At 34.4% G+C, this 115,343-nt stretch carries 106 protein-coding genes, 4 pseudogenes and 3 other annotated features (1 of these 113 cut by a window edge); of the genes and pseudogenes, 18 read left to right on the top strand and 92 right to left on the bottom strand.

Features of this window, described 5'->3' with window-relative positions; translation table 11 throughout:
* From polX to NSQ89_RS14855, 11 genes are all read right to left on the bottom strand, one after another.
* Positions 1-553, bottom strand: partial view of a DNA polymerase/3'-5' exonuclease PolX gene (gene polX / locus NSQ89_RS14805; protein ID WP_047941919.1) — the beginning only. The gene continues 1,163 nt to the left of window position 1, outside the view; only the first 553 of its 1,716 coding nucleotides appear in the window; it begins with the start codon at positions 551-553; its stop codon lies beyond the left edge, outside the window.
* Positions 554-701: 148 nt separating this feature from the next.
* Entirely contained in the window at positions 702-1,244 is a 543-nt protein-coding gene (locus NSQ89_RS14810; RefSeq protein ID WP_341133165.1) for a CvpA family protein, read from the bottom strand.
* An 8-nt stretch (positions 1,245-1,252) separates the two neighbouring features.
* Positions 1,253-1,516, bottom strand: a complete 264-nt coding sequence (gene zapA, locus NSQ89_RS14815; protein WP_047941918.1) for a cell division protein ZapA — start codon at positions 1,514-1,516, stop codon at positions 1,253-1,255.
* Positions 1,517-1,979: 463 nt separating this feature from the next.
* Complete coding sequence (locus NSQ89_RS14820) at positions 1,980-2,939, bottom strand: ROK family protein (protein ID WP_095258059.1); 960 nt, start codon at positions 2,937-2,939, stop codon at positions 1,980-1,982.
* 69 nt (positions 2,940-3,008) lie between these two features.
* On the bottom strand, positions 3,009-4,025 hold the full coding sequence (locus NSQ89_RS14825; protein WP_047941916.1) for a LacI family DNA-binding transcriptional regulator: 1,017 nt from the start codon (positions 4,023-4,025) through the stop codon (positions 3,009-3,011).
* Positions 4,026-4,118: 93 nt separating this feature from the next.
* Positions 4,119-4,967, bottom strand: a complete 849-nt coding sequence (locus tag NSQ89_RS14830) for a carbohydrate ABC transporter permease (protein ID WP_047941915.1) — start codon at positions 4,965-4,967, stop codon at positions 4,119-4,121.
* Positions 4,964-5,947 carry a carbohydrate ABC transporter permease gene (locus tag NSQ89_RS14835; RefSeq protein ID WP_217275553.1) on the bottom strand — a complete coding sequence of 328 codons (984 nt, stop codon included), beginning with the start codon at positions 5,945-5,947 and terminating at the stop codon, positions 4,964-4,966. Before NSQ89_RS14835 ends, NSQ89_RS14830 begins: the two co-directional genes overlap by 4 nt.
* Before the next feature lie 233 nt (positions 5,948-6,180).
* The gene (locus NSQ89_RS14840; RefSeq protein ID WP_095258095.1) at positions 6,181-7,461 is read right to left on the bottom strand and encodes an ABC transporter substrate-binding protein; all 1,281 of its coding nucleotides are present in this window, start codon (positions 7,459-7,461) and stop codon (positions 6,181-6,183) included.
* A 687-nt stretch (positions 7,462-8,148) separates the two neighbouring features.
* The gene (gene pheT, locus NSQ89_RS14845; protein WP_047941913.1) at positions 8,149-10,563 is read right to left on the bottom strand and encodes a phenylalanine--tRNA ligase subunit beta; all 2,415 of its coding nucleotides are present in this window, start codon (positions 10,561-10,563) and stop codon (positions 8,149-8,151) included.
* Between the two features lie 16 nt (positions 10,564-10,579).
* On the bottom strand, positions 10,580-11,620 hold the full coding sequence (pheS, locus tag NSQ89_RS14850; RefSeq protein ID WP_061798697.1) for a phenylalanine--tRNA ligase subunit alpha: 1,041 nt from the start codon (positions 11,618-11,620) through the stop codon (positions 10,580-10,582).
* A gap of 65 nt (positions 11,621-11,685) precedes the next feature.
* Positions 11,686-11,937 (bottom strand) — a binding site (T-box leader).
* A gap of 80 nt (positions 11,938-12,017) precedes the next feature.
* Positions 12,018-12,764, bottom strand: a complete 747-nt coding sequence (locus NSQ89_RS14855; RefSeq protein WP_095258057.1) for a TrmH family RNA methyltransferase — start codon at positions 12,762-12,764, stop codon at positions 12,018-12,020.
* Between the two features lie 191 nt (positions 12,765-12,955).
* On the opposite strand from NSQ89_RS14855, the gene sspI reads away from it, so the two are divergent.
* Entirely contained in the window at positions 12,956-13,162 is a 207-nt protein-coding gene (gene sspI, locus NSQ89_RS14860) for a small acid-soluble spore protein SspI (RefSeq protein ID WP_047941909.1), read from the top strand.
* Positions 13,163-13,388: 226 nt separating this feature from the next.
* Here the strand turns inward: sspI and xylB are convergent, their stop codons facing one another.
* Both xylB and xylA read right to left on the bottom strand, forming a co-directional pair.
* Complete coding sequence (gene xylB, locus NSQ89_RS14865) at positions 13,389-14,888, bottom strand: xylulokinase (RefSeq protein ID WP_341132847.1); 1,500 nt, start codon at positions 14,886-14,888, stop codon at positions 13,389-13,391.
* Positions 14,889-15,070: 182 nt separating this feature from the next.
* Complete coding sequence (gene xylA, locus NSQ89_RS14870) at positions 15,071-16,378, bottom strand: xylose isomerase (protein ID WP_047941906.1); 1,308 nt, start codon at positions 16,376-16,378, stop codon at positions 15,071-15,073.
* Between the two features lie 275 nt (positions 16,379-16,653).
* Between xylA and NSQ89_RS14875 the strand changes: the two genes are divergently transcribed.
* Positions 16,654-17,814 carry an ROK family protein gene (locus tag NSQ89_RS14875; RefSeq protein WP_095258056.1) on the top strand — a complete coding sequence of 387 codons (1,161 nt, stop codon included), beginning with the start codon at positions 16,654-16,656 and terminating at the stop codon, positions 17,812-17,814.
* A 278-nt stretch (positions 17,815-18,092) separates the two neighbouring features.
* Entirely contained in the window at positions 18,093-19,205 is a 1,113-nt protein-coding gene (locus NSQ89_RS14880) for an AI-2E family transporter (protein ID WP_047941903.1), read from the top strand.
* A 91-nt stretch (positions 19,206-19,296) separates the two neighbouring features.
* Here the strand turns inward: NSQ89_RS14880 and NSQ89_RS14885 are convergent, their stop codons facing one another.
* A complete protein-coding gene (locus NSQ89_RS14885; protein ID WP_047941902.1) occupies positions 19,297-20,382 on the bottom strand; it encodes a M42 family metallopeptidase in 1,086 nt (361 codons plus the stop codon).
* A 281-nt stretch (positions 20,383-20,663) separates the two neighbouring features.
* On the opposite strand from NSQ89_RS14885, the gene NSQ89_RS14890 reads away from it, so the two are divergent.
* Entirely contained in the window at positions 20,664-21,017 is a 354-nt protein-coding gene (locus NSQ89_RS14890; RefSeq protein WP_047941901.1) for a hypothetical protein, read from the top strand.
* Positions 21,018-21,147: 130 nt separating this feature from the next.
* On the opposite strand, the gene NSQ89_RS14895 is transcribed toward NSQ89_RS14890, so the two are convergent.
* The 20 genes from NSQ89_RS14895 to NSQ89_RS14990 form a co-directional block, all read right to left on the bottom strand.
* A complete protein-coding gene (locus NSQ89_RS14895; protein ID WP_341132848.1) occupies positions 21,148-21,723 on the bottom strand; it encodes a TVP38/TMEM64 family protein in 576 nt (191 codons plus the stop codon).
* A gap of 68 nt (positions 21,724-21,791) precedes the next feature.
* Entirely contained in the window at positions 21,792-22,058 is a 267-nt protein-coding gene (locus NSQ89_RS14900) for a DUF1294 domain-containing protein (protein WP_082138309.1), read from the bottom strand.
* Between the two features lie 67 nt (positions 22,059-22,125).
* Positions 22,126-22,482, bottom strand: a complete 357-nt coding sequence (rplT, locus tag NSQ89_RS14905) for a 50S ribosomal protein L20 (protein ID WP_031534824.1) — start codon at positions 22,480-22,482, stop codon at positions 22,126-22,128.
* 26 nt (positions 22,483-22,508) lie between these two features.
* Positions 22,509-22,709, bottom strand: a complete 201-nt coding sequence (gene rpmI / locus NSQ89_RS14910; protein ID WP_016201803.1) for a 50S ribosomal protein L35 — start codon at positions 22,707-22,709, stop codon at positions 22,509-22,511.
* Between the two features lie 15 nt (positions 22,710-22,724).
* Positions 22,725-23,228, bottom strand: a complete 504-nt coding sequence (infC, locus tag NSQ89_RS14915) for a translation initiation factor IF-3 (protein WP_016201804.1) — start codon at positions 23,226-23,228, stop codon at positions 22,725-22,727.
* Positions 23,229-23,378: 150 nt separating this feature from the next.
* Positions 23,379-23,516: a sequence feature (ribosomal protein L20 leader region), on the bottom strand.
* A 188-nt stretch (positions 23,517-23,704) separates the two neighbouring features.
* Positions 23,705-25,642, bottom strand: coding sequence for a threonine--tRNA ligase (thrS, locus tag NSQ89_RS14920; RefSeq protein ID WP_095258054.1), 1,938 nt, complete (start codon positions 25,640-25,642; stop codon positions 23,705-23,707).
* 82 nt (positions 25,643-25,724) lie between these two features.
* Positions 25,725-25,965: a binding site (T-box leader), on the bottom strand.
* Positions 25,966-26,036: 71 nt separating this feature from the next.
* Positions 26,037-26,882, bottom strand: coding sequence for a sporulation protein YtxC (gene ytxC / locus NSQ89_RS14925; RefSeq protein ID WP_047941897.1), 846 nt, complete (start codon positions 26,880-26,882; stop codon positions 26,037-26,039).
* A gap of 516 nt (positions 26,883-27,398) precedes the next feature.
* Complete coding sequence (gene dnaI / locus NSQ89_RS14930) at positions 27,399-28,328, bottom strand: primosomal protein DnaI (RefSeq protein WP_047941895.1); 930 nt, start codon at positions 28,326-28,328, stop codon at positions 27,399-27,401.
* A 21-nt stretch (positions 28,329-28,349) separates the two neighbouring features.
* A complete protein-coding gene (locus tag NSQ89_RS14935; RefSeq protein ID WP_341132849.1) occupies positions 28,350-29,756 on the bottom strand; it encodes a replication initiation and membrane attachment family protein in 1,407 nt (468 codons plus the stop codon).
* A 105-nt stretch (positions 29,757-29,861) separates the two neighbouring features.
* The gene (gene nrdR, locus NSQ89_RS14940) at positions 29,862-30,317 is read right to left on the bottom strand and encodes a transcriptional regulator NrdR (protein WP_047941891.1); all 456 of its coding nucleotides are present in this window, start codon (positions 30,315-30,317) and stop codon (positions 29,862-29,864) included.
* A 112-nt stretch (positions 30,318-30,429) separates the two neighbouring features.
* On the bottom strand, positions 30,430-31,035 hold the full coding sequence (gene coaE, locus NSQ89_RS14945; protein ID WP_047941890.1) for a dephospho-CoA kinase: 606 nt from the start codon (positions 31,033-31,035) through the stop codon (positions 30,430-30,432).
* Between the two features lie 146 nt (positions 31,036-31,181).
* Positions 31,182-31,817 (bottom strand): sporulation membrane protein YtaF, encoded by a 636-nt coding sequence (gene ytaF / locus NSQ89_RS14950; RefSeq protein WP_047941889.1) that lies wholly within the window; start codon positions 31,815-31,817, stop codon positions 31,182-31,184.
* Between the two features lie 78 nt (positions 31,818-31,895).
* The gene (gene mutM / locus NSQ89_RS14955; protein WP_047941888.1) at positions 31,896-32,723 is read right to left on the bottom strand and encodes a DNA-formamidopyrimidine glycosylase; all 828 of its coding nucleotides are present in this window, start codon (positions 32,721-32,723) and stop codon (positions 31,896-31,898) included.
* A 126-nt stretch (positions 32,724-32,849) separates the two neighbouring features.
* A complete protein-coding gene (gene polA / locus NSQ89_RS14960; protein ID WP_053215650.1) occupies positions 32,850-35,474 on the bottom strand; it encodes a DNA polymerase I in 2,625 nt (874 codons plus the stop codon).
* Positions 35,475-36,408: 934 nt separating this feature from the next.
* Complete coding sequence (pnpS, locus tag NSQ89_RS14965; protein WP_047941885.1) at positions 36,409-38,163, bottom strand: two-component system histidine kinase PnpS; 1,755 nt, start codon at positions 38,161-38,163, stop codon at positions 36,409-36,411.
* Positions 38,164-38,880 (bottom strand): response regulator transcription factor, encoded by a 717-nt coding sequence (locus NSQ89_RS14970; protein WP_047941884.1) that lies wholly within the window; start codon positions 38,878-38,880, stop codon positions 38,164-38,166.
* A gap of 225 nt (positions 38,881-39,105) precedes the next feature.
* Positions 39,106-40,041, bottom strand: a complete 936-nt coding sequence (gene mdh / locus NSQ89_RS14975) for a malate dehydrogenase (protein WP_047941883.1) — start codon at positions 40,039-40,041, stop codon at positions 39,106-39,108.
* 186 nt (positions 40,042-40,227) lie between these two features.
* Positions 40,228-41,496 (bottom strand): NADP-dependent isocitrate dehydrogenase, encoded by a 1,269-nt coding sequence (gene icd, locus NSQ89_RS14980; RefSeq protein ID WP_047941882.1) that lies wholly within the window; start codon positions 41,494-41,496, stop codon positions 40,228-40,230.
* Positions 41,497-41,709: 213 nt separating this feature from the next.
* Complete coding sequence (gene citZ, locus NSQ89_RS14985) at positions 41,710-42,825, bottom strand: citrate synthase (RefSeq protein ID WP_047941881.1); 1,116 nt, start codon at positions 42,823-42,825, stop codon at positions 41,710-41,712.
* Between the two features lie 510 nt (positions 42,826-43,335).
* Positions 43,336-43,803 carry a DUF441 domain-containing protein gene (locus NSQ89_RS14990; protein WP_047941879.1) on the bottom strand — a complete coding sequence of 156 codons (468 nt, stop codon included), beginning with the start codon at positions 43,801-43,803 and terminating at the stop codon, positions 43,336-43,338.
* Between the two features lie 191 nt (positions 43,804-43,994).
* Between NSQ89_RS14990 and ytvI the strand changes: the two genes are divergently transcribed.
* The gene (ytvI, locus tag NSQ89_RS14995; RefSeq protein WP_061798705.1) at positions 43,995-45,119 is read left to right on the top strand and encodes a sporulation integral membrane protein YtvI; all 1,125 of its coding nucleotides are present in this window, start codon (positions 43,995-43,997) and stop codon (positions 45,117-45,119) included.
* A gap of 223 nt (positions 45,120-45,342) precedes the next feature.
* Here the strand turns inward: ytvI and NSQ89_RS15000 are convergent, their stop codons facing one another.
* The 9 genes from NSQ89_RS15000 to NSQ89_RS15040 form a co-directional block, all read right to left on the bottom strand.
* Positions 45,343-45,705: an aldo/keto reductase gene (locus tag NSQ89_RS15000; protein WP_418789681.1), complete on the bottom strand. Its 363-nt coding sequence runs from the start codon at positions 45,703-45,705 to the stop codon at positions 45,343-45,345.
* A gap of 311 nt (positions 45,706-46,016) precedes the next feature.
* Positions 46,017-46,505 carry an NUDIX hydrolase gene (locus NSQ89_RS15005; RefSeq protein ID WP_341132850.1) on the bottom strand — a complete coding sequence of 163 codons (489 nt, stop codon included), beginning with the start codon at positions 46,503-46,505 and terminating at the stop codon, positions 46,017-46,019.
* Positions 46,506-46,706: 201 nt separating this feature from the next.
* On the bottom strand, positions 46,707-48,272 hold the full coding sequence (locus tag NSQ89_RS15010; RefSeq protein WP_341132851.1) for a hypothetical protein: 1,566 nt from the start codon (positions 48,270-48,272) through the stop codon (positions 46,707-46,709).
* A 36-nt stretch (positions 48,273-48,308) separates the two neighbouring features.
* Entirely contained in the window at positions 48,309-49,307 is a 999-nt protein-coding gene (locus NSQ89_RS15015) for an ATP-binding protein (RefSeq protein ID WP_341132852.1), read from the bottom strand.
* A gap of 14 nt (positions 49,308-49,321) precedes the next feature.
* Positions 49,322-51,304, bottom strand: coding sequence for a hypothetical protein (locus tag NSQ89_RS15020; RefSeq protein ID WP_341132853.1), 1,983 nt, complete (start codon positions 51,302-51,304; stop codon positions 49,322-49,324).
* Positions 51,297-51,944: a TnsA endonuclease N-terminal domain-containing protein gene (locus tag NSQ89_RS15025; RefSeq protein WP_341132854.1), complete on the bottom strand. Its 648-nt coding sequence runs from the start codon at positions 51,942-51,944 to the stop codon at positions 51,297-51,299. Before NSQ89_RS15025 ends, NSQ89_RS15020 begins: the two co-directional genes overlap by 8 nt.
* A gap of 496 nt (positions 51,945-52,440) precedes the next feature.
* Positions 52,441-52,941, bottom strand: a complete 501-nt coding sequence (locus NSQ89_RS15030) for a hypothetical protein (RefSeq protein WP_341132855.1) — start codon at positions 52,939-52,941, stop codon at positions 52,441-52,443.
* Positions 52,942-53,464: 523 nt separating this feature from the next.
* Entirely contained in the window at positions 53,465-53,662 is a 198-nt protein-coding gene (locus tag NSQ89_RS15035) for a hypothetical protein (protein ID WP_341132856.1), read from the bottom strand.
* Between the two features lie 122 nt (positions 53,663-53,784).
* Positions 53,785-54,636, bottom strand: coding sequence for an ArdC family protein (locus tag NSQ89_RS15040; RefSeq protein ID WP_341132857.1), 852 nt, complete (start codon positions 54,634-54,636; stop codon positions 53,785-53,787).
* A gap of 922 nt (positions 54,637-55,558) precedes the next feature.
* On the opposite strand from NSQ89_RS15040, the gene NSQ89_RS15045 reads away from it, so the two are divergent.
* Genes NSQ89_RS15045 through NSQ89_RS15055 form a run of 3 tightly spaced genes read left to right on the top strand, consistent with a single transcriptional unit; the run spans position 55,559 to position 56,917 of the window.
* Positions 55,559-56,194, top strand: a complete 636-nt coding sequence (locus NSQ89_RS15045; RefSeq protein ID WP_341132858.1) for a hypothetical protein — start codon at positions 55,559-55,561, stop codon at positions 56,192-56,194.
* Positions 56,176-56,607 carry a hypothetical protein gene (locus tag NSQ89_RS15050; protein WP_341132859.1) on the top strand — a complete coding sequence of 144 codons (432 nt, stop codon included), beginning with the start codon at positions 56,176-56,178 and terminating at the stop codon, positions 56,605-56,607. Before NSQ89_RS15045 ends, NSQ89_RS15050 begins: the two co-directional genes overlap by 19 nt.
* On the top strand, positions 56,585-56,917 hold the full coding sequence (locus tag NSQ89_RS15055) for an MmcB family DNA repair protein (RefSeq protein WP_341132860.1): 333 nt from the start codon (positions 56,585-56,587) through the stop codon (positions 56,915-56,917). Before NSQ89_RS15050 ends, NSQ89_RS15055 begins: the two co-directional genes overlap by 23 nt.
* 204 nt (positions 56,918-57,121) lie before the next feature.
* On the opposite strand, the gene NSQ89_RS15060 is transcribed toward NSQ89_RS15055, so the two are convergent.
* The 4 genes from NSQ89_RS15060 to NSQ89_RS15075 are packed head-to-tail and all read right to left on the bottom strand — an operon-like array spanning position 57,122 to position 59,221.
* The gene (locus NSQ89_RS15060) at positions 57,122-57,406 is read right to left on the bottom strand and encodes a hypothetical protein (protein WP_341132861.1); all 285 of its coding nucleotides are present in this window, start codon (positions 57,404-57,406) and stop codon (positions 57,122-57,124) included.
* A gap of 2 nt (positions 57,407-57,408) precedes the next feature.
* Entirely contained in the window at positions 57,409-58,257 is an 849-nt protein-coding gene (locus NSQ89_RS15065; protein WP_341132862.1) for a ParM/StbA family protein, read from the bottom strand.
* On the bottom strand, positions 58,254-58,838 hold the full coding sequence (locus NSQ89_RS15070) for a hypothetical protein (protein WP_341132863.1): 585 nt from the start codon (positions 58,836-58,838) through the stop codon (positions 58,254-58,256). The genes NSQ89_RS15065 and NSQ89_RS15070 overlap by 4 nt, the downstream gene beginning before the upstream one ends.
* Positions 58,838-59,221 (bottom strand): hypothetical protein, encoded by a 384-nt coding sequence (locus NSQ89_RS15075; RefSeq protein ID WP_341132864.1) that lies wholly within the window; start codon positions 59,219-59,221, stop codon positions 58,838-58,840. The genes NSQ89_RS15070 and NSQ89_RS15075 overlap by 1 nt, the downstream gene beginning before the upstream one ends.
* 283 nt (positions 59,222-59,504) lie before the next feature.
* Between NSQ89_RS15075 and NSQ89_RS15080 the strand changes: the two genes are divergently transcribed.
* Entirely contained in the window at positions 59,505-59,735 is a 231-nt protein-coding gene (locus NSQ89_RS15080) for a helix-turn-helix transcriptional regulator (RefSeq protein ID WP_341132865.1), read from the top strand.
* Positions 59,736-60,341: 606 nt separating this feature from the next.
* On the opposite strand, the gene NSQ89_RS25385 is transcribed toward NSQ89_RS15080, so the two are convergent.
* From NSQ89_RS25385 to NSQ89_RS15155, 16 genes and pseudogenes are all read right to left on the bottom strand, one after another.
* Positions 60,342-60,416, bottom strand: coding sequence for a putative holin-like toxin (locus NSQ89_RS25385; protein WP_445668972.1), 75 nt, complete (start codon positions 60,414-60,416; stop codon positions 60,342-60,344).
* Positions 60,417-61,427: 1,011 nt separating this feature from the next.
* Positions 61,428-61,553, bottom strand: coding sequence for a hypothetical protein (locus NSQ89_RS15085; protein ID WP_341132866.1), 126 nt, complete (start codon positions 61,551-61,553; stop codon positions 61,428-61,430).
* Positions 61,554-62,128: 575 nt separating this feature from the next.
* On the bottom strand, positions 62,129-63,463 hold the full coding sequence (locus NSQ89_RS15090) for a gluconate:H+ symporter (RefSeq protein ID WP_341132867.1): 1,335 nt from the start codon (positions 63,461-63,463) through the stop codon (positions 62,129-62,131).
* A gap of 54 nt (positions 63,464-63,517) precedes the next feature.
* Positions 63,518-64,267 carry an SDR family oxidoreductase gene (locus NSQ89_RS15095; protein ID WP_341132868.1) on the bottom strand — a complete coding sequence of 250 codons (750 nt, stop codon included), beginning with the start codon at positions 64,265-64,267 and terminating at the stop codon, positions 63,518-63,520.
* Between the two features lie 14 nt (positions 64,268-64,281).
* Positions 64,282-65,298, bottom strand: coding sequence for a zinc-dependent alcohol dehydrogenase (locus tag NSQ89_RS15100; protein ID WP_341133166.1), 1,017 nt, complete (start codon positions 65,296-65,298; stop codon positions 64,282-64,284).
* A 327-nt stretch (positions 65,299-65,625) separates the two neighbouring features.
* Complete coding sequence (locus NSQ89_RS15105; protein ID WP_341132869.1) at positions 65,626-66,312, bottom strand: GntR family transcriptional regulator; 687 nt, start codon at positions 66,310-66,312, stop codon at positions 65,626-65,628.
* Positions 66,313-67,011: 699 nt separating this feature from the next.
* Positions 67,012-67,695 (bottom strand): hypothetical protein, encoded by a 684-nt coding sequence (locus tag NSQ89_RS15110; RefSeq protein WP_341132870.1) that lies wholly within the window; start codon positions 67,693-67,695, stop codon positions 67,012-67,014.
* 477 nt (positions 67,696-68,172) lie between these two features.
* Complete coding sequence (locus NSQ89_RS15115; RefSeq protein ID WP_341132871.1) at positions 68,173-69,039, bottom strand: hypothetical protein; 867 nt, start codon at positions 69,037-69,039, stop codon at positions 68,173-68,175.
* A 54-nt stretch (positions 69,040-69,093) separates the two neighbouring features.
* Positions 69,094-69,237 (bottom strand): annotated as a pseudogene (locus tag NSQ89_RS15120) (JAB domain-containing protein); the annotation flags it as partial.
* An 80-nt stretch (positions 69,238-69,317) separates the two neighbouring features.
* Positions 69,318-69,791, bottom strand: a complete 474-nt coding sequence (locus NSQ89_RS15125) for a helix-hairpin-helix domain-containing protein (protein ID WP_341132794.1) — start codon at positions 69,789-69,791, stop codon at positions 69,318-69,320.
* A 17-nt stretch (positions 69,792-69,808) separates the two neighbouring features.
* Positions 69,809-70,279 carry a GNAT family N-acetyltransferase gene (locus tag NSQ89_RS15130; RefSeq protein ID WP_341132795.1) on the bottom strand — a complete coding sequence of 157 codons (471 nt, stop codon included), beginning with the start codon at positions 70,277-70,279 and terminating at the stop codon, positions 69,809-69,811.
* A gap of 43 nt (positions 70,280-70,322) precedes the next feature.
* The gene (locus tag NSQ89_RS15135) at positions 70,323-70,703 is read right to left on the bottom strand and encodes a DUF6262 family protein (RefSeq protein WP_341132796.1); all 381 of its coding nucleotides are present in this window, start codon (positions 70,701-70,703) and stop codon (positions 70,323-70,325) included.
* Entirely contained in the window at positions 70,704-72,605 is a 1,902-nt protein-coding gene (locus NSQ89_RS15140) for a tyrosine-type recombinase/integrase (protein WP_341132797.1), read from the bottom strand.
* The gene (locus NSQ89_RS15145) at positions 72,602-73,693 is read right to left on the bottom strand and encodes a tyrosine-type recombinase/integrase (protein ID WP_341132798.1); all 1,092 of its coding nucleotides are present in this window, start codon (positions 73,691-73,693) and stop codon (positions 72,602-72,604) included. Before NSQ89_RS15145 ends, NSQ89_RS15140 begins: the two co-directional genes overlap by 4 nt.
* Positions 73,694-73,829: 136 nt before the next feature.
* Positions 73,830-74,060: pseudogene (locus tag NSQ89_RS15150) on the bottom strand (JAB domain-containing protein); the annotation flags it as partial.
* A 66-nt stretch (positions 74,061-74,126) separates the two neighbouring features.
* Positions 74,127-74,696, bottom strand: a complete 570-nt coding sequence (locus tag NSQ89_RS15155; protein ID WP_095373808.1) for a recombinase family protein — start codon at positions 74,694-74,696, stop codon at positions 74,127-74,129.
* 809 nt (positions 74,697-75,505) lie between these two features.
* Here NSQ89_RS15155 and NSQ89_RS15160 point away from each other — a divergent pair.
* Genes NSQ89_RS15160 through NSQ89_RS15170 form a run of 3 tightly spaced genes read left to right on the top strand, consistent with a single transcriptional unit; the run spans position 75,506 to position 79,347 of the window.
* Positions 75,506-77,071, top strand: coding sequence for a spore germination protein (locus NSQ89_RS15160; RefSeq protein ID WP_009336473.1), 1,566 nt, complete (start codon positions 75,506-75,508; stop codon positions 77,069-77,071).
* A gap of 8 nt (positions 77,072-77,079) precedes the next feature.
* The gene (locus NSQ89_RS15165; RefSeq protein ID WP_341132872.1) at positions 77,080-78,243 is read left to right on the top strand and encodes a Ger(x)C family spore germination protein; all 1,164 of its coding nucleotides are present in this window, start codon (positions 77,080-77,082) and stop codon (positions 78,241-78,243) included.
* Between the two features lie 33 nt (positions 78,244-78,276).
* Positions 78,277-79,347: a GerAB/ArcD/ProY family transporter gene (locus NSQ89_RS15170; protein ID WP_341132873.1), complete on the top strand. Its 1,071-nt coding sequence runs from the start codon at positions 78,277-78,279 to the stop codon at positions 79,345-79,347.
* Between the two features lie 144 nt (positions 79,348-79,491).
* Here the strand turns inward: NSQ89_RS15170 and NSQ89_RS25390 are convergent.
* From NSQ89_RS25390 to NSQ89_RS15245, 16 genes and pseudogenes are all read right to left on the bottom strand, one after another.
* Positions 79,492-79,608, bottom strand: a pseudogene (locus NSQ89_RS25390) (tyrosine-type recombinase/integrase); the annotation flags it as partial.
* Positions 79,609-79,664: 56 nt separating this feature from the next.
* Positions 79,665-82,661: a Tn3 family transposase gene (locus NSQ89_RS15175; RefSeq protein ID WP_206845588.1), complete on the bottom strand. Its 2,997-nt coding sequence runs from the start codon at positions 82,659-82,661 to the stop codon at positions 79,665-79,667.
* 678 nt (positions 82,662-83,339) lie between these two features.
* On the bottom strand, positions 83,340-83,654 hold the full coding sequence (locus tag NSQ89_RS15180; RefSeq protein ID WP_341132874.1) for a hypothetical protein: 315 nt from the start codon (positions 83,652-83,654) through the stop codon (positions 83,340-83,342).
* Positions 83,655-83,675: 21 nt separating this feature from the next.
* Positions 83,676-85,271 (bottom strand): NlpC/P60 family protein, encoded by a 1,596-nt coding sequence (locus NSQ89_RS15185; RefSeq protein ID WP_341132875.1) that lies wholly within the window; start codon positions 85,269-85,271, stop codon positions 83,676-83,678.
* 257 nt (positions 85,272-85,528) lie between these two features.
* A complete protein-coding gene (locus NSQ89_RS15190; protein ID WP_341132876.1) occupies positions 85,529-85,810 on the bottom strand; it encodes a hypothetical protein in 282 nt (93 codons plus the stop codon).
* A 15-nt stretch (positions 85,811-85,825) separates the two neighbouring features.
* Positions 85,826-86,302: a hypothetical protein gene (locus tag NSQ89_RS15195; RefSeq protein ID WP_341132877.1), complete on the bottom strand. Its 477-nt coding sequence runs from the start codon at positions 86,300-86,302 to the stop codon at positions 85,826-85,828.
* Positions 86,303-86,547: 245 nt separating this feature from the next.
* Positions 86,548-86,802 carry a hypothetical protein gene (locus tag NSQ89_RS15200; RefSeq protein ID WP_016204214.1) on the bottom strand — a complete coding sequence of 85 codons (255 nt, stop codon included), beginning with the start codon at positions 86,800-86,802 and terminating at the stop codon, positions 86,548-86,550.
* A gap of 115 nt (positions 86,803-86,917) precedes the next feature.
* Positions 86,918-87,244, bottom strand: a complete 327-nt coding sequence (locus tag NSQ89_RS15205; protein WP_016204213.1) for a DUF4257 domain-containing protein — start codon at positions 87,242-87,244, stop codon at positions 86,918-86,920.
* 298 nt (positions 87,245-87,542) lie between these two features.
* Positions 87,543-87,788: a hypothetical protein gene (locus NSQ89_RS15210; RefSeq protein WP_016204212.1), complete on the bottom strand. Its 246-nt coding sequence runs from the start codon at positions 87,786-87,788 to the stop codon at positions 87,543-87,545.
* A gap of 30 nt (positions 87,789-87,818) precedes the next feature.
* Entirely contained in the window at positions 87,819-87,992 is a 174-nt protein-coding gene (locus tag NSQ89_RS15215; protein ID WP_016204211.1) for an aspartyl-phosphate phosphatase Spo0E family protein, read from the bottom strand.
* 40 nt (positions 87,993-88,032) lie between these two features.
* Entirely contained in the window at positions 88,033-88,653 is a 621-nt protein-coding gene (locus NSQ89_RS15220) for a thermonuclease family protein (protein WP_341132878.1), read from the bottom strand.
* Between the two features lie 185 nt (positions 88,654-88,838).
* Positions 88,839-89,012, bottom strand: coding sequence for a hypothetical protein (locus NSQ89_RS15225; RefSeq protein ID WP_156827851.1), 174 nt, complete (start codon positions 89,010-89,012; stop codon positions 88,839-88,841).
* A 12-nt stretch (positions 89,013-89,024) separates the two neighbouring features.
* Entirely contained in the window at positions 89,025-89,213 is a 189-nt protein-coding gene (locus tag NSQ89_RS15230) for a hypothetical protein (protein WP_047944802.1), read from the bottom strand.
* A gap of 64 nt (positions 89,214-89,277) precedes the next feature.
* A complete protein-coding gene (locus NSQ89_RS15235; RefSeq protein WP_341132879.1) occupies positions 89,278-89,577 on the bottom strand; it encodes a hypothetical protein in 300 nt (99 codons plus the stop codon).
* A 55-nt stretch (positions 89,578-89,632) separates the two neighbouring features.
* On the bottom strand, positions 89,633-89,860 hold the full coding sequence (locus NSQ89_RS15240) for a hypothetical protein (RefSeq protein WP_047944800.1): 228 nt from the start codon (positions 89,858-89,860) through the stop codon (positions 89,633-89,635).
* 212 nt (positions 89,861-90,072) lie between these two features.
* Positions 90,073-90,375 carry a hypothetical protein gene (locus tag NSQ89_RS15245; RefSeq protein ID WP_016204207.1) on the bottom strand — a complete coding sequence of 101 codons (303 nt, stop codon included), beginning with the start codon at positions 90,373-90,375 and terminating at the stop codon, positions 90,073-90,075.
* Between the two features lie 147 nt (positions 90,376-90,522).
* On the opposite strand from NSQ89_RS15245, the gene NSQ89_RS15250 reads away from it, so the two are divergent.
* The 3 genes from NSQ89_RS15250 to NSQ89_RS15260 all read left to right on the top strand — a co-directional run bounded on the left by NSQ89_RS15250 (position 90,523) and on the right by NSQ89_RS15260 (position 94,223).
* Positions 90,523-90,867 carry a helix-turn-helix domain-containing protein gene (locus NSQ89_RS15250; protein ID WP_341132880.1) on the top strand — a complete coding sequence of 115 codons (345 nt, stop codon included), beginning with the start codon at positions 90,523-90,525 and terminating at the stop codon, positions 90,865-90,867.
* 530 nt (positions 90,868-91,397) lie between these two features.
* Entirely contained in the window at positions 91,398-92,573 is a 1,176-nt protein-coding gene (locus tag NSQ89_RS15255; protein WP_341132881.1) for a PIN-like domain-containing protein, read from the top strand.
* A gap of 414 nt (positions 92,574-92,987) precedes the next feature.
* Positions 92,988-94,223 (top strand): IS110 family transposase, encoded by a 1,236-nt coding sequence (locus NSQ89_RS15260; RefSeq protein WP_341132437.1) that lies wholly within the window; start codon positions 92,988-92,990, stop codon positions 94,221-94,223.
* A gap of 308 nt (positions 94,224-94,531) precedes the next feature.
* On the opposite strand, the gene NSQ89_RS15265 is transcribed toward NSQ89_RS15260, so the two are convergent.
* The 4 genes and pseudogenes from NSQ89_RS15265 to NSQ89_RS15280 form a co-directional block, all read right to left on the bottom strand.
* Complete coding sequence (locus NSQ89_RS15265; RefSeq protein ID WP_336045549.1) at positions 94,532-95,605, bottom strand: Ger(x)C family spore germination protein; 1,074 nt, start codon at positions 95,603-95,605, stop codon at positions 94,532-94,534.
* Positions 95,592-96,668, bottom strand: a complete 1,077-nt coding sequence (locus tag NSQ89_RS15270; protein WP_341132882.1) for a GerAB/ArcD/ProY family transporter — start codon at positions 96,666-96,668, stop codon at positions 95,592-95,594. The genes NSQ89_RS15265 and NSQ89_RS15270 overlap by 14 nt, the downstream gene beginning before the upstream one ends.
* On the bottom strand, positions 96,668-97,993 hold the full coding sequence (locus NSQ89_RS15275; protein ID WP_209391752.1) for a spore germination protein: 1,326 nt from the start codon (positions 97,991-97,993) through the stop codon (positions 96,668-96,670). Before NSQ89_RS15275 ends, NSQ89_RS15270 begins: the two co-directional genes overlap by 1 nt.
* 822 nt (positions 97,994-98,815) lie before the next feature.
* Positions 98,816-100,078 (bottom strand): annotated as a pseudogene (locus NSQ89_RS15280) (IS110 family transposase).
* 346 nt (positions 100,079-100,424) lie between these two features.
* Here NSQ89_RS15280 and NSQ89_RS15285 point away from each other — a divergent pair.
* Together NSQ89_RS15285 and NSQ89_RS15290 are read left to right on the top strand one after the other, a co-directional pair.
* Positions 100,425-100,994 carry a recombinase family protein gene (locus NSQ89_RS15285; RefSeq protein WP_000668444.1) on the top strand — a complete coding sequence of 190 codons (570 nt, stop codon included), beginning with the start codon at positions 100,425-100,427 and terminating at the stop codon, positions 100,992-100,994.
* Between the two features lies 1 nt (position 100,995).
* Positions 100,996-103,944 carry a Tn3 family transposase gene (locus tag NSQ89_RS15290; protein WP_336045212.1) on the top strand — a complete coding sequence of 983 codons (2,949 nt, stop codon included), beginning with the start codon at positions 100,996-100,998 and terminating at the stop codon, positions 103,942-103,944.
* A gap of 176 nt (positions 103,945-104,120) precedes the next feature.
* Here NSQ89_RS15290 and NSQ89_RS15295 read toward each other — a convergent pair whose 3' ends face one another.
* The 3 genes from NSQ89_RS15295 to NSQ89_RS15305 form a co-directional block, all read right to left on the bottom strand.
* Positions 104,121-104,615 carry a GNAT family N-acetyltransferase gene (locus NSQ89_RS15295; RefSeq protein ID WP_286905150.1) on the bottom strand — a complete coding sequence of 165 codons (495 nt, stop codon included), beginning with the start codon at positions 104,613-104,615 and terminating at the stop codon, positions 104,121-104,123.
* A gap of 362 nt (positions 104,616-104,977) precedes the next feature.
* The gene (locus NSQ89_RS15300) at positions 104,978-105,958 is read right to left on the bottom strand and encodes a helix-turn-helix domain-containing protein (RefSeq protein ID WP_341132883.1); all 981 of its coding nucleotides are present in this window, start codon (positions 105,956-105,958) and stop codon (positions 104,978-104,980) included.
* Between the two features lie 134 nt (positions 105,959-106,092).
* Positions 106,093-106,416: a hypothetical protein gene (locus tag NSQ89_RS15305; RefSeq protein ID WP_341132884.1), complete on the bottom strand. Its 324-nt coding sequence runs from the start codon at positions 106,414-106,416 to the stop codon at positions 106,093-106,095.
* A 990-nt stretch (positions 106,417-107,406) separates the two neighbouring features.
* Here NSQ89_RS15305 and NSQ89_RS15310 point away from each other — a divergent pair.
* Positions 107,407-108,582: an ROK family transcriptional regulator gene (locus tag NSQ89_RS15310; RefSeq protein ID WP_061798707.1), complete on the top strand. Its 1,176-nt coding sequence runs from the start codon at positions 107,407-107,409 to the stop codon at positions 108,580-108,582.
* Positions 108,583-108,737: 155 nt separating this feature from the next.
* On the opposite strand, the gene NSQ89_RS15315 is transcribed toward NSQ89_RS15310, so the two are convergent.
* From NSQ89_RS15315 to NSQ89_RS15340, 6 genes are all read right to left on the bottom strand, one after another.
* Positions 108,738-108,908, bottom strand: a complete 171-nt coding sequence (locus tag NSQ89_RS15315; RefSeq protein WP_186325646.1) for a hypothetical protein — start codon at positions 108,906-108,908, stop codon at positions 108,738-108,740.
* A 595-nt stretch (positions 108,909-109,503) separates the two neighbouring features.
* Entirely contained in the window at positions 109,504-110,349 is an 846-nt protein-coding gene (locus tag NSQ89_RS15320; protein WP_047941876.1) for an SDR family oxidoreductase, read from the bottom strand.
* 185 nt (positions 110,350-110,534) lie between these two features.
* Positions 110,535-111,272: a YesL family protein gene (locus NSQ89_RS15325; RefSeq protein ID WP_047941875.1), complete on the bottom strand. Its 738-nt coding sequence runs from the start codon at positions 111,270-111,272 to the stop codon at positions 110,535-110,537.
* A 158-nt stretch (positions 111,273-111,430) separates the two neighbouring features.
* Positions 111,431-113,059 (bottom strand): ABC transporter substrate-binding protein, encoded by a 1,629-nt coding sequence (locus NSQ89_RS15330; RefSeq protein ID WP_047941873.1) that lies wholly within the window; start codon positions 113,057-113,059, stop codon positions 111,431-111,433.
* Positions 113,060-113,172: 113 nt separating this feature from the next.
* Positions 113,173-114,042 (bottom strand): carbohydrate ABC transporter permease, encoded by an 870-nt coding sequence (locus NSQ89_RS15335; protein ID WP_047941871.1) that lies wholly within the window; start codon positions 114,040-114,042, stop codon positions 113,173-113,175.
* 13 nt (positions 114,043-114,055) lie between these two features.
* On the bottom strand, positions 114,056-115,018 hold the full coding sequence (locus NSQ89_RS15340; RefSeq protein ID WP_445668962.1) for an ABC transporter permease: 963 nt from the start codon (positions 115,016-115,018) through the stop codon (positions 114,056-114,058).
* Positions 115,019-115,343 lie beyond the last annotated feature (325 nt).

A 115,343-nucleotide genomic window follows, 5' to 3' on the forward strand; every position in this document is an offset into this window, starting at 1 on the left:
AACTTCCGGCTCTAGAGTATTGCACAACCCCTTCCATCTTAGCTAGTTGTTCCTCAATGGAGACTGCTATCGGAATCATAAATGCAATTGGCAGTCGCTCTGGGCGAGATCCGGCATTTTGAAGGGCTTCCATAATTTTTTCTTCTGTCTTTTTGCCAAAACCTTTTAATGCTTGCACTTCTCCTTTTAAGCATGCATTTTTTAAATCCTCTGCATTTTCGACAGACAACTCTTTATATAATTTTGCGATTTTTTTCCCACCGAGACCTGGCAGCTGCAGCAATGGTATTAATCCTTTTGGAACTTCGTCTTTTAACTCTTGTAAAACAGACGACTTGCCTTCTTTTAGATATTCTTCTATAACAGCAGCTGTTCCCTTTCCTATTCCCGGCAGTTCCGTTAGATCGGTTATGTCGGTTAAGTTCAATTCACTTGTTTCAATCGTATTGGCCGCTTTTCGAAAGGCAGAGATTTTAAATGGATTTTCTCCTTTCAGCTCCATATATATCGCAATTTGCTCTAATAATCGAATAATATCTTTATTTGTAATCATCCTTTATCACCCACATATGTAAAATAACTCTTCTTCTCATCTACCTATCATACCATGAACTATATAAATTCAATAATTATGTAGTACCTGTTTAAACTAAACAAAAAAACTCTCTAGCTACATATAAAGCTAGAAGAGTTTCCTCTTTCTATGAAGCCATATAATCAAACCATAAATCTTTTATTTTCTCTGAAAAATATGGAGTGTTTTCTATCATCCATGCGGCAACCGAGGATTCATTTAATTGAGCTTGAATAAAATCAACCGGGATTAAAATAGAAATAAATAATAGAAGGAATAATAGCAAATACGTTTCGACAAATCCTAGGACCGCTCCAGCCCATGTATTTAACTGTTTTAAGATTGGAATACTAGCAACAAAATCTATCATACTTCCAATAATTTGCCAAAGGATTTTCACCACAAAAAATATCACAACAAAGGAGAACCCTCTGTAAAAGACGTCTTCTATATTTGCCGTTTGAATAAAAGATTGCAGCAAACTACTTTCTCCTATATTTGGATATGGAATCCATAGTGTTAATTTTTGCGATAGCGGGATGTAATATTTATTAGCAACAATAAACGCAACAATAAATCCTGTTAAGTGTATAATTTGCATAATAAATCCTCTTTTTAGTCCTCTAAGAAGACCAAAAAGCAGCAATATAACCAAAATAATATCTAACATGAACATTGTCAGTCCTTTTCTCTTCTTTTTAATTCTTCCTCTAATTCTTTCACTCGATCTTCTAGCTTTACATAGTCGTTTACTATATTTACTGCGGTAAGTACTGCAAGTTTATTGGTATCAAGTGAGGGATTCAAAACATGAATTTCACGCATTTTTTCATCAACTATGGAGGCAACCAGTCTAACATGGTTAGAAGGTTCTTTCCCTATTATTGTATATTGTGTTCCATATATATCAACATTTGTACGATTTTTAGGGGTATTTGACACGCCCATGCCTCCATTCTAAAGAATCCTAGTTTCTATCATATCATGAATTATTCTTGCTAGGGAAGTCATTCGAATAGATTCTATCTTAAGACTTTTAATAAAGGGCAGGAATTATAATTCACTTGATAAAATAAGAGGCTGGAACAAAACTAGCTTCAAATAGTAAGAAGGGGGGCTGTCCAAAATGTGAGTGAAAGCTAATTTTTTGGACTCCCTTTCATATATATTTCTGAATAAACGCACAAAAAAATCATCCTTTTTTAGTAAAATGAAGTTACCACACAACATTAAAAGAAAGGATGATTTTATGTGCAATCAAATAATTACTATTGGAACTTATAACACGTAAATGACATTCCTTCCAGCTCTAGAAGTGAATGAGAATGAGAAAAAATACTAAAAAGCAATTATCCCCTATGTTTAAACCTTACAACAGAATCCATAATCCAATTTCTATTCGTGCTTAACTAGAAATAGTTTTTAAAGAAGATGTATTCATTTCCCCTTCAGTTACACCACTTAACGGACTAGATGTTCTTTGTAAGAAATGGTATAGAGCTCCAATTAAGTTCGAGTCATTTCCAAATCGGCATGGCTGAACTTGGATGTTTAAACACTCTTCAGTTGGTTTCATAATTTTTAGCTTTTCGTTAATCTGTTCAATAAGCCCTTCGCGTTTACTGATTGCTCCTCCGATTAGAATTTTTGCCGGATCAATAATGTATTGTAAATTATAAATTCCTACAGCTAAGCGCTTAATAAATTTCTCTATTTCTTCCTGTACTTCCCAGTCACCTTCGTCTGCCATCTTAAATACAATTTGCCCGTCCAGAGTAATCGGATCCAAATTTTTCCGTTTCGCAACTTGCTTAATTAAACCTCCAGTTGCTGCAAGAGAACTCCATGATTCCCCTAGCGGCTGATTCAGATAATCCTCTAAAATCATGTAACCAAATTCTGCTCCAAAAAGATGGCTGCCATGACGAATTTTCTTATCTAGAAAAATAGAACCACCAATACCAGTCCCAATTACAATACATATATAATCATCGACTTCTTTTGCAGCACCCATCCATCCCTCCGCTAACCCTGCACAATTAGCATCATTTTCAAGCTCAACAAGTAATTTTGTCCGTTCTTGGATGACATTCCTTATATTTGGCCCATGAATATAAGGAAGAGCTGAGGTTCCTTTAATAAATCCTGTTTCTACATCTACTGCTCCTGGCATACTTAAGGCGATGCCGATTATCTCATTCTTTTCTTGAAAATTCTTCACCACAGTTTCGATTGTATCCACGAAAGAATCAATTCCGTCTTTGGGAGTTGGAACAGAAGACTTTTCTATAAAGTTTCCCAATTCATCCATAAGCGAAAATTTTATTGCGGAGCCTCCCACATCAAATACTGCATAATAGTTCACCAAAAAACCTCCTAACATCCATCCAAGTCTTATTATTCATGTAAGAAAGCTCCTAAATCAGTCCTGAACTCACCTAAAGGCTTTGTTCGTCCCACACGTTTCCCTTACAATAATTTCAGAGTCGGTATACACTGGCTTTAATTTTGATTTTCCTTCTATCAAGTCATTTAGCATAAAAGCAGATAATTTACCGATTTTCTCCTTATCCTGTTTGACCGTGGTCAATTTAGGATCGCTATAGCGGGAAGCAGCAATATCATCACATCCTACAATTCGGATATTTCTAGGTGTATGAAGTCCAGCTTCCTTAATAGCACTTAGTGCACCTAAAGCCATTAAGTCGGATGCAGCAAAAATAGCTTCTGGATAATCTTTCAACTCAAGTATTCTCTTCATTGCGATATAACCACTTTCTTCATGGTAATCTCCATATTGAATCCAATCTTCCCTGATTTCAAGGCCAAACTGATTCATCGCATCCTTGAACCCCTTTAACCTTAGATTAGAAATGACGGATTCACTCATCCCGCCGATATAACCAATTTTTCTAAGAGAATTCAAATAAAAATGTTCTACTACCTTCCTTGATAAATTTACATTGTCCGTCATGACGTAGCTCGCTTTTGGACCAACTAATTCAATATCAATTCCAATACAAGGAAAACCGCTCTCAGCAAGTTCAAATGTAGCATCCTCCACTTCTTCACCTGCAATTATCAAACAACCATCCAAATTAAAGTGCTTGCATCTTGCTAAATAACTTCCTTGAAATTGTTCATTAGAAAACATTAAGATATCGTATCCAAGCAATCCAATATTTTTCTTAAAAGTCGAAATAACTTCATTAAAATATGGATGAGTCATGTCTACATTGATTTTACCTGCATAGATAAGTCCAATGAGACTTGATTTTTTCGTTGCCAGTGACCGAGCCGAAAAATTTGGTGCGTAGCCCATTTCATTAATAACTGTCATGACCTTTTTTCTAGTCATCTCACTTATTTCGCCATAATTATTTAATACTTTCGAAACGGTTGATGGTGATACCCCTGCCAATTGTGCAATGTCCTTTATTGTTAAACTCATCGTTTTATCCCTTCTATTTCCGTCTAAATTCATTCCTAATATTAGATTAATAAAAGTTGGAGAATGAAACAATAGCACGGCAGGAAATAGTCTTTATTTCACAGACCCTTCCGTAATACTTGATATAAATAATCGGTTAAATAATAAGAAAATGACTAATAATGGAACAGTTGCCCAGAACACACCAGATAAAATCATACCGAAATCAATATTATGAGTATTGCCCAACTGTGCCAATGCAACTTGAATAGTATACATTTCCGGATCTCTTAAAACCGTAAACTGCCATAAGAACTCTCCCCAAACAGCAGTAAATACAATAATCCCAAGAGTAGCAAACGCTGGTAAGATAATCGGTAATACAATTCCCCAATAGATACGGAAATTCGAACACCCATCTAATTTCGCTGCTTCTATTAATTCATCAGGAACACCCTCGGATATATATTGGCGCATTAGAAATATCCCTAAAGGATTTAAAAAGGATACAATCATAACTCCTTGTAAGGTATCTAGAAGTCCTATTTTAGAAATTAAGAAGTATTGTGGGATTAACCCTAATTGCGGTGGAATAATCATGGTTACCAAAATCGCAATAAAAAATATGTTTCTTCCCGGGAATCTAAATTTAGCAAAAGCAAAGCCTGCTAATGAACTAATGAGTAGTACTATGATTGTTACAACCAAACACAGTATAAATGAATTCCACATCCCACCAAAAAAATCAATTTGACTTAATACCTTTTTAAAGTTTTCAACCAGCATATTTCCTGGTGTTAAAGTTGGCGGGATTGAATTGTAGGCAGCACTCGGTCTTGTTGCCATGACAAACATCCAGTAAAATGGAAACAACGAAACGATAGCAGCAATAAATAAAAATAAGTAAATGGATAATCTGCCTATGGAAAACTTTTTCCGTTTTCTTTTGTCATGTTTACTCATTTATCCACACCTCTCTTTTTTCTTCCAAATCCTTGCGTTAAACTTAAGTTTATGACAGCAAATAATGAAATGATAACCAATAGAATGATTGCAGTTGCGGATGCTGTTCCAAATGACTGCAATTTAAATGCATCTCTATACAAGTACATAACAATTGTCATAGCTTCGTCCCTTGTGAAAGCATCAGTTCCTAAAAATACAGTCGGTTCAGAGAATAACTGCATGGCACCAACTGTTGAAGTGAATACCGTTAGGATAATAAATGGTTTCATCATTGGGATGGTAATGTAAAAAAGCTGATGAAATTTATTGGCACCATCAATGGTAGCTGCCTCGTATAAATCATTTGGTATACCTTGAATTCCAGCTAGATAGATAATCGTGTTATATCCTACCCACCGCCAGAACACCATAATGGATATCGCAATTTTCGTTCCCCATTCAGAGGCTGCCCAATGGATTGGGTCAAGTCCAAAGAAATGAGTTAATACATAATTGGCTAAAGAAGATTCATGATTACTGAATAACACACTAAAGATAAGGGCTACAGCAACCATTGAAGTTAAATAGGGCATAAAAATTGTTACACGAAAGAAACTTTTAAACTTAAGAAAAGCCATATTCAACAAATAAGCTAAAATAAGGCCGACGACTAACTGTGGAGCTGTTCCCATAATTCCTATAATTATCGTATTATAAACTGATTTCCAAAATAGAGGATCTGTTAGTACAGTCTCAAAATTAGCCAGTCCGTTAAATGTCATCGGGCTTAAGCCATTCCATTTTTGAAAGGCTAGGTAAATACTAAAAAGCATAGGATATAGGCCGATAACTGCAAAAATTATGAAGAAAGGCGCTATATATAAATATCCTGACAGCATATCCTTTTTTTGCTCAGACCTAAATTTTTTCTGCTTTTTATGAATAGGCTGCTTCTTACTGATAGTGTTCACAGTTTCCTTATTACTGATAGGATTCATTTCCCCACCTCTTTTCATATTCAAGGGAGCATGGTACATATAAACGTCCAAACTTCCCTATCTATCAATCACTATTCTTTTTCCTCACAAAAAACCAATATGTGAAGAATCGCCGGCCTACCACAAACCTTTTTCTCGCTAGAGGCTCGTATGTGTAAGCCGACCGATTTTTTCGTATTATTTAAAAGTAAGTAGATTTTAGTGACCCTGTTTTTTATAGAACAAATATTAGATTAACGGCTTAATAAATCTTCTGCGCGCTTCACTGCAGCTTTCCATTCTTTTTCTGGATCTGCTCCTTTATTTTGGACATTCTTAAGCGCATTCAATACTTCGCTGTGGATAGAAGCATATTTTTCACCTTTATATCCTATGCCACTAATGTCCTTTGCAGCTTCTGCAAATACTGGAGCTGTTGCTTGACCACCAAAGAATTCATCTGCATTCGTCTTAAATTCTTCCATATCATATACAGATTGGGCAGATGGGAATAATCCATGGCTTTGGAATGATTTTAATTGATTTTCTGGTGATACAAGCCATTCAATAAAATCATAAGCTTCTTGGGAATGTTTTGTTTCAGATGGTACGGCAATGTATGAACCACCCCAGTTTGCAGCAAACTCAGTTGGTAATGTAGCAACTCTCCATTTTCCTACAGCATCAGGAGCATTTCCTTCCATCCATCCTTTCAACCATCCTGCTCCTAACTCTGCCGCAAATTCACCTTTGTTAACGGCATTTGCCCACTCTGGAGTCCACATATCATATTTACCTATGATTCCAAGTTCATTTAAGCGAATAGCATAGTCATATGCTTTTTTCACGTCACTGTCTGCTCCTAAATTTAATTTATTATCAGTAGTCAAGTAAGCTGTTTCGGCAGAATCTAGATAAGCTCTATATGCCATTTCAATACTATCAACAAATGGCAATTTTGTTTTCTCTTTAACTTGTAATCCAGCTTTTTCAAATGCTTCAGGTGAATTAATCAGATTGGCTACTTCCTGTGGATCAGTTGGAAGTCCCGCTTTTTCAAATACGTCTGTTCTGTAGTACAACCCTTTAGGTCCAATATCTGTAGGAAGACCAAATAAGAAATCTCCGTCCTGGTTTTCCCCACTCTTCCATTTCCAATCCAAGTACTGGTCTTTCACATCTTTCGCACCAAGATCATATAAATTTTCGAAACGATCTTGAGCCACTTTAAAACGGTCAAATTGGTCAATCTCTAACATTGTAATATCAGGTGCACCGCTACCAGCAGATAATGCGGTAAAAAGCGCATCATGATGATCAGCTGTTTCAGATGCTTTTACTTTAATTTTAATATTTGGGTTTTCTTTCTCGTATTCTTTTGCTAAATCCTCATAACCAGTCGAGCCAAATGTCCAAAAATCCAACGTGATTTTTTCATCTTTACCACTCGTTTTACTTGATGTATCATTCCCACTACAAGCAGCTAAAGACAGTGCAAGCAATGACGATAAACCTAAGGCAGCAAACTTTTTCATTCTTTTCAAAATCATAACCCCCCAAATTATTTAATATTTTAATAGTTTTTCACAAATATGAGATTTCTATAAAGAAATGAACACCCCCAAAAATGATAGATTTCAATTTCAACGAAATCGGTTTCGTAAACAATTAAAGAAATCGCTTACAAAACATATAATAATATCATTACTTCCAAAAATCAACATAAAAATAACCAATTTACAGAATTTTTTTAAAAAAATATGTGGTTTTAATTTATTTATTCAATATTCCCGCCATAAATAGTGACTTCACAAGAATTACTATTCGAAACCGTTTTCGCAATAATATACTGTTATCTCTTACATCCGCTACGAAAATGCAAATAAAGTAACAAATTTTAATAACGCAAAAGAAACTAGGACAAATGGATAAAAACGAACGATCTCTAATTGAGTGTCGAAGCAATTTCGTTCCCATACACTACAGACACACGATACGCCGAGAAGGTTGGGCGCTCGCCCCTTGTAAAGCGAAGTTTATTAGTCTTGCGGGTGATAACCCAAATTTTCTTTAATAAAATAAATATAAATCCCTAAACAATTATCGAATATTTTTTAATGTGTACGTATTATTGTTCGGGGTTATTTAGTTGAAAATACTTATGTCCCAGCTTCAATTAAAAAACATCCCAGAATTGAACTCTGGGATGTTTTTTATCCGCCTCAGCCTCTTAGCGAAGCACCAGCTTTTTCTTCTACTGCAGCAAGTACTTTATCATGAGTCTTGCTAATCATTTCATCTGTTAATGTTTGTTCTGGATCAAAATATGTTAAGGAGAATGCAATCGATTTTTTGCCTGCTTCCATTTTTTCACCCTCATATAAATCAAACACTTGAACATCTTTTAGTAACTTTCCACCAGCTTCAATAATAATTTCTTGAAGACTACCAGCTAACACGTCCTTCTCTACAACAAGTGCTATATCTCTTGTTACATACGGGAAACGAGGGATGGACGTATAATGTAGTGCTTCTACTTCTACAGCAAATAACTTACTTAGGTCTAGTTCGAAACAATACGTTTCTTTTAAATCTAAATCATTTTGCATTTGCGGATGCACTTGGCCGACAAATCCAATGATCTCCCCATTAAGGACGATTTCAGCTGTTCTTCCTGGATGCATTCCATCCAATTCCGCTCTAGCAAATGTAATTTGCTCATGAACACCTAACTTTTGGAATAACCCTTCTAATACCCCTTTTACAACAAAGAAATCAACAGTTTTCTTCTCTCCTTGCCATGGATGCATACTCCAAATGCCTGTAACTGCACCAGCTAAATGTTCTTTTTCCTCGGGAAGCTCCTGTTCTCCATTCGCTAAGAAGACAACCCCTGTTTCATAAACAGCTATGTTTTCATTTTGTCTTGCTGCATTGTATTTAAGCACCTCTAACAGCTGCGGCACGATGCTTTGACGTAATAATGCACGTTCTTCACTCATTGGCATTGCAAGTTTGATTGGGTTTCTTTTCTCTAAAGCAAAGCTATGCACTTTCGCTTCATTTGTTAATGAATAGGTAATTGCTTGATATAATCCAGCTGACTCTAAATATCTGCGTGCCATACGACGTTTTTTCTGATAAGCAGTTAAAGAACCTGGTGTAGCCGCACCTATTGGCAATGTTTTCGGCAGGTTATCATAGCCATAAAGACGGGCAACCTCTTCGATTAAATCTGCCTCGATAACAATATCATTTCTTCTTGTTGGCACAGTTACCGTGAATGTGTCACCTTCCATTTGTGTTGCAAATTGAAGACTATCAAAAATAGCCGTTACTGCATCCGTCTTTAATGTTGTTCCTAATGTTTGATTGATTTTTCCGAGCGTAATCGAAACTACTTTTGGCTCAGCAGTGAGTGTATCAACTGCGACTTCCCCTTCAAGCACTTCTCCGCCAGCATATAATTGTAATAATTGACAAGCTCTATCTGCAGCTTTACGTACTCGATTTGGATCAATTCCTTTTTCATATCTTGCGCTTGCTTCACTTCTTAAACCAATTACTTTAGAAGATCTGCGAATTACTTTACTGTCAAAATAAGCAGATTCTAATAAAACAGTAGTAGTGTCAGCTTGAACTTCAGAATTCGCACCACCCATTACACCAGCAACAGCTATTCCTTCTTTTCCGTTCGTAATAAGCAGATTATCTTCTGATAATGTTCTATCCGTTTCATCAAGTGTCGTAATTTTTTCGCCACTTTGTGCTCTTCTTACAAGAATTTCCTTTGAGCCAATTTTATCATAATCAAAGGCATGCAGCGGTTGACCATATTCTAGTAAAATATAGTTCGTAATATCGACCACATTGTTATGTGGGCGGATTCCTGCAGCCATTAATTTTCCTTGCATCCATAATGGAGATGGAGAGATTTTGATATTCTTAATTACTCTTGCTGTATATAATGGTACATCTGCATTCTCTTCTACTGAAACTTTAATATAATCAGATGCTTTTTCGTTAATTGTTGGATATTCTGTATTAGGTAATTTTACTTCTTTTTCTAAAATGGCAGCTACTTCATACGCTACTCCAAGCATGCTTAAGCAATCAGCACGGTTTGGAGTTAACCCCAGTTCTAGTACGGCATCATTTCGTTGCAAATATTCTAATGCATTTTTTCCGACCTCTACATCACTTGGAAAAACAAAAATGCCTTGTGCATAGTCTTTTGCGACAATTTTCCCTTCGATACCAAGCTCTTGCAGGGAACAAATCATCCCGTTTGATTCTTCCCCACGCAGCTTCGCTTTTTTAATTTTGAAGTTACCTGGAAGAACTGCGCCAACCTTTGCTACAGCTACCTTTTGGCCTTTATCTACATTAGGAGCGCCACAGATAATTTGGATTGGGTCTCCCTCGCCAACATCGACTAAACATTTATTTAATTTGTCTGCATTCGGATGTTGTTCACGCTCGACAACATAACCGATTACTACATTTTTAATTCCTTCATCAAGAACCTCGACGCCTTCTACCTCGATACCACTCTTTGTAATTTTTTCTGCTAATTCATTAGGACTTATGCCATTTAAATCTACATATTCATTTAACCAATTATAGGATACTAACATTTTTTCTCCTCCACCCTTAATATTCCGGTACTGAAAATTGTTTTAAGAAACGTACATCATTTGTATAGAAATGACGAATATCATCAATTCCATATTTCAACATCGCAATTCGCTCTGGCCCCATTCCAAAGGCAAACCCAGAATATTTCTTAGAGTCAAAACCGGACATTTCCAATACATTTGGATGAACCATTCCAGCTCCTAAAATTTCAATCCAGCCTGTTTTTTTACACACACTGCAGCCAGCACCTTTACAGATAAAACAAGAAATGTCCACTTCAACAGAAGGCTCTGTGAATGGGAAAAAGCTTGGACGTAAACGGATTTCTCTATCTTCTCCAAACATTTTCTTTGCAAAAACTTCAAGCGTACCAATTAAATCACTCATACGAATGTTTTCATCAACCACAAGTCCTTCAATCTGCATAAATTGATGGGAGTGTGTCGCGTCATCATTATCACGACGATATACTTTACCAGGACAAATAATCTTCACTGGTCCTTTCCCTTTATGTTTCTCTAATGTTCTTGCTTGCATTGGTGATGTTTGCGTTCGAAGTAACGTTTCTTCTGTAATATAGAATGAATCTTGCATATCCCTTGCTGGGTGATCCTTAGGCAGATTCAATGCTTCGAAATTATAGTAATCATTTTCCACTTCTGGACCCTCTTCAATGGTATAGCCCATTCCAATAAATAAATCTTCAATTTCTTCTACGACTCTTGTTAGAGGATGGTGATTACCTGTAGAAACAGGACGACCAGGTAGAGTTATATCAATTGTTTCAGAAGCAATTTTTTCTTGAACGAGCGCTTCTTCTAACGCCTTTTGTTTAGCCTCAATGCGGCTAGTAATTTCGTCACGAACAACGTTGACTAACGCCCCCATCTTTGGTCTTTCTTCAGCAGATAGTTTGCCCATTCCTTTTAATACTTCTGTAATTGGGCCTTTTTTTCCTAAATATGCGATACGAATTTCATTTAATTCTTTCATATCGTTACTGCTTTCAATGCGTGTTAGTGCTTCAGCTTGCAATTCTTTTAATTTATCTTCCATTACATTTCCTCCTTATATATGGTTTGTTCTCGCATGAAAATTGGCATAAAAAAACCCCATCCCCAAAAAGGGACGAGGTTATTGTCGCGGTACCACCCTAATTAACTTGTATGTATTATAAAAACAAGTTCACTTCATTTGGATAACGGTAGTCTATACCGGTACATCTTTACATCTTTCTAAAACAAGAAAAATGGTCCCGATGCCGACTCAGGAGGTGAACTTCATTCATGTTTTTAATAAAAATGCTTACAGTCTGCGGCATTTTCTCCCTTAATTAAAAATCATCAATTACTTTTCTCCATCAATGTCTTTATTCATGTAATTTGATTTTAATTATAATATATATCTAATTAGTTTTCAAATGCCTTTTTTGCTTTTGGTTGTAACTAACACATTATTTAAAATAATACATTAAAATACCTGCTGCCACTGCCACATTTAATGATTCACTTTTCCCGTAAATTGGTATATATAAGTTTGTATCAGTCTTACTTAATACTTCTTTCCTTACACCATTGCCTTCATTTCCAACAATTAAACAAAATGAGGCTGTTTTTTCTATCTCCCGATAATCCCTGCCATTTTCAAGGGCAGTCCCATAAATGGGAATATTCCTTTCTTTTAATTCATCCATAAACGATGCTAAATTTGTTTTTATAATTGGCAAGTGAAAATGACTTCCTTGGCCTGATCGAACTACCTTTGGATTATATATATCAACCGTTCCTTCTCCGATAATGACTGCATCGATCCCTGCTGCATCAGCTGTTCGGATAATCGTTCCCAAATTACCGGGATCTTGAACTTGATCAATCGCAATAAAGGTTTGAGCAGTAGACAAAGTTTCTGAATGGCTTTGCTGCTTACATAAGGCCAGAATACCTTGGGGTGTTTCTGTATCTGAAAGTTCTTTAATAATCTCTTTTGTAACGATCGTTATCGGAGTATCTCCATAATCCCAAGCAGGTACATCTATCTCCTCTGAAACGATTAAATCAATAATAGAATTTGCTTTGAATGCTTCTTCCACAAGATGAAAGCCTTCCACCAAAAACGTTTCCGTCTTATCTCTTTCCTTTTTTGTTAATCGTTTTTTCCATTCTTTAATTTGTGGATTTTTTACCGAAAGTATGTGTTTCACTTGCTATTCTCCTTCACAATCACCAATTATTCTCTATTGCTTTTATTATAGCGTAAATAAAATACATAATAAACGCCATTAGTGAAATGCTAAAAATAGATATGTTTTACAAAAACTCTATTCCATATTATTCAATAAGGTGAATGGATATGGATATGGATAGGTAACAATGAGAAAGAAGGGTGCTTATTATGAATTTAAATTTACGTAATGCAATAATCCATAATGTTTCTGGCAATTCTCAAGATGAATTAAAAGATACAATCGTGGATGCTATCCAAAACGGAGAAGAAAAAATGCTGCCTGGTTTAGGCGTTTTATTCGAAGTAATTTGGAAAAATTCTTCTGAAGAAGATAAAGTAGAAATGCTGCAGACATTAGAAAATGGACTAAAGTAAAAACAACTATTCCAATTATAAACCCGAACGATTATTGGGAAATGCCAATATAATAGGATTTTCACTCATAATTATTCGGGTTTTTTTTCATTAGAATAGAAGGTTAGACTGAATACACTTCACTTTCATCTGGCGAGCACTGAGCCTCCCATAGGAGGAGGCTACGTGTTTTTTCCTAATAAAGATTTTTCTTTTAGAAATGTCAGCTTAGCCTTTTAACAAAAAACTATTCCATTAACGCTTGTAGTCTATGCGAAGTTTCTTTCGTCGCTGCATAAACTTCTTTATAAATATTATATACTTGTTCGTATTTTTTCACATTTTCTGGAATAGGCTGAAATTCTTCTTTATATTGAACGAACTTTTCTACACACTCATTTATCGTTGCAAACCACCCTAATCCAACTGCAGCAACCATCGCCGCACCTAAACCTGGTCCTTGTTCCACTGTTAAATTAACAACTGGCGTATTAAAAATATCTGCTTGAATTTGTAGCCACTTGCTGTTTTTTGCTCCTCCGCCTACGGAAACAATGCGTGCAAACTGCTTATTCGCATTTTCCTCCATCAAAATCTTACTATCATTCAATGAAAAAGTAATACCTTCAACAACAGCGCGTGCAAAGTTATCTAGTGTATGCCTTGCATCCATGCCAATAAAACTGCCTCTTGTTTGGCTATCTGTATAGGGTGTTCTTTCTCCCATTATATAAGGAGTAAACACTAATCCATCTGAACCGATTGGAATATTATCAATATTTCCAAGTAATTCATCATAACTTTTCTCTGCTGCAAACGTATTTTTAAACCAATTTAAACTATAACCAGCAGATAATGTTACCCCCATGGAATAAAAACTGTTTTTTATTGCATGATTGAAATAATGAACTTTCCCTGCATAATCTTCTTTACCATCTTGTTCATAGGAAAGAAATACACCTGATGTTCCGATACTAGCTAATCCCATACCTTCTTTAACAATGCCTGCGCCAACTGCTGCACAGGCATTATCTGCTCCCCCAGAAAATACAGCAATATCATTTGTAAAGCCATACTTTTTTGCAAGCTCTTCTTTCATTATGCCTATTTTGTCAGAGGACTCAACAAGCTTAGGAAAAATACCTAAAGGAAGATCAAATAATTCAGCAATTGATTCACTCCACATCTTTTCTTCTACATTCAGCATTAATGTTCCAGCAGCATCTGAATACTCCATTTGCTTATTACCGGTTAAATAAAATCCTAAAAAATCTTTAGGCAATAGAAAGTGCTTTGCTTGTTCCCATATAGTCGGTTCATTTTCTTTTACCCATAACAGCTTAGGCAAGGTAAATCCTTCTAGTGCTTTGTTCTTTGTGATGCTAATAACTTCTTGTCCTGCCTTATCCATTATCTCCTGACATTGCTTACTTGTTCTTACATCATTCCATAAGATAGCATTTCTGAGGGGAGTTCCATTTGCATCTAATAAAACTAAGCTATGCATTTGTCCAGAAAAACTAATTCCTTCTGTTTTGGATGCTGCTTCTGGAAATGCTTCAATAATTTCTTTTAGCACAATGTCTAATGCTTCTATCCAAACATTTGGATTTTGCTCACTATACTTCGGCTGTGGTGTTAAAAGCTCATACTCAGAGCTCTTTGTGATAAGAACCTTCCCTTCTTTATCCACTAACAATCCCTTTAAGGAACTTGTTCCTAAATCAATCCCTATTACATATGACATTTATAAACGCTCCCTCCTGAAGACCAATGCAAAGGGATGTCTCATTCATAGAAATTTCGACCTTCACAAGTATTTCTAGTAGATTTTTTCAATGAGCTACTACTAATAAACTTGTGATGCCAACTCCTTCTATTTGAGACACCCCTTTTATTGATGTTATTCTACTTGTTTTTCTATTTGTATTATACTAAATAATCATTCAAACGAGATTTTAAGAATTCTAGATGATTTGGCTCATTTTCAATTTGATCATGCTGTAATGCATATTCAGTTAATGTTTTCAGATTTTCTTTTCCGTCTACAATAGATTTACCAATTCCAGTTGTATAGCTCTTATATCTGCGTTCAATTTCTTTATCGAAGAAACCATCTTCTTTTAGTTTTGCAGCTGATTTAAGTCCGCGTGCAAATGTATCCATACCAGCAATATGTGCAAGCACTAAATCTTCCATAGAGAATGAAGAACGGCGAACTTTCGCATCAAAGTTAATACCCCCTGGAGCAATTCCTCCATTTTCAAGTACTTGATACATTGCCAGAGTTGTATCATAGATATTAGTTGGGAACTCATCTGTATCCCATCCAAGCATTACATCTCCTTGGTTCGCATCTAAGGATCCAAGTGCATTGTAGCTTCTCGCAACGGCCATTTCATGTTCAAAAGTATGTCCTGCTAATGTAGCATGGTTTGCTTCTAGGTTTAGTTTAAAGTGTTTATCAAGATTGTATTTTTGCAAGAAGGCCATTGCCGTAGCAGCGTCAAAATCGTATTGGTGTTTGGATGGCTCCATTGGTTTTGGTTCAATTAAAAACTGAACTTCATGGTTTAATTCTTTGGCATAATCAACTGCCATATGGAAGAAGCGAGCCATATTATCTTGTTCTAATTGTAAATCTGTGTTTAATAAAGACTCATATCCTTCACGTCCACCCCAGAATACATAGTTTTTGCCGCCAAGCTTCTTACTGATTTCTAAGCCTTTTTTCACCTGTGCTGCAGCATACGCAAAAACTTCTGCATTGGATGAAGAAGCAGCCCCGTGTACAAAGCGAGGGTTTGTAAACATATTAGCTGTATTCCACAGTAATTTAATCCCTGTTTGATCCATTTTTTCTTTAATTAAATCTGTGATTACATCTAAATTATCGAAGAACTCTTGAAGCGTATCGCCCTCTGGAGCAATATCCACATCATGAAAGCAGAAGAATTCAAAACCCATTTTTTCCATTAATTCAAATCCAGCTTCTACACGATTTTTTGCTGTTTCCATTGGTGTTTCGCCAAACCAGTTACGAACATTTGTAGCAGCACCAAATGGATCAGAACCATCCTGCGTTAATGTATGCCACCATGCCATACTGAAACGCAAATGTTCTTTCATCGTTTTTCCTAATACAACTTCTTCTGGATTATAATGACGGTATGCATAAATATTCTCTGTTTTTGGTCCTTCATATTTTACTTTTTTAATCATTGGAAAAAATTCCATTCTAATTCCCTCCTATTTGTTATAAAAATCATGATCATCTTTAACTTACTTTTTCTTTTCTCAACTATTTTCTACAAATCTATTTAATTTACTTTCTATTTGTTAGTTCGATATACTAACTGAATTCATCATAAATCTAACTTCGTTTTTTGTCAAGCGCTTACAATATCAAATTTGTTAATTTATTAACAAATTTGATAGAAGAATTATAATTAGTATGGTAACCTAACAATACATACATCGTTACTAGGTGATAAACTGTTTGGAGGAAAATAATGGTCACAGACAAATATGTAATTAGAGAACAAAATGCTTCTCTTGTTATGGAGCAAATTGTTCAGCATGCCCCTATCTCTCGGGCAACCCTTTCGGCTAATATTGGGTTAAATAAAGCAACTGTTTCTGATATAACAAAGAAGTTACTTGAAGAGAAAATAATAGAAGAAATCGGAATTGGCGAAAGTAGTCACTCTGGGGGAAGAAAGCCAATTCTTTTACAACTAAATAAGAAAGCTGGTCTTTCGATTGCCATAGAGCTTGGCTATGACTTTATTTCTACAATGGTTACTTATTTAGATGGAGAGGTGGTTTTTTATAATAAAGAAAGGGGTACGTTTATTAAGAAAGAAAATGTTCTTTCCCATATTTCTGATATTATTGAAAAATATGAAAAAATAAGTAATCTGACAACCTATGGTATCGTTGGGATTGGGATTGCTATACATGGTATTGTTAATAAAAATAATATTTTATTTACTCCTTATTATGATTTAGAGAAAATAGAACTTTATGAAGAGTTAACGAAACTGTATCAGTATCCTATTCATATTGAAAACGAAGCTAATTTAACTGCCATTGGAGAGTCTACTTTTTCAACAGAATTTAATAACTTAATTAGTTTAAGTATCCATAGTGGTATTGGTGCTGGAATTATTATTGATGGGCAATTGTTTACAGGTTTAGACGGAAGAGCTGGTGAAGTTGGTCATTCTATTCTTTATCCAGATGGCAGAACTTGCCCTTGTGGAAATAAAGGCTGCTTAGAGCAATATTGTTCCGATAAGGTTCTTCTTGAGCAGTTTAAAGAGTTAAAACAATTATCCGATGTTACGCCAGATTTATTAGCTGAGCATTACTATGCTAATGATTTAGCAGTACAAGAACTGATTCAGCAACATTGCTATAATCTTTCAAAAGGGTTAAATAATATAATGACTTCTTTTGCTCCAAAGATTATATACATGAATAGTTCTGTCATTCGAAGAGTCCCTGATATACTTTCATTCATTCGTGATAACCTAGAAAGTTCTTTTAATAAAGATATTGTCATTGAAAATTCACGTCTTGGTTCTAAGGCATCTTTATTCGGCGCTACCGCTTTAAACATTCGTAATTTCTTAAATATTTCCCATTTAAAAATTATCAATGTAGAGTAACACGGCTTTTTTGCTTAAGTTAAAGGATGATACAATCCTTTGCTCCTTTCAACAAATTGGAGTGGATTGTATCATTTCTTTTTGTTTCTACCTATATCCTTCCCAAAATACCATTATTTTTTTATATTTTTTTGAAACTTTTTTCCCAGCTATTTCGTTAATATCATGATGGATTTATAGGGTGCTATAATCGTTTTATATAATGCATAACTATCATTACAAGAAATAGAGCGAATATGCTATACTTGCTATACAAAATATGAAAAAGGTGAAAAATTTTGACAAAAAAGAAGTTTCATTATTGGTTATTACAAGTTCTTATCATTGTTGCGATTGTTTATCTATGCACAAAAATTTCATTTTTATTTAAACCAGTGGCAGTGTTATTTTCAACTCTTTTTGTTCCCATTATCATTACTGGTTTCTTATACTTTTTACTTAATCCAATCGTTAAGTTTTTGCAAAAAAATAAAATTCCAAAGACACTTGCCATTATTATTCTATATGTTGGTGTTATCGGAATTTTGATTTTGGTTATTGGCAGTATCGTACCTATGATCAGCAAAGAATTTAGTGAGTTATTTAAAAATATACCTAAATATGCTGATGAAGCAGTGCAATATTTCCAATACTTAAATGATACAAAACAGTACAAATGGATTATGAATCAAGAATATGTAAAAATTGAAGATATAACAGAAAACCTAAAGGCCTATGCACAAACAATTCCAAGCAATATAACAAATGGAATCGGTAAAATCATTAGTACTATGACTAATATCACCATTACAATTGTTACAGTTCCATTTTTACTTTTCTATTGTTTAAAAGATGGCAGCAAATTTCCGGAGGCACTCTCTAAATTTTTCCCTGCGTCTTATCGTAAAGAAGGATTACATATTATCAAAGATACAAGCGAAACAATTGCTGCCTACATACAAGGACAAGTTATTGTAGCTCTATTTGTAGGAACCTTGGCTTTGATTGGTTATTTAATAATCGGTCTTGATTATGCGCTTGTAATGGCTTTACTTGTGGCTGTAACAAACATGATTCCATATGTTGGACCATTAATCGGTGGTGCGCCTGCTGTTATTATCGCTATTTTCACATCACCAACACAAGCCTTACTAGTTATTATCGTCATTACCATTGCTCAACAGATTGAAGGAAATATTCTATCTCCTTTAATTCTTGGAAAAAGATTGGATACACATCCAGCAACCATTATTATTCTGTTATTAGTAGCCGGAAATTTAGCAGGTATTTTAGGAATGATTCTTGCAGTACCAACTTACGCTGCTGTTAAAACGATTGTAATCAATATTAACCGTCTGCTCAAAGCAAGGAAGGCAGCGATCTTGAATACTAAGATACCTCCACTAGAATAAAAATCATGTGGTTATTAGGATAAGATATATGACTCGTTGATAAAGCTTCTTAAAAAAGGGAATTTGATTAAAAAATCAAATTCCCTTTTAATTATGCAAATGTTAATGAATTTACTGTTTCACGATCTAATTTTTTAATTACCTCAACGATTAACTTAACAGCATTTTCATAATCATCACGGTGCAGCATTGCAGCGTGTGAATGAATATAGCGAGTTGCAATCGTGATAGATAAAGCCGGCACTCCCTTATGCGTTAAATGAATGGAGCCTGAGTCTGTTCCACCTGCTGGCACACTGTCAAATTGATAAGGAATATTTAACTCATCAGCAGTATCTGTAACTAAGTCACGTAGTCCTTTATGAGACACCATGGAAGCATCATATAAAATAATCTGAGGACCTTTGCCCATTTTACTTAATGCTTCTTTTTCTGTTACTCCTGGTGTATCACCAGCAATACCAACATCTACGCCAAAACCAATGTCCGGCTCAATAAAGTTTGCAGCTGTTTTCGCTCCACGAAGGCCAACCTCTTCCTGAACTGTGCCCACACCATAGACTATATTAGGGTGATTGCTGTCTTTTAAATTCTTTAATACATCTATCGCAATAGCACAGCCAATACGATTATCCCATGCTTTTGCAAGCAGCATTTTTTCATTATTCATAACCGTAAACTCAAAATATGGAACGACCATATCGCCCGGTTTTACGCCCCACTCCATTGCTTCCTCTTTAGAAGATGCGCCAATATCAATAAAGATATCTTTTAGGTCGATTGGTTTCTTTCTTGCTTCTGGACTTATTACATGAGGTGGTTTTGATCCTGTAATACCAGTGATCTCTCCTTTGCTTGTCACAATTGTTACTCGTTGGGCTAACATTACTTGTGACCACCAGCCGCCTACTGTTTGAAAATAGAGAAAACCTTTATCATCAATACGGGTTATCATAAAACCAATTTCATCAAGATGACCTGCAACCATTATTTTCGGTCCATTTGCTTGGCCAACTTTCTTAGCAATTAAGCTTCCTAAATTATCTGTTGTTACCTCGTCTGCATATTCTGCTATGTACTTTTTCATGACCTCTCTGGGTTCTTTTTCATTTCCTGGAATCCCTTTTGCATCAGTAAGGTCTTTAAGCATTGTTAATGTTTCATCTAATTTCGCCATTATTTCGACTCCCTCAATATAATATATTCTTCATCATTATACTAGAAAATAATTATAGTACAAAGTATAAGATACTTCTTAAGTATAGCTTTATTCAAAAGAGGTTACTCCTTCGTCTTACGGGTATAGAAAAGAACACTTGCTTATATTATGTATCAATTCTTTGTTTCTATTTATTTTTATTTCTTTTTTAAAATATTTTTCTAAAAATGAAACCTTTTATGTTCTCTTTCGTATTCTATTAGTTAATCCTGAAAATTTAAGTTACTGGAGGCTCTTTTATGAAATGGCTTTTGTTAATCGTTCTTCTCTCATTTCTTATTTATGGGTTATTTCGACTCACTTCTTTCTTAACGAATCCGCAGCGAAGATTAACATTCGCGCAAAAGCGTGGAACATTTTATTTGTTTGATAAAAAAGATAATATAAGAATGAATCTCTTACTAACATATAAAGGTCATTTGCTTGAGGGGGAAAAATACGCTGCTGCTGAAGAAGTGGATCACATTTTACTCTTTCCTACAAATCCTTATAATACAAAGTTGTCCACTCAAGATAAAGCCGATATAGAACAGTCACTATTGTCTATCTATCCAAAGGCAAAAATCGAATGGACACGGTTTAAAAAGTCGTAAATAACGGAAGCTCGAACTTCCGTAATCAACCAAATAAACCCCTGAACCATTATACATGCATACAAGAAAGCTTCGTATAATGGTTCAGGGGTTATATTCATTTAAGAAAGAAGGTCTTAAATTCTCCTTTTTATTCATGGGCCTCTTTAAAAAATTCTCTCCATTTTATTACCGTAATTTTTTCCCGTAAGATATAAACAAGTATCGCTAAAGCAAACAAAATGATCACAACCATTGTCAACGAGAATTGACTGATAAATTGGCCAAAAATAGTATAGAAAAATGCTAAAGGAACATTGCTTATAAAAGAAGTTTTACTATATTCCTTTAAACTTTTTCTTTTTTCCAACAAGCAGAAATTTAATAAATGATAATGAAACACAGGGATCAATCTTAAAACGGAGATTTGTCCGAGTGTTAAATTACGATATTCACCAAACCATCTTTTTTTTAGATGAGATAGTTTGTTATGAGTTTTTGGCAAGCGGTGAATGACCGCATAGAATAAGAGACAATTAATGGTTAAGCCGATAATAGAATAGATGGTACCAAGCGTCACTCCAAATAAAACTCCTCCCGCAATACAGACTAGAATAGGAGGAATAAACAAAAATTGCCGAAGTGTATGGAATAAAATAAAAATAATCGGTGCTAATATCCCACTAACTTCTACCATTACAAATAGGACTGATAACTGCTCTTCCATCTTATCACCTTCTGCTCTAAAGAATCATGTTGTTATTACAGTGTATAAGAAAAGAGATGAGAATATGCCTAAACATTTAGTACATAAAGTACAATCCCAGCTTCTAGTAATGTCAAGAGAGGTAAACCATATTTGAAAGAAACATGCTTTGTTTTATGACGAAACTTTTTCATTCCAATAAATAAACCCAGCGCTCCAAATAGAATAGCCGTAATCCACAATGTTTTTTCACTTATCCGATACTGATGCTTAATTGCTCTTTTTTTATCTATCCCCATTAGAGAGTAAGCGAATATATTCACTACTGCCAAATAGATTAATACATATGTAATCACATGTTCTCCCCTTTCGCAAAAAAGTATAGAAAAAAAGAAGGTATAAGGTACCTTCTTTTAAAAAAACTTATTTTAAGTTTTGTTTTGCAACTGTTGCTAATTCAGCAAATGCTTTTTCATCACTTACAGCAAGTTCAGCAAGCATTTTGCGGTTTACTTCGATACCAGCTAATTTTAATCCGTGCATTAAACGACTATAAGAAAGACCGTTAATACGAGCAGCTGCATTGATACGAGTAATCCATAATTTACGGAAATCACGTTTCTTTTGACGACGATCTCTGTATGCATACATTAATGATTTCATTACTTGTTGGTTTGCAACTTTGTATAATGTATGTTTTGAACCATAATAACCTTTAGCTAATTTAAGAACTTTTTTACGACGTTTGCGTGTAACTGTACCGCCTTTAACACGTGGCATATTATTTCCCTCCTATATTGAAAAAATTACTTAATGTTGTCTAATAAATGACGAATGCGTTTGAAATCGCCTTTGGATACTAATCCAGCTTTGCGAAGTTTACGTTTTTGCTTAGTAGATTTGTTAGCAAATAAGTGACTAGTATAAGCTTTTGAGCGTTTTAATTTACCAGAGCCTGTCTTTTTGAAACGTTTAGCAGCTCCGCGGTGAGTTTTCATTTTTGGCATTTGGTATTCCTCCTCTTACTTGTCGTTTTTAGGCGCTAAAGTCATGAACATGCTTCGACCGTCCATTTTCGGATGTGATTCCACAGTGGCAACTTCTGCACAAGCTTCTGCAAAACGAACAAGTACACGTTGACCGATTTCCTTATGTGTAATAGCACGTCCCTTAAAACGGATGGATGCTTTTACTTTATCGCCTTTTTCTAGGAACTTAATAGCATTACGAAGCTTTGTATTAAAGTCATGCTCATCTATAGTTGGACTAAGGCGAACCTCTTTAATATTAATGATTTTTTGATTTTTACGTGCTTCTTTTTCTTTCTTTTGCTGTTCAAACTTGTATTTACCGTAGTCCATGATTCGAGCTACTGGCGGCTTTGCGTTTGGAGCAACAAGAACCACATCAAGATTAACACGTGTTGCAATTTCAAGAGCTTCAAATTTCGTTTTAATCCCAAGCTGTTCTCCATTTTGGTCAATAAGACGAACTTCTCTAGCACGAATGCCTTCATTTAAAATCATATCTTTGCTAATAGTTAAACACCTCCAAGGTTAATGACGAATACAACGTTCGGGTCAAGAATAATCTATTCTAGGTCACCTTCTCTAGATTAGATACTAATTGACACTTGACTCCCAAGTTGACATCGTAGGCTTTGTAATCTTTATCATCCAAATAAAAAAGTGTGGATGATCAATTCACCCACACTTACGATAACATAGTAAGACCTAAAATGTTTTACGTAATACCTGTTAACTACTTGGAATCTGTGTCAATCAGGTGAGAAGCGGGTGCTTCTTCTTTTCCTCAAACTCGTATTCAATTTACCTTAGTAACTATATCACAATTGATATCTATAAGTCAACGAAAGAAATATCACAACGAGAAAAATTTTATCAAAATAATGGATTCAATGCAATACTTTTTATGCATAATTTCAGAAAAGCTCGGAATATAGGTTAACAATCAGAAATTCCGGCTTGGAAATACAACTCATTTAATTGGATAATTTCACTTCTTGTGTTAACTTTTCTAAGAAATCTACATAAGAAACTGTTTCTGATTTTTGTTCTCCATATTTGCGGACATTTACGGCTTTGTCTTCTACTTCATTGTCTCCCACTACTAGCATGTATGGAATTTTTTTCATTTGTGCTTCACGTATTTTATAGCCGATTTTTTCGTCGCGCTCATCCAGCTCAACGCGGAAACCGTGTCTTTGTAAGTTTTCTTGCACCTCTTTTGCATATTCAAAATGTACAGAAGGTGATACTGGAATAACTTGTACTTGTACTGGTGATAACCAAGTAGGGAATGCTCCTTTGTATTCTTCAATCAAGAATGCAATGAAACGCTCCATTGTTGACACTACACCTCTATGGATAACTACTGGACGATGCTGCTTTCCATCTTCTCCAACATATGTTAAGTCAAAGCGTTCTGGTAATAAGAAGTCCAATTGGACAGTAGAAAGTGTTTCATCCTTTCCTAAGGCAGTCTTCACTTGCACATCTAATTTCGGACCGTAGAATGCTGCTTCTCCTTCTGCTTCAAAGTAATCTAGACCTAGATCGTCCATTGCTTCTTTCAGCATGCTTTGTGCTTTATTCCACATCGCATCGTCATCAAAGTATTTCTCTGTATCTGCAGGATCACGATAAGATAAACGGAACGAGTAATCTGTAATATTAAAGTCTTTATATACTTCTAGCACTAAGTTTACAACACGCTTAAATTCATCTTTAATTTGGTCTGGTCTTACAAAAATATGGGCATCATTTAGAGTCATTCCACGAACACGCTGTAATCCAGATAAAGCACCAGACATTTCGTAACGATGCATTGTGCCAAGCTCTGCGATACGGATTGGTAACTCGCGGTAGCTGTGAATATCATTTTTGTATACAACCATATGATGCGGACAATTCATCGGACGAAGAACTAGCTGCTCATTATCCATTTCCATCACAGGGAACATATCTTCTTGATAGTGATCCCAGTGTCCAGATGTTTTATATAAATCAACACTTCCCATGATTGGTGTATACACATGGTTATACCCTAATCGCTCTTCTTTATCTACAATATAACGTTCTACAATGCGTCTGATTGTTGCGCCTTTTGGCAGCCATAGCGGCAAGCCTTGTCCGACTTTTTGAGAAGTCATAAATAAATCTAATTCTTTTCCGATTTTGCGATGATCTCTTTCTTTTGCCTCTTCTAAAAAGCGTAAGTGCTCTTCTAACTCATTCTTCTTAAAAAAGGCAGTTCCATAAATACGTTGAAGCATTTTATTATCGCTGTTCCCTCTCCAGTATGCACCTGCAATGTTCAGCAATTTAAACTCTTTTAGTTTTCCAGTAGATGGTACGTGAACACCGCGACAAAGATCAATAAATTCTCCTTGTTGGTATAATGTTACTGTCTCGTCTTCAGGAATTGCATCGATTAACTCTAGTTTATATTCATCATCCATTTCTTTAAAAAGCTCAATCGCTTCTGCGCGACTTACTTCTTTGCGGACAATCTCCAGATTTTCGTTAATAATTTTTTTCATTTCTTTTTCAATAGCCGGTAAATCTTCAGGTGTTAACGATTGCTCTAAATCAATATCATAGTAAAATCCATTTTCGATAACTGGCCCTACACCGAGCTTAACATTTCCATAAATTCGTTTAATAGCTTGTGCCATTAAGTGCGCAGAGCTATGGCGTAAGATTTCTAAAGCATCTGGGCTATCCGGTGTAATGATTTCAAAAGAAGCATCCTCTAGTATAGGTCTTTTCAAATCATATAAAGAGCCATTAATTTTCCCTGCTAGTGCTTTTTTTCTTAAGCCTGGGCTAATGGAACCCGCAATATCTTCTGTTGTAGTCCCTTCTGGAAACTCCTTTACCGCTCCGTCTGGAAATGTAATCTTAATTAATTCTGACATGAAACTTCCTCCTTTATTTTTGCCATTAAGCTTTTCTTGTACGATAAGAACCGATTAAAACGCAAAAAAACCCGTCCCTATGCGAAGGGACGAGTTTTATAGTAAAAACACGTGGTTCCACCCTAATTCCCAAACAATGAAAATGTCTGGCTTTAGTTTAAACAGATAACGGCTGCTGAAACCGCCAGTCATTACTGAGGATAATCCCGTTCCTGACTGAAGTTTAAAGGTGGTAAGCAATCTTATCGTGTTAGGAAGTTCCCAGCATCCTTCCCTCTCTTGAAACCGTACAAGAAAACTATTGTCCTTATCATTACATGTATAAGTTATAGTTAATTTATGTACGTTATTATATGCTTTTCTAGACATAAAATCAAGGGAATTAAAGGGAAACTTACTTCATTTCTGTCTGTGTGCTTATTCTTAGAAAAAACTGTTCTTTATCTAAAAGTTGTACTCGTTCTTCAAAAATATTTAAAATAGTTCGCACAATAGGTAATTCTCTATCCTCTGTATACAAAAAGATAGTTTTCGGTGCGATCGCAAGCAATGGTCCTAGAGAATAGGGATCGATATAATGGGTAGAAGAAACAACATTTTTTTGATCATACAGCATCATTAGCTCTTGCTGGGGAATTTCCCGGTATTCTGTATCAAAAAATTGTATTTCTAGATCAATTAACACATGAATATGATTCACTTTTGCAGCCTTTTTGGAAAGGGAATTTCGCAAAGTATGAATAAACACCTGATATTCTTGTTCCATTTTGTACTCATCAATCGATAATTCTATGTATTTTATCAACTTTCCAATAAAAGACTTTAATCGAAAGGTCACAAAGGAATCAAAGGAAAATTCTTTATGTTGTTCTATTATGAAGTTATTCATACACTCTGAAAGACAACTCTTTATGTTTATCTCTTTTATTAAAGTGGTAAGTCCTTCCCGCTCTTCCTCCACTAAACTGTGAAGTATTTCTAATATACTCCGCTGTTCTAGTTCATCCATATAGAAATAACGATTTTTTAATATTTCTCTCGCCCAATCATCTGTTTTTATATGCAAGATAAAAGCGGTTAAGCATTTCTTTATCTCCTGACTGCTTCCATCTGTTTTAACGACTATACACTTATTGTCGTCGTCCACTCTGTCAAACGACTCCACATATTTTACCTGTTTCTTCAGTATGCGCAAAAATCTCAAAGCATCTTTTTGATCATGAAATTGAATTTCAATCAACCGTATCCCCCCTTTATAAAGAAGTCCTCGATTTCATATATATGGGGGGGAGGTAGAAAATAGACTTAAAATATGTATGCAGATTAATGGACGATTATAAAAAATAGTTAAAAAACAAAAAAGACAGACTATCCACTTAGTCTGTCCTCACCACTTTATAAACCAATCATAAAAAAAATAGGATAGCTCCTAATACGAGAGCATACAAAATAATATATCCTATATACAATTTTTGAAACGAAATAGAACGCTTTTCGCATCGAGTTCTAATATATGCAAGTAATCTTCTATTCTTTGTTATATACGTATAGGTTAAACCAAATACTAATAACGCTAGGATTATCTTATAGATTCCCGGGCTGTAAAAAGATAGAAAAAAGGGAATTAACAATAACAATATCGTTATTGATACAAAGAAAAGAAACTGATTATATCGCTTTATTGCTAATTTTTCCGCATTTGAAATTTCCGTCAACACACATTTCTCCTTCATAGAAATTGAAACTTTTTAACTTATTATAGTCGCTTATTTTTCCCTTTGACGCGAATAGGTGTAGATAAATAACGAATTCTCTCCATTACTCTCATCGCTTTCATCTTTTCCTCTTCTCCTCTTTGCGAATAAGTAAGATGATGCTCTAAGCCACTAAAGTCAAAATTGGACGTAAATAACGTTGGTAAATTCTCTAACATTCTGAACTGCAAAATCGGCCCAAGCACCTCATCTCGAATCCAACTAGACATTGTTTCTGCTCCGATATCGTCCAGCATTAAAATAGGCTCACGTTTTATACTTTCGATTTTATCATTTAATGTACTATCAGCAATGGAGCTCTTCATTTCTCTAAATAATTCAGGAACATATACAATCATAGAGGAAATTTGCTTTTGTGAAAGCTTATTAGCAATTGCTCCTAAAATATACGATTTTCCTACACCAAACTCTCCATAAAAATAGATCCCTTTATGTCTTTCACCAGGTTTATAATCTTCTACAAATCGGATAGCCGCTTCCACTGCCTCCATTCTCTCTCCGTCAAGATCAATGGTATTAAAGGAAGCCTCTAGAATATCCTTTGGTACATATAAGCTTTTAATCAGCTTCTCTTTTTTCTTCTGATTATCTTCCGTCAACTTACGGGGACAACGGTCATACTGAATCTCTATATTCCCTCTGACTATTACTAGACTAGGATGGTATCCCTGCATCATATTTACACATTCCTGAAGACTAGGGCATTTATTACAAGCTTTGCTTTGATTGGCATATTCATATAGCTTTATCATGCCCACATCAACTGCATTGGAAGTAAGCTCATCCTCATGCTCTCGTAGAAAGGCTCTTACATCAGGATGTGCAAGCACTTCCTGCTTCATAGCACGGTATCGTTCCTGAAAATTATTACCCGCACCAAATTTCTTTAAGGTATCGTTAATTCTTTCCACCGTTTACTCCACCACCTGATATTATAATTTTTTTATGCGTTCTTCCAGCTCACGCTTTTTTTGTTCCAAATCTTGATCGTTTGCTTCCTTAGAAGAAGTATTTCCCTCCGTTTTCTTCGTTCCTTCGTTATCCTGATTTTGCCCAAACCATTCGGGAATTTTTTCTGTCCGAATAACTTTTCGGGTTGACTTCGACTGTGGATTTTTTTTACCTTGAGCCCATTCCATATATTGCTTATGCTCTTTTTTGGCTAGAGCCATTGCCTCTTTTACTGTACGGATATTCTTTCGAACCCATTGGCCAGCAATCTTCTCCATATATCCCTTTGTCAATTTCATATCTGTTTTTAGCATAACATATTGAATTAGTACATTGATTACACCTGGAAGCAGCTTCTGCGAAAACATTATTTCTTCGATTATTTGCAAATCTGTTTTGGAAGGTTCTGCCCCTCCTGAAACGTCCTTCAACACTTGACGCGGGGAGGTATGATCTAAATAATAGATTAATTCTTCCTCTTGTGATTTTGGCGCATCAGTTGATGAATAATCCTTTTGCGGCTGTTTCCGATCCACTAACATCGGCAGCAAGTCATTATGTTGAAATTGATACCAATCACGAGCAGCTATTCTCAGTTCTTCAATATCAATCTCATCCTGTTGGTTAATCGCACTAATGACAATATTCTTCATTTGAATCGGATCAATTCCATAAATAAAGGCAAGATTATGGATTGCTTCCTTCACCTTTTTCGTAAATGCCTTTTTCGATAATAAAGAATCGTGTATTCCTGCATATAACAATTCAAAGTCAAAATCGCTCTTAGTAATTTGTATTCCCGCTTGTTCTTCTCTTCCCATATAGGTTTGATCAGCAGTATCTTCTTCCTCTAATTCATGCATTGCTCGAACAGCTCCACTATGATCAGACACAAACACCTCTTGGAAGGCTTTCGTTATGGGCTGAAAACTAGGATCCACGATTTTTTCATCCGAAAAGAATTTTTTCAATCTGCTATACTGTGCTTTTCCAATTTTTCTATATAAATAAACATTTAACATTCCATCAAGAAAATACTGAGCTGGTGATAAAGGCGGCTGTAGTTCATAGATAAACGACCGATTGCCATCTTCTTTCTTTAAATATGTTTTTAAAAGACCAATTCCTTCTAACTTTAATCTTGCTTCATATATATCATTTAAACCACAACTCATAAAATTCATTAAGCTATGATGTGTATTTGTCAGAGACCACAAGCGATTTTCTTCCACTTCTGCCCATAAGGTCATGTATAAAGCTAAACACTTTGTCCCAATTAATGGTTGATATAAGAAGGTGATTGTCTTTCGATCATAATCACTCAACAGTCCATTCACCGCTACTCGATATCTATCGACGGGAAGCAGGTCTTGCCAATGCTGAGACATACTCATCCTTCCTTTCTATTTCAATCCTTTCCGCCACAGGGAGGAAAGGCAAAAAAGAGCCAAAGAAATCTTTAGCTCCCTTAGTAATCTTTTCCATGTAACTTTTTAATCTTTTTTAATTAATTCTTTCAATTCATCAATAAACACATTAATATCTTTAAATTGGCGATATACAGATGCAAAACGTACATACGCTACTTCATCGATTTTCGCCAGTCGATCCATTACCATCTCACCGATTGCTTCACTTTTTATTTCGGAAGCAGCATTACTGCGAAGTTCTTTCTCTACTTCTGCTGTTATTTCCTCTAATTGTTTTAAAGCTACCGGTCTCTTCTCACAAGCTCTTATTAAGCCGCGCAATATTTTATCCCTGCTAAATTCTTCACGCGTCCCTTCCTTCTTCACTACAATCAAAGGAATTTCTTCTACCTTTTCAAAAGTAGTAAATCGATTCCCACAAGCTTCACATTCTCTTCTTCTTCGAATCGATTTATACTCATCAACTGGTCGTGAATCAAGAACGCGGGTGTTATTATGTTGACAGGTAGGACATCTCATCTCTATTATCAGCTCCGAATTCTTTGTTCCATGTATATACTTATCTTCATATTATATAAAATTACAAGCTTGTACAAGTAATTATCTAAAATTCTCTATTAAAAGATGAAATTCAGCGAGGGGAAACTCCCCATTTTTTTAAAATTCTATTTGCTTGGTGGATTGACTCTTCCATCGATCCATTATTATTAATTACTTCATCAGCAAGTGCAAGTTTCTCCTGTAACGGCATTTGAGCGTTTATTCTTTTAAGCGCTTGCTCATAACTTAAATCGTTTCTTTTCATTAATCGCGCAATTTGAGTATCCTGATCTACATATACTAAGATTGTTCGATCAACTGTATGATTTAATTTATTTTCAAACAGCAAGGGAATATCTAAAATCACCACTTTTTCGCCAGCTTCCACTGCTTGTCTCTGCTTCTCCTCCATCCTTCTTCTAACATCAGGATGCACAATACTATTAAGCACACGCCGTTCCTCTTCATTTGAAAAAATAATTTCTCCCAGCTTTTGGCGATTTAGCGTTCCATCTGAATGTAAAACTTCCTTACCAAAATGAGCCGCTATTTTTATATATGCTGGTTCTCCTTTTTCCACAGCGAGTCTTGATTCAATGTCCGCATCGATAATCGGAATATTTAGTGATTGATAATAAGAGGAAATTGTTGATTTTCCACTCGCAATTCCTCCCGTTAATCCAACTATTAACGTCATAAAAATACCTACCTTATTGATTTTTAGTATGTAACAAAATCGAGAAAAAAGCCTTCTCTTTTTAAAAGAAAGAAGATAGATAATTCTAAAGGCGATTAGCCAAGGAGGTTCACCGCCTTAAAAAAACCAATTTCATAAATAAAAAATTAAAGTTTAAAGATGCCAATAATGATTAGGATAATCCCAGGAATAAAGGAGAATTTATCCATATAACTTTTCTCTGAAAGAAATCTCCCTAGATAAATCCCTAATAAAACAAAGGAAGTACTCATAAAAATCACAGCAAGCGTTAAAAGTAATGGAGGAAATCCTAGCATAGAAGCACCAATTCCAGCTCCAAATGCATCCAAAGACAAGGCGAAACCTAACACAACTGCTTCTAGCCCAGTAATTGTTCCTGATTTATCAAAATCGGCTGTTAATGGCTTCTTTAAAATATTGATGACAATCCCTAAAGATTTTATTTCAAAATTAATAATATTCTTTTCTTCTGTTAGTATTTCTTTTTCCTTGCTTGGCTTAAAATATTGATAAAGAATCCAACCACCTAATAGGATTAAAATAATCCCACCTATACTCTCTGCAAACGAAGGGGAGAATATCCTTGAGATAACATGACCAACTAACATCGCAATCAGAAGTGTCAAACCGGAACAACAGGCGATAATCAAAATAGAATTTAGGGGCATTTTCATTTTTCGAAGTCCGTACGTAAAACCAACACTAAAGCTATCGATGCTAACAGCGATTGCTAATAATAAAAGAGAAAACACCTGGACCATAAAGATAAGCTCCTTCCAAATCAATAGTAATATACTATATGGAAAGAGCCCATCCAATGTTAATTCAGGATTATTGTTTTATTTTTTTTGGCAATTAGGACAAAAAACGGTTCCTCTTCCACCGACTATAATTCTTTCTAAAGTATGGCCACATACTTTGCACTCTTGGCCTTTACGACCATATACATATAGTTCAAGCTGGAACATTCCAATTTGTCCTTGGGTGTTTACATAAGAGCGGATCGTACTACCACCTTTTTCAACCGCTTCAGATAAAGTAGCAATGATTTCTTTATATAATTTTTCTATTTCTTTCTCTTCTAGAGAACTTGCTACTCTCTCCGGATGAATACCACTCCGGAATAAAGATTCATCTACATATATATTTCCTAACCCAACCACAATCTTTTGGTCCAACAATGCTGTTTTGATACTGCGATTCGTTTTGGATAAACGCTCTGAAAAATTCGCTATCGTAAAGTCAGCAGCAAAAGGTTCAGGTCCTAATTGGGAAAGGGGCATGGCGTTTAATTCTTCCCCTTTTTTAAATAAATGCATAGTACCGAATTTCCGGACATCTTTATATCTTAGCTCTGAACCATCTTCAAAAAAGAAAATAACATGTGTGTGCTTATCAACTGGCTCTTGCGCTTGAAAAACTCCATATTTACCTTCCATTCGCAAATGGGAGACGATGGTAAAATCATTTGTTTCAATTAATATAAATTTCCCACGTCTTTTAACATCTAAAATGGTTTGACCAACCAATGCATCTGAAAATTCTTCCACATTTTCTGGTTTTTTAATCATTTTTGCCCATGATACAACCACTTCTTTTATTATTTTATTTTGCGTCAGCTGTTTCAGCGTTTTACGTACCGTTTCAACTTCTGGTAATTCTGGCACTTCTATCTCCTCCTTTCTTGTAAAAAATTTCTTTTGTATTTTATGGTTCGTAAAATTTGTTACTTTAAACCATCGCCTAATTATTACCATTGAAAAAATAGTAATCTTTTGGAAAACAAGACTTTATTATTTCGCATCATACCAAGTTGGGCCGTAAGAATAGTCCACTTTTAAAGGCACACTTAATTCAACTGCATGTTCCATTACATCTGGAACAATTTCTTTTAGCTTGTCTATTTCGTCTTTAGGAGCTTCAAAAATCAATTCATCGTGAACCTGCAGCAATAGTTTTGCTTTCAAACCTTCTACTTCCAAGCGCTTTGCCATATCAATCATCGCCTTTTTGATGATATCAGCTGCACTTCCTTGGATTGGTGTATTCATCGCCGTTCTCTCTGCAAAACTGCGAAGATTAAAGTTTCTGCTCGTGATATCAGCTAAATATCTTCTTCTCTGAAGCAAAGTGGAAACATAGCCTTTTTGCTTTGCATCTGCTACTATTTCTTCCATATAATTTCTTACTCCTGGATAACTTTCTAAGTAACGCTCAATAAATTTTGCCGCTTCTTTTCTTGTAATATGCAGACTTTGGGAAAGACCATAATCACTAATACCATATACAATACCAAAGTTAACTGCTTTAGCGTGTCTCCGCATATTGGAGGTTACTTCGTCAGCTTCTACATGGAAAACAGACATAGCTGTTTCTGTATGAATATCATGATCTTCTCTAAATGCTTCGATTAATTTCTCATCATTAGCGATATGAGCAAGTACCCGTAACTCTATTTGACTATAGTCAGCCGCAAAAATAACCCAATCCTCTTCTGTCGGAACAAACGCTTGTCTTATTTTTCTTCCTTCTTCTAAACGAATCGGGATATTTTGCAAATTAGGATCAATCGAGCTTAAGCGACCTGTTTGTGTTAGTACCTGGTTAAATCTTGTATGAATTCTTCCATTATGGACCACTTTTTGCAAGCCTTCTATATAGGTTGATTGCAATTTCCCCAGCTGTCTATATTCTAATATTTCTCTAATTACTTCATGTGAACTAGCAAGTTGCTCTAATACATCAGCAGATGTGGAATAGCCTGTCTTCGTTTTCTTGACAACTGGCAATCCAAGTTTTTCAAATAAAATCACACCAAGTTGCTTCGGAGAATTAATATTAAAGGTTTCACCAGCCAGCTCATAAATTCGACCTTCAATTTCTTTCAACCTTTCGGAAAGCTCTTGCCCCATTGCTTTTAGTCGAGATACATCCACCTTTACTCCAGTTGATTCCATATCAGCAAGTACCAAGCTTAAAGGCATTTCTAAATCGTAAAATAAAGCTTCTTGATCGTTCTTTCTCAATTCATCTTCCATTTTCTCTTGAATAGCCTTCAAAGCGAATGCTTTTCTCACGAGATGGTCTGCTAATATTTCTTGTTCGGGAACCTTTCTTTTTGCTCCTTTTCCATAAAATACTTCATCTGATTGCAAATTAGTAAAATCATATTTTTTAGCAACAGAGGCAACATCTTCAATGGTTGCAGAAGGATCCGCTAAATATGCTGCGATAAGAACATCAAATGTAATTCCTTTTAAATGAATTCCTTGATGACGTAACGATACTTCCGATCTTTTAGCATCATAAACAATCTTTTCTTTCTTTTCATCTTCTGCCCAATTTTTAAAAGCAGACGACTTTAAAGCATGGTCAATTGGAAGATAGTATGCGCCGTTATCATTTAAAAGAGAAATTCCCAGAATAGGTGCATAATGATAATTATCTTCTAGTACTTCAACATACATCATATTTCTATCAGAAAAAATATCCTCTGTGATATTTTCCACTGTTTTAAATTCGATATCTTCTAATACAAGTTCTTCTTTTTCTGGTGCATCTCCTAATTTTTCAAGAAGAGAATTAAAGCCAAGTTCTTTAAAAATCTCCTTTAATTTCTCTATTTGCATGCCCGGAAATTCTGTATCTTCTAATGTTATGGTTAAAGGAGCTTCTCTGAAAATAGTAGCAAGTTCTTTACTCATTAAAGCTTGGTCCTTAAATTCTTCTAACTTTTCCTTCAGCTTTTTACCACTTACTTTGTCAATAGATTGGACTAAATTTTCTAAGGAATCAAATTCCTTCAGCAGTTTGATAGCGGTTTTTTCACCAACACCAGGAACACCCGGAATATTATCTGAGCTATCCCCCATGAGACCTTTCATATCAATAATTCGGTCAGGTGTCAGTCCATATTTTTCTTGGATATGGCTTGGAGTATAGGACTCCATATCTGTAATTCCTTTTCTGGTGATATAGACAGTTGTCTTATCCGAACTTAATTGGGTTAAATCTTTATCTCCAGAAATAACAACCACTTCAAAACCATCTTTTTCTCCTTGAAGAGAAAGTGTTCCGATAATATCATCAGCTTCATAATTTTCTAATTCGTAATGATGGATACCATAGGATTTCAACAACTCTCTAATATAAGGGAATTGCTCCGATAATTCTGGTGGCGTTTTTTGACGCCCCCCCTTATATTCACTAAACGTTTTATGACGGAAAGTTGTTTTCCCTGCATCAAAGGCAACAAGAGCATGTGTTGGCTTTTCTTCTTCGATAATTTTCATAAGCATCATAGTAAAACCATAAACAGCATTAGTGTGCACACCTTTATCATTGTTTAATAGAGGCAAAGCAAAAAACGCTCGATACGCAATACTATTACCGTCAATTAAGATTAATTTCTTTTTCAAGAAATCCTCCTCCATCCTTTTAATAAGGTATATTTTCTCGTATATAAACGGGGATTATTACACGACTCAATACTATTTATTTTACATGACATATTCATAAATGTAAAAAAGCAGAGATTGTGATAAAAGAGGTCTTACTAGACACGTGCATATTTCACCCTACAAGGAAATATGCGTGCAGTACACATCTTTTAACAACAAACTCCGCTATTTTTACAGAAGAAAAAAACAATTTAGGTATATCGACACTGGCATGGATTAGAGGATCACAATTCTACCACCAATCATTTACGATTCCTTTCCTGCCATACCCACTATTAAAAGGGGAAGCCAAAAGCGGGGTAGCTTTCAGCTTAAGTCCTTAACCAAATGGATAAGGGGGACTTCAAAAATAATTGTACCAACAAAGTGTAAACCCACCATAAACCAAATGTAAAAACAATGTAAAGGAGGTAGAAAAGCGGAAGGTACCGTTTAGCGCCTTGTAAACTGGAGCGATTCTCTCAAGATAAAGGATACACCATGAACGCTAGTGAATGGATGTTGACTTATCGTAGAGATAATCGTGAAGTTTAGCTGGCGCTGGTACCTGGAGCTAGACAAGTAGAAAAGTGGAGGAGGCTGTTTATCGGTGTACAAACTGGAGACTATCGACTGAGATAAAGGATACACGACGAACGATAGAGAGTCGATGTTGACTTATCGTAGGGATAATCGTGAAGTTTAGCTGGCGCTGGTACCTAGAGCTAGACAAGTAGAAAAGCGGAGGAGGATGTTTATCGGTGTACAAACTGGAGACTATCGACTGAGATAAAGGATAATCTTCTTTCTGAAAATAATTAAAACCCCAAACAATTATACGAAATTTTCAGCACTTTACGTATAATCGTTTGGGATTATATTTGGTTAAAAAACTTAATCTCCAGTCTATTTCCTAAAATGGAAATTCCTTATGTAAAATAACAGTGAAGGTCGTTCCTTCTCCCATTTTACTCTCTACTTGAATGGTTCCTCTATGAAGTTCTACTAAATGCTTCACGATCGCCAGTCCTAATCCAGTACCTCCAGAATTTCTACTTCGCGCTTTATCCACCCGATAAAAGCGTTCAAATATTCTAGGAATTTCTTCTTGCTCTATTCCAATCCCAGTATCTTGGATTTTCACTTCGATTTTCCGTTTCTTTTCCACGACATAGACAGTGATTTCTCCATCATTCGGGGTATAGATGACCGCATTCGTTATAAGATTTAGAAAAACTTGCGTTAATCTACTTCTATCACCCTCAATTTGAATAATTTCATTCGCTTGAGGAAAAAATAGCTTAATATTTTTCGCTTCTGCTCTACCTTTCAACATTTTTGTCGCTTTATTGAGAATTTCCACCAGATTAAACTCCTCTTTATTTAAGGCAAAATGGTGTTGTTCCAATTTTGATAGATCGAGAAGGTCTTGAATTAACGTCTGTAATCGGTGACTCTCTTTTAAAATAATTCGTAAAAATTCCTCTAACGTCTCTTTATCTTCCATAGCACCGTCAAGAAGTGTTTCCGAGAAGCCTTTAATAGAAGTAATAGGTGTTTTTAATTCATGTGAGACATTGGCTACAAAGTCTTTACGAATTTGCTCGAGCTTTTTCAATTCTGTTATGTCATTAAAAACAAGTAAAATCCCCATCCATCGGTCATTCGTCCCTATAATAGGCACTCCGTATACTTGGAAACTTTTTTTCTCATTTTTAATTTCAAGGGTCATTTCTCGGATTACCTTATGCTCAGTCATAAATATTTCTTCCGCTAGATCCATCACTTGTCTGTATGGAATGACTTTGTAGTATTGTTTATAGAGATAATCAGCAGAACGGACAAAGAACATATCCTTATAGGATTTATTGATTAAATTGATATATCCTCTGCTATCAATTAATAGTAATCCACTACTAATACTCTCAATCAATGTTCCTAAACGATCTTCTTGAATTTCTTGTGCTTTTACCATCTCTTGCATATCTTTAGCTACTTTATTTAGCGAAGAACTAAGTACTCCTGTTTCATCTACTCGATCTTCATAGGTTCTCGCATGATAATTACCATTCGCTAAATCGACAGCAACTTTAGTAGCCGACTCAATGGGTCTTATATAACGATAAATTAATTTATAGCCAATTAAATAAATCACTAAAAGCGACAAGAAAAATGAAGCAAAAATAATCCAATTAATGTGCTGATAAGCATTTTCTATTTCTTCGATTTTTGCACCAATTAATAGATATCCTAATCTCCCCTCTTCACCAGTTAACTTTTGTTGATAAAAATGAAAGTTAGGATTTCCATTAATAGTTACCGCTTTAGCTTTTTCATTTGAAAGCAGTCTCTGCATTCGATTTTCATATTCTGTATCTGTCTGCAGTTCTCCTTCGTTGAAGAGAATCTCTCCAGTTTCATCCATAACAGTAATTTGTATATCTAATGCTTCGCTATATTCTTGTAATAAACGATTATTAATGTCTAACCCTTCGCCATTTTGCATTATTTGATTTGCGATTAAAGTGCCTTCTCGTTTCAATCGACTGTCAAAGGAGTCCATAAACGTCTTTTTATTATATGATTCGATAAATATTGCTACGAACAAAAACACGATAAATATAGTAAATAAAACACTCGCCATTAATCGAGATTTAAAGCTCTTCATTTACTTTGGTTCCTCTAACTTATAACCTAATCCACGAATCGTTTTAATATATATTGGTTTTTTCGTATTCTCTTCAATTTTTTCACGTAAGTGACTAATATGTACATCTACAATTCTTGTATCTCCGACGAAGTCATAATTCCAAACTGCACTTAATAGTTGATCCCTTGTAAGAACTCTTCCCTTATTTTTTACAAGATATAATAATAACTCAAACTCTTTCGGAGTTAACTCTAATAAGTCTCCTTTGAAATATGCTTCATAATAATTAGGAAGAACTCTTAGTTCGCCTATTTTTATACCATCGTCCTCTTCTTCGTCTACTTCATCCGAGGCTGCTGGCACTTGCATTTGAATTCGTCTTAATACAGCTTTAATTCGAGCAATGACTTCACGGGGGCTAAAAGGTTTAGTCATATAATCATCTGCACCTAGTTCAAGCCCTAAAACTTTGTCAAACTCATCGTCTTTAGCTGTTAACATTAAAATAGGAGTTAACACTTTCTGTTGGCGTAATTCTTTACAAACATCCATCCCATCTTTTTTTGGCAGCATTAAATCTAGTAAGATGACATCTGGATTAGCAGTTAGTGCTAGATTCAATCCTTCTTCTCCATCCATGGCAGTTAATACATCATAACCTGCCTGTTGTAAATTATACTTAAGTAGAGTTACGATAGATTGTTCATCATCTACAACTAAAACCTTTTTCTTCATATACAGCCTCCAAATATGTTAATTCCCCTAAAGTCCCCTTATACCTATTTTCATTATAATATATTGTTCACTAAAAATGGAAAAAACATTTATTTCCTGTTTACAAATAGGAAATAGTACTTAAACCTTTTCGTATTCGTCTCTGATAAAGCATCAAGCTTTATTGATTAAATGAAATACAAAAAATCGGCTAGCTCTTTTTTATCGAGCTGCCGACTTTTATACTTAATTTAATACTGTCAATACACTACGAACGGAGTGAACAGATTTATCTAGAGCTGCCTTTTCTTCCTCTGTTAACTCCAGTTCGATAATTTGTTCGATTCCGTTTCCGCCAAGAATTGTAGGTACACCTAGATAAAGATCGTTATAGCCATATTCTCCTTCTAAATAAGCGATGGTAGGTAGGATACGTCTTTGACTTTTAATTATAGCTTCACACATATCTACCACAGAAGCTGCTGGAGCATAATAAGCGCTTCCGTTTCCAAGTAAATTTACAATTTCCGCTCCGCCAATTCTTGTTCTTTCAATAATCTCATCCAAGCGATGTTTTGGAATTAGTGCTTCTAATGGAATACCACCTGCATAGGAATACCGTATAAGCGGAACCATATCATCACCATGTCCGCCTAATACAAATCCTGTAATGTCCTTAACGGAAAGATTTAACTCCATTGCCACAAAGCTTCGAAAGCGTGCTGTATCTAAAACACCCGACTGCCCAATTACTCTATTTTTAGGAAAGCCCGATTCTTTATAAACAGTATATGTCATAGCGTCAACAGGATTAGTGAGCACGATAATAACAGAATTAGGCGAATATTGAACAATTTCCTTAGTTACCGATTTCATAATTGCTTGATTTGTCTGCACAAGATCATCTCTACTCATACCCGGCTTTCTAGCCATACCAGCAGTTATTACGACAATATCAGAATCAGCTGTATCTTTATAGTCGGAAGTTCCCGTTATATTTGCATCAAACCCTTGTACAGGACTTGCTTCAAACATATCCAATGCTTTTCCCTTTGTGGAGTTTTCATTTCGCGGAACATCTAATAATACGATATCACCAAGTTCTTTTTGAGCAAGCAAAAAAGCAGTTGTGGCCCCAGTAAAGCCTCCACCAATGATGGAAATTTTCTTACGTTTAACCATATTATTTCCCCCTTATTAGACCGAGAATGAATGAAGCCCCCAATAAGCAGATACTAAGCAGAGTCCCCTTTTACTCTATTTAGTAAATACTTTTCCCAGCTTATCTCATTCTAATCCAATACCGTAAATCTTCTATTTTGGACAAAAAGGAAGAAGAGATGAGACAATCTCTTCTTCAATTTGTTATTAATTCATGTTCTTAATTAATTCATCACCGAACTCGGAACATTTCACTTCTGTAGCACCATCCATTAGACGAGCAAAGTCATATGTAACAACTTTGGAAGCAATTGTTTTTTCCACGGATTGAATCACTAATTGTGCAGCTTCAGTCCAGCCTAAATGTTCAAGCAATAGAACACCTGAAAGAATAACAGAAGATGGATTTACTTTATCTAAACCAGCATATTTAGGAGCAGTTCCGTGTGTAGCTTCAAAAATAGCATGGCCAGTTTCGTAATTTATATTTGCTCCAGGAGCAATACCGATTCCACCCACTTGTGCTGCTAAAGCATCAGAAATATAATCTCCGTTTAGATTCATTGTCGCAACTACATCAAATTCTTTTGGACGAGTAAGAATTTGTTGTAAGAAAATATCAGCAATAGAATCTTTAATAATGATTTTACCTTCTGCTTCTGCTTGAGATTGCGCTTTATTTGCTGCATCAGAACCCTGTTCTTCTTTAATACGATCATACTGGGCCCATGTAAATACTTTATCTCCAAATTCTTTTTCAGCTAATTCATAACCCCAGTTTTTAAATGCGCCTTCTGTATATTTCATAATGTTTCCTTTATGTACTAGAGTTACCGATTTACGACCTTCTTTAATCGCATAATTAATCGCAGCTCTTACTAAACGACTTGTTCCTTCTTCTGATATCGGCTTAATTCCAATTCCAGATGTTTCAGGGAATCTAATTTTATTAACTCCCATCTCTTGTTGTAAAAAGTTAATTAATTTAGAAGCAGCCTCTGAGCCCTTCTCATATTCAATTCCTGCATAAATATCTTCAGTATTTTCACGGAAGATAACCATATCTGTATCTTGAGGTCTTTTTACCGGAGAAGGAACTCCTTCAAACCATCTTACTGGACGTAAACAAACAAAAAGATCCAATTCTTGGCGCAAGGCAACGTTTAAAGAACGAATACCGCCACCAACTGGTGTAGTCAATGGTCCTTTTATAGCAATTAAATACTCTCTAATTACATCCAATGTTTCAGAAGGTAACCATTCTCCTGTTTCATTAAATGCTTTTTCACCAGCTAATACTTCTTTCCAAACAATTTTCTTTTCCCCATTGTATGCTTTTTCAACAGCTGCATCTAAAACTCTTGATGATGCTGCCCATATATCTGGTCCAATTCCATCTCCCTCAATATAAGGTACAATCGGATTTGCTGGTACATTTAATACTCCATCTACTACTGTAATTTTTTCTCCTTGCATGTTTCTATCCCTCCGTAAAAAATAGTTTCCTTTTCCAATGTAACAATGTTCATTGGAAAAAGAATGAAATAAATTTATTATAACAAGCTTTTATAAGCTAATTATATTTACTATTCTGACGAATAAAAAAGGAAAACGCCAATACGCAAAGTAAATTAACCCATCATTAAGTATATATTATTCTATTACTCTATGGGAAATTATATCCTTTTTTTATCGCTCTTGAACTGGAATATATTCCAAACGCTCTGGCCCAATATAATCTGCTCTAGGTCGAATAAGGCGATTATTATCATACTGCTCCAGAATGTGAGCCAGCCAGCCAGAAACTCTGCTCACTGCAAAAATCGGGGTGAATAAGTCATGATCAATACCTAAACTATGATAAACAGAAGCTGAAAAGAAATCTACGTTTGGAACTAAATTTTTCTCTTCTTTTAACAGTGTCTCAATCTTAACACTCATATCATATAATTGAGGTTCACCCGTCAATTGTGTTAATTTTCTTGCCATTTCCTTTAAATGTTTGGCACGAGGATCGCCCTTTCGATATACTCGATGGCCAAATCCCATTATTTTTTCTTTGTTGGCCATCTTTTCTCGAATATATGGCTCCACATTTTCAATGCTTCCGATTTCTTTCAGCATTTTCATTACTGCCTCATTTGCCCCGCCATGCAACGGTCCTTTTAATGCCCCAATAGCTGAAGTAATTCCAGAATATACATCAGACAATGTAGCTACACACACTCTTGCAGTGAATGTAGACGCATTCAATTCATGATCAGCATGAAGCACAAGTGCTTTATTAAAGGCTTCAATAGCAATCGCCTCTGGTTCTTTGCCATTAAGCATATAAAGGAAATTAGCAGCAAATCCTAAATCTTTTCTTGGCGAAATTGGTTCCAGCCCTTTTCTTAATCTTGAAAAAGCTGTTACGATAGTCGGAATTTTCGCTTGAAGTCTTACAGCTTTTAAATAGTTTGCTTCAGAATCCATTGCATCGGCGTGTTCATCATACGCTCCTAGTAAAGACACACTTGAACGAAGTACTGCCATTGGATGTACGTTATTTAATGGCATTAGCTTCATTTGTTCAATCAAAGAAACAGGTAATTCAGCATTATCTGCCAATTCTTGTTTTAGCTTTGCCAGTTCCGTATCAGTTGGCAACTTTTGATGCCATAATAAAAACACTACTTCTTCAAAACTGGAATGCTCTGCTAACACATCAATATCATAACCCACATAAGCAAGTGAATCATCTATAATGGAACTGATAGAAGATGTTGTAGCAATAATCCCCTCAAGCCCTTTTGTAACAGCCATACATATCTCTCCTTTACAACTTTTCTTTAATAGTTAGTACAACTCATTCAAACTCCCAGTATTGTCCCTGTTGTAGTTACCAATATTGTGAAAATCTGTAAAACAAAACAATGGAATTCATCTTAAATAAATGTTTACTATTTTGTTAGATTAACTGAATATGTACCAAAAAATCAATTAATAATGTAATTCGGATTTATTTTATAAAAAGATGGAGGGAGTTTTTTTCAAAAATTAAAGTGAGCATAAACTAATTGAAAATGCTTACATTTTCAATTAAAAAAATAAACTATTTGGTACGTTATAGATGAGATAAACTGTAACTACACATTCATTATAAACAAAAAACTTCAAAATGTCTCATATTTTATACTTAAAAACTGTAGATATAGTAAAAAAATTTTTTTCTAATTCTCCTTTACACTATATTTCTTTCTTTTTAAAATTATACCATAAATTCCTATATCCTGTCTTTTATCTTACAACGGTAAATTAGAATAAGAGAGCGGATTAGGTTATCCACTCGACTACTTTAATGGCTGCATACGCTATTCCCGCCCCAATCAATGGTCCTACTGCCACTCCATTGAAAACCGATACAGACAAAATGGTTCCTAGAACAAGTGCTGTTGTAATTTCTGGAGAATCGGCTAATAAACTAACTCCTCCTTTTGCGAGCAGAGCAACCATAATTCCAGAAATTAAAGCTATCCATGCATACGGTGATTTAAAGGTAGCTGTAAGATCTTTAAAACCAATATCTCCAGTGGCTATCGGAACAAGAACAGCTATCGTAATAATCGTTACGCCCCAATTGATACCTTTAGATTGAATCAATGAAAATAACTTACTATCTACCCCAATTAGTTTCAGCACTAATAAGAAAATAACTGCGATAATCAAGGAATTGTTTTTAGCTATAAGAGCAATTGCTAACAGCAAATATAGAAATAAATATGGCTGGCTAAATAAAAACATAACTAACTCTCCTTTTCGAAAGCAATTGACTTAAAAATTCTCTCTTCTTTATTTAAATTAAAAAGCAGGAATTTCGATTAAAAAAGCATAAGTATAGAGAATATAAATAAAAAGGAATATATATAATCTATATCTAGTTCCTAATCACTAATGACCCATTTTCTATTATACTAAAAACGGGAGGATTGACTTTGAATTTAACTTATCTTAACCGAACAATTCGGTTTATCATAGTGATAGCAGCTACTTTCCTATTATTTGTTAGCTTTTTTTATTTATCCAAAGTAACTTATCCTTTTATTATTGGATTTCTGATTGCTTTTTTAATGAATCCACTCGTTAATTTTCTACAATTCAAATGCAAATTACCAAGGGCTTTTGCTGTTGTTTTAAGTATTTTACTCATTTTATCCGTTTTTGCTGGTTTGGTTTCTTTACTAATTGCTGAAATTGTAGCAGGAGCTGCCTATCTTGGAGAAGTTGTTCCCAAACATATAGACATCATTATTCGATACATAGAAGATTTGTTCGCAGCGCAAATTATTCCATTATATAATAAAATTTCTCAAACGTTCAATAATCTCGGTACTGGTCAACAAGATACCATTATGACAAATATAGATAAAGTGGGCGAACAAGTTGGAACGGTAATGGGAGATTTTTTACAATCCTTCTTTCTTAATATTCCTATTTTCCTGTCCTGGTTTCCAAATGCAGCAAGCGTCCTCATTTTTTCTCTATTAGCTACTTTTTTTATCAGCAAGGACTGGGGACGGTTATCATTAAAAATTGGAAAGTTCTTTCCTTCCAAGTGGTTAAATAGTGGTAAAACAGTATTCTTTGAATTAAAAAAAGCTTTGTTTGGTTTTTTAAAAGCCCAATTAACGCTTGTTTCCATTACGACTGTCATTATTCTAATTGGTCTGTTAATACTTCGAGTGGATTATGCTATTACTATTGCACTGTTAACTGGAATTGTAGATATTATCCCCTATCTCGGTACAGGGTTAATCTTTGTTCCATGGATTATTTACGAAATTATCACAGGGCAGATTGTGCTGGCAATTGGATTGTCCGTGCTATATATTATTGTTTTAGTTCAAAGACAAATCATGGAGCCAAAAATCCTTTCTTCCAATATCGGACTTGATCCATTAGCTACTTTAATTGCCTTATTTGTTGGTTTTAAGCTTTTTGGTTTTATCGGACTTATTGTTGGTCCAGTTTCCCTCGTTATCGTGACTTCCCTGCATCGAGCAAATGTATTTCATGATATATGGAAATTTATTAAAGGGGATAGTGAAATACCAAAATAAACGTATATAAAAAAAGAAGCTGGAATATTAACATTCCAACCAATTTATACCGAACAATTATACGGAGATGCTAAAAAACACTTCGTATAATTGTTTGATTTTTTATTCATTAAAAAAGGTTTGTAGTAACGAGCCGCAGACTGAATATACTTCACTTTTCATAGGACTATATCTAAGCCGCTTTGTTTTGCCCCACCTTTTCTATACTTAGTATGTTATCCATTTAATAAGGCCCTCTAATAGCGTTTTTGACCTTTTCCTCATAAAATATTCTCAATCTCTGTAATTCCTCTGTATTAAATGGTTTTTCCTCTAATGCCTTTAAATTCTCATTGATTTGCTGACGATTTTTGAAACCAGGAATGACACAAGAAATACTCGGTTGATCCAATATCCAGCGTAATGCTGCCGCTGCCATTGATTGACGACTTTCTCCAATCCAAGCAAGCTCATCTGCTAATGCAACGCCTTTTTCAAATCCAAGTCCAGCAAATGTTTCTCCTACATTAAAAGCTTCCCCATTCTCATTAAATTTACGATGATCATCTTCTCTGCTACCGTTTTGTGGGGCTGATTTATTTTTTATTTTTTCTGAATTTTATACTTATGAATAAAATAATTATAGCAAACATATTTTTTGTTAATCTAGTTATTTACTATTCGTAAAATTTATATTATACGAATAATTAAAACAAAAAAACCTCCCCCCTTTTTCAATTGACGAGTGATGTACAAGGACAAAAAAGTTTGTACAAATAAGACGGAAAAGTTTGTACTACGCCCTTTTGTAGCCCATAAGACAAAAAAGTTTGTACAAAACCAGACAAAAAAGTTTGTACAAACTTAGACAAGAAACTATGTACAAAACGTAAGATTTTGTTAGAAACGATAAACACTCTACCTCGATATATATGTTTGGTGTTTTATTTTGAACTCAGGGTTCGTTACATACTCCTTGTAATTTACTTCTCCATTAAAATCCAAATAAGCCTGATAGCGAATACGAACAGCTGGTTGTTCAATGAAATCTAGAACTTTATCTTTAGCCACCCATCGACTATCTGTTGTTTCATCAGAAACAGCTAACTCCCCACCAATAGGTTTACATACGAAATCAAACCCAACTTGCGTAGGAACATCAGTCACACCATCGTACCATTTAAAAACCCCTGTATTCGAATAGACACCAACTAAGTAGCTTACCGTGGTGTCTATTCCGCTTTCCTCTTTGATTTCACGGACCAAAGCATCTATCAGATTTTCTCCAACTTCCACTTGTCCACCTGGGTAAACCCAACCACCATCACGAGTTTTTACTAAAAGAATATTTCCTTCTCCGTCTTCCACGAATCCACCTGCCGCTACGATATGCGTCGGAAATGCCATCTTTGAACCTCCCCTTATATGAAAATTTTGTAAATTTGTAATAATATAAATATTAACATACCTTCTTAAAAACTAGAAGAAGTAACCCTCCGATTAGCACCTCTTTTTGTCGTTTCTTATTGTGCTAAACCCCCTTTCATTCAATAAGAAAAGGCCTAATGTTATGGTTAAAATAGACTTTACTGTGTTAACTAAAAGTTTTCACACCCCCATCCTATCTATTGCTTTTTGAGCTGGAGACCGGTATGGCGGGTACTTAATTGTTTTTTTTGTGGGGCATATTTTTTCATCGTGAATTCTCTTTAAAACATCGTCCATTTTTTCAAAATAACCTTTTTGAAAATGAAAACTAATTTCCCCATCCATATTTCTTGGGATCTTTGCAATGTACATTGAGATATTATCATCTGGATATATTCCCCTATTCTTCTCCGGGTTTTGGACTATTTCGAGCCATTTTATAAAACGATCAATTAATAAATGTGATAGAATTCTATTTAAAATATAAATAATGCTGCTACTATTACATTCCAAAAAAATTAATCCTTGATTCTTATTTATTGGATTTAGAATTTCATCTAAGTGAGTTATAAACTGGCCCTTTGGAAAGAAACTAAATTGGCCATCTAGGCAATTAAACTCATACGGTTCAGGCAAATTATTATGTGTTTCTATTTCTGAAAAGAAACTTTTTCCTTCGCATTCCATTCTCCACCAGATAAATGCTAAAGCAAAGGGACAAACGTCACCGTTTTGGCGAGCTTTATTGAAAATGTGAACACATTTCTTATGTTCCTTTATCGTTTTATTCAGTAGATACCGGCTTATTGCCTTATAAATACTCCTAGTTTGTTTGAAAATTTCAAAGAAAAAACTATCGATCCTGTGTTTTTCGTTAAAAGTATTGTAATAAAACAATTCCGGAAAGGCCCTTATATAATTTTCTTTTAAAACATGATAATCGTTTTTAACTTTAAAGACTCCTCTATTGGAAGAAAATTCAGCAAAATCTCCAGTGGTCAATTTTTCTTCATCAAAAGCATTGATTAATATTTTTGGTATTATGCTTAAATTAGTGTTATCAGTGTCTATCTCGAAGGATCTTGTATAATATTCAAAGGGGTAAAGGATAAGATTTTTATGAATTACTTGTCGGGGTAATCTCTGCCATGAATCTACTACTTCAGATTGTATTTTCGGTTTGATTTTCCATGAAGTAAAAATTGACCTTATATTTTTAGAATCAAGAAAAGAATAACCGCAACTACAATGATATGGCTCATTGTCTCCTTTATTAATAATATATTCCGGCATCGTCTGCTTACATTTTGGGCACTTGTTAATTAACTCCTGATTAGGATGAAAAGGGCAATGGTCAAAAAGTTTAATTTGATGAAATATACTATGGTAACCTGTGCTAATACATTTAGGGCAATATGATAAATTATCGTAAAAATATTTACTGACATACTTAATATTTGGAATTATATGAATTAGTTTATCTATTAGCTTGTCATGATACTCTTTTATATTTATTCCAATGATTTTTTGACTCAGTTTTGGATCTATACTAGAAAAATCCATTAAATTACGATGGCGAATACCGGCATTTGAAATTTTTTTCAATCGTTTAATATTATCATTTCCTAGCAGCTCTAAAACTTCGTTTCCTTCGATAGCATTAGCCCATTTGAACTTTTCTATTATTCCCCAAGGTGATTCATAGTCTTGTATCCAATCAATAGACCAAGTAATTTGAGTGGACATCCCTCTAATTCCACCTTTCCCAAAGTAATAAACAAATTAATTAATTTGGTACAATTCTGATTGAATATAACCAGAATGATTAATTGCCTCTTCCCAATGTATTTTTTCTATCGCCGGCAAATCTAAGCCATTATTTCCATATCTTCTTAAAGCATACTCAACAGTTAAAGTAACATATTGCATTGGAATTTCTGCTTTAAGAGATAGTCCGGATTCACTTCTTAAATTAACAAAAGCCTGAAATAATTCTTCTGCTGAGTGTTGTAATCTATATCCTCTTGCAAATGCCTCAGAAAAGAAGTATCTGGTAAATGACCAATTACTATTCGAGGGGTATTCACAATAATCGTCATATCCCATTAAACAAATCCTCAAATCATTTAAGGATTCTATTCCTTTAAATTGATATTCTTGACTCATAAAGCGGCCCACTATTTGATATTTTTCCCCACTAATAAATGCTGACCTTTGATGAACCAGTTCTTTTTGTCCGACTAAAATAGTTGTTAAAGTTATACCATAATGCTCTAACTCATTATAAAGATCCATTAACCAATCATAATTAATTTCTACTAATCTTTGTGCATCATCTATAAAAAAAATCACCTTATTACTTCGGGAAAAGTCAGCTCGTTCGACTAAAAATCTCAGTAGCCTAGTTCTTTTCATGATAGATTTCCCACTGTTGGATATTGAATGCCCCGAAGCTGTTAATAAGTCTTCAAAGAAAAAATTTTCATTTGGATTCTTATACTTTCGGCAACGAATATGATAAATTGGTGTATTTTTCCCAAAATCCTGTGGTAAGCAATTGATAATATATGAAATTGCTCTTGTTTTACCTAATCGTGGCCGTCCGTATATTATCGCTCCCGGTGTTCTGTTTTCAATCCAACGTGTTACAGCTTGGTACATTCTATCAATCTCATTTGTTGAAATTAAATATTTACCTGTTTCTATTGGATGCGTTCCTTTTGGAATATAAGGTCTTATAATCTCATTGTTAAATTGATTGGATTCCAATATTTCCGACATTTTCGGACCTCCAATTAGAAAATTATCGTTCTTTTTAAAATTCGTTTATCAACTTGCTTTTCTTCAGTTTCAGTCTCCCTATGTTTCTTAACATTGTTTACCCTAGGTACATTATGCACATTGATTTCATTGCCTTCTTTACTCAATTCTTTTTCGTATCTTTCTTCCTTACTCTTTTGCTCTTTTTTTAGGGATGCAAGTTTATTTCTGTTGGTTTTATTTTTTTGTGCTTCTTTTTCTAAGTATTCTTGATAAACATAAATCGGATCATCGTATTGAGATAAATGTATTAGCCTATTATTTTTAAGTTTATTTATTGCCTTCCTTGTTCTAAGATCATGTGGGGTTATTCCCCATTTACCTATAGCACTTAAATTTCCTAGTTCACTGCCATCAGGCAAGAATGCCTTTATGACTCTCAAATCGTCCGTGTTAATCAGTAATTCAAGGGTTTTATTCGTCAAATGAGGCGAACGGTTTAGCACTTCATTCGTGTATCTTACCCCTTCATAATTAATATAAGGTCTTCTTCCTTCTTTATCACTACCATTCACTCTTCTAGTAACTTTTAATGAAAAAAATGTTATTTCATTACGTTTTTCTTCCGGCAATTGAAGTATTGTCATCCCTCTCGCCACCCTTTGTTCAAAAACTTCTAATGGGCTAAGATTATTATTGCCCTCATGTGGACAGGCATTATATTCAGCAATTAATACATCTGTAAGCTCTTCAAGATGTTCAGCCGTAATTCTATATTTAATAGCATTTTCTTCAGAATTCTTCCTTTTTGGATCTTTTGTATTACTTCCAGTTGTCGAGGGCAATCGGTGAAATCCATTTTGCTCTAAAGTTCTAAAAAATCTTTCGATAATTGGTCTCCTTACAGGAACTGCAACTGGGCCAAAATTGAGAGAACAACCAATTATTTCAACAAGTTTTTCTTTAACAATTTTTGCAATGTTTGCTTTTGCGTTATCATAGCAAAACTCATCCCATAACCCAAAACTGGCAGCCGGAATTAAATTTGAAGGGAAGTTTGCTTTTTCTGAATATCTTAACCCTTCAATCGTAGATGATTTCATTTTCCATGGGAAAACAGCATTCCTTATACACATTAAAACATCATGAGCGGAATATTCTTTATTTAAGCAAATATGGTAGCCAAGTATTGCCCTGGTTGCCACATCGACTATGGAAAGAATCCATATCCGATTCATTACTTCAACGATTTCATCACCCTCCGGGGTTTTAAAAATAATTGCTATTGAAGTATCGATTCGGTGACCATCAAACTCCACACGCTCAAGGGGTCTTGTAATCATTGGATTATTTTTATTTCCTATGCCGGTGTTTCTGGCCACCATAGATGCTTGGTCGCCGTTCCGGCTTGCCACTTCAACAAAATGTGTTTTAGATAATGATTTAACATATCGTTCAAGTGATTTTATTGCTAAGGATTTTGTATTAAATGGGTATTCATTCATTTTTATTCCCAAAACTCTACACTCATTTAAAAACTTCTTGTGTAAGTTTTTAATGTTAATGATTGGATCGATTATTTTATTCTTATCCCTTTTTCTATTTAGATACGAATCTATTATTAGTTCTTTTAGACTTGGAAAGGTATCAAGCAATAAATTAAAAGCACCCGTAAAATTATCAGAATCCTCTAGCTGATTTACTGGAAATTCCCTTCTGACATAACTATTTAGTCTTTTATAAGGAATCAAAGCTCTATATCCCAATAATTGCCCAGAATCATCTTTCTCTAAACATCTTCTAACAAATCTATGAATTTCATCTCTACGCAAATCTGTTTCAGTTTCTATATCCTTCACCATCATGTCAGTGGAAATAAAAAGGTCAACAGCTTTTTTTCTTTCTAAAAATAGTTTACGATTTTCAGGACTTAAATTTTCAATTAAAACTGTTGGCCAAAGGGTAGTGTCAAGTAATTCTTTATCAATATTTAATTTTTCAATAATTCTTCTACCCATTTATCCACACCTCTGTGTTAATACCAAAATAATTTTGGGATATATTTGACTGAATTTCTCCATTAATAATCATAAAACCGATGACTGATAATAATCTATGGGGTGATATTTTTGAGATTTGTATGATAGTTTCAAGAGAGGTTCTTTGAGGAAAATTATCTTTTAATAACTTTTTTATTTTATACTGGTCAATTTCACTGGGGACAGACTGTTTAATTGTTTTTAAAATTATTTTTAAATTTGAAAGTAAACATCTATTTTCACGAATTTCCTTTTCTGTTTTAACACGGTGCTTATAACCATTTTTAATGCACCAATCCTGTTGAACAGTAATTTGTTCAATTACATTTGCTTTTTTAAGGTCAGTAGAATATTTGATTTCCCTAAATTCTTGGTTTCCATTTTTATATTTTACCCACATATCAAATATTGAATTTTTCGCTTTCCCATTAATAGGACTTATTATTTCTAAAGGTTGCTCACAAAAATCTACAATCTGAGGATCTGATTCTACAAGTAGCCAATGTTCATACTCTAAATCACTAAACAAATAAATATTCCGTTTGAGTTTCGGGCTAAATGAGTACCACCTATTATTTCCATACCTTTTGCTACCATCAGTAATAACCGGTGTATACATTGATTTATCACCTCAAAATATATATTTAGGTAATATAAGAAGTAGGAAATATTGATTTTAGCTAAAATTTTGAATCTTACAAGAAGTACAAACTTTCTTGTCTTGAGTATAAAATGTACAAACTTTTTTGTCCACAAATTAGGACAAAAAACTATGTACAAAATTGCTCTACATAGCGTTAATTCAATATTCACTTTCAAAAATGTTGTACAAACTTTTTTGTCGTTTTACACAAATTAAAATTATTAATTTTATATTCATTTAATCCTCTTTTAAAAAGTTCTGTTTAAAATGCTAATAAGGAATCGAGTGAAATTCGAATTGCATAAGCTACTGATTCGGTCATGCTGTCGTCTATATATCTAATTCCTTTATAATGGAGCACCCAATCCTCGAAATAAAGATCTGTGATTTGCACATTAGAATCATATGAAATGATTTGAGTTTTTCCTTTTGTCTAATGTTTACTCTGAATATTAGACCCTAATTTAAAAAATTACTGTTTAATTGTCTTAGGCTCCTGGATCACCATATCTTTTTTAGAGGACTCTGCCATTCTTGCTGCAAGAGTTTGGATATAAGATTCTGTTAGCTTAGTAGGATAATAACCTAGCCGTTCCCGGACTAGGTTTTCAAGAACGAAGCATTTCCGAGTGGCTTTTTCATATTCAATAAAGGTGTATTGCTCTTCTTCTGTAAACTCACCAGCGCCTTCATTCATCGCTCGAATAAAAACGTACCTTAAACGGTAAATATCCGCTCGTTCTTTTCTAGCAAATTTTAAAAGGAACAGCAGCTCAACAGTTGAAAGACACATAAGCTCCGGCGTGCTTTTGTTCAAATCCGACAGAGAAGGCTGCGAAGATGGTAAAAGGTTTTTCCTCTTTCCATTTTCTTGAACATCCTCGTATTTCAGATTCATACAACAAAAATCACAATAATAATACTGTAGATCTATATTTTCTAAATGGCTGCCGCAATATGGACAAGTTTTCATGTTAGACCCTCTCCTCAACTTTTTAGGACTTAGCAAGCATCCCAAACACGGGAAATGTAATTTTCCTTTTTTACAAATGATATCTTCTAGATAAAGGTGACGATTTCTCTTTTTTCTATTATTCTTTTAGACTCTTTAATCATAACTATTTTGATTCCATCGGTAATACTGACGTCTATCAATTATTAAGAACTTATTTCTTTAAAACCATCTGGAATCCCTTTGTAATGAAACGAACAAAAAAGTGTATGATTTTTTTAGTTATTTCTTTAGAAAGTTTCATTCTAATTAATGATTTGTGGATATTTTGAAAGGAAACGTCATTATTTGTGAAACAATAGAATTAGGTTGCTTAAGCAACCATCAATAAGTCTCTAAGCCTGCTATAGAAAAAACGAATGTTTTTCCTCCATTCCGAGCTTAACCGGCTCTGTTTGATCCAGGAGATTTTGTCTCAAATGGATAAAAACTGTGTTTTCAAAAGAATTCCGGGCAACGGTCACCATTTACTTATTTAGTGTTATTAAACAATTTCATAAACTTCGGTATGGATAATATTTGCGACTGACAAATCACAATCTTTGATTCCATTTAATTCGTAATCATCTTCACGATTAAAGTCTTTAGAAATCATTTTTTCTGCCTCTTCTTCATTTTTAGCCACTACAATCGATACTCTTTGAAATCCTTTAGCAAAATAAACAACTTGAAAAACGTTCATTTTTCCTTCACTCCTTTTATTCGCACCTATGGACCAACCTCACCATGTTCGATTTATCCTTCCACCGGCTGATAGGTCAGCCGGTGGATTTTTTGCTCGCTATTTTATCTAATCATGCAATTTTAATGTTCGATTGTAAGCTGATTCTTTGTTTCTCCTAATATATAGTCTGCTGCTTTCTGTGCTTGAGCAGCTCCTTGTAAAACTAGATGTTTTTCCTTTTTTAAAGCCCTTAACCAGGAATCAATATAGCTCGCACTATTTTCGATGGTACTATTATCAATTCCAGCCACTCCGCACAACATCGCCGCACCCATTTCAGCAACTAATTCTTCTTTTGAATAAACCTCATCTCCAAATGCTACACCTTTCGTCATAATCCCTGGACGCGCTAAACGGCTTTGATGTCCGGTGCTGTGCACCATTTCATGAAACAAAGTACAATAATATTCCTCCAGCACCTTAAAATCTTTGATCGGTGGGCAATTAATTCGATCCCATGTTGGGTAATAGACTGCCTTCCCTGAATGAAACGTGTAATCTGGTGCATTGAGATATTCTTTAAAAATTTCCTCAGCTTTTTCAATAGGATCATGATCAAAAGTTTCATCGCTTCTTTTACTTTCTAGACCGGTACACTGCTTATTAATCTCCCAAACTCGATAATAAAAAGGTTTGGCAAACGTTTTTTTCTCCTTTGTATCTTCGTCCTCTTTCTCTTTCCAAAGCCAATAGACAATAATATGGGAATTTTTTAGTTCCTCTTTTTTAATTCGTCCACCTGCTTCTAAAATCTGTTTTTTGGAAGCATATTCTCCCGGCTCCACTAAGAATATATTGATACCCCGATATGGCTTTTGTGTTTTCCAGTTGACCGCATTTGAGTTGGTCCAAGGTTTACGCCACGGAACAACACCCTTTTCTAATTGTTCAATAATTTTTTCTGTAATGATTTCATACACACTTTTTGTCATTTGGTTTTTCCTCCTTTAATTTCTATTGGTTTTAGACTTTGGGGGTTTATGATTTTCTTCTCCCTTTTGACTGACGAAGCGGGTAAATTCCCCAAAGGGGGATGATTTTTCCCCTTTTGCAAGTAGAACGAAAAACACGCATAGGCAATGGGTCAAGGGCGCTCTTCGCACAAAAGTTTTTTGCTGTTGTGATAGCGCCCTTAAGTAAAAAAGTTTTTTGCCCCTTGACCGATTGACTAGCCTTCTTAGCTTTCAGCCGGAAAGGTTCCGGTGTCCTACCGGCTGGAAGATTAGAAGACTTGCGCTGTTTTACGATTCGGAAGGCAAAAGGGAAAAATAAACAATAAAAGCAGCCGTTTCGGCTGCTCTCCTTTTGTCTCTTATTCTTTTTATTTTTTATTCTTTTTGTCTTTCATTCTCTTGATCTTTTATTCTTTTAATCTTTAAATCTTTTAATCTTTGATTTTTACGGTTTTCGGCTCGTTCGGTATGGCGGTGTGAGCCGTAAATGGAACAGGAACCTACGGAATGTAGGCGCAAGCCGTACAGTCCGTGGTTATCGGGCCATTTAATACCGAAGCGACACGTACGGAATGACAGAAAGGGTGTTTTTTCCTTTCTATTCAGTCCGTAGTGCTGCCGCCCAAAGAATCTATTCATCTCTAAAATAAGAAAAAGACCGAAAAAAAAATCCTTGAAAAACAATTTCAAAGAAGAAAGCAGCTTTAAAGCTGCCTGAACATCGTTAACGATTCTGCCAGCAAGTAAATGCACAATGGCTTAGTATGAAAAGCCGTACCGGTTTCTTACTATGATTCTAAAAAACTGACAATAATTCGTTAGAACAAAGATTATTTTTTTAGAAAATAGAGTAAAATTAAAGTGTACCGTGCACTTTTATTAAGAAAATGAGGGGTGGTTTTTGCCAATAACAGGAACAGATGAGATAAGCTTAAAAATTTTGGATTCTTTAAGAAGTGGGGTAAAACTAAAAGACATTCCTTCGATGTTTCCTGTCTCTTTGGACCAAGTCAAACGACTAAGCCGGTACGCGAACATTTTGGAAAAAGCAAACACCTATTTACATACCAGTGAAATCGAAAAACTACAAATAATGGGAATCAAAAGCCTGTATCTTTCTTCGTTGTTCAAACAAGAGGATTGGGAAGGATTAGTGGAGATTCTAAGTTCCATAAACAAACATACAAAAAGAGACGAGTTTCCTTTGTTAATTCAAGCATTGCAAGGGAAAAGAAAAAGGATTAGTGATTTTCAGCAAGAGGTAGAAAGGATGATTAGTTACTTAAATCGACGGGAACAAGAGCTTAAGGAATTAGAAGGAAACATGAAAGAAACGCAGAAGAAAATCAAAGAAGAAGCAGCGTTTCTAAATAAGTATCCTGACGAACCTCAACGATTTTTAATCAAACATCTTGGTGTTTATGAAGATAAACTGGTTTTGGCACGACGATTAGATTCAAGATGGCAGCGTTCGTTAAAAAAGAAAAACATCTTGAGATACAGTGATTGGGAGTATATTTGGATGTTGTGGATCTAGATGGGCTAGTTGAAGATTTTCTTAAACGGACCAATAGAAAAGTTCCTTTTGCAACCGAAGGGGATTATGACAAAGAAGATCATCGTAACCGAAATGGGGAATTTCACACTCCTAGTAGACCGGAATATCATTTACCAAATGGATTAGCAGTAGATTTACGTTCTTCCATAGAAGATGCTGAAGAAAAAATCAACGAGATTAAAACCGAACGAGAGTCCATTCAAAAAGAAATGAAACAGCTAAAAAAATCATCGCCAAAATCATTTATTGAATCAATAGAAGCCACAACCACCTTATCGGCACAAGAATTAAAACGCCATGGGGAACTGCAGGACAAGGCGTTAAAATGGCTCTTTAATAAAGGATATATTGTCGCAAGCGAAAGTCACGTTGCCAAACGGAAAACGCGCTGATGTAGTGGGCTATAACGAGAATGGTCATATTATGATAATAGAAGTAAAGGTATCCAGAAATGATTTTCAACAAGATGAAAAATGGACATCCTACTTGGATTACTGTGATGAATTTTATTTTCTTTTAAATAAAGAAGCACTTCCTATTTACAATCAGTTCCCAAACAAAGAAGTAGGACTTCTTCAAGATTTAAAAAATACTTTAAAAATAGAGAAGCCCCATCTCCTTATACATCAGGCAATAGACCGTGAAAAAGTAATGTTTTCGATTAATAAAGTTTTGTCAAAGAAATTTGTTTATGGTTACTAAATAAAGTAAAAGACTTTTTAATAAAGAGAGTCAATAGAAGCATTTGCTTGAGCAAATGCTTCCTTTCTTCTCACGAATAAGCCTTCAAAGGTTTTATTTTGCTGCTAAAGCAGCCGTTTTGCAGGCTCGATGCCAGCTTATATAATCAAGAAAAAATGAATGTTTTTTCCTCCATGATGAACCACTCAAATGTTAAAACAATTACTAATCAAATCCCATCGCAAAAGAATTAACATCTAGAGTAGTAAAATCAAGCAGTGGATTTGGATTACTTTGATTATTTATCATTTTATTATTTATTTCATGTGTAATAGGAGCACTCGTATCTCGGCTTGTATGGATTCCACATTCCACTCGCCAACCGATGTCTAATAATCGCTTACCTGTCGCACTTTTATTGGATGAATTGATAATGTACTGATAGATTTTGGCCTGGTAGGGATCATCTAGATTATAGACTAATTGGATTCTTTCGATATTCTTTTTCATATTCATGGTCTCACTTTCTGTAAAGCTTGAGACAGTAAATTATACATTCCAATCACATTTGCATAGATTGGCTTAGCCATCTGTAATCCTTTATCCACTCTTAATTGTGGTTTCATTAATTGGGTATTGACGTAATGCTTTTGAAGATGATGGACGATTAATTCCGCTGCCCCACCCGCCACTAAAATCCGATCCGTTCGTTTCCACTTCTTTGATGTATCCATGATAATGGCATTAGCAATAGTTGCTGGGTCTGCCTCCCCATCTTTTGATGTTTTCATTCCATAATCAAGCGTAAAACTATCTTTATCCACCACTTTCTTATTTAAGATCGTTGCGCAATTTACCGTCCCACTGCCAATATCAATGATTCGCACTTTCTCCTGAACAGGTTGACTGAAATAGGCAATGCTTCCTTCTGCCATCACGACTACTTTTTTAATTTCAAATGTTTTGAGTACGCCATTAACTGTGATCGCATGCTCTTTAGTTAGATCAGCTTGTATATCCTGGGTATCTTCTACTGAATGCGCACTAATCGGATTGGCTACTGCCAAATAGATTTCCTTTTCATCCGTATACTTATGGATGGCCAGAAGGATTCTCATTTTAGCCCAAAAATGATTTTTACTGCCACCTAACATCATCCCACTACCAAATTCATTCTCAATGATTGCTAGTGTCCCAGCTGTTCCCATTTCTCCGTCATATTCCCACACCATATCATCTTCACCATGTTGCTCGTTGATATTACGAGTTCGATAGGCCCCTATTGCAGAACAAAACTTCATTAACCCATTTGGGCCACACACTTTTACTTCGTTATTCCCTGCATCGACCGCAATAATCATTTGTCCACCCACTCCTTTTCTAGTGATTGAATAACGTCCTCTAACACCCCACGTCCGTTCGTTTGTATCTGACGAACAAAATCACAAATTAACGAAGAAATCACTTTTTCGACTGTCATTTCATGGTGTGGAAATACGCACTCCATATCCATTAGAGCGTATTCAGATCGAAGAACATCATCACTATCAAACTTTAGATTCTTTAGTTCAATACAATCATCTTGATAATATCCTGCCATCACAGGGAAACTCGATTCTTCTTTTCCTTTCACATAAAATTTCTTGGAATAGTTAATGGCTGTTAATCGATCATGAAGGTCTTTCGGGTCACTGTACTTTTGGACATTACTGACAAAGTCTGTTAGTCGTAATTGCATTAAATCATTCATTTGAAAGTCCCATCCACTTTTTCTATAAACATCATGGCAAAACGAATCGGCTCGATGATAAACCACACGGGGTAGTTCAATAGTTAAGTAGGTATTACTGAAGACTATAAATTTATGAAATAACCTATCTCTTAATCTGCCAATTCGTAAATACTCGTAAGCTAGTAAGTTAGCATTACTGAATTTATTCATTAAATCAACCTCGTTTCTAATCCGTAATGAAATAATCGATGAATAACTTTGCGTATCACTTTTTCATTCCATTGGGTTGCATAAGAAACAATCTGATCATACGTTTGGTGATCCACCTTCACATGAACCATAAAATTTGTCACGACATATGGGTAGATTGGAAAACGATTTGGATTATCAAAGTGCCTACGTTCAAGTAGTCTCATCAATTTTTCTGTCGCAAAGGCAGTCACACTTGTTCGTTGCCATAAGGCACGTTGAACAATGTACTGGTATTGTTCTTCACTTACATAAAACTTAATGTCATGCTTTTTGTCTGAACGAATTTTGCGTGGTTGTAAAGAATAATTTTGTTTTCTCTCAAACTTCGGATGAAATTGCACCCCTCTCACCTCCTAGATTTTTTTGAAAAAATTGCTTTTATCTTTGGGTCGGTTGGTCAGTTGGTCTCCTACACCTCTCTCGGATAAAAGTGGTTACTAACTAGATACTCCCTAGTGAGTATCTAGTTTTTTGCAGTTAATACCTAGTGAGTATCCTGTCTACTTGATAAATGGATATTATTAACTGCTTGTCCATTATTCCTATGAATTGGAGAAAGTTTTAAATATTGGAGAATTGGACATACTGACTAAAAATTCCAAAAAAGGGAGTAGGAGAAGGATCATGAGTTGGTTCGGCTTAGGAAAAAAGCGTTCAAAATTAGGTAAATATCTAGACAGTAATTCGATAACCCAGCAAGAAATAGCAGAAGAGAGTGGAGTAAGCAAAAGTACCATTAGTCGTTTATGCGATCCAGCGAATTACGAACCGAGTCTAGCCACTGCTAAAAAGATTATTAAAGCCTTGAAGAAATATAATCAAAATATAAATTACAATGATTTTTGGGATATGTAGTATTTTCATTTCATCAATTTTCGTCTTTGGAACCAAACCCTTAGACGACATCGTTTCCATTTGTAACAATTCCTTTCTTTTTCAGTAAGAAGCAATGAGGGCGCAAACTGTGTGAGGGGATCGCTTACGAAGAAGCGAACTTGCCAGTCAGTCATAGGGGTAACGGGTCTGCTTTTTGCCCGTTGTCGTTCAAAATCGAGTGAAGCCCAATAACTTAGAAGCAGTTGAGAAGTATTCTTTTGCTTCCTTACTACACCTTAGCACTACTGCTTTGTCAATTTTGTTTGCCCGGCGCCCGCCCATCACGCTAACATAAGCCCACTCATGATAAAGAGGAAAACAAATTACGTCCGAGTGTATAAAGTAATCCAACTGGCTCCTGTTAGATGGGTTTGGGCGAGGAGCAGGTCTTAAAGGTTTTCGGTGCGTTTGGTACGGCGGCCTGCCGTAAATGGAACAGGAACCTACGAAATGATGATATGGAAGAAAGACGCTCATTCCTTTCTGATCAGTCCGTAATGCTGCCTCCCGAAATAATAGGTCCTCTTTTTTTCTAAAAAAAATAACACGCTTTTTCAGCGTGTTTATGAATTTTTATCCTTATCTTTAAATTCCAGAACGGCGATTACAAACAAACATACCAAAGCTAATCATCAGAGATAAAACTTCAAAAGTACCCATTCAAACATCGCCTCCTTAAAATAAGCCTACCCCAATCTAAACTTGTCTTATACAGAGGAAATTTTCAACAAAATTTACTACCCAAAAACAAAAATTTATGGTCTACAGATTAGACCGTTTAGCCATATCCACAAAACGAAAAATCGGAATTACTGATACCTAGTGTGAAAAAGATTGTAAATATTCAAGATAAATAAATACAATTACTGCTAGAGGTAACGCAATTTTGGGATGGTATCAGAATTAAGGGAATTTGAACGGATATCCTTCGTGAATGAAGCATGGCTTGCCTGAAGGCAGCCATAGCTAGAGGTTTAATAGGTGGAAGACCTAAAGGTTAATCAGCAAATAAACCAAGCTATCGCCTTGTATCATTCCCAAAGAATGACTGTCAAAGGAATTAAGAAATGCTACTGGAGTCTTAGCTTCTTATTTTCAACTTTCCCTCTATTTTTTAGTAGATCGAATAGAGGACAATAATAGTTTGGACAATCCATTTAATTTCACAAAACTGTTAAGATGGGGAAATAAACAATTACAGAATGTTACCTTAGGATGGGGAGAGATTTCTAGTCTGCTTACAGGAACAGTAGCCTATGTATGTATAAATTTACTCATTCAATAGAAAGCATTTGCTGAGCAAATACTTTCCTTTCTTCTCACGAATAAGCCTTCAAAGGTTTTATTTGGCTGCAAAAGCAGCCGTTTTGCAGGCTCGATGCCTGCTTATATAATCAAGAAAAAACGAATGTTTTTTCCTCCATGCGTTTGTTTTCCTTTTTGATAAAGTTCCTCTAAAACGGAAAATTCCGTAATATCAAGCTTGTTTTTTTTTCATTTCTTCCTTTATTCGGTCATGGATGGCTTTAGATGTTTGCATTAATATCAGAAATGGAAAGTTATTGCATTTCCTCTCCATTTAGTACACCTCCTTTTAAAATCTCGAATTAAAATATCTCGAATATGAGATAATAATAATACTTTTAAATTTTTTTGTCAATTACCCTTTTTTTATTGAACTAAACTCCCTCTATATAGAAAGACTCCATCGCCCCCACTTGCGCCTTTATTTTTATAGACACGCAAGTAAGCTTCATTCATATTTTGGTTACTTAGAATCTGTTCTAAAAGTTCCACACTCGTTTCCCCTTTCATCTCACGTAGTAAAAGTGATAGCTCCCATTTTGGTTATCCTTTGAGGTACACTCATACTTTCCCATTAACACATTCGGAGTAAGTCACTTACGCATTCGTGGCGTTGAAACACTATAAATTGTTAAGCCCTTCATGATTTTAATATCATTACTATGGCTTCTGCTGACTTCTTGAGACTAACCGTTTTGGACTGTACTACTGTACATCCACAAGACCTCCCAGGGTAAGACAACTATCTTTCCTCTTTTACTCGCCTGATTTACTCTATAAAGTTACGCTCATCTTTTGGACTTTAAACTTGTTCTGGAGTCTCATCCCTTAATAAAGCCTTAGTATCAGATTTCTGTTCGTCGAGCCAAGATTTTATTCCACGCTTCCTCCAGCCCTGATTGGGAACACCCCTCAACTTATACTAGTTAAGGGGTGCTCATATTATATTAGGACCTCGTATCTCTCATTGAAGGCTAATATCATCCGAAAGTAATCGTTTTCAAATTTATCCAAATAAGCATCTTTTACAACATGTTAGATTCATATTTAGCACACAACATCGTAACTCACACAATGAAATCAAGTAAAATTACACAAACCAATCCAGTAATAGAAATCACTGTCTCAAGTAACGTCCATGTAGCAAATGTTTCTTTTAGACTTAAATTAAAATATTCCTTAAACATCCAGAAACCTGCATCATTTACATGGGATGCAATAAGGCTACCTGCCCCAGTTGCCAGAACCATTAGCGCTGGGTTAACATCTCCAGCTGCCATTAATGGTGCTGCCAACCCTGCAGTAGTCAATGCAGCAACAGTTGATGAACCCAAGCATAATCGTAAAATTGCAGCAATAGACCAAGCTAAAACTAGCGGTGAAAAGCTGGAATCCTTGAATAAATCAGCTACATAATCTCCAACTCCTCCGTCTATCAAAACTTGTTTGAAAGCACCACCGCCACCAATGATTAAAAGCATCATACCAATATGTGCGATTGATTCCGTGGCCGAATTCATAATATCCTTCATAGGGATTTTCCTAGCAATGCCCATAGTGTAAACAGCTAATAAAACAGATAAAAGCATGGCGGTTGAAGGATTTCCGATCAGTCCAATGATCTCCTTTAATTGAGAATCACCTTTGACAATCAATGAAAAGATTGTTGAAATCGCCATTAAAATAACAGGGAACATAGATGTAAAAGTACTCACTGCAAAACCAGGTGTTTCCTCTAGTTTAAACTGACGTTGTTCTCCTAGAGCCTCAATATTGCCCACTCGATTAAAACTATCTGGAACTATTTTTTGAGCAAACCTTGTGAATAAAGGCCCTGCTATAATAACCGCTGGAATAGAGATAATAATACCAAGTAATAATACTTGTCCCATATCTGCCTCATATGCAATGGTAAGCGCTGTCGGTCCGGGGTGAGGAGGCAGGAAGCCATGAGTTACGGACAAAGCAACTGTCATTGGTATACCTAAGTATAAAATCGAGATACGTAGTTCTTTTGCTATTGCAAAGACAATCGGTATTAACAATACCAACCCTACTTCAAAGAATAATGCTATCCCAATAATAAAAGAAGCTAAAACAACAGCAAATTGAATACGTTTTTCACCAAACCGATGAATGAGCGTGATTGCAATCCTGTGGGCACCACCAGCATCAGCTATTAACTTTCCTAACATGGCCCCTAATCCAAATACCAAGGCTAAGTGGCCCAATGTTCCACCTAGTCCTCCTTCAATGGATTTTACAACTGAATCGAATGGCATTCCTAAAGCAATTGATACACCAAATGATACCAAAATTAAAGAAATGAATGTATTTAGTTTGAATTTCATTATAAGAATAAGTAAGGCTATTACCCCAATAGCAACAATAATGATCGGCATGAAATTTCCCTCCCCAATTTATGAAACCATGCAATTTTTTAATGCATTTTTCTTTTATCGTCCTAACCAGCCACCATCAACTGCTAATAAATGACCATGAATATAATTGGATGCCTCCGACGCCAGGAAGACCACTGTACCCTTAAAATCTTGGGCAGTTCCCCAGCGACCTGCTGGAATTCGCTCAAGAATCTGCCTATTCCGCGTTTCATCTTGTAATAACGCCTCATTCATATCGGTTGCAATATATCCAGGTACAATTGCATTAACATTGACATTTTCTTTTGCCCATTCATTTGACAGAGCTTTCGTCAATTGCGCAACTCCCCCTTTGGCTGCAGCATACGCTGGTACGGTTAAGCCACCCTGAAACGATAGTAAAGACGCCATATTAATGATTTTGCCTTTTCTCTGCGGAACCATGAACTTCCCAGCTTCCTGACATAAAAGCCAGACAGATTTTAAATTTACATTAATCACATCATCCCAGTCACTTTCTAGGAAGGAAACTGATGGGGAACGACGTTGAATACCTGCGTTATTAACAAGAATGTCAATCTGTCCAAGTTCATTTACAACAGTCGGTATTGCTGCTTTTACTTGGGATTGATTCCCTAAATCACACGCCACTATCATACACTTTTGGCCTAATTTCTCAATTTCATTTTTTACTGAATGATCTTCGACATTCCGTTGTAGCAACGCTACTGTAGCCCCCGCTTCTGCTAATGCTATAGCCATTTGTCTTCCGATTCCTCTGGTAGCCCCTGTAATGGCTGCTACTTTTCCATCTAATCTAAACATTTTTTTCCGCCCCCTTAATTGTTTGGCTGAATTAAGATTTTCAAAGACTCTTCAGGGTTTGTCATAAGCTGAAAACCTTTTTCAACTTCGTCTAATGATAATTCATGTGATATTAATGGACTTACATCGATTTGACCGCTCGCCATCATACTGATTGCCGCAGCAAAATCGGAGTGACTGTAGCATCTGGTGGTGGTCAAGGACAATTCCCGGAAGTGCATTGCTGCAAGATCAACGGTTGGAGGTTGCTTGTATACGCTCACCACCACAATTTGCCCTTGTGTTCTGCATGCATGTACCATTTGCTGGGCAGTAATGTTGTTTCCTGCAACTTCAAAGACCACATCTGCACCGATACCCTTTGTTGCAGTCTTTACTTCTTCTACTACATCAATCTTTTTTCCATCCAAGGCAATAAATCCTAGCTCTTCTGCCTTACTTAATCTGTATGGACTGACATCGGATATATATATTTTGTCTGCTCCAGCTAATCTTGATGTCATGGCAATCAGCAATCCAATGGGGCCAGCTCCAAGTACCAGGACCGTATCGCCCACTTTAACGTTTGACCTTCTTACCGTATGAATTCCTACTGCTACTGGTTCTGTCAGTGCTGCATGTGCATCTGATAACTTGTCTGGCACCTTGTGCAAGCGATGTAATGGAACAGCGACGTATTCTGCAAACCCACCATGAGAATCGATACCTATCAAGCCTAGTGTTTTACAAACATGAGAATTTCCTGATAAGCATGCTTCACACTTGCCGCAACTAATGGTAGGTTCTACGACAATTCTGTCTCCAATGTTAAATTCAGACTCACCGTTAATCTTTTGAATGACTCCACTAAATTCATGGCCCATTGCCAAAGGTGCTTTGGCTCTTGGATGTTTACCAAAGAAAATCATCATATCCGTTCCGCATATACCAGCGGATGAAACTTTTATTAGTGCTTCTCCCGGCTGAATTGTTGGTTTATTCAAAGTCCCAACAACTAAATTTTTTTCAGATAAGTATAAGGCCGCTTTCATTTCAATCACGTTATTTACCTCCAATTATTTAAAAATTACAAACGCTAACATACTTTAACTCCAACTACTTGTATACTTGTCGACAACCTGCGTAATAAATACCACAAAAAGAGAATAAAATACTCTTAATATAAAACTCTTAAAAGTAAGCGAATACAAAAAGTTATTCTATAACCCTATAAATAAATAATTTTTATGAATTAATCACCACCTATAAAGAATTCTATTATTTTTCCGGACAGTTTGAACTATAGTCTAAAGGATTTTCCTTTTAAGGCTCTCACAATTAAATAAGAATTGGTATTAAGCCTTAGAAGGATTTTTAATTCATTGCTCACAATGGTTTACGAAAGTGTTCTTAACTGTATTTCGAGTATCCTCAAAATGACCTTGAAGAACTTGTTTTATAAAGTTGATATCTTTGGCAACAAATGCCTTCACAATTAGCCGGTGATTTTCGATTAATTGTTTAACTTCATGTTTTTCTTCCAAAAATCGTTTTTCTGTAGCTACTAACATTGCTGTAAGTACTATATTACGAATATTATTCCAAAAATGCAGTATTCTGGCATGGTTTGCTTCCAAGATCATAATTTCATGAAATCTCAGGTCCTGATATGCAAATTCCACATAATCACTATGTTTATCCGCAATTTCCATTTTATCAATAATTTTATTTAGCTCAGAGACTATCGTTTCATGTTGAATATTTGTAAGCCTTTCTAAAATAAAAGACTCAATTAATAAACGAACATCATGAATTTCCTCTATATCCTTTTGTGTCAGCCCCAATACCACTGCTCCCATACGCTCCAAGCGAATTAAGCCTTCACTTGCAAGTGTTTTAAAAGCTTCTCTCACTGGAGACCTACTTGTACTGAATTCAGTTGCAATTTGATTCTCCGATAATACAGTGGGAGGTTTAATGGTGCCACTTACAATTTTTAAACGTAACTCACTTGCTATTTTTTCCCCTAATGAAGCGCCTTGTAACCATGAGGAAGGGTATTGCATATGTCGACTCTCCTATCAGATGAACATTATTTCTTGAAACTTCGTTTTCCTAGTAAAATTCTATTCTTTTGATAAAGCAGTAAACTTCAGCTAAGTTGTTTTCCCTTAATTCCCCGGAATCTTTTTGTATGTGCTTAGAGGTTAAATAATCCTAATCAAGGAATGACCAAATTTCTTAATCCTTTTGCAGGATTAATTCAGTCGACTTGTCGACAAGTTAAGTTTATAATATTTTAAGAATTTTGTAAAGAAAAACATGATAACGTTTTCTAAATATATAAATAATTTACTTTTGGGTGAATATGGAGCCCATTTTATCACAATGTATCAGGATAATAGGAATTGAAAACTCTCAATTACTGATTCATTTTCAGTACCGATTAATGATGCTAGGAACAACCCTTCATCCTTTTTCTCAAATCTCATAATAACAGGGTCTGTTCAACAACTATTCAACCGTTAGGATATTAACAAAAAGGATGCCCCTTTACCGCAGCCAATTCTTTAGAAAGAAGTATAACATCCCCTCTGCTATATTATATACGAATTTTCCCAGCAAAATGTTTCATTGTAACTATCCTACTTCGTTAGTCGAATAAGAAAAAGGACTGCCTCAATAAGCAATCCTTCTTAAACTCAAGCACCCGTTACTTTTATACATTTATTAATTGATATAAAACGTTTTTTTAAAAAATATTTTTATCCGTGCCAAAAACCGGTTCTCTTAAATAAAGTTATGAAAGGATAATTGTCTTTTTCACCTGTATAAGGCAAAGTATCCGTATAAATCCACACTGAATCACCTTTATCAATCATAGTTTCTATTTCGTTACCATCCGAGTAAGAGCTTTTATTCCAGTTTTCTAAAAATAGTTCTTCCCAATTATCTTTTATGGGAGCATTCACAGTTAGGTAACTAGCTTGATCAAACAATGTCCCTTCTTCACCGTTATTAATTTCCTTATATTCCTCTATAACATTCCAGATTTCTTCAGCGGTTAGATTATCAAAAAAATTCTCAGTCCAATTAACTCCCTTTGCATAAACATAATCAGAGCTACCCATATACTCATCAAATATGTATGTCCTCAATGATTCCTTTAAAAGTTCCATTTCTTCTTGGGAAATGCTATCTTGTTGAGGTGCTGAGAGAGAGTTTTTACCAATATTCTTTTCTTGTTTTTCTTCAAGTTTAGCTTCAGATATTTCCTCCAAGGTTTCTTTTTCGGAAAGTTCAATAGTTCTTGCAGAATTTTCATTAATTGACTTTTCATTTATTTCCTCATTGCCCTTGTTAGAGTCAACAGTATGAGAATTAGACGAACACCCAAATAGTGGTACAAAAAATAGAAATAAGATTCCAAATAGATATAGGCGGCTCATTTTATCATCTCCTTAGTTATATATTTAGTTAAAAATAACCATTCTCTTTTTCAATTATTAGCTAAAACTATTATAACTTCTTGATGGGGAGAGATTTCTAATCTGCTTACAGGAACAGTAGCCTATTATGTATAAATTTACTCATTCAATAGAAGCATTTGCTAGAGCAAATGCTTTCCTTTCTTCTCACGACTAAACCTTCAAAGGTTTTATTTGGCTGCTAAAGCAGCCGTTTTGCAGGCTCGATGCCTGCTTATATAATCAAGAAAAAACGAATGTTTTTTCCTCCATGCGTAAGATTGTTACCGAATTGCAATCTAGTCAGTGCGGTTCTGATTTACTTTTCTATAACCCCTTCATTGATTTTAAATGCCATGGCGGATTTAATCACATTCATTCACTAATACTATTACTCTTGTTCATGTAACTGTTCTCCTTTAAAGCAAAGGGGCAAAGCCCCGATGCTTCCATGATTTTTTATATAATATGAAGTTTCCATTTTCCTCTATCGATAGAAGAAAAGTTTTGATGGATTTGCAATGTCTGCCTAACTTTTTCTTTCCAATGCCTATTCATCTGTGATTTTTTACTATCCTGAACCACTTCATAAATAGCTGATAAATCAGCTTCCCCACCTAGATGCTCCAATGCACCTTGAATTAAGTCCCGCCAAGTCATATGTTCAAAGTCCCGTAAATCGAAAACTTTTGTTTGGGTTATCTTCACTGGGAACTGCCAAATGGAATTTTTCTTAAAAACTATTAAATGTTCATGAGCAATGGCAATAAAATTGCCATTGTATTTTTTCCTGTTGCTGACGGTGTTATGTTGAGTTTTTATCATATGAACGTCAATTTCACCAAAATAGATTAAGTCCTTGATTGGACTATAATATTTCCCTTTTTTTCTCACGTCACCAATTAGCATCGCATGATGCCCATTATTCAATAATGCCTGGTATATTTTTTGGTTCACTCTATTTAATTTATGGATAAACTCGTCATAACTCATATGGTTAGATAAATCATCATCATGTGGCGCCCCTCTCTCTGTTCCATAGGAGATAATATCCCAATAAGGGGGATGGCTAAACGTAAAGTCATTCCCTGTTGGAATGTCATCTATTAATGCATTCCAACCATTATTTAAGTCAAGATGAACACTGTTTGAAATTCCCAAATCAAGGGCTACTTCTTTCCCGGTTCCGGAACCGCTGAATACTTCTATGAATTTGCTAGGCTTGTAAAAGTCCAATAAATCTTTAATAACATATCCGCTACAATTCCCGCGATAGATGGATTTCCCCCATTTTCCACGGTTTTTATAAGAAAGAATCGTATTCATATATTCTCCTTTCAAGCAAAGGGGATTTTTCCCCTTTGCTATTTAGTGGTATTTTTATAGATAACCTTTCTCCTTTAGGCTTACATGCTTTCCGGTATGGGTCACGATAACATGGTCAAGAACTTCGATTCCTAGAATTCTCCCTGCTTCTGCAAGGCGCTTAGTTATGTCAATATCTTCCCGGCTCGGTGTTGGATCTTATCAATAGTAAACGTCAAAAAAACGGATAATATCAGCACCCCTACTTCGAAGACATATATTTAAAGAAAAAATATCATCTAGTTTTGATTTTCGTACCAGGCTAATTTAGGTCTAGATTTAGGGTATCCATTTTGTTGTCGATACACCTTTCTTTCATTTGTAAAATTAAACCATTGTTTTTCGCTATCAGGATGATTGGCATAATGAATAATGCATATGATTTGGTCTTCTACACATGGATCTGTCCAACACCCCATCTTTAGTTCTAAACAATTAACTACTTCCGCCCATTGTTTATCCTTTAACTGTTCTAAACTGTGATAGCCAAGGTGATGAACAATTTTATAAGCCAATTCGTATCCAATTGAAGGGATTTGCTGAAATGTTGCTAACCCTTTTAGAATCTCTGCCCGATCTTTTGAAACATTTAAAATGTTTATAATATCTTGCACCTCAAATTTGTGAATATCACTTTTTTTAATTTTCCACTTTCTAAGGAGGCTTTTTTCCTCTTGTGTTAGAGGCAACTTGGGGCTTTTTGAAATTGACATTTACATTGTCCTCCCGATTAACCTAACGGTTTCTCCATATCTAACATTGATTTAAAGCCAAGACTTTCATATATTTTTCTTGCACTAGAACTAGACCATAATCTAGCTCGCTTTGCCCCATTGTCTTTTAGCCATAAACACACTTCATCTACCAGTTTATAAGCTAAACCTTTATTCCTATGTTGCTTTAATGTATAGACAGCGATTATCCAACCAAATGGAGTTTGCTCTTCACTTAAAGGAAAGAAATACTCTTTTCTAATAAGGCCACCTGCACAAGCTACGATTTCTTTTTTTTCATTTTCTGCTATCTTAAACATAAGGTTTCCTTTTTCACTTTCCTCAAAAAATAAACGTTCAACTTTATTAACCTTCTGGGAGTTAGGCAAAGGTATGCCATCTATTTCACCCATTTCACATGCCATTCTAAACCAATATTCTGCTATTAACGGAAGTTCATTTTTAGTGGCCCAGCGTGTTTCATACATCTGTAATTCTCCCATCCCCACAATTTTATTTAATTCTCACTATCTATTTAGAATAAAGTTCACCATATAATTTTTGAACTTGGATTTTCAAATGAGAATTTTCCTCTTCAAGTTCCCTTACACGTTCTTTTAATGTCTTAATTAAAACTTCCTCGGAACGTAAACTTTTTTTACTTTGCTTAGAGGGTTTTATTAAGCTGATTTGTTGACGATTTCGAAGATCTTCAATTCGCTTTCTAATGTTATACTCTTTATAAAGCCAAGATTTAGAAACATTTGCTTCTAATGCAACAGTATTAAAGTTTATCGTTTTACCTTCTAAAGACATTTTTGAAATTACCTTCTCAACGTTTCCCCTGGTTCTATCGCTCTTTTCCTTTGCTAACTGAACAATTTTATCAGTGTTACGTAATTGCTTGGCCATTTAGTCTTCCTCCTTTAGAGTGCCTATTATCTGTTCTAATCGCTCTTGAACACGAGTGTTAGTTTCGATTTGTCGCTGCCACTGTCTCTCTTTTGCGATTGACAATAACTCCTTTGTATGGGCTAAATGTTCTTCATGTTGAACTAAGAACTTTTTACTTGTACAAAAGTGTGTGCAGTCTAAACAAGCGTTGGCATGAGGACAAGGACCTGCAATAACCGGAAGTCTACAGTAGCCATTAGGTAATACTTGAGCGTTAATATTCTTCTTAAACCACTGTAAATCTGTTTCATTTGCTTCATTGAACTCTTGAACCTCGATAATACTTCCTTGATTAGTCACGAGTGTTTCTTGGAATTTCGAAAACTCCGACTTTAGAGTTTCGTCAAAAATATGGGCATATCTACTTGTCATTTCAGGACTTTCATGTCCTAAAAATTTTTGAACAATATGTTGAGGTACACCATTATTAATCATTCTAGTCCCTACGGTATGCCTAAAGGCATGGGCATGGAATCTAAATATATTTCCTGACTTGTCAACGATATTTTTTTCGTAAGCCAATACATTTAATTCTCTCCTGAAAGTCTCCTGCTTTAAAGGAGAACCATCCTTCCGAGGGAATAAGTATTCACACTCACTTCCAAATTCGTCTGAAATATGTTTTTCTTGTACCTTTATGAGTGAAGCTACTTCTCTTGAAACAGGGATAATATGTTCCTTTTTCATTTTCCACTGGTAATACTTTAAGAAGTAATCTCCTTCTTTGTCTTCTAGTAGACATCCCTTTTTTAAAGTACAAAGCTCACTGATCCTCATTCCACACTCTTGAATAATCATGACCATTGTTGCTATATAAGCTGGTAATTCGTCCAAATGGCTGTTCAATTGCTCCAACACATATTCATCAATAAAACGAGGTTTTGCTTTCGGAACCTTTGGATAATCCTCCTGAAAAATCAGAATCTTAGACGGAGTATCCTGCCATTCATACCTCTGAATAGTAGTGAAAAATAGATCCAATGTTGATATTTTTCCCATTAAAGTACTTGGGCTATATCCTGTTTGATTTAATGCATTTAAATAATCTTCTATTACCTCTCTAGTGAGTTGGTTTAGTCTAGTAATATGCTCGTAATTCGCGTCCAAGAAAGTAAAGAAATCCTTGAGTCTACCTGCAATATCATTGACATGAGCGAAGCTTGAAGTATTTAGTTTCAGTTTGCAGTACCGTTTCGTTAACTCTCTAAAATATGGATTGGAAATTCCTTTGAAAGAAACGAGATACTCATATTGAGTAGGATTTACCTTGTCAGCTGGAAGGTTCAGCTTGCGTCTATCCCAAACGTCCTTCTCCAGTTCATCACCATCAAAATAACAGTCCTCATAAAACTCCATGAATTGTTTCAAATTGGTTACGTAATATGAGTTAGCTTGTACTGCAATCTTTTCTTGATCGCCATTTAATTTATAGTTAGTCGTCGTTATTCTGACCCCTTGCTGCACTAAATATGTCCTGTACTCAGTCATAGCTTTTTCAATAGGAACTTCCGTTATAGAGTTGATATTAGGATATTTTAGATTTAAGAATCCCAACATTCGATTTATAACGGTTCCCTTTCTTATCCAAACGGTTTTTGCGTTCCACACTCCACTTGTTAAGTGATAATAAAAGAAGTATTTTAATTCAGTTCTTAGCCAAATGTTTTCTACACGATCAAAATTAACCCAGCGATTTCGCAAAGAAGGATTCTTAGCTAATTCAATCGCTGAAGGATGTGGGCATTTTCGAATATCCCATCTATCGTCAGCCCAATAGTCCACTAATTCACTATTCATTTCTGCAATCTTTTTACTAATAGCTACAGGACTTAAAATCTTTCTTTCTGAGGTAGTAATCATCTCTTCTGTTCTCTCCCTTCAAGATACTTTTTAAATTCCTTTTTCATATCTTGATCTGAGAGATGAACATATGTATTTAATGTAGTCTGGACATGGGCATGACCTAATCTTTTTTGAACATACGTTACATCCCAGCCGTTTCTAATTAATTCAGTCGCATGAGTGTGACGTAACATATGTGGTGTAAAGGAAATACCTGTCCTCTTATTTAATCGCCTAATAAGGTCAAGTACACTTTGGTACTTCAATGGTTGCCCAAAATGGGTTTCCTTTAACGTGATGAAAACATAGTCATGATCTATTTCCTCACAATACTCATGGACAAGGTAATCAGTATAAAGAGCCATCAATTCTTTACTTACATGGATAACTCTTTCTTTTCTTAGCTTTATATATGCTCCATTTAGACTTTCTTCTCTAGGGGTTATGTTAATCTGGTTATCCCATGTCGCAATGTCCTCCAATCGAAGTGATAGTACCTCCCCAATTCGAAGACCACCCTCATACATAAGCATGATAATTAACTTGTCTCGAAAGGTATGGCAAGCTTCTGTGATTCTCTTTACTTCCGAGTACTCTAAAGTCCTAAGCCTTTTCTTCTTAACTCTTAATTTCAAAATATTCTTCTTAAAAGGTTTTCCTTTACTGATATGGTGGAGGAAACCTTTAAAGTTTTTTCCCCTTGCTTCCTTGAATATATTGATTGTCTTAATTTCACCTGAACGACTCAAGTATTCTAAAAAGCTTATTGCTGCATTTAGAATGGCATTAACTGTGGATTCCTCTCGCTTAGCTTCCTTTGGATGGATATCAATGACGTTTAAATTACCTGTAGGATTTCTTAACCAGCCAACAAAACTAGCTAATTCCTCAAAGTTAATATCCTGCAATGTAATTTTTCTCTGTGCCATAAATACATAGAAATGTTTTAGATGATAACAGTATGTTTTAACAGTATTAGGAGACTTTCCGGTACTATCTAAATATTTGATAAACTTCATAACTGGCTTAACTATCTCATATTGATCATCTAGTAATAAAAAAAGTGGATAATCTTTTCTGTCCACAATTATCTTTTGTACTCTCATTTCTTCTCCCCACTTTGAACACTTTATCTACTTTATATTTTCACTATAAATAATAAGTACTCAAAGTAGGATATCACATAGCATCATGCTCCTTAAATACTTTAAGTACTAAAGATTATGATACTATGCTTAAAGGGTCTCCGCTGGGATGCTGGTGGCTGACAATAATGGATGCCGCATTATTGAGAATAGCGCATTTCATAACCTCTCTAGGATGTACTATACTTGCGTTTAAGCTTCCTACATGAGCTCTATGTAACCCAACAATCTGATTTTTCGTATTGAGCATCATCACAAGAAGCACCTCCCGGTCTTCATCTGCAATGTAAGAGGCCGCTAATTTTTGTGCATCTTCCGGTGAACGAATGGTATAGGCCTAGTGACAGGGTTCCTGCTGTAGACCGCAAAGTAACTTTGGAGAAGTAATAAAATCCTATTTTTTTAGTTCTTCAAGCTTTCTTCTATTGACTGCTCTGTATAAGGAACCTTGTGATATTCCAGTTGCCGAGACAATCTCCTTTATGGAATATTCCTCACTATCATACATCCTTAGCGCAACAGCAAGCTTTTCTTTATCCAACTTGGGTCTACCTAATGTTTTCCCACGCCTTTTACTTGCTTCAAGTCCTTCCTTTACTCTCTCAGCAATAAGGTTTCTTTCTAATTCTGCAATGACACACATCATTTGGAACATGGCTTTGCCTGTAGAGGTTCTTGTATCCATATTTTCTTTTAAAGAAATGAATTGCACCCCCATCTCTTCTAACTGTTGAATAATGTTGAGGATATCCAATGTTTTACGTCCTAAACGGGAGATGCTCTCCACTACAACTGTATCGCCTTTCCGGATGACATCAAAAAGTTGATGAAGTCCTTTTCTATCTTTAACTGTACCAGTGAATTTCTCCTCAACTATTTTTTCACAACCATATTCATTAAGCATACCAATTTGCCGATCTATATTTTGGTCAATAGTAGATACCCGAGCATAACCAATTATCATTTGTAACCTCCAATAAACTTGTATATTTTTATTTTACTAGAGGGGCAATTATTGTAAAGGTATTTGATAATACTTTTGGTAATTATTTTTGGTAACTGCTAATCTTAATAAAATCAAAGGGTAACAGGGCGATGGGGGGACATTACAAAAACACTGGTTTTTGGTAATCTAGTTGAGTAAAAAGTTTATTAATTTAGTGTTTAAAATTTATGTGTGCTTGAGTGTGATTAAATTTACCTCTCAAACACGTTAATTATTCAAGAAAAGGGCTATTTTCTTGAATAAGAGAAGGAATTATTAGAAAGTGAATTCGAAGCTTAAGATTTCCCTATGTATAATAGGATTTGAAAAGCATTGATCTTAATTATTAATATATTGCTCTTTATGTCTAGCTCTTGGTTTTGTTCCAAGGACATTTTTAATAATGTCTTCACTCATATGTATACCATGCTTATATAACCTATTTTGTTCTTGTTATTTGTTCGTCTTCATTGAAAAAATGTAATAAGACATATTTTAGCCCAAGCCTGGAAAAGAGAATCTTCCCCTGCATACGGAAAAAAAATAATATTTAAACCAGCCAATATACCCAATAACCATGAAAAATTCATATTAAGAGCTATCATCATTTTATTAACTTTGTTTGATCCACCTTACTCCCCACCTTTCTATATTAATAAATTCCCAGTAAATTAATGTAATTCGCGCAAAAATCATTAACATATCATTTCCAAAAACGGCACATATTATTAGTTATAAAAGCCATAATAACAGTATAAAAAACAAACTTTTCTAGGATGGGTTAAACTATGCGTTATTTAAAAATTAAATCCATTATGCAAAAAATGAAGCAAAATACTAAATGGACACAGGAAGAACAATTTAATAATTCAATTTTGTTCTCATCGGATGTTCATAAAAATGAAGAAAAACTAAAACAACTGTTAGATTCAAGTGATGATATCATTTTTCATGATTTCATCATTCCATTACATGACGGTCGCACATTGAAAGCTCTACTAGTTATAGTAGACGGGTTAATTGATGAAGATGCCATTCGCAATAATGTATTAGAGCCACTGACTAAGGAATCTCTAGATAGCACTATGGGAGAAGAATTAAAACAAGTAAAAGAAAGAATTTCTATTTTTAACACAAAGAAGGAAAATAATCTAGAAAAATCTGTATACCAAATACTGAAGGGAAATACGTTACTATTACTGGATGGGTATAGTGAAGGATTACTGCTAAATGCACCAGGGTACGAGGTTCGAGCAATCTCCGAACCTCAATCTGATCGAGCTGTGAGAGGAGCACATGACGGATTTATTGAATCATCACCTACTAATATTGCATTGTTACGGCGAAGAATCTCACATCCTTCTTTACAGTTTGAAACAATTAAAATTGGTGAATATAGTCAAACGGATATTACAATCGGATATGTAAAGGACATTGCGGATCCAAAATTGATTGAACGGATCAAACAAAGATTAGAACAAATTAAAGTGGATGAGATAAATAATTCAGGGGAAATCGAACAATTCATCGAAGACCATCCCTTTTCAATCTTTCCTACGATTGGAAATACAGAACGTCCTGACAAAGCTTCAGCCTTATTAATGGAAGGAAGAATTGTGATCATTGTAAATGGGGATTCGGTCAGTTTGTTTGTTCCATCCCTATTTCTTGAAAATATAAAAAGTATAGAAGATTACAGTTCTCGACCCTATTATAGTTCCTTCATTCGAATGCTGCGTTTCGTGTCATTTGTAATCAGTATTTCTTTACCAGGCATTTATATTGCAGCTATTAATTTTCATAAGGTGATGATTCCATCTGATATGATTGTCCCTATTATTCAAGCGCGAGAGACGGTCCCATTCCCTCTAGCAATGGAAATTGCCATGATGATTTTAATGTTTGAAGTTGTCCGTGAGGCTGGTGTCAGACTTCCTCAACAAATTGGCTCAGCGTTAAGTATTGTTGGTGCTTTGATTCTGGGACAAGTCTCAGTCTCAGCCGGACTTGTTGGTGCACCGACCATTATTGTTGTATCCATATCGTACATTGCTGCCTTTGTTATCACCCCAATTGCAGACGTCACCGCACTTCTTAGGATAGGATTATTTATTGCTAGTAGCTTATTCGGGGGATATGGACTAATTGTCGCCATGCTCGGTTTATTAACACATATGATCTCTTTAACATCGTTTGGGATTCCATTTATGGCGCCATTTGCACCTTTTTATTTTCAGGATTGGAAAGATTCACTGATTCGTTTGCCGTTGAGGTGGAAAAAACAGCGACCAAAAAGTATACCGAATCAGCGTAAGACTAGAATTAGATCATTACCTAAAACAGGTGATAAATGATGGTAAGGATGCTAACTATCATCCCATTATTATTTTTATTAACCGGCTGTTGGAGTAGTCAAGAACTTGATAAATCAGCACTTGTACATGGGATAGGGTTGGATAAATCTGACGGACAATTACGAATTAGCGTCGAAATCATAAAACCAACTGGACCAAGTGAACAAGGTGGAGGAGAGGGGGGCGGAGGAAATGGCCAAAATATTCTATTAGAAAGAGACGCGGACTCATTGATACAAGGCGCAAGAGAATTCATAAAAGATGCGAAACGTCGGCTTTATTTTGAGCATACTCGTTTATGGGTGATTGGTGAGGAATTAGCAAAAGATAATTTTATTGACTACCTTGATGAAAGCAGACGCGATCAAATGTTTCGTTTGAATAGTTATCTTTTCATTACAGAAGAAAAGCCAATTGATATTTTGGGTACTTCTACACTTTATGAAAATCTTTCTTCGGCAGAAATAGTTTCTGCTTTAGAACAAACACAATATATTGCTGAATTTACATCCGTAAAAATGTATGAATTTTATAAGTTAATTGAGGGCCCTATTCCTAATGCCTATTTGCCGATAATTCGAACAAGAAAAGAAAAGGGTAAAGCAATTACTTCAATAGACGGCACTGCTGTTATTAACACTTATAAAATGGTCGGTAAACTGAATACAGATGAAACTGTTGGGCTGAATGTCCTTTTAAACAAGGTAAAAGGCGGAAGTAAAACTGTATCTCTGAATGACAAGGAGAAGATCTCTGTAGAGATAAAGAAATTAGAAACGGAAATAAATCCAACATTAGATGGTAATCAGCTTGAAGCATATCTGAAAATCGAGATAGAGGGAACTTTAGCTGATAATACTACGAATAGGAATATAAATGATCAATGGATAAGTAAAGTTGAAGAAGAAGTATCAAATCAGACTGAAAAATACGTACGTTTAACTTTGAATAAGCTTCAAAAGGTAATAAAGACTGATATATCAGGAATTGGACTGGAAACCTACAGAAAATATCCTAAACAATGGAAAAATGTCCAATCTGAATGGAATGAGATTTTTTCTAATGCAGATATAATGATTGATGTTCATACAAATATTACTCATCAAGGTCTTATTAATAAAAGTGTAGAAAAAAATCACAAAAAGCCTTATAACAACCCTTATAAACGATAGATTCTATGGACAATGAAGAAGGAGATTACTGATATGTTAACGAAATGGGAGACACTTTTTTTATTAATAATGACGCTTCCAATCATGGGACATGTCGTGATTCTTCCGTTAATGCTCGATGTTGCTGGGAGAGATGCTTGGATTTCCATAATTATATCACTTCCGGCAGCATTTACGTTGGCAATCTCCATTTATCGTTTGAGACTTAAATACCCAAAACAAAATATTTCTGATATGCTTCACAATTTATTAGGAAAACCTTTTGGAGTGATGATAAAGATAATTTTCATTATCTACTTTTTATTTTTAACAATTTTCTCGTTTGCTTTGTTAGTTGATTTTATCTACATTGCCTTTTTGCCTGAGACACCACGATTGGCTATACTGGTCTGGTTTTTGTTATTCTTTGTTTATGCAGCTTCAAAAGGTATTAAAAGAATTGCATTAACGGCAGGAATACTAGCAATAATTGCTATGGAGACTGGACATACAGTCACGATTTTGGACAGACCAATGAAAGATTGGAGTGAGCTCCAACCTATATTTGAGTTTGGTTGGAATCCAATATTATGGGGATCTTTGATAATTTTAAGTATATGGGTAGAATTATTACTACTTTTATTTCTACCCATTCAAAACATTCGTGAAAAACGAATGTTTTTACTATGGAGTATTGGAATTTTGTTAAATGCACTTATGATGTTTTCAACAACTATAGGTAGTATTACGATTTTCGGATTAGGTCAGGCTGATAATTCTGTATATCCCGCATTAGAGTCAGTACGAATTATTAGTTTAGGATTCATTGATCGTTTTGATATTTATGGATTACTATTAATGGCTGTAGGGACATACATACGCTGCAGTCTATACTTCCGAATCGCTTATGATATAACTGTATCAAAGGTTTCCTCAAAGTGGATAAGACGATTTGGGTTTACGGGGTTTGTTTTACTCGTATTCCTTGGTACGTACTATTTATCAAAAGAACATCTTCGGTTAGATAAAACATTAGATATTTACGCATATATGATTGTCCTGTTTCCTATTCCATTTTTGTTACTAGGTATCTCTTATTTAAAAGGAAAAACAAAGCAGAGTTAGCTCCCAAAAAGGGAAAAGTGATGCTTACCTTATGTCTTAAGTTTTGCAAAAATCATTGCTAGATAAGGGGGTATTTTCAGAGTTATGATTTTAAAAGTATAACTATCAGTTGATAAAAAAGTAAGCAAGGCAAGCACCCTATCATTGTGCAGATACATCAATACTACGGGGACTACATACCGTTTTAATTTCAGCTAGATTGGACAATTCACCTCGATCACGTATATGAATTTTTCTCGCATCAACCTCAAAGTCCTCAAGCTAATATCTTGATGGGATATTAGCTGGCTTTTGTCACCGATCAAAATGATAAAAAACTACGACACCTTCAACTTAATAGGTATTCGCTGATTCATATTGAGTTCAAAAGTTCCGTATGGATTGACATGATGATAAAATAAAGGTGTTAATCCCCTAAAATCTTCTGGAGTCATTTTCTTCAACCAATATTGGTTGTTGTCATAAAGAACCTCTTGTACCATTAAGGTATTCATATAGACTAAGCAATTTTGCAGCAATTGAAGTGATAAGGCAGACACCTCTTGATCTTCTATCGAATTGGAACGAATCTCACTGTTTTTCCCATAGAAAATATAAGTATTCACTGAGTTCCATTGTTCCACTGTATTTAATCCTTCATGGATCTCTCTTCGAATCTCTTCATAGTGTAAATAATCACATAAAAAGATCGTTTTAATCGCTTTTCCTAATTCACATAAAGCCTGATAGGTTGGATGTTTCGTATCCCTTGTAAATCGCTTTAATATGGATTCGGCAGAAGCAGTACCTAACCGTAGAGCAGTTGCAAACTTAATGATTTGTTCATACTGTTGCCGAATAAGATCCCAGTTAATCGGTCTACTTAAAACCTGTTGTAGGTGAGGATATTCCTCATTCATGCCGGCTTCTGGACGATATAGCTTTTGAGATCCAATATTTTTAAACCGTGGCATCAGTTTAAAACCAAGTAGATGACAAAAAGCAAATGCAACGACACTTTGTCCGTGTGTATCGACATAATTTCTGTCAACCTCCATGTCCGTACAGTGACGAAGAACCCCTTCCATCATTGCTGCCACCTCAGAAGAAAGGCAGGACTTAAGCTGAGAATAGATACAAGCTGATTTTCGATCTGTATGCCAATAGATCATGACTCCATGCTTCTTATAACGAGGATGCCATTCTGAAAGCAAGTTCTGATCAAAAGAGCCAAAATGTTTTGAATCGGAAGCACATGCAGTGGTAGCTTCTCCCCATACCTCTTTCATTCGATTGTAGATGATATGGTTGGTAACCTCGGCGTTGGCTTTTCGCAAATGATCCTTATGAATAAATTTTTGGCGTATATATCGAAGTTCTCGATAACTATCTAGATGGTTTCCAGCAGAAACTGTTTTCAAACCTGTATTCGTTCCTAATCCAAATAAACTTAGAAGAAGCCTTCGTTGGACGGTTTCTCGATCTAAAATCTCTCGATTGGCGGTGGTTTTAAAGTGTTTGGTAAACTCCGTATGAAAATCTGTTTCTTTTAGTAAATCCAATAGGTTAATGTCGGTCCAACGGTTCTTAATCTCCTGTTTAAGCATCGTCACATGTGGAGGTTCTGGTTGCTTTTCGAGTGGAGTGACTCTAATCCATCCTTTATTATTTCTGGTAGTAATGGCTACTTTTTCGTTACTATGATCTCCTAGCCCTTGATTCAATAAATGGAGTTTATCTTTCATCAACTGTAGAATATCTTCAATAAAAGGCTCTACATCAAGTGGTGCTTTCAGTGCTTGAAAATATTCTTCCTTGTTCTCTTCAAAATCTTGAGGGAGATCTTCATCTGGGTTTCGATATCGATCAGCACCCTCAATCCAAATTTCTTTACACCGAAGTCGAGTGCGAAGCGATTGGATCACTGCAATTTCATAGTTGATTCGATTTACTCTTTCTATCCCTTTGCTGTCTGTCTCGACAATAACATCTTTCCATTTCGGCTGAATTACACCTTCAATGGGAACTTCATCTCCAGCAGCAAAATAACGTTGCCCACTTTCTCCATACTCTCGTATGAGTTGAATACCCTTAATAATCGGCTGATGAAATTGATTATTTGAGCGAAAAGTAAGGTTGTTTAAAATTTTAGAAAGTGACTTTCGATAATGCCCTTGGTAAGAAGAATGCATTTTTGTATAGATTTTTTCTTTGTATTCCCGATTATTTTTTGTCATGTCCTTAATAATATCTCGAATCATATCAGAGCTAACAATAGGGAATAAAGTATCTTGAATGACCCCTTCTGGGTGATCTACGGTTGCTTTTAATAAATTGACAATATGTCTATTTTTTCCTTGGACTCTTTCTAATTCTTCTACTGCTTCTTTTCGGGTTGTATTTTTGGCCTTATTTCCAAATTTATGCGTAATTTCATCCAATAAATCAGCTAAATAATCAATGACTTCTTCATGACGATGCGTAAATAAAATGGCAAGAAGGGTATAGCGAATGGGTGCAGGGTGTGCACGCAATTCTGTTACGGTTTCTGTAGCTGCACGGAGTCGATATTTCTTTACTAATTTCGGAGTCAAATGATGAAATAATCTTGGAGGAATGTGTAGGTGCCGAATAGCTAACAATTTTTTAACTTCCATTTCCATGGTACTTACACTTGGTTTGCTAGGAGAAGATAAAAGTTGCCGAAAAGTTAAAATATCTGATTCCTTTTCCTTATGAAACTCTTCTTCAAAACCTTCTACTGTTACTTCATCAGTAAAAGATTCCAGTAACGCATCTAATCTCGAACAAGTCCTAGAAGATAGCTGCTGATAAATCGATTGATATAAATCCTTTTCAAAAGTGTCAATGGAGGAATCGATCATACGCTTTAAACTTCCATTTGAAGGAGGTTCGACTTTCCACTTGCGAAACAGACTGTATGCCTGACTTTTTAAATAGTCGATATCATGTGTAAACTGAACTTGTTCGTTTAACCACTCTGTCAAAAGTTCGTTATCTTTTGCTGTAAGTTCTTGAAAATCAAAGAATTCTCTAATTTGTTTTCGATGATAAGTAAAGTTTCTTTCATCTGCTCCCCAACGATATTCCTCAAAGAGTGATGAAGATAACCCTAATTGCTGCCCTATAAATTCAACTACCACTTTGGGAATATCTTGTTTCTTGGAAGGAAATCTAGCCTCTTGTTGAAAGTACTTTAATAATATCGCAAATCCTAAACGACTTGCCCCTGTTTTATTACCAATTAGCTTTCTTTCAATGGGTAGTACTACAAAATGTTCTAGTAGCTCATCTTCATTCCAATTTCGTTTCATAAATAACCTTCCCCTAACTTTAGAATAATCACTCTTTTGAGTGTAATCTATTGATTAGAGGATGAAAACAATACTTTGCGGTCTAGAGCAGCTACCCTGTCACTAGGCCTTACTGGTGTAATTGAATAATTGTAAGTTATATCAGATACTAAAGCAACCTCATTATAATCTAAGTATTGCCCTGTATAAATTGGATTTCCATCCCTAAATCATCTATATTTGCAGACGATAACGATTTGCTGGAAGGGTACCACTGCCTTTAGCGTTATTCCCGTTTGAACTTTTATCAGATACTTCTCTTTTTGTGCAATCATCAAGAACCCACCTATTAAACAATCATTTGGATAGTTATAGAAGAAGCTAATACATTAGAACTTGATCAAATACTAAAGACTCTTCAAATTAATCCAAACGTAATTTTAGTTGTCCTAGAATTATCAAATAGCTAATTAATTGCTTTAGCAAAACAGATTTGCATTTCTATAAACGAAAAGAGATTATTATCATTACCCATAACAAAATAATTAACAATTCTCTTTGTTCATTACCTATATTAGTCGAATAATTAGCTATAGAAAAAACCCGTAAGAAGTAGTGTACACATCTATCCTTACGGGTTTAAAAAGCTCTATACAAATAGCACCTCTATTTACATTTTTCTCTGAGTATGGCTAATTTCTATGTTATCATTTCATGTAGATCTTTACTACAAGTAGAACAGATTCCATTCGCAGCGGGCTTCATCCCTTTAAAGGTCATCCTTGCAGAGACTTCAATAGCAGTGATTTTAGATTTGCAAGGAATGTAATTAACTATACATCCTCCAATTTGACAATAGGAAGTTTGAACAATCCATCCTAATTCCCCATCATTTAAAACATCAAAGACACATTGTTTTGATTCAATTATCAACTGAATTTTATTCTCTATTCTTACTATTTCATTTGCTAATTTCTTTGCATTATCTATCATTTTGCTATTTTTATCATCCATTTCCCATTCCTCCTCATATAATTAATGGGAAATTCTTTTAACTCTTCCATTAAACTTTTGATTCCAATAGCCATTAGACATATCTGCAATTGCAACTCCGGTAGAGCTTTGGGCGCCGATGAATTTCCCTTCTCCTAAATAAATCCCAACATGCCCATCTTTTTTATAAGTATCAAAGAATACGAGATCTCCTGGTTTAGCAGCTTCATAATTAACCACATTCCCCATTTCTTTAAGAGTGTCTGTTGTCACTCCGGTTCTATTGCCTAAGGTTACTCCAACTTGTTCAAATGCCCAATGAACAAAGCTAGAACAATCAAAATACCCTCTACTTATATCCTCTTTGCTCCTTCCTCCTCCAAATACGTAATAAGAATTATTTATCCACTTATATCCTACTGTTGTAACATCAATCCCACTATTATTATTAATATTTAGATCGATTGTAGATATGTCCTTTTGGAACTTAAAGCTCTCTGCTAACTTTATAACTTTATCAACATACCAATCTGCATGGTTATAGGCCCATATTGCCTTCTCTTTGTTATTTTCAAATCCATGAGAGGCTAAGTAATACGCTGCGCTTGCAATACTGTCCGCTGGATTCCATGGGTCTGCTTTTCCATCATTATTAGCATCAATTCCAAACCCGTTTCCTCTTTTTATGGTTTCTAAATCGGTGATGTCTATATCTTCAGCTACTAATCCTCCACCAATATCGTACTTAGATCCTACCCATGAAGAAGGCATAAATTGCATAGGTCCTATGGCTCCAACACTGGATTCCATGGTAACATGAGTAGAAAAGGAGGTTTCTACAGCATGTATAGCCGCTAAGTAATACCATGGTATGTTATATGTCTGTTCACCATAAAGATAATATGGCATATATTCTTCTGGTACCTCTTTAGATGATGTAATGCTTTTTTGGTAAAAATCACTTTCAAATCGTTCTCCATTTACCCTGGCATTTTCATTAGTAATAGCGGCTTCAATCATCTCTTTATCCTTTGATAAAGTTTTGCTTTTTAATTCTAATTTTTCTTTTTCTACTTTATAAGTATCCTCCTTTTCCTTCAATGCATCTGTTAACTTACTGGAAGCTTCCTGTTGTTGTTGCAATTGTTCATTCAAATCGCTAAATTCATTGAGTAATGTTTGTTTTTCCATTAAATACGTAAAATCTCTGTTCAAATCTTCTACGAGATTAAAGTTCTTTACGTTCTTCTTTATAATAATATCTTCATTTATCCCGGCCAAATTATCCGAAAGAAAGGGTAGATCATTAACCGAACTTTTCTTTAATTCCCGATATTCATGTTCTTTCGCGGCCAGTTCATCTTTAACTTTTTTTACCTGCTTTTTATTTAAGTCTATTGCTGTTTTTAAATGATTTAGTTGCCTTTTTTTTAAAACTAATTCATTTTGGGTTATATTTATAGCCTTATCCATCTTTACAATTTGTTCTTTCAAATTTTTATTATATTCATCAATCGAATCAATCGTTGTTATTTCTTTTTCACTCTCATTTGCAGCAACATGGATTGGTCCATTTATCAATCCTATGGATAACCCCATAGCAGAAAGGAAAGTGATACTTTTAATTTTACTAATCATTTTATCCCTCCCAAAAAATAACCCCAAGAATACATAGAGTTGAATGTCTCTCTATGAATCTTGGGGTTATCCCATTTGAATTTTCAATTTGTTCAACATATTCATGTATTAACTCTTTAAATAATCAAGTAAAATTAGGATTAATTGAGGTAATGCTGGCATAATACCCATATTCAGACCAAAAAGTACTTTTCCTATACATTTACTCCTCACTCTCTATCAAACCTTGTTAAATCAAGTGATTACTTTCCCAAACATTACTCTTTGGTTGATAAAGCTACTGCTAGGATCCCCAAATATCCTTTTGGCGAGCTATTTCTTTTTTGAATAAGTTTTATCATCTCAACAAGCGTTTTTTTCTCTTCTCGACTACTTTTTTCTATAATTAATTCTGCTAATTCTTTACTCTCCATTTTTTTCTTAATAAATGGTATTTCAATATATTCATATTTACCTAATTCATATCTAATTACCATATCTGTATAATCTGTAGGAAATTGAATAAAGTCGTTTTTAACTAATTCTGAAGATAGAGACATTTGTTTCTAAGCCCCCTATTCTACTTCAGCAATTGTGTCATTAATCGCATTTGCAAATTCTTGTAAATTCCCTCTTTCCAGTATAGAAATCTCAATAGGTAAAGCTACCCCTCCATTATTCGATACATTTAACGAACAAGTATAACTGTTAAACAAGGGAACAATACCGATAAGAATAAGGACTAGTCCTATGAAAAAATCCCCATTAACAAAAGAAGGAAGTCCTAATATGAATGTAAAAAACAGACCAAACAAAAATCTCTTTAGATGAAATTTTGTTGAAGTTGAAACACTAGCTATGTTCTTTAAGGACATAGTAACTTCATTTTTTCCTATAGGCATTAAACCTAAAACGGTATTACGATCATACCCTTTAAACCGTTTATTAGTTAATAATAAATCTGTTGTTAACCATCTTAATAAAACATTCGTACAGTATGTGCCTTCTTTCAGTTTCTTCTCTCTTTCCATGACGCTTTTTTCTCCTTTCAACAAAAAAATCCCCCTAGAATAAGACATACAGTTTATATGTCTTCATCTAGGGGGATTCCCTCTTCGTTATTTATATAGGTAAATTATAGCAACCATATAACGAAAAGTCTAGTTGTTATTAATTTTCATTAATTTAATGTTCCTTTATCCTATAAGCACTTTTATTTTCTTATTTTCATAAGAATCGTACTTATGTACTTATCAAAAACAAAACAAAAAGAAGAGATTATTAATCTCTTCTCTGTTCAGTAAGATGATACTTTTCTTAATCGCTTAGGGGATCTTCTATGAAAAATCCTTCTATCTTCCTGTAAGGAAGCTGCTTGCTCTTTATTTGAACCTATTGATTCATAATATCTTTTTTTAGCTTCATTAAAAATCTCTTCTATAGCCTTAGTTATCTTATCCATTTGGCGTTCAGTAATACAATCATCTAACTCTACCATTAAATCATTAACTTGTTTTTTTTCTTCTTCCGTTAGGATATCATTCAGTTTCATGATTTCTCTCCTCTCGTCTATCTTACCTCGACTATATTCTATGCTCTTCTACACTATACTACGATTATTGTTATAAATATTATAACATATCGAAATCATGTTGAAAAAATAAACACTACAGATCCTGATTTATCTTTCTGTTTATTTCCTCTATTCTGCTTTCCTTCTTTGATTGAAGTGATTCTTCAACTTTAATAATTGCATTTTCACCTACATATCCACCTAAGATTGATGTTAAAATTACTCGTTCCGTTCCATTTGGATCACTGAATAAAATCGTAACAATAGCTCCAACAGCTCCAAAACAACCATCCAATAAGAAACCAGGATAGAATGTAAGTTTATTATTCCTCGGTTTTTTTATTGTCCCATACCTCTTTGCGTGAGTTAAAACTCCCATACCAAATCCAATACAACCAGCCAAAATTATTTTATTTAACATGCCTATTCACCTCTCTTGAAAAATTTGCGCAAACACAAAAAAGCCTTTGAGGCAATAGACAATAAATACATGCGTTACATGTATTATGCCTATTAGCCCAAAGGCTGCGTGTTTATTAGTTAAGACGCTAATCCTAAATAGGATTGCCAAAAAAGAAAAAAGAAAAAATGGTTATACATTTATTATACGATTTTCTTTCTTATAACACTACACAATTTAAAAAGAGATAGTAAACCTATCCCTTTTTACTAGATTTATAAATTTTCAAGCCTAAGAATTTTTATTATTTGATCACTTCTCACCATAAATTAAAATCCACATAATTTTTTGCTGAATTTAATGTAGAAAATATTAGTCGTACGTCTCCCGCTTCTTCTAATGGAACGTACTCTCCTCCTATAAATGGATAAAACATACCAATCATCCAACCGTCCCCATCTGGATTTTCTAGAACCAGATACTTAGGTATTTCATCACCATAATAAGTAATTGTTTTATGATAGCTAAAGAATCTATTAACGTCTTCTTCTCTCCAATCTATCATTAAGTACCCTCCTAAACTATTCTTACCCTCTTAACAAATTCTAACTTCTACCGATTCATTTTGGTTCATTTGCTGATATCTTAGTATTAATTCATCTAACTCTTTACTCTTCTTTATTGCTTCGGGAGAATTAAATCCCTCTGAGAATGCAATTTTTAACATTTCTTCTCTTACCCGCTCTATTTGATCTCTTAGTTTATACATGAGTATTCCTCCAATTTTATTGTTTTAGAATATCTTTGTATTACTTAACAAAACCATTTAAGTCAGTATCTGCATAACCAGGGATGCTCCAAATATTTAATTGTTTTTCTTTTGCTATATTTTCTGCATCCTTATAGACATCAATAAATTCATATTCATCAAATAAGTAAGCTAATTTAACATATCCCTCTTTTAATAAATATGACTGAATACTAATTTGATCTAAAAAGACATGCGCCAAAATTCTTCCGTACTTATCCTTTTCATCAGCATTAGGATCCAATTGATAGGTAATTTCCTTTCCTTCTATAAGGTTAGCCAGATATTCCTTACCTTCTTGTCCAAATGGCTCATTCTTCCCTTTTGTAATTTCAGGTCCATTTATTCCGATTAACCTCAAAGCGGTATATTTATCTGCTTCCAAAACTAAAGTGTCAGCATCTATCACTTTTTTTACTATAGCTTTGTGTTTTTCTGTTTTAATATCAGCTGCCTTTTCACTAGAACGATTGACTTCATTAAAGTACTTCTTAAACGAAATCTCTTTTTCTACCTGATTATCAGTCTTGTAGTTCTCTTTAGCCTGATATGTAACTAGGCTATCTGTTGAACATCCACTTAATAAAAATAAAATGAATAAAGTGGAAATAATCTTTTTCATCTAAACCCCTCATTTCCAAAAAAGAGAGCACTCCAATATACTAAGACTTTACTTAGTAATTGGGGTGCTCCCATTTCTCAATATATTATATTCACTCTTCTAATTTCCTATATATTTATAATAAGGATAAAAATAGAAAAATTCAACCTCAAAAAAACTAAACTCTCCTTTCAGAAAAGGCAAAGCTAAATTGCTCCTATGTCCTCCATGATTTTCTTAGTTTTTTCATTATTATTGATTCCACTGGCCATGGAATACCACCAAACTAAATCTTTTCTTCTTTTCTTATTATCTATTCTTGCTAACTCCATAACTAATTTAGTCACAACTACTTTTTCTTCTTCTGTATAACTAATCATCAAATAATCCTCCTATATAGATACTTTTTTGGTATTTATATCTGCTAGTAATTCATTTTCCATTAAAGTTAATGACAAAAGTGTTAAATCATCTATTTTTTCATCATCTTTATTTCGTGTGATCCCCTTTTCTTTTAGGAATTCGATTATTCTTTTTCTCTCTCTTTCCACTCTTATATGTATTTCACGATCGTAATACATCTCAGTTCCTCCATTTCACCTGTACCAATTATTACTAATATGATTTCAATAATTATCAGATTTTTTAATTTTCTTCATAGTAATCATCAGAGAAATCTGGTACATCCTTTTTGTTTTCACAAATATTTTTAATCTTTTCGATATCAAATAAATAAGAAACCTCTTCGCTAATATCATAATCAAACTCATTTGCAACAAATATAGCCGCTTCTTCATTTTTATAGATCATTAAACGAAATGAACTAAACTCCGATTGTGCCTCTTCAACATATAATCCATTATGCGTGGAAAATTCATAAGTTTTAAAACATGAAGTTTCAACTTTAAAGTTCACCAGTTCTACAGTATTTATTAAAGTTTCCATTCTTTTGCCTCCCTTTTTATTAAAAAAAACAATGATAAATGCCAACTGATCTCTTTTAGAAAAATGAAATCTGTCCTGAACTACTTACTTTAAATGTAACTTCACTTTTCTCCCTTGTTTCCTCATTAATTTCAAAAGGTGTTTTTTCGTAGCAACCAAAATGAGCCTTCTTATTGTTAAAACGAGAAACATAAAAATAATCCTTACCATTTTCAAATAAGTAATAACTCATTCCAGGCACTAAGTTAGCACTATCTGCTTTTCCTAAATATTTCCCCTTCATTAATTACATACCGCTCCTTTCTGTGATAAACACAAAAAAGCCTTTGGTCCTTTTATTAACCTAACAAAAATATTGTTAAGTAAAAATCAAAGGCCCAAAGGCTTCGTGTCTATTCGAATATGCTTATCATAAAGATAGCTAAAAATAAAAATTACAAAAAAATGTATATATAAATTCTAGTTGATTATTTTGAAAAAAGCAATAATTACTGATTATTTACCACTTAATTTCTTATATTGGTGGGAATTTACACAGAACTCTTTTATTATCTTTTCTAGTTGCTCCTTTGTAGGATGAACAATACTCTTAGTTGTATAAATTTTTTCAATAATTAGTCCCCCACCATACACTAGCCTCACTTCAACAGTTCCGGTTAGACTAAATCTTGTGACTTCAACTCTTAATCCATACTCATTATCCTGCAGATAGTATGTAGTTTTCTTAATTTTATATTTACCATGCGAAAATGGTATAATGGTTTCTTTTTTCTTAATATAGTAGTTTTCTTCATTCATGGGAAATCCTTTCTGTTACTTATTATAGTAATGTAGAAATCCACCTGTCTTTTAATACTTATAAATATTATTTTACTTATTTTTTTGAATATAAACTACTGTATAGTATTTCCATTGTTTTTTACCCTTATAGAAAGAGGTGAAAAAATGAATAACTTAGTAAAAACCATTGGAGAAAGAGTCCGTTATTTCAGATTATATAGAGGTTTTACACAAGAGGAACTAGCTGAAAAGGCAAATGTTCACTATACATATATTGGTGGTATTGAAAGAGGAGAAAGAAATATCTCCCTGGAAACGCTTAACAAAATTACGGAAGCTCTTGAAATTTCACCTACTGATTTATTTGAACAAAACTATCTAAAAAAAGAAACTGACAGGACAGTATTATTAAAGCTTCATCAGGAATTATTAAGTACAAGAAGTACAGAAGAGATAATAATTGTCCATCAATTAACCCAAAACATTTTGCAATTAATTGATAGAAAATGATATTGTCAAATAAGATATAAAATAAAACAAAGTTAGTAAATGTGTCTTTGAAATATAGATGAACCGCTTTATTTTTTCAACGGTTATACCAAAATATAATAGCCTAACTACAATTCATTATGTAGTTAGGCTATTTAAGTCACTAGTTCACTTTTTTCTATGTTATACAATATTTCTATCGATTGCTTAAAAGATGACATTATAAAAATCAATAAGTTTAGCATATCGTCTTTCTCCATTTCTCGATTGATTTCCCATCCAGAAATCTAAAATTTATTTACAGAGCCAACTCAATTACAGTATTGAATAGCAAAACAGAAATGTGTATATGCTTTAACGTTTTTAAAGTTCTCTTTACATCGTTCAATAATACTACTTACCTAAAATTCTGTACATAATTATAAGACTTAATTTAATTGTTAATGACATAGTGTTAAATGTACTAACAAGCTGTATTCCTGTAATAAAGTAACTGATAATAAGGATTACTTTTTAAATTGATATGTATATAACTTTTATTGGAGGTTAAAATGTCGGACCGATTTTTCAATATATTTATTCCCTTAAAAGAACTTCATGAAATCATGGATGATGCTTATGTAGTAATAGACACTAATGTTCTACTCATGGCTTATCAATGGAGAGATACTACATATAAAGTCGTTTATGATATATTATCTGAAATATCTAAACAAAATAGACTAAAAATACCACACCAAGTAGTTAAAGAGTTTGCAAATAATAGAGCCGAAGTTATCCAAACTTTATATCAAGAGATACATGACAAATTGCTTAGCAAATTAGAGAAAGAAAAGCAGCCACAAAATACGATAAAAACTGTCGTTCCGGCATATGATATGTTTGATAATAAGATATTTAAACCAATACTTGATTCTGAAGAAAGATACTTAAATGCAATAAATGAATTAAACACTGCAAAAAAAAAATATAAATTATCATTAGTTAATGACTTACAGAAATTAGTGAAAAGTTTATTGTATAAAGATCCAATTAGCGAAAAATTCAAAGCATTTTTTGAAAATGGTTATATTGATGAAATCGAGATAGATAGTCAAGAGCTAACAGAAGAGTTAGCTAGACGAAAAAAGCACAATATCCCTCCAGGTTACAAAGATAATGGACATAAAGGTGATTATCTCATTTGGCAATCTATTTTAAGTTTGAAAGATAAACCTGTTATATTTGTAACAGGAGATGTGAAAGCTGATTGGGCTTATACAAGGGGTGAAGATTTTTTAGGTGGAAGGAGAGAACTTATTGAAGAGTTTTTTGAAGAAAATAATAAAACCTTACATATTATAACACCATTACAGTTTGCAGAAGCTGTGTCTTCCAGAAAAGGTAAAGCTCTAAATGAAGACGTAAAGGAAGATTTAAGGTATAAACAAAAAGAACTGGATATATATAAAGTGTTTAATTTAGGTTTTCCTACAACAAGCATAAGAAAAAAATATAAAGATCAGTTGAGTCAACAAAGAAAAGCTTCAAATAACTTTAAAAAACTTTCGAATGAGATAGAATATTATTATCATAAGGATATAATTGAGGAAAATTTATATTACGATTTAAAACATGGTCTTGAAGTTATAAATGATGATTTTCTGACAGGTGATATCAATGTTCATGATTTTCTTTATAAGTTAGATGAATTTAAGGAAAAATTATATCGTTCTTTAAGTAATTAAAGGGGTACTGCCGACAAAACGCAGATATTATACGCTAAGACATTTTTTGGATATAAAAACCCTGATTTTTCTACGCTAAGCAGAAGGATCAGGGTTTAATATTTTTCTTCGTATTCTTTTGGTTTCGCAGTTTCCAAATAATGTCATGTTGAACTAACGCACCCGTTCGTATTATAAGGTCAGCCAGAGAATTCTGGTTGACTATTTTTTATTCAATTTATAGATTGATAGTAGCCGGGGAAGAACGGACGCACCCGTGGGACTTGATCCCGACAACTAAACTGTTCTCCCTCTACTTGTTAACACATGATTAGGCTGGTTGGGACATGATGATCCCGTATAACAAGCGAAGATATGAATGACAAGCTAGATAGAGGTTACCGGTCAATCCACTACACTAGGAGGAGATAATTTATGAATCCAGTTGTTGGTCTGGATGTCGCTAAAGGTGAAAGTCAGGTTCAAATGTTCTTGGATAAAAAAATGCCCTATAAAAATAGTGTGAAAGTTGAACATACGGTGGATGGTTTAAAAGAGTTATACTCTTATTTACTAGATTTAGAGCATCAAACAGGGATGAAACCACCAGTTGTCTTGGAATCAACGGGTCACTATCATGCCCCAGTTGTACAGTTTTTAGAAGCAAGAGAGTACATTGTCATTATCGTAAATCCATTGGTATCTTACCGAGCAAAAAGTTCTAGTTTAAGAAAAACCAAAACAGATGCCATTGATGCTTATCACTTAGGCGAACTGTATTACAAAGAGGATTTAGAGCCGCAGAAAAAGCGTGGTGTTCAGTTATTAAACCTTCGGCATCTGACAAGACAACATGAAAATATGACGGGAATTATGGTTCAAACAAAGCTTCAATTTCAATCTGTATTAGATCAAGTATTTCCAGAGTATAAAGGTGTTTTTGGCGATCTGTATGCCGAGGTTTCATTAAGAACTTTACAAACTTTCTCTACCTCGGAGACTGTCTTAAAAACTTGTGTGGAGGAAATTGCACAATTTATTGATAGGCATTGTAAAGCAAGATCGTTTAATTGGGCGCTTGAAAAAGCAGAGGGATTAATCGCAGCTGCAGAACGCAACCCATTTCAGTCAACGCGTTATCAAAGCCTTCTTGTCAGTCTGAATATGTATATTGATTTACTTCAAGTGTACCACCAACAGCTTTCTACGTTGGAGGGTGAGATTGATCAGTTAGCAGTACAGCTCGAAGAATATGAACTACTCCAAACAATTCCCGGTGTAGGCGAAAAAATCGCTGCAACGATTATTTCTGAAATCGGGGAAATTGATCGGTTTAGTCATCCCAAAAAGTTAGTTGCCTTTGCAGGACTTGATCCTAGTGTATTTGAATCAGGTCGCTTTAAAGGCACGAAGAATCATATTACTAAACGAGGCTCTGCAAGGCTTCGCCACATGCTTTTTACAGCAGTTCGGTGTTCCATTCGAGATAGTCGTAAAAAGAAAACAACTGAAGAAACCATTGCACGAAATATGCGATTACGTGCCTTCTACGATTTAAAACGTGAAGAAGGTAAGCCTTATAAAGTAGCCATTATTGCATGTGCTAATAAGCTTTTACACTGGATTTATGCGATGTTAAAAACGAAAACACCATTCCAAGAAACTATTTAGTAACAACATTTTCCTATACAACTAAAACCTTCCAAATTGAATCAGGAGGGTTATTTGAGTTATGCATTTTTAGTATAGCATTTAGTAATTATAAATTTAAAATATATTTATTGACAAACTATTAGCTGGTTTTGTTTAAGTACATTGTTTCACATAATTCACAAAGAAAGCCGGTTTTCTTATCGAAAAACAGCTTTTTATTATCTATTTATTTTTTCAATTGTTATATTCAAGATAACTGCTGAGATAACATAAATTTGATTCATAAAATCCAATCCAGTTACAAAAATGGATATAGATATAATTCTTTAAGTTGTTTTCAGATAACCTTCATTTTGAATGTCTATTTTAACATTAATATTAATCTTCATGTTTTTAAAGTAATCTGACCTCCAGTTTTTTAATTCATCACGAGGGATTTGATTTCTAAAAAACTGACCCATTCCGAATACATCAGCCTCATTCTCTTGAAGTTTTGTAAATAATTTATTATACCTCTCAGAGATTAGAGTATTAATTTCCTCTTTAATTAAATTCAAACTGGGTTCTCCTTTTGTTTCCAATATCACAACTCTCATTTTTATTAGACTTTCCATATGTGCATCATTATTCACTAGTCTTCCTATATTGTCAGTTTTAGAACCCAGTAGCATGACTGTAGCATGTTCCATTACTTCCATTTTTCCATTACCACTCTCCCCTTTAAAAACATTGTACAGCAGGGTTTCGTTTGAACTGATTTGCTCGACCATTTTTCCTCTTTTTAATATGGCAGAACCGATTTGATCCATAGTCGTATCTTTTCCCGAACGAATCAAAGGTATAGCCACATCATGTGTATAAGAATGTATGCCTCGGAAGACCTCCCAAACTCTTGTAAGGGCAATGTCAGGATTCCAGCCTGCATTTTTTTCGAAATAGTTATAAGTGCTGAGCCCTTTTTTTTCGGCATTAATTTTAATGTTATTGAAAAATTCTTGAAGATCCTCATCACATATTGCAACTAAAGCTTTTGGGGAAACGTCTCTTGAACGCATAAATCCTGCAATTATATCGTTTATTCCATCCTCAGCAGTTTCTTTCTCAATAAAGATTAGCTTTACATGCAATAAATACACATCGCTCTCCATATTTCTACTAATTGTATCCACTGCTTTTGAGACCGTTTCAGCTTTAGCAGATACAATTTTCGTTTCCATACTACCATCTATAGGCTCTGGTATATTCAGGATCACCAAATATTGGTCGTCAACTTTCTTAACACCTATCGACACTGGTAGTAGACGATGATTTATATCCTTAATATCCCAACAACCGCTCAATATCAAAACCATAGTTAAACTACAAATTAAATAAATGACTTTTTTATTAGATAGTTTCATTTGTATCCTTCCTCTTTAATCTTCTTCCAATATAGTAAATAGAAAGAGGTACAACAATTATAACGTATGACCTTAAAAAAGAATTCATAAAAAGGATATTTTCAACATCCTTCCAGTCTGGAATCCAAAAGCAAACGAAAAAGATTGCTACAGACAAACCGAACAATAGGTAGCTAGGTCTACTTTTAGGAATGTAATAGTTGATTATTCGAATTGCTTTCCACATTAAGAGAGAGAGATACAAAATAATAAAAGCAATAAGGCTTAAAAGAAAAAACATTGTAACTCGATCAAACATTAACCAATCAATATTTATAGAATCCACAATAAGTACAAAAGGAAGAAATGCTTTTGATGCAGTCGCTTGTCCCAAAGTAAGAATTGGAATGTATACTGAAAAGAGAAAGAAAGGAATAAGAAATATCGCAGACAAAATAACATATTTTCTTTCATAAGAGAAAAATGGTTGTACAAATCCAAGAAAGAGAAACCCACCGGCGAATGCAAAATAACTCTCGAAGTAAGCAGGCTTACTAATGAATCCTAAGTCTGTGTCAAAAGGTATGGCATATCTCCAATCAACATTCTGAAATGACATGATTAAGACAAACAATAATATTGGAAAAACTAATATAAATAATAAAAATGCAGTTCGTAAAATGGCTTCGATACCTTTAGATGAAATGTATGCAGAAACAGACAACAATAATAGTATAATTGTCCATAATGGGGTATGGGATAAAAATACCAAGGTTACGATTTCTGCGTATGCTCTGACCGTTATAATAATGGCCATGATTAGATAAAGTAAAACGGGAGCAAAAAATAAAAAAGTTACCCTTTTTTTGCTTTTCGAAAATATACTTAAAATATCCTTTTTTGGAAAAAAGCTGAGACCTTTCATATAAGTCAACAAACATACAAAATGTACAATAATCCCTATTAGAATTGGGAACCAATGGCCTTGTTCTGTACTAGCAATAATATCAGCTGGAAACATAAAAAAAATTAGTCCCAGATGACAAAGCACATACATTATCATAACATGTAGACTTCTTACCACTATTGTTCCTTCCTTCCTATATTTAAATAGAGATAGGACTTGCCAAAGGTAGTTAAACTTGCCAAATAAGAACTAATAAAAACTAGACCTACTACTAATCCTAAAACTCCAAATAGTGAAGAAAGAATTACATTAATATATTTAAATGATCTGATTGAAAGCGAGCTTTGAGCCCCCACAAGGGTTGAGTTAGCAATTGTTGTTGCTGCAAGAATGATGATTAAGAGATTGCTGACTAATTTAGCTTCTACAACTGCTTGTCCTAATATAATTCCTCCAACCATTGTAATTGTGGGACCTACTGATTTTGGAAGCCTTATGCTTGCTTCTAATATCAGTTCTAGAACAACCAACATGATTATAACTTCAACAAGTGCTGGATAAGGAACCCCTTCTCGACTTTGAGCTACAGAAAGTGCAAGCTCTATCTGTAACGCTTCCGGATTTACAGCAACAAGAGCAACATACATTCCTGGACTTATTAGAGCAATTAATGCACCAATTACTCGGAGGCAACGGATAGTTATCATAATGGGAAATGGAAAATTACGATCACTTTCAACAATAAACATATCCCATAGGAGATTAGGCAGGATTAAAGCAAATGGTAATTGATCAACTAATATAACAACTCTTCCCGTTTTAAGAAATTGTGATGCATGAAAAGGAAGCTCTGTCGTATTAAATTTTGAAATTGTATCCCAAGATGAAAACCCCAGCATTTTTGACAAGCTTTGTAAGTTACTGATATCCATACTCTTATTCTTTTCAATAAGACTATTTATATTTTCAACAAGTTCTTTATCCACTACGCCATTAATAAATAGTAAAGAAATTTTTGTCTTCTGATTTTTCCCTGTTGTGAAGGAATGAACAAGAAGTTTATTTGAAGTAAGTTGTTTACGAAGGAGTCCAATATTTGTATCAATATCTTCTGTAAAGGAGTTTGAAGGTCCTTGAATTACACTTTCATTTGATGGAACTTCAATTGAACGATTTAACCCCTTAGGAACAGGTTCGTAAATAATAAACTTTTTTGTATTTTCTATATATATAATGAGTTTACCTTCAAGAATTGATGTAATAGCCTTTTTTGTATCGTCTTCAAAAAGTTCACCCATTAAAATAAATATAGTTTCTGATGTTTTCCCTTGAGAAATTAAACCCTCTGACTGTTTTTGAAAAATTGTTTTTGTTTTTGTTATATCTATTAGTGTATTTAGTCCTAGTAACAAAACTTCATTTTCTAAAAGGTAATCACGTTTTATAAAAAAGTCATCATTACCCCCTAACGCTTTTTTAATATCTAAAACCATTTGTTCCATAACATTTTTCCTTTCATTTCCTATATGTTTAATATGCACTTAATTTTATATAATTATTCAGGGGGAAAATTGATACTGGAACAATTTATATAACTTCTAAATGTTTAAGAAAATAAAAGGAAGTGAATGAACGCAAATTGGGAATACGAACTATTGTCCTTAGAAGAAAAAATTAAGATACAGAAATCTGGAAAAGTTGAAGTGTAGAAGTTTAGGATGAAGAGGAATACAATATTATTGTTTATAAACAGTTTGAAATAATTTTTATAATAAAAGTACATACCAGCTAAGTTACGGAATTTTTGAATAGCCACACAAATATCCCCATTTCAGGTGGGAACGAGGAATTTGTGTGAACAATCTTGATGATTGGGATTTGTTTTTATTAATAGCGCTATTCAACTAAACTCCCTCTATAAAAGAAGGGAAAACGCCGGATTACTCTTGTTTTCTTAGATTTTCATAGTTATTTACCTGTCGGTAAATGTCCTTATAGCTGGAGGATTCTCACTTGAAAGGATATATTTGGACTCTGAGAGAAAAAAGAGCTATAACCCATCAACCACCTTCTTACAACCATTGGTGGATGAGTAAAAATATGATTGCACTGGTGGATCTCCACATTTCTCATGGAGGTCAACCCTCCCATATCTCACAGAGTCTTCGCTCCAAAATTCCTTCGTCCAACCTTTCCATGAGGTGGATGTCAGTCATGCTGCCCGACAGGGTCCTTGCCCGTATTTTAGTTGTTTTACTGACTAATCCGTGCTTCAAATGTTTAAAACAATTAACCTACTAAATAATTTCAATCAAGAAAAGAAATTAAGCTGCTACCTGTAATACGTCCATATGAGGAATGTCCGATAACATGCGTTCTTCACTAAATTCGCACTGCTTTTTACCGATGGTAAATAAAATACGTATGAGCTTATTACATATTGCAATTCAATTAGAGATTGCATCTTCTTCAAAGGATTATTTGGACGCTTTGTAAAATACTCATGTAATGCTTTAAAAGCGGTATTTTTAGCGACCAAAGGCATTGCAACTCGAAAGAGGAGAGCTCTTAATGTCTTCCTACCTCTCTTGGTAATTTAGGTTTGTCCTTTATGCTTACCAGATGTATTTTCCTTAAGACTAAGCCCAGCTAGTTTGATAATCTGCCTTGGGTGGGAATAGTAACTTAGGTCTCCTACCTCTGAAAAAAAGCCTGCAACCGTGTCTTTCCCTATTCCCTTAATAGCCAACATTTGTTCAACACCTGGAATTTGTTCAAGAAGTTTATCTATGTTAGATTCCAGTTCTTCGAACTTTTCTTTTATTAGTTCATATTTGTCTATTAACGTGCGAAGCTCTAACTTAGCCATATCAGAACCTTCCCTAATACCAATTGAAGCAACTGCAATCTTCTTTAGTTCTTTTATTTTACTGAGTCCCACTGCACGTTTAACAGCTTTTCGAAGATGTACTAGTATCTCCTGTTCGGAGAGAGCTACTAACTCATGTGGCAATAAATTTAGTTTTAATAATTGTATAGCAGATTTACCTTCCCAATCCTTAAAAGACGGTAAGAAACTCTGGAAAATAGCGGTCTATCCAATTATGGACTTGCCCTTGAACTGCTTGAAGATCAACAGATAGAAGATCACGTATTTTTCTAGCCACACGAAGTTCTGCATATCTCCCGTCTTTGACCAACTGTGCGATAACTCTTGCATCCTTTACATCATTTTTAGTTGGAGAATTATCATCTAACTCTTTACTTTTCTTTACATGCAAAGGATTTACAACTACAAACTTGATATTTTTCGCCTTAAGGAAGTGAGCTAAATTCAGCCAATAGTGACCTGTCGGCTCCATTCCTACGATCACTTTTTCCATATTGTTTTGATTCATTAACTTTTTTATCCACTCTAAGAAACAGTTAAAACTAGAATCTGTATTTTCAAAGTATAAAGGTGCTGAAAATTCTAAACCTCTAAAGTCTTGGGCTCTTGCCACATGCTTGTATTTAGCAATATCAACACCTATAATTAATGTTTGAGAAGTAATTTGAGCAATCTTTTCATTTTGGTTATAATTCATTTGAATAGCCTCCTGGTATATGTGTTTGTTGTCCTTTTTGCCGCCAAGCTTTGGACATTCATATCATACCAAGGGGCTTTTTTATGTTCAAACCTCATATTTCTTCATTACAGGAATGCTGCCCGTTAGTGTAAGTACACCTTTTCACAATCTCCTATATCCATTTCCTCTATATAAAAAAATACCAAAAACGACCGTTTTTGGTTGTAGAAAAGAGATTATCTAAAAATATTCAAAAACTACTTAAAACACATAACCAAAAATATAACCAAAATCAAATTACTAATATATCTATTTAAATACCCTTTATGGTATAGTAAATGTATTAAGTAAGGGGGGATTTGTGTTGAAATTTGGATATGCACGGGTAAGTACGCAAGATCAGTCATTGTCATTACAACTGGATGCTTTGAACCATTATGAAGTGGAACAGATTTTTGAAGAAAAAGAATCAGGTAAGAGGAAAAACCGGCCTCAATTGGACGAGCTACTTAAAGTTCTGCGTAAGGGCGACACAGTAGTTGTCTACAAATTAGATCGTATCAGTCGAAGTACCAAACATTTAATTGAACTCATGGAGCAGTTTGAAGCTAAGGGAATTCATTTCGTGTCTATTCAAGATAAAATTGACACAACAACAGCTATGGGGCGATTCTTTTTCAGAATGTTAGCCAGCATAGCCGAATTAGAACGGGACATCATTAGTGAACGAACTAAAGATGGACTGGTAGCTGCTAGAGCTAGGGGAAGAAATGGAGGTAGACCGAAGGTTGAACCTAAAAAAATCATGCTTGCCATGAAGATGTATGAAAGTAAAGACTACTCCTTATCTCAAATTAAAGAAGCCACAGGAATAGGAGCAACAACGTTATATCGTTACTTAGGAACAAAAGAAAAATCTGGCAAGGAGGTATAACATGAGAGGGAAAGAGCTGTTAACCTCCGATCAGCGAAATATGTTTGTGTCTATTCCTGATGATATGAATGAGCATGACATAGAAATGCACTATACTTTTACCTCAGAAGATCTTGGATTTATTAATAAGCACCGAAGAGACCATAATCGCTTAGGGGTTGCTTTACAGCTCGCTGTCCTTCGGTATCCAGGTTGGACTTTATTTCAGATTAAAGACATTCCCAGCCCAATACTCGATTATATTGCAAAACAAATTGATGTCTCCCCTCAAGAATATACCCAGTATGCAAAACGGGTAGCAACTCGAAATGAACATCTAGAGGAACTTCGGCAACATTATGGCTACCAAAACTTATCCTTTGGGGCATATCGAATAATTGCACAATTTACTCTTAAACTTGCTCTTGAGAACGGAAATACAGACTACTTGATTCGCTCAACAATTGAAGAATTGCGAAGACAAAAAGTAATTTTGCCAGCACTGACAACAATAGAAAGGATTGTATGGGAAGCTCGTCAACGGGCAGAAGAACGAATTTTTAAATCTATCATCTCTACATTAAGTGAATCTCAAAAACAAAAGTTAGATCACTTACTTGATGCAAGTTCCACCAATTCAAAGACACCCCTTGCTTGGTTGCGAGAAGTTCCCGGTCAATCTTCTCCAGATGCCTTCTTAAAGGTTATAAAACGTCTTCAAGTCATACGAACTTTGCAACTTAATGTGGATATTAAAGAAATTCATCCAAATAGGGTCTTACAGCTAGCACGATTGGGTTCCAAATATGAACCCCGTTCATTCCGTAGATTTAAAGAGAATAAGAAATTTGCGCTTTTAGTTTTACACCTCCTACAACTTAGCCAAAACCTTACTGATCATGCCTTTGAGATACATGATCGGCAAATTAGCCTATTGTTATCAAAAGGACGTAAAGCTCAAGAAGAGATTCAGAGGTTAAATGGTAAATCAGTTAATGAAAAGGTTATTCACTTTGCAGATTTGGGAACAGCATTGATTCAAGCAAAAGAACAAGGGAAGGACCCATTTGAAGCCTTAGAAGCTATTATGCCTTGGGAGGACTTCGTAAACTCAATAGAAGAGGCGAAGCAATTATCACGCCCTATGGATTACGATTACTTAGACTTACTAAAATTTCGCTTTAACTACTTACGTAAATATACTCCAACATTGTTAGAAGCCCTAGAATTCACTTCTACAAAATCAGGAGAGCCATTGCTTCAAGCTATTGAGACCATTAAAGAGATGAACAAAAATAATAAACGAAAAATTCCAGAAGGAGCTCCTTTGGACTTTATCTCGAATCGCTGGCAAAAGCACGTTTATGATGATGATGGTAATATAAATCGCCAATATTATGAGATGTCTGTTCTTACCGAGTTAAGAAATCTTGTACGCTCAGGTAACGTTTCTATTAAAGGAAGTCGTCAGCATCAAGATTTTGATAATTATTTAGTGACAAAAGAAGCATGGGAGCAAAACAAGCACCTTAATGGACTTACCGCACCACCTTCTGTTGATGAATACTTAAAATTGAAAATAGATGCATTACATGATCGGCTTGAATGGATTAAAGCGAATATCACAGAATTAGATGGGGTTAATTTTGAAGACGGACGGCTGCATCTCCATCGTTTGGAGAAAAACGTTCCAGAAACAGCACGAGAATATAGTTTATCTCTATATCAACTGATACCTCGTGTGAAGTTGACAGATTTGCTTATGGAAGTAGCAAGTTGGACGGGATTCGAAAAGCAGTTCCTCCATGCTTCTACGCTGAATCCACCGAAAGAAGAAGAAAAGCCTGCGATCATGGCAGCGATTATGGCTATGGGAACAAACATCGGTCTTACTAAGATGGCAGAAGCGACACAAGGGGTTTCTTACCGGCAAATGTCCACAGCCTCACAGTGGCGTTTATATGAAGATGCTATAAATAAAGCACAAGCCGTTATGGTGAATTTTCAACACCAGTTAAACTTGTCGTCGTACTGGGGCGATGGTACAACTTCTTCTTCAGATGGAATGCGTGTTCAAGTAGGAGTTTCATCCTTACACGCTGATGCAAATCCACATTACGGCACAGGGAAAGGAACAACCATTTATCGGTTTGTTAGTGACCAATTTTCTAGCTTCTATACGAAAGTGATTAATACAAACGCAAGAGACGCTGTTCATGTTATAGATGGTTTATTGCATCATGAAACCGACTTGCATATTGAAGAACATTATACAGATACGGCTGGTTATACGGATCAAGTATTCGGATTAACTAATTTGTTAGGATTTCGATTTGCCCCAAGACTACGAGACCTTGCAGATTCAAAACTTTATTCATTTGAAAAGCCAGACCAATATCCAGAAATGGAGAAGTTGCTTCGTGGAAGAATTAACACCAAGATCATTCAGGAAAATTATGATGATGTATTAAGGTTGGCACATTCCATTCGTAAAGGAACGGTCTCTGCTTCTCTCATTATGGGGAAATTAGGTTCTTATTCTCGTCAAAATAGCCTTGCGACAACTTTAAGAGAGATGGGTCGCATAGATAAAACCTTGTTTATATTAGATTATATTTCTAGCGAAACATTGCGTCGGCGAATTCAACGTGGATTAAATAAAGGAGAAGCTATGAATGCATTGGCACGAGCTATTTTCTTTGGGAAACATGGGGAACTTAGAGAAAGAGCAATACAAGATCAATTACAGCGTGCCAGCGCCTTAAACTTAATTATTAATGCTATTAGTATTTGGAATACCGTGTATCTATCACAAGCAATTGAACATTTTAAAAATACAGGAAAGTATCAAGAGGAATTGCTCCCGCACATATCACCATTAGGATGGGAACATATAAACTTTCTAGGAGAATATTCATTTATACCTGAGATTTTGAACTCAATACATTCCCTAAGTCCACTTAGGATATAAAAAAACCCTAATTTTTCTGCTTAGCGTAGAAAAATTAGGGTTTTCATATCCAAAAAATGTCTTAGCGTATAATATCCGCGTTTTGTCGGCAGTACCCCTTAAAGATATAAGGGATGGCAGTATTGAATAATTCATGCTGCCATCTATATTTTTTGATGATAGGAAGAGGCTTAAGTTCATATAAATGAGATTTTCAAGCATTCATCTTCAAATTTTTTGTAAAAACAGGCTAATTGTTCTTTGTTTAACGCATTATCTTTATTATCTTCTATAAAGTTAGCTGCATTAGGATTGGGAATAACTCTTATTAGAGTAATCCCTTCTTCTATTGCGTATTTTACAAGTTCTTTCATATAGTAAGTAGCAATCCCACTCTTACGATAACTTTCTTTAACCCACAATAGTTCTAACTTTATACTTGGTTCTTCTTTTCGTATTTCTTGCATTATTTTACTATTTTTGAAAAAATCCATAATAAAGATAGGCTCAATTATTCCTTCCTTTTCTTTTACTAAACAAAATTTATAGCTACCATTTTTACAAAAAAAGTTTCTTTCGTTAGTTCCTGGAATCTCTGCATCATTTGTTTTTAATGTTAAATTTTCCGGCTTAATACCCTCAATCTTCGGTATATTAAATTTATCTACTATTATTATTTCTTCTGAATACATATTAACCTGCCTTCTACACTTCCATATGGTGTTCGGAGTAAAAGGGGAACCTTTAACCTAGCCCATTCTCTTATAATAATTTCTGCAAAAAGGAGCTATACTTCTAGGATTTACTGCCCCTCATTAATTCAACAATGTCTTTCGTTACTAAATTCACATAAAAAACCGTTCTACCTCTGTGAATATTTCCCCTACCTAAATTAGTTATCTAAAATCTATATATTCGATAAAGTTCACTGCATCCTTTTGTGTTTTAGCAGAAATGAAATGGCTTTGTTTATTAAAAGATATTTTATTTCTGCTACCGATATCATTGTCTGAATTACTTTTTCCAATAAAACGAGTTTATTCAGATAAAAAGTTTAGTGTTTTTCGTTAACATACTCTAATAGAATTTCAGAAACCAACTCTTCTAAAGTAAAATTCCCCTCAGAAGCAATCTGTTTCAAAGAATCCTTAACCTGGGTAGGTATTTCTATAGATAGCAACTCATATTCAGAATCTATATAAATTCCTTTAACCGTTGAGATTATAGAACCTTCCACCATATACTTCTTAATAGTTTTAATCGTTTCTTCATCTAAAGTTTCGTACGGGAAACAATATGGTTTAATTTCTAACTCGATTGTTTGTTTATTTATGTTCATTTTCATATTTGTTGGGGTGATATATTCATAACATTTATCTAAGAAAGAGTATATATTAGATTCAACATTATATTCATAAGGGAACTCAAATTTAGCAAATTTCCTTTTGGAAATTATCGAACCTCTTTCAATTAAATAAACCGGTTTAAAACCATATTGCTCAATTTTCGTATATGGAATCTTATTTCCACTAGCAGTTAATAAAAAGTAATCTTCATCTTTCCCAACCATCAATCTTCCATGTTCATCACTTCTTTCATGAATAAACAATTGAAACCAACCATGTTTATTTGGTTTGGAATAAAACTCTTTATTATTTCTACTTCTCATATTTTTATAATTTTTTTGAAAACGTTCAAGCTCCGTTTGTTTAATAAAATATAATTCCCTACCTCTATAAACTTCTTTCTCTGCAGTAAGTTTACCATCCTTTATATAGTTAAATACCGTTACAGTAGATACACCTAATTGTGTAGCAACTTCACCAGTGCTAAGTCCTGGCTTTTTTAATTTGTCTTTTACCTCTTCTACTTCATCTATATAAAAGTACTTCGTATTGTCAATTTGCCAACTTTTTTCATTCACTGCTGTTAATATGCCTTGTCTGGAATATGATAAAACTGTGTTCTCAGCAACACCTAATAATTCCGCAGCCTGTTTTGTAGTAATTTGCTTTTTCTTATCTTCTTGGCCCATTTTATTCTCCCCAACTAATCATTATTAAAATAGTGTATACATATCATTTAATATTAACTCAATATTATAATCTATTTATATGTTACCATTTACTATAGTCAATATTCAATTGGGGAATAATTCTAATTTATGTATTAATTCTTGCTTTGTTTACAATACTCACTAGCATTCTCTAAAAAATCTGTAATACATTCTTCTACCTTTTTTCTTGTTGGTTTTTCTAATGTAATACTTTTAAAAGTTTTATCAATAACTCCCCCTCCTCCCCCTATCAATAATTTAATCTCCACTGTATCTTTTTCTCGACTCAAACTTCCTCTTTTATCTACAAATCTACTAACTTGCACTCTAAGACCATATTTGGATTTTTGTAAGAAATAAGTTTTCACTTGCACTTCATATTTACTTACAAAAAAAGTACTTTCATCTAATGCTCGGTATAAACTTTCGCTAATCAAAAAATCCACCTCTTCCTTTTATCATTAATCAGATTATAATATATATATCTTAATATTAAACAAAGGTTTAATGTCTATTTTATATAAAAAAAATATAATACCTACTATTTTATATTAAAATGTATTTTAAATATTAATTTTATTTATATGTATATATAGTTGACAAATAAAGTATTTTTCTACTATATTAGAGGTATACATTAAATAAAATAAAATCTATATAATTACAAGTTATCCAAACCCATATATTTCCTTTTATAAGCAAACAAATTAAAAGAAGGGATAAAAATGATTTATATATATTACTACATCCAAAAAAGGATATGGATAAACGGAAAAATAGAATGGAAAATACGATTGAGGAATATAGCAGAGATTTATTAATCATGTACAAACAATTATTAGAAAATGTATCCAGTTTGGGTTGGACATATCTTCACTGCAAAAACTATTTCAATTATTTAAAGTACTTCATCAAATACATATCCGAAAATTTCAAGAGTGGCTATCGATAATGCCGTTAGGAGAGGGGCATAACGTTAAATCGGAAAATGACCGTTCTTAAAGGATTATTTTCGTTTTTATATAAAATGAAATATATAGAGATTCCGTTACATAGCCCATGTACCGAAACTTACTTCACTGATTACTAGACCTGTATCCCCTAAATTTCTATAATTCATTTCCATTAGCACCTCCACCAGCTATGATATTTTTGATTTTTCTTGAATGGCCACTATAAAAAAGAAGCTAGAATTTTCTCAAGTAAAATACCCTATTTTTCCTCTAAATAGATAACCACTTCTATAGAAATTATATCAATTGCATATAAGTTTGTATATTAAATAAACAAACTAACTTTATCAATCCCTCTGTTTGGTTAATAGATAAACTGTAGTATAATTAATCAATTAGTAGAGGACGACCTTTCGGAAAGAAATGATATTCCTATGAAGTTCAGAAATAGAATAAGAGGGGATTGCGAACAGGATGCATATTACTTGGAATCAGCAGTTAGTAAAAAAAGAAAATAAGTCACTTTGTTTAAATTTAATCAAGAACACTGCTCCTATTTCTCGAGCAGATATTGCCCAGCAAACAGGATTAACAAAAGGGACTGTTTCCTCCTTAGTATCAGAGCTTATTAACGAACAATTGATCTATGAATCAGGACATGGTGAATCTAATGGCGGAAGACGACCTGTTATGCTGCTATTTAATGAGATGGCCGGTTATTCCATTGGTATTGACTTAGGTGTTAACTACATTTTAGGAATTTTAACTGATTTGCAAGGAAATATCATATACCGTATAAATGAAAAATATGAAAATTTATCTTATGAAGATACACTCCGAACAATAAAAAAGATTATTACTACTTTGATAAACGCTGCTCCTAAATCTGTTTATGGAGTAATTGGCATAGGGATTGGGGTACCAGGGATTACAAATATGGACGGTGACATTCTCCTCGCTCCAAACTTAGGTTGGAATAATGTTTCACTAAAGAGCCAGCTGGAAGAAGAATTCCATCTTCCTGTGTTAGTTGAAAATGAAGCAAACACTGGGGCCTATGGAGAAAAGAAATTCGGAGTAGGTCAGCCTTATCAAAATTTAATCTATGTAAGTGCAGCCATTGGAATTGGCGCTGGAATTATCATTAATGGAGAATTGTATAAAGGAGCACTCGGATATTCTGGAGAAATCGGCCATATGACCATTCAAAAGGATGGATTAGAATGCCGCTGCGGCAATAAAGGTTGCTGGGAACTTTATGCTTCCGAACAATATCTACTTAACAAAGCTGTCGAATTAAAGTTAAGCATAAATGGTCAGGTTTATTTGAATGATTTGATTGAGCTTGCCGACCAAGGAAATACCCAAGCTATCCATTTATTTAATGAAGTTGGCTATCATCTAGGTGCTGGAATTATTAATATTATTCATATCTTCAATCCAGAGCAAATCATTATTGGCAATCGACTTACCCTAGCTAAAAAATGGATAGAGCCACAAGTGAAAAAAATAATTAACAATTATACTCTACCCTTTCACCATTCCCAGCTTGCTATCCAATTCTCTGATATCAATTTTGCTTCCTCTGCATTAGGTGCTGCAGCCTTCTCAACTGAGAATTTTTTAAAATTTATGCTTCATCCAGAATAATAATATCTCTTTAAATTTAGATGAAGCATATATATATTAAGTTATTTTGGCTTTATTATTCGATATTTACTACTTAAAAGCAAGTAAACTAGAAAAGGATAAACAATTATCACCTTAGATACTTTCGCCTTTTTTAATCGATGTATTCCAAAAATTCAGCCATTTTTAGGGTGAAAAAGTCCATCTGCCACTAAGGAAGCCGTTGCATTTGTAGCAATTAATCCATTTGGATGAAGGGATTTCTCTACAAATGCCGCTTCATCTATTTTATATCTTATCTGAAAAAAAGCGCTGTATTTTATTAACATCTTCTCTTTCCCGCTCATTTCTTCCACTCAAGTCCAATTTATGCGGCAACTCGATAGGAATCCCTATAAAAATGCCATAATCCTTTCTAATAATACATTTCCATTTTATACGATTTTCTTATCTCTCCTCTTCTCTACTTTTATAAAATATTTTAGACATTATTCTTCAGCTTAACAAAATTTCGAATACTGCCCATTAGAATAGACCGCTATCGTTTATAAATAATCACGGTTAGATCCCAACATTACTTCCTGACTCAAGGTTGAATAAGTATTTAGCCTCTTTCTAAAAGCTTAGAGATACTTGGATAAAGAAATTCTCCAAATAGAATACAAAAATCCCAACTGGTTGAGCATAATGAAATTTTCCGGGAAATATTATTTTGATAACATGTTCCATCTTTTTTCCTATGTTTAACCTCGGCTTCTGGCCATTCTAGAAAATGATGGGTTTACCAAAGTGAATATTTAACTATTTATATTTATAGGATAATAGTGAGGATTTACCTCAACCTACTACTAAGGGGACTAAATAAAACTATAAATCTACAATTTCTTTAAGGATTAGTGGAAGATCTTTTAAAATTTAATCTGTTATTATTAGAGAGTATGTTTAAACACCTGAGTATGCCATAAATCCTCCATCAACTGGCACACTAATCCCCGTAACAAATCCACTTGTTTCTTCATTCACTAGCCATAGTAATGTTCCCAATAAGTCCTCTGGTTTTCCTAATCTTTTTACTGGTGTATGAGCTAATATTTTCTTCGTCCGCTCTGTATAAGACCCGTCTGGATTTTTAAGCAGTGCTTCATTTTGCTTTGTTAAGAAAAAACCTGGAGCAATTGCATTGACCCTAATTCCTGTTTCAGCCATATGAACAGCTAACCATTTTGTAAAATTCTCTATCCCAGCTTTAGCTGCACTGTAAGCAGGTACTTTCGTCATTGGACTTGGAGCGCTCATAGAGGATATATTTATAACTGTTCCACTTTTTCCAACCATTTGTTTCGAAAATATTTGGGTAGGAATTAATGTACCGATTATATTTAAATTAAATACAAAGGAGAATCCCTCCATTGTTAAATCAAAAAAACTAGTAATTCCTTCTTTATCAAGATCTTCTAATCGCAGAATTTCTTCTGAAGTAATTCCCTTTGGATGATTTCCTCCAGCCCCATTAATAAGAATGTCGCAGTTTCCAAAAGTATCAAAGACTATTTTTTCCGCTTCCTTCACACTATTTACATCTACAACATCACATGCTATAGCAATCGCCATACCACCTTCGTTATTAATTTCCTCCGCTACCTTTTGTGCTTTTTCATATGTACGATTCAAAATGGCTACCTTTACTCCTTGTCTGCCTAACTCTTTCGCCATACAGCCACAAAGTACGCCCCCACCTCCAGTAATAACTGCTACTTTTCCGGATAAATTCTTCATTAATGGTAACATTTTATCTTCCTCCTAACTTTTTTCTCATAATCTCTAAACTACTTCTCTTTCCATCTATATGTATCCTTCTAAATCAAAATTTCTTTTGAATGAAATGAAGAGTTTTTAAACTATTTTTTATATAGAGTCATTTCTTAGTACTTCTCCTTTTAAAACACTTTTAAAATCGATCTCGATTCTTTCATTTATGAACCTCGAATAGGTGGTGCATCATATTTTTTACTTATATTGTTAGAAGGAGATCTTTTCAAAAAATTACGATCTATATGTTTAAGCAGCTCTCTAGAATTAAACGTCATTATCCATGCAAGCAAACTAGCAATGAAAACAATTAAAAAATCAGTAGTGATTACTGTTGCAACAGCAGTTAAAAAGAGAATCAATATATTACCTATTGTTTCTTTCCATTTTATGAATAGATAATACGCAGACAACTTTATTAAATCCCTTATTCGAAAAGTATATTTCGCATTAATTATTAACATATTTATACTAAGCATTGTCCAGATAAGCGTAAGTGCAAGCACAACAATAAAAATGATTTGATTAACTGGTGTTATGGTTATTTGAAGGTATTGTAAGTCGATGAATAAGACAAAGAATACAGCTAAGATTATTATCCACAGAAAAAATGTGCCTTTTAAATTCGATCGATATCCATAGAAAAAGTCAGTTGTCGGTGATAGCTCTTTCGTTCTTACTAATTTCTCCATCGAATAAAGCAGTCCAGATATAGCAGGTCCAGACGGTATTAAGGCAAGAGCATAGATGAGTATATTTGAAAACGATGGAGTTAATGTCATGAAGAAAAAAATAAAGATGAGATTTGTTACGACAAAATAGATATTCGTTAGTAAAATCCAGTACACATAATTACAAAATGTATATAAAATTCCTTGCCCAAACTCTCTTTGCTGCTTCATCCCTGTCACCTTCTTTCAGAATATAATAATATTACCAGCAGTGTGTGTTTCTTTATTCCCCACTGCTGGTTAGCCTCACATAACAGAACTCTTAGGAGTAGTTTTAAGTTAGTTCTTCTTGCCCTTCATTAGGATGGCTAGGAATTAACTTATCCATTTTATTTGTTATTTTTCTTGTATTCTTGATATGTCTTATTTGCGGTATCCACATATTGCTTTAATCCTTGACTTTGTAATTCTTTTACAAAAGCATCAAACTCACTTAAATCACGTGTTCCCAAAATAAACTTTAATGTATTTTGATTCGTATAGTCTTTTAAAGGTGTACTTTGTAATGTTGCTTTTTCTCTGTCTTCAATTGAATATGGAATTAACGGATCAGTTGGAATTGGTGTTTTTACTGCTTTCATATCATTTTGGAACTTAATCTCTTCTTCACTCATCATCGAATGAAGTAAATCGGTTGTTCCTCCATAGGAAAAAACTCCACCAGAGAATCCATAGTCAACCCGTAAATCCTTTGTTCCCTTTGGATTTAATCCATTGTAATTAATATCATCCATTAATTTTCTTACTCCATCTTCCTTTGTGAATGTTGTTCCTTCTACTCCCCATTTAGTGAATTCCTGCCCTTCATCACTGTAATATAGCCAGTCAATAAACTGAAGAATTGCTTCAAAGTTTTCACTTTCTTTAATTTTGGAGGTAATCATTACACCATTTTCTAATCTAGAGCCTGACATTAATTGACCAGCAGGACCGCCGGGAACAGTAATTTTGGAGATAGAATATTTCCCTTTACCTAACGTTTTATCCATATCAACTCGATGGAGGTTGATTGTTTGAGAATTTCCATTTATAATGAATGATTTTCCTGTTACAAATTTCTGTACCGCTTGATCATCGCTTTGTGTAAAGCTCTCTTCATCTAACAATCCTTCTTCTACTAATTTGTGAAAGTATGTGAGCATTTCTTTATAGTTATTTGTTGTTGCTGCATACACAAATTTATCAGCATCTTGATCATACGATAATCCATTTCCAAATCCCCAACCAGCTTTCGTTCCGAAACTTGTTGCAGCAATATTTAGTGTACTGTTAAATGTAAAACGATCAGAGAATGGAATAGAATCTGGATAGATTTCTTTTAATTTCTTCATTGCTGTATATAATTCATCCCAAGTTGTTGGAATAGCAATATTATTTTCTTCAAAGATATCGGTTCTTACAATTAACGTATAATCTGGCCAAACCTCTTCATGTAAACCTGGCAAGACATAGAACTTCCCATCATTTTGTCGTAATGTATCTAATTCTGGACCCATATCCCATTTTTCAATTTTTTCTTTGAAGTGAGGCATTTTATCAATGTAATCGCTTACCGGAAGTGCCGCCCCCGATGCCACGAAGGCAGCTTCTTCTCCTGGATAGGTTTTTGGAATAACGATTGGGGCTTCTCCTGAACTAATTAACAAACTTCTCTTTTGCGTATAATCACTTAATGGAACAATTGTCGGCTTCAAGGTAACATTCGTAATTTCTTTTATCTTATCCCATAATAGCCAGTCTTTTTTATACGGATATGTCGGCTGATCCATAAATAAAATAGATAAATCAAATGGCTCTGTTGCTTTAAATGTGTCACCTGCGGTATATGATTCCATTGCACCTTTTGTTGCTACTTCCACTTCCTTACTTGCTGAATCATCCTTTGAACAAGCAGCAGCAATTATTACGAACACTATTAGACCTAGAAATAACCCAACCTTTTTCCAACTTTCTTTCATGGCATTTCCTCCCCTTATATATATATAGGAAAAGCGTAAGTTGTTTCCTTGAAACAGGCATATGGAATAATAACCTACGCTGAACTCCCTAACTTTGGCAAGTCCTATTTTGACTATTTAATAGAGCCTAGCATTACTCCCGAAACAAAATATTTCTGTACAAATGGATATACCGTTAATATTGGCAATATCGTTAAGACCATTGTTACGGATTTAATATTAGCGGAAATTTGAGTTAAATTATCAGCGGAAGTAGCACCTGCTGACATTCCACCTGTTGTTCCCGCAATCATATTCCGCAAATAAATCGTTACTGGAAATAATTCTTTTTTATCCATATAAATAAAAGCGCTGAACCAAGAGTTCCAATAAGCTACTGCGTAAAATAACACCATAGTGGCGATTACTGCTTTACTCAGGGGCAATACTATTTTTAGTAAAATACCATATGTGCTTAAACCATCAATAGAAGCTGCCTCTTCTAATTCTTCTGGCATATTTTCAAAAAAGGATTTCATGATCAGCATATTATAAATACTAATTGCACCCGGAATGACAATAGCCCACATTGTATTGGCAAAGCCTAATGAGTTGATTAAAACATAATTGGGAATTAAGCCGCCATTAAAGAACATCGTAAATACGGCAAATACAGTTAAAAACCTGCGTCCTACTAATCTTCTTTTAGAAAGCGCATATGCAAACATTGTTGTTAAAAACATGGAAATTATTGTGCCTACCACTGTGTATACAACCGTATTTTTATAATTAATCCAAAACATGGTGTCAGAAAGAACCTTCTCATATGTGTCTACATTGAATCCTTTTGGTATTAAATTTACCTGTCCAGAATTAATATAAGACTCACTACTAAAGGATTGTGCAACTACATTTATAAATGGATATAAAGTACAAAATATAATAATTAAGAGAATACAAACATTAAAGACTTTAAAAACTTTGTACTGTTTCGATTCTTTCATTAAATCTCCCTCCCTACCATAAACTTCTTTCTGTTAGTTTTCTTGATATGCTGTTCGCCGTTAATACAAGCACTAAGCCAATAATAGATTCAAATAATCCAATAGCTGCTGCATAGCTAAAATTATTGGATTCTAAACCAACACGATATAAATAAGTTGAAATAACATCAGAAGTTTCATAGGTTAATGGGTTATAAATTAATAAGATTTTTTCAAAGCCAATTGCAAGAAAGCTGCCAATATTCAAAATCAATAGGGTAACAATAGTTGGCAATATCCCTGGTATCGTAATATGAAGGGTTTGTTTCCATCTGTTCGCACCGTCAATTTTTGCTGCTTCATATAAGGAATCGTCAATCGTTGTTAATGCCGCTAAGTATAGAATGGCCCCCCATCCCATCCCTTGCCAGACTTCAGAGGTAACATAAATTGTCCGGAACCATTCTGGACTTTGGATAAAGCTTATTTTTTCTCCGGTGAAAAATTCGACTATTCCATTAATGGAACCGTTTAGAGCTGTTAATTGCAAGATCATTCCAGCAATAATAACAATAGATAAGAAATGCGGTAGATAGGAAGCTGTTTGTACAAACTTCTTAAACTTTTTGGATTTAACTTCATTCAAAAGAAGAGCGAATATAATGGGCATAGGAAAACAAAATAACAAGGTAATTCCGCCCAAAATTAATGTGTTTTTAAATACATTCCAAAAAACTGGGTCGTTAATAAACATATTAAAGTAATAAAACCCAACCCATTGTTCACCATAAATTTTTCCACCTGGCATATATCTTCTAAAAGCAATAACATTTCCTAACATTGGACCATATTTAAAAATAATTAAATAAATAAGCGGTAAGACTAATAATGAATAGAGCTGCCAATCCTTTCTAATTGCAGCTAATGTTGTTTTAAATTTGTTTCTTTTTGTCTTCATTGTTTTATTTATATGTGAATGCACAACCTCTGTTTCCATAAGTACCCCCCTCTGTTTTAATAATATCTATAGCCTTTTGCTAAATCTTTCTATAGCAGCTGACTATTATAAAGCTTCATCTTTTTAGAGGATGAAGCAAACACACATAAAAATTAAAGCGCTTACTTTATTTTGCATCAATACCCCTTATAAAATAGCTAATAGATGGTGCAAGCAATATTTATGATGATAATCTCGGTAATGGAGTGATCAGTGAAATGAGAAAATTTAACTTGTTGTATGAAGTAGATTTTTGTCAACTTGATTTTAGCCATACTAGTATGGCAGATTAACCAAAAAAATATTGTTATTTAAATAATCTGAA

The organism is Niallia sp. FSL R7-0648, from assembly GCF_038007005.1.
Taxonomy (GTDB): domain Bacteria; phylum Bacillota; class Bacilli; order Bacillales; family Cytobacillaceae; genus Niallia; species Niallia circulans.

Coding starts and splice junctions, on each gene's coding strand:
- NSQ89_RS14810 (WP_341133165.1), bottom strand. CDS start 1,244: ATGTTAGATATTATTTTGGTTATATTGCTGCTTTTTGGTCTTCTTAGA.
- NSQ89_RS14825 (WP_047941916.1), bottom strand. CDS start 4,025: ATGAGTTTAACAATAAAGGACATTGCACAATTGGCAGGGGTATCACCA.
- NSQ89_RS14830 (WP_047941915.1), bottom strand. CDS start 4,967: ATGAGTAAACATGACAAAAGAAAACGGAAAAAGTTTTCCATAGGCAGA.
- NSQ89_RS14835 (WP_217275553.1), bottom strand. CDS start 5,947: ATGAATCCTATCAGTAATAAGGAAACTGTGAACACTATCAGTAAGAAG.
- NSQ89_RS14840 (WP_095258095.1), bottom strand. CDS start 7,461: ATGAAAAAGTTTGCTGCCTTAGGTTTATCGTCATTGCTTGCACTGTCT.
- pheT (WP_047941913.1), bottom strand. CDS start 10,563: ATGTTAGTATCCTATAATTGGTTAAATGAATATGTAGATTTAAATGGC.
- pheS (WP_061798697.1), bottom strand. CDS start 11,620: ATGGAAGATAAATTAAAAGAATTGCAAGCTGAAGCACTAACACGCATT.
- sspI (WP_047941909.1), top strand. CDS start 12,956: ATGAATTTAAATTTACGTAATGCAATAATCCATAATGTTTCTGGCAAT.
- xylB (WP_341132847.1), bottom strand. CDS start 14,888: ATGTCATATGTAATAGGGATTGATTTAGGAACAAGTTCCTTAAAGGGA.
- xylA (WP_047941906.1), bottom strand. CDS start 16,378: ATGGAATTTTTTCCAATGATTAAAAAAGTAAAATATGAAGGACCAAAA.
- NSQ89_RS14875 (WP_095258056.1), top strand. CDS start 16,654: ATGGTCACAGACAAATATGTAATTAGAGAACAAAATGCTTCTCTTGTT.
- NSQ89_RS14885 (WP_047941902.1), bottom strand. CDS start 20,382: ATGGCGAAATTAGATGAAACATTAACAATGCTTAAAGACCTTACTGAT.
- NSQ89_RS14890 (WP_047941901.1), top strand. CDS start 20,664: ATGAAATGGCTTTTGTTAATCGTTCTTCTCTCATTTCTTATTTATGGG.
- NSQ89_RS14895 (WP_341132848.1), bottom strand. CDS start 21,723: ATGGAAGAGCAGTTATCAGTCCTATTTGTAATGGTAGAAGTTAGTGGG.
- rplT (WP_031534824.1), bottom strand. CDS start 22,482: ATGCCACGTGTTAAAGGCGGTACAGTTACACGCAAACGTCGTAAAAAA.
- rpmI (WP_016201803.1), bottom strand. CDS start 22,709: ATGCCAAAAATGAAAACTCACCGCGGAGCTGCTAAACGTTTCAAAAAG.
- infC (WP_016201804.1), bottom strand. CDS start 23,228: ATGATTTTAAATGAAGGCATTCGTGCTAGAGAAGTTCGTCTTATTGAC.
- thrS (WP_095258054.1), bottom strand. CDS start 25,642: ATGTCAGAATTAATTAAGATTACATTTCCAGACGGAGCGGTAAAGGAG.
- NSQ89_RS14935 (WP_341132849.1), bottom strand. CDS start 29,756: ATGTCTCAGCATTGGCAAGACCTGCTTCCCGTCGATAGATATCGAGTA.
- nrdR (WP_047941891.1), bottom strand. CDS start 30,317: ATGAGATGTCCTACCTGTCAACATAATAACACCCGCGTTCTTGATTCA.
- coaE (WP_047941890.1), bottom strand. CDS start 31,035: ATGACGTTAATAGTTGGATTAACGGGAGGAATTGCGAGTGGAAAATCA.
- ytaF (WP_047941889.1), bottom strand. CDS start 31,817: ATGGTCCAGGTGTTTTCTCTTTTATTATTAGCAATCGCTGTTAGCATC.
- pnpS (WP_047941885.1), bottom strand. CDS start 38,163: ATGAAGAGCTTTAAATCTCGATTAATGGCGAGTGTTTTATTTACTATA.
- NSQ89_RS14970 (WP_047941884.1), bottom strand. CDS start 38,880: ATGAAGAAAAAGGTTTTAGTTGTAGATGATGAACAATCTATCGTAACT.
- mdh (WP_047941883.1), bottom strand. CDS start 40,041: ATGGTTAAACGTAAGAAAATTTCCATCATTGGTGGAGGCTTTACTGGG.
- icd (WP_047941882.1), bottom strand. CDS start 41,496: ATGCAAGGAGAAAAAATTACAGTAGTAGATGGAGTATTAAATGTACCA.
- citZ (WP_047941881.1), bottom strand. CDS start 42,825: ATGGCTGTTACAAAAGGGCTTGAGGGGATTATTGCTACAACATCTTCT.
- NSQ89_RS14990 (WP_047941879.1), bottom strand. CDS start 43,803: ATGTTTTTATTTAGCCAGCCATATTTATTTCTATATTTGCTGTTAGCA.
- NSQ89_RS15005 (WP_341132850.1), bottom strand. CDS start 46,505: ATGGCATTTCCGACGCATATCGTAGCGGCAGGTGGATTCGTGGAAGAC.
- NSQ89_RS15010 (WP_341132851.1), bottom strand. CDS start 48,272: ATGTCCACTCAAATTACTTGGTCTATTGATTGGATACAAGACTATGAA.
- NSQ89_RS15015 (WP_341132852.1), bottom strand. CDS start 49,307: ATGTCGGAAATATTGGAATCCAATCAATTTAACAATGAGATTATAAGA.
- NSQ89_RS15020 (WP_341132853.1), bottom strand. CDS start 51,304: ATGGGTAGAAGAATTATTGAAAAATTAAATATTGATAAAGAATTACTT.
- NSQ89_RS15025 (WP_341132854.1), bottom strand. CDS start 51,944: ATGTATACACCGGTTATTACTGATGGTAGCAAAAGGTATGGAAATAAT.
- NSQ89_RS15030 (WP_341132855.1), bottom strand. CDS start 52,941: ATGAAAACTTGTCCATATTGCGGCAGCCATTTAGAAAATATAGATCTA.
- NSQ89_RS15035 (WP_341132856.1), bottom strand. CDS start 53,662: ATGAACGTTTTTCAAGTTGTTTATTTTGCTAAAGGATTTCAAAGAGTA.
- NSQ89_RS15040 (WP_341132857.1), bottom strand. CDS start 54,636: ATGACAAAAAGTGTGTATGAAATCATTACAGAAAAAATTATTGAACAA.
- NSQ89_RS15060 (WP_341132861.1), bottom strand. CDS start 57,406: ATGAAAAAGAATATCGAAAGAATCCAATTAGTCTATAATCTAGATGAT.
- NSQ89_RS15065 (WP_341132862.1), bottom strand. CDS start 58,257: ATGATTATTGCGGTCGATGCAGGGAATAACGAAGTAAAAGTGTGTGGC.
- NSQ89_RS15070 (WP_341132863.1), bottom strand. CDS start 58,838: ATGAATAAATTCAGTAATGCTAACTTACTAGCTTACGAGTATTTACGA.
- NSQ89_RS15080 (WP_341132865.1), top strand. CDS start 59,505: ATGAGTTGGTTCGGCTTAGGAAAAAAGCGTTCAAAATTAGGTAAATAT.
- NSQ89_RS15090 (WP_341132867.1), bottom strand. CDS start 63,463: ATGCCGATCATTATTGTTGCTATTGGGGTAATAGCCTTACTTATTCTT.
- NSQ89_RS15095 (WP_341132868.1), bottom strand. CDS start 64,267: ATGTTTAGATTAGATGGAAAAGTAGCAGCCATTACAGGGGCTACCAGA.
- NSQ89_RS15100 (WP_341133166.1), bottom strand. CDS start 65,298: ATGAAAGCGGCCTTATACTTATCTGAAAAAAATTTAGTTGTTGGGACT.
- NSQ89_RS15105 (WP_341132869.1), bottom strand. CDS start 66,312: ATGCAATACCCTTCCTCATGGTTACAAGGCGCTTCATTAGGGGAAAAA.
- NSQ89_RS15110 (WP_341132870.1), bottom strand. CDS start 67,695: ATGAGCCGCCTATATCTATTTGGAATCTTATTTCTATTTTTTGTACCA.
- NSQ89_RS15115 (WP_341132871.1), bottom strand. CDS start 69,039: ATGAATACGATTCTTTCTTATAAAAACCGTGGAAAATGGGGGAAATCC.
- NSQ89_RS15125 (WP_341132794.1), bottom strand. CDS start 69,791: ATGTCAATTTCAAAAAGCCCCAAGTTGCCTCTAACACAAGAGGAAAAA.
- NSQ89_RS15130 (WP_341132795.1), bottom strand. CDS start 70,279: ATGTATGAAACACGCTGGGCCACTAAAAATGAACTTCCGTTAATAGCA.
- NSQ89_RS15135 (WP_341132796.1), bottom strand. CDS start 70,703: ATGGCCAAGCAATTACGTAACACTGATAAAATTGTTCAGTTAGCAAAG.
- NSQ89_RS15140 (WP_341132797.1), bottom strand. CDS start 72,605: ATGATTACTACCTCAGAAAGAAAGATTTTAAGTCCTGTAGCTATTAGT.
- NSQ89_RS15145 (WP_341132798.1), bottom strand. CDS start 73,693: ATGAGAGTACAAAAGATAATTGTGGACAGAAAAGATTATCCACTTTTT.
- NSQ89_RS15155 (WP_095373808.1), bottom strand. CDS start 74,696: ATGATAATTGGTTATGCTCGGGTATCTACTATTGACCAAAATATAGAT.
- NSQ89_RS15160 (WP_009336473.1), top strand. CDS start 75,506: ATGCGTTATTTAAAAATTAAATCCATTATGCAAAAAATGAAGCAAAAT.
- NSQ89_RS15165 (WP_341132872.1), top strand. CDS start 77,080: ATGCTAACTATCATCCCATTATTATTTTTATTAACCGGCTGTTGGAGT.
- NSQ89_RS15170 (WP_341132873.1), top strand. CDS start 78,277: ATGTTAACGAAATGGGAGACACTTTTTTTATTAATAATGACGCTTCCA.
- NSQ89_RS15175 (WP_206845588.1), bottom strand. CDS start 82,661: ATGAAACGAAATTGGAATGAAGATGAGCTACTAGAACATTTTGTAGTA.
- NSQ89_RS15180 (WP_341132874.1), bottom strand. CDS start 83,654: ATGGATGATAAAAATAGCAAAATGATAGATAATGCAAAGAAATTAGCA.
- NSQ89_RS15185 (WP_341132875.1), bottom strand. CDS start 85,271: ATGATTAGTAAAATTAAAAGTATCACTTTCCTTTCTGCTATGGGGTTA.
- NSQ89_RS15190 (WP_341132876.1), bottom strand. CDS start 85,810: ATGTCTCTATCTTCAGAATTAGTTAAAAACGACTTTATTCAATTTCCT.
- NSQ89_RS15200 (WP_016204214.1), bottom strand. CDS start 86,802: ATGAAACTGAATGATATCCTAACGGAAGAAGAAAAAAAACAAGTTAAT.
- NSQ89_RS15205 (WP_016204213.1), bottom strand. CDS start 87,244: ATGTTAAATAAAATAATTTTGGCTGGTTGTATTGGATTTGGTATGGGA.
- NSQ89_RS15210 (WP_016204212.1), bottom strand. CDS start 87,788: ATGATAGATTGGAGAGAAGAAGACGTTAATAGATTCTTTAGCTATCAT.
- NSQ89_RS15215 (WP_016204211.1), bottom strand. CDS start 87,992: ATGTATAAACTAAGAGATCAAATAGAGCGGGTAAGAGAAGAAATGTTA.
- NSQ89_RS15220 (WP_341132878.1), bottom strand. CDS start 88,653: ATGAAAAAGATTATTTCCACTTTATTCATTTTATTTTTATTAAGTGGA.
- NSQ89_RS15225 (WP_156827851.1), bottom strand. CDS start 89,012: ATGATTAGTTATACAGAAGAAGAAAAAGTAGTTGTGACTAAATTAGTT.
- NSQ89_RS15230 (WP_047944802.1), bottom strand. CDS start 89,213: ATGTATTACGATCGTGAAATACATATAAGAGTGGAAAGAGAGAGAAAA.
- NSQ89_RS15235 (WP_341132879.1), bottom strand. CDS start 89,577: ATGGAAACTTTAATAAATACTGTAGAACTGGTGAACTTTAAAGTTGAA.
- NSQ89_RS15240 (WP_047944800.1), bottom strand. CDS start 89,860: ATGAAGGGGAAATATTTAGGAAAAGCAGATAGTGCTAACTTAGTGCCT.
- NSQ89_RS15245 (WP_016204207.1), bottom strand. CDS start 90,375: ATGAATGAAGAAAACTACTATATTAAGAAAAAAGAAACCATTATACCA.
- NSQ89_RS15250 (WP_341132880.1), top strand. CDS start 90,523: ATGAATAACTTAGTAAAAACCATTGGAGAAAGAGTCCGTTATTTCAGA.
- NSQ89_RS15255 (WP_341132881.1), top strand. CDS start 91,398: ATGTCGGACCGATTTTTCAATATATTTATTCCCTTAAAAGAACTTCAT.
- NSQ89_RS15260 (WP_341132437.1), top strand. CDS start 92,988: ATGAATCCAGTTGTTGGTCTGGATGTCGCTAAAGGTGAAAGTCAGGTT.
- NSQ89_RS15265 (WP_336045549.1), bottom strand. CDS start 95,605: ATGAAACTATCTAATAAAAAAGTCATTTATTTAATTTGTAGTTTAACT.
- NSQ89_RS15275 (WP_209391752.1), bottom strand. CDS start 97,993: ATGGAACAAATGGTTTTAGATATTAAAAAAGCGTTAGGGGGTAATGAT.
- NSQ89_RS15290 (WP_336045212.1), top strand. CDS start 100,996: ATGAGAGGGAAAGAGCTGTTAACCTCCGATCAGCGAAATATGTTTGTG.
- NSQ89_RS15295 (WP_286905150.1), bottom strand. CDS start 104,615: ATGTATTCAGAAGAAATAATAATAGTAGATAAATTTAATATACCGAAG.
- NSQ89_RS15300 (WP_341132883.1), bottom strand. CDS start 105,958: ATGGGCCAAGAAGATAAGAAAAAGCAAATTACTACAAAACAGGCTGCG.
- NSQ89_RS15310 (WP_061798707.1), top strand. CDS start 107,407: ATGCATATTACTTGGAATCAGCAGTTAGTAAAAAAAGAAAATAAGTCA.
- NSQ89_RS15315 (WP_186325646.1), bottom strand. CDS start 108,908: ATGAGCGGGAAAGAGAAGATGTTAATAAAATACAGCGCTTTTTTTCAG.
- NSQ89_RS15320 (WP_047941876.1), bottom strand. CDS start 110,349: ATGTTACCATTAATGAAGAATTTATCCGGAAAAGTAGCAGTTATTACT.
- NSQ89_RS15325 (WP_047941875.1), bottom strand. CDS start 111,272: ATGAAGCAGCAAAGAGAGTTTGGGCAAGGAATTTTATATACATTTTGT.
- NSQ89_RS15330 (WP_047941873.1), bottom strand. CDS start 113,059: ATGAAAGAAAGTTGGAAAAAGGTTGGGTTATTTCTAGGTCTAATAGTG.
- NSQ89_RS15335 (WP_047941871.1), bottom strand. CDS start 114,042: ATGAAAGAATCGAAACAGTACAAAGTTTTTAAAGTCTTTAATGTTTGT.
- NSQ89_RS15340 (WP_445668962.1), bottom strand. CDS start 115,018: ATGGAAACAGAGGTTGTGCATTCACATATAAATAAAACAATGAAGACA.